The organism is Neisseria sp. LACPHL-SPEC-2024-00856 (genome assembly GCF_047915665.1).
Classification (GTDB): Bacteria; Pseudomonadota; Gammaproteobacteria; order Burkholderiales; family Neisseriaceae; genus Neisseria; species Neisseria polysaccharea.
Genome location: NZ_JBLRPR010000007.1, coordinates 1 through 109,956, shown reverse-complemented (window position 1 = coordinate 109,956; position 109,956 = coordinate 1). Strand labels below are relative to the sequence as shown.

The following is a 109,956-nucleotide window of genomic DNA, read 5'->3' as shown; positions in this document are numbered from 1 at the left end:
CGATTTGCGCCTACCTTTCGGAGGGGTTAAAGATTCCGGTTACGGGCGCGAATTGTCCGAATTCGGGCTGTACGAGTTCGTCAACGTCAAAACCTACTGGCAGAAATAAACAAACCCCGTGCCGCTTCAGACGGCATGGGGTTTTCGATTGAGCCGGACGCTGTCGGCGGTGATGTGGTAGCCGCCTTCGCCGGCAAAGAGGCCGCTCTGGCTGCCGACGTTAAAAGACAGCCTGAATATTTTTCAGACTGTCTTTTTGAAGAGATGGAAGTTATTTGTTTCTCAATATCTCAATAAGGGCGGCTTTGGACTGGTAGAAGTCCAAATCAAATAATGAAATGCCTAAATGTTTGCAATATTCTTCGATCATCTCCACAGTCAGCCTGTTTTTTTTGAGTCTTTCGGTATATTTTTCTGTCTGTTCAAACGGCAGCGGCGTGCCATATTCCATAAACTCGACACGACTGGTTTCTTTATGCAGCATAACATTTCTGGTTTCGCAGTCATGACGGGAAACCTGTTTGCTGCCCTCATACAGGGTAAATGAGACCGCACCGAATTCGTCTTTGCCAAAATATGGACGTAAATACATAGTCAATAATCTGATTTTCCACAGCAAGGCTTCATACGGCACACTTGAAAAGTCTGTGCCGTTCCGGTTATTACCTATTAGCAATGACCAATCAGACTGCGTTTCCAACAATAAATATTTGGATGATCCGGTAATCTCAAGCGGATTCAAGAAATCCAATTTCTGACTGAGGGTATACTCCTCATCCAAATACGATAGTTTCGGTTTTAGATTTTGATAAAAATCACTTAAATCCATACATCTTTTTAGATAAAGATCCAGTGCTTTTTCAAATGGCGCGCCAATAAAATAAAACTGTTTCAGGCTCGGATGGCCGTCTCTTGCAAGAAAAAAATCTTTGTTTACATTCATAATTTAATCCACAGTCCTTAAAATTACAATAGCATCCGGATCATTACTCAATGCTCTCGATGCATGTCCGGGAGGCTGCTCAACGGCAGTATTTGTTTACGGCGTTATTGTATTTACGGATCAAATCATCCTTATTTTTCGCATTTGAGTTTCCCACCGCCTTCAGGTTCATTTTTGAAATCCGGCAGTTTTCTTCTTTATTTTGCCGTTCGGTTTCGGCAATTTTTTTCTTTTCTTCCTCAAGTTGCCTGTTTTTCTCGGCAGTGTCGGGATTGTTTTCCTGCGCCGCGCCGTCCGTGGGCTTCCCTGCGGCGACTTGGGCAGGCTTGACCGCCGGTTTGGTTTGGCGCGTCCGCAGGTTGAGGATTTGGCTCTGGTCGGGATGAAGCTGTTTCGGCACATCCGAATAGCTGTTGCCGCCGCCGTCCTTCCAAGTAAAGACGGCGGCTTCGGCGGGCGGGACGGGCAGGAAAGAGGCGAGGGTAAATGTGATGACGGATAAAGCAAAGTTCATTAGGGTTTCCTTAAGGGTTGGCTGTCGGGGCAGCATCAGGATTGGCTCGGGCGGTGTCTTTTCCGGGGTTCGGGTCAAAGCAAAGAAGACACTCCGCCTTAATATGGTGCTTTATATATTGGGGTAAAACAGATTACCAAAAATATCATTGGAATATGTTTATGCTACCGTATATTTCGGCAAAGAAAAAGAAAATTACAGCCCGGTGCGTATAAAATCCGATGAGACGCGTGATTCTGCCTTTGGTGTTGAATCGGTTGAATCTGCGGTATTTTGATATTTTTAATTGATGAAATGCCGTCTGAACGCTTTGAAAAGGGTTCAGACGGCATTTTGTTTAAACCGGTTTATTTGCGTTGCAATATAGCGGCAAAGAAGCCGTCGGTTTGGTGTTCTCCGGAGTTGAGACGTAGGTATTTTCCGGTATCCAAATCGACCTTCAGGCTTTGCAGAAGCTTGGCGCAGTTGACGAGTTCAAATTCGGGATGTTCGGACAGGAAACGTTTGATTTGCAGTTCGTTTTCTTCAGGCAACACGCTGCAAGTGGCGTACACCAAGCGTCCTTGCGGTTTTACCAGTTTGGATGCGGCATCGAGGATGCTGTGTTGCTGTTCCAAAAGTTTGGCGACGGTCTCGGCGGATTGGCGGTATTTGAGGTCGGGATTGCGGCGCAGTGTGCCTAAGCCGGAGCAGGGTGCGTCCACCAACACACGGTCGGCTTTGCCTGACAGTCGGGCAATACGGGTATCGTGTTCGCTGCTGATGCGTTCGGGGTGGATATTGGTCAGTCCGGCGCGGGTCATGCGCGGTTTGAGGTTGGCAAGGCGTTTTTCGGCGATGTCGAAGGCGTAGATTCTGCCTTTGTTGGCCATTTGCGCACCGACAGCCAAGGTTTTACCGCCGGCTCCCGCACAGAAATCGACAATGATTTCGCCGCGTTTTGCGCCCACCAATAAGGCAAGCAGCTGGCTGCCTTCGTCTTGGACTTCCAACGTGCCGTCTAAAAACAGTTCGTGTTTGTTAAGCGCGATTTTGTTTTTCAGGCGGATGCCCCAAGGCGAATAAGGCGTTGCCTCTGCATCGGCACTTTCGGCTTGCAACAATGGCAATACTTTATCTCGTTTGCCTTTCAAGGTATTGACGCGGATGTCGAGCGGGGCAGGTTGGTTGATGCTGCGGCCGAAGGCGAGGATTTCTTCTTCGCTCCAATGCTGTTGCAGCTGTTCCACCAGCCATTGCGGCAATTCTGCGGCGGTATTCAGGCCGTCTGAAAATTCGGTTTTACGGGCTTTAAAATTGCCGAGGAACGCTGTTTCTTCTTCATCAAGCAGGTCTTTGATTTGGCTGATGTTGGTACTTCTGCCGAGAACCAGTGCGGCGAGTGCGGCTTTGCGCGGCTGCGCGTGCGGACGGCGCAGGGCGGTACTGATTTTTTGATAGTGGCGCAGCGCGGCAAAGGCGGTTTCGGCGATTTCGTGGCGGTCTTGGCGGCCGAGCTTTTTGTGTTCGCGGAAATAGGCGGAGAGGACGGCATCGGAAGGCTGTTTGAAAGTCAGCATTTCAGCCAAAACTTTGGCGGTATGGTCGAGTTGTGCGGCGTTCATCATTAATGGGTTCTCTTAAAGTTGGGAAATGGTTTCAGACGGCCTTCATAATGCGTTCGATTTCGTGCCAAAAGCCGTCCGGCCGACATTCCAAAACGGCAATCAAGCCTTGGTTGATATGGCGGATTTCGGTTGCGTCCAATGTTTCGGTTTCGGCGACACGCGCAGGAGCGAGGTAGGCCATACGGTTGAGCAAATGGTAGCGGGCTTCTTGGCGTTCAAACCCGTATTCTGCCCAATCTTGAATATAGACGCCGCGCCAGCCGTATGGATTAAGCGGCGGCTCAAAAGTATGGAAACCTTGTGGAAAAAATCCAATGCCGCGCAAGATGGAAGCAGGAAGCGGATTCTCCGGCAGGCCTTGTGTGGCTAAGGTCGCTTTGCCTTGCGGCGTATGCAGCAGCTTGGATTGCTGCACCAGTTTGGCGGCTTTGTCCGTCAGCGTATCTTTAGGGTTGAGGCCGCGTAGGTTCTGCGCTTGGTCTCCGCCATAGTATTTACACGCCAGCTCGATATGGTAGGGCTTTTGATTAAGCGAAACGACAAAATCCGCGGCGCCTAAAGTTTGGCCGTCTGAAAAAACAGGTAGATTGTATGCGTGCAGTTTGGCGTGCGGCGCGTTGGTAAACCAAAAAGCCAGCAGCTCTTCGGCATAAATGCCGAGACGGTGGCCGAATGGAGCGCGTTGGGCGAGGTGATCCATCAACGGCGTGGGATCGGCATCCAATGCCAAAAGGTAACGGAAACCGTGTTCCCCCAGTAGTTCGCGCACGCTCAATTCGCAACCGCTTTGCCACAAAGGCGGCGCAGTCAGCAGCGAGGCGAGGTCGCGGACGGGGGGGCTGGTGAGTTTCCACCATAATGCGTCTAGGGCGTAATTCATGCTTATCCGAATATCAGTCATGCCGTCTGAAAAGCTTGAAACGTGTTTCAGACGGCCTTTAATCAGTCTTTTTTGTTCACACGATGGCTGACGGTATTGAAAAAACCGCGCAGGATGTCGATGTCTTCGGTTTGCGTGTTGGCGCGGCCGAACAGGCTCTGCATGCGGCGCATCAGGCGCTCGCCGTTGCGGCGGTTGAAAAAGCCGATGTCGTTCATCACGCTTTCCATGTGGGCGACCATGCCTTTGATTTGCTCATGGGTCGCGGCGTGGTCTTCCTGTTGAAGGTGGGTCATGGGCGAATCGGTTTGGCTGAAGATTTCGTAACACACAACTTGCACGGCTTGGGCGAGGTTGAGCGAGAAATAGTCGGGGTTGCCGTTGATGGTCATCAGTCGGTTGCAGGCTTGGACTTCTTCGATGCTCAAACCGAAAGTTTCATTGCCGAAGACCAGCGCCACTTTCTCGCCGCGGTTGGCGGCCTGCAGTAATTCGGGTACCAACTCGCGCGGGGTTTGCAGCGGTGCAGTAATTTCGCGGCGGCGGCTGGTCAGGGCGCAGGCGATGGTGGTGTTTGCAAGGGCTTCGTCCAAAGAAGCGGCAATAGTGGCATTTTCCAAAACGTCTGCCGCGCCGGAAGCGAGGATGAAACTTTCTTCCGGTAATTTAAACGATTGCGGATGCTCCGGGTCGAACACGGGCGGATTTTCCGTCATCGGCGTTGCCATCAGATTGGGGGCGACGATGGTCAGTTTGTGCAGACCCATTGTTTTCATCGCGCGCGCGGCGGAACCGATATTGGCGGGATGGCTGGTGCGGGTGAGGATAATGCGGATGTTGTCCAGATAAGCGGGCAGGGCGGGTTTGAGAGCAGTCATGTTCGGTTTTCGGTCGGAATGGAATAGGGTATAATGCGCCGTCTTTTTCGTTCGGACGGTAAAATGCCGTCTGAAATGTTCTTTAACAACGTCGGAAATTTAACGTTTCGCCTGAAGCAGACACGCGTCAGGCGGTATTTTACCCGATTTGGCAGTGTTTACCCCAACCAAATAAACTCCGATTTTGCCGCTCCGAAGGACTGCGCGTCCGAACCGGCGGTATGCCACCCTTAAGGAAATCTGATGAATCCGTTTTTGAATACAGCCTTTAAAGCCGCCCGCCGTGCCGGTCAGATGATGATACGCGCCGCAGGCAACCTCGATGCCGTCAAAATCGACAGCAAAGCCTTCAACGATTTTGTTTCCGATGTTGACCGCAATTCCGAAATCATCCTGGTTGAGGCTTTGAAAGAAGCCTATCCGCACCACAAAATCACTTGCGAAGAAAGCGGCTCCCACGGCAAAGCCGCAGCCGAGTACGAATGGATTATCGATCCGCTCGACGGCACGACCAATTTCCTTCACGGACATCCCCAATACGCCATCTCTATGGCACTCCTGCACAAAGGCGTGTTGCAGGAAGCTTTGGTGTACGCCCCCGAACGCAACGACGTTTATATGGCTTCGCGCGGTAAAGGCGCGTTGCTCAACGACCGCCGCATCCGCGTTTCCAACCGCATCGAATTGAACCGCTGCCTGATCGGTACGGGTTTCCCCGTCGTCGATCAAAGCATGATGGACAAATATCTGGCGATTCTGAAAGACTTTTTGGCAAAAACCGCCGGCGGACGCAGGGAAGGCGCGGCTTCTTTGGATTTGTGCGCCGTAGCAACAGGACGTTTTGACGGCTTTTTCGAGTTCAACCTCAAACCTTGGGATATTGCCGCCGGTGCATTGATTGTCCAAGAAGCAGGCGGCATCGTAACCGATATGACGGGTGAAGACGGCTGGCTGGAAAGCGGCGATATTGTCGCCGCCAATCCTAAAGTGCTGGCGCAAATGTTAAAAATCATTTCCGCACACGTTTAATCCGAGTCTTTCCCGAAGGAGGGGAAGAATAGAATGCCGTCTGAAATACCCGACCGTATTTCAGACGGCATTTTGCTTTGAAGCGGAACAATCTTTTGGTCGGATATTGTCGGTTCGTTAACTTTTCCTTATATTGCCGCCTAAAGCGCGGGGTGACGGCACACCCAGCCGGTGTGGTATAAAGTACACACTTGAAAATAGAAATAAACCGATATTTGGTAGGCGGATAGATTAAGCGTATGGATTCGTTTTGTAATGGGTTTGATTATCAAATATAATGCGCGCACAAAATATCCTTTGGGTTTTATCTTTTCCAATTCAAATTTGAATAATCAATAAAGAGAGCGTTTTCATGAACAAAAAACTTGCCTTAATGCCGCTGTTGATTTTGAGCGCGTTTTCATCTGCCGCCGACAATATTCCGCAGCATGGCGAACTCGGACAGGTTCATGTCCGTGCCGATGCCAAACGCGTCAAAGCCGCCCGTTCTTACTCTATTGCCAGCGACGGCGATTTGCGCGACCGCGTGAACTTGGGTTTGTTGGGTAAGGCCAACGCGTTTACCGCACCGATTACCGTCGTCAACTACGACGAACAAGCCCTAAACAACACCGAGGCGCGTACTTTGGTGGATGCCGTAGCGAAAAAAGACGCTTCCGTTTGGCAGTTTGGCGGCGAAAGCAACACGTTGACCGGTCTGTATTTCCGCGGTTATCAGCTTGACTCGCGCCAATTCAGCGTCAACGGTTTGGCAGGGATGTACGGCACGCAAGGCACAGCCAGCGTGCAAGTCGGTTCTGCGCAACTGATTAAAGGCGCGTCCACCGCCGTAAACGGCATGGACCCTGAAGGCGCGGTATCCGGTTCCGTCAATATCGAGACCAAAAAAGCCGCCGATGAAGGCAACCGCAAAATCGGTTTGGGATGGTTTAGCAACAACCGCGCCCAAGGTACGTTCGACTTGGGGCAACGCTTCGGCGAAAATAAAGAATTCGGCGTGCGCGCCAACGGCAAATTGCGCCATGGCGACACCCCGCGCCACGGTTACAGCGAAGACAATAAAGAATTTGCCTTAAATGCCGACTATCGCGGTGAAACACTGCGCGTGGCGTTCGATTCCATCTACGCGAAACGCAAAACCAACGGCGGCCGTGCGCGTATTCAGGATATTCAAAACGCCGGCGGCCGCTTGTTTGACGCGCCCGATGGTAAAACCAACCTGCTGCCTTCTTGGAACTGGCAAAACACCGTTGGCGAAACCAATATGCTGACGTTTGAATGGGATGCGTTTGACAATGCCCAAATTACCGGCGGCATCGGCTACAACAAAGCACGTTATTACGGCACGCTGATTTCCCCGACCGTTTGCGGTACAAGCGGCGCAAGCAGCCAAACCGAAACCTGCACGGCTGCCAACCAATACCACACCGGCACGGCGCGCCTGACCGACCAATATTTCCGCACATTGAGTATGAACCTGACCGCACGCGGCGAATTTGAAACCGGTCCGGTAACACATAACTGGAGTACGGCTTTCGACCGCGTTATCCGCCAGCGGAAAACCATAAACGGCAGCGGGAACGGCACTAGCAAGATAGAAGTGAAGGCAAACGAAAATATTGCGAATCAATTGGCATCGTTCAAAGCCGACTATCCCAATTCTTGGGCGAAAACCGCCAACTTGGATGCCAATATCAAAGTTAACAGTCTGGCTTTGTCCGACACCTTGGGCTTCGTGGATAACAAATACCGCCTGACTTTGGGCGGACGTTTCCAAGCGGTTGAATATACCGACAAGAAAAAATTACAGAGCGGCGATGCCAAACGTTTCAGTCCGATGCTGATGGCGGCGTGGGTGCCGCAGCCCGATTTGGTGGTTTACGGCAACTATATGGAAGACTTAGAGCCTGCCGACATCAAAACCGACGATTCCAGCGAAACGACAATGGCGAAACCGCGTGTCAGCCGCCAGTTTGAAGTGGGTGTGCGCAAAAACTGGGGCGATTTTGTAATGACGCTGAACGCATTTCAAATCAAACGCCCGGGTTATTGGAGGGGTAATACTGTTAAGAGCGGCAGCGGCACAGGCGGCGCGGCAGGCAGTACGGGCGGCAGCACAACCGGCAGTGCGGGCAGCAATTCCGATTTTGCCCGCTATAAAGCCCAAGGCGGTACGGCAGGCGACGAGCAAGGAATGGAACGCAATCGCGGTATCGAGTTCAACGCATACGCCAACCTGTTAAACAAAACCCTGCGTCCGACTTTGGGTCTGATGTATCTGCAATCGACCGTGAAGAATTATCCGAACGCAGCTGACAATCTTGTTAACGGCGTACAAGTTGCCAACCCGCGCGTGATTGCCAAAGCGGGCGTGGAATGGGATGCACCATTTGCCAAAGGCTTGACCTTGAACGGCAACGTTTCGTATTTCGGCAAGTCTTACCAAGACACGAAAAAACAATATGCCTTCCCATCCTACACCTTGGTTGACGTAGGCGCGCGCTACAAAACCAAGCTGGGCAAAAATACTTTGACCGTCAGCAGCTCGGTGGAAAACCTGTTCAACAAAAACTACTGGCAGGTACAGCGCGGACAATTCGACCGCAGCTTCGCCGTCGTCGGTATGCCGCGCACTTACTGGCTGAAGGCGGAATTGGATTTCTGATTTCCTCACATCCGGAAAATGCCGTCCGAACAGGTTTCAGACGGCATTTCTTTTAAAGAAATATGGCGGGATATGCTTAAATAATGCTATTCTAGTACTTTTGAAACCTGCTTGTTTGAAGTGATGAAAAAACCTTTGATTTCAGTTGCGGCAGCATTGCTCGGCGTTGCTTTGGGGACACCTTATTATTTGGGTGTCAAAGCCGAAGAAAGCCTGACGCAGCAGCAAAAAATATTGCAGGAAACGGGCTTCCTGACCGTCGAATCGCACCAATATGACCGCGGCTGGTTTACTTCTACGGAAACGACGGTCATCCGTCTGAAACCGGAGTTGCTGAATAATGCGCAGAAATACCTGCCGGACAACCTGAAAACAGTGTTGGAACAGCCGGTTACGCTGGTAAACCATATCACGCACGGCCCTTTTGCCGGCGGATTCGGCACGCAGGCGCACATTGAAACCGAGTTCAAATACGCGCCTGAAACGGAAAAAGTTCTGGAACGCTTTTTTGGGAAACAAGCTCCGGTTTCCCTTGCCAATACCGTTTATTTCAACGGCAGCGGTAAAATGGAAGTCAGTGTTCCTGCCTTCGATTATGAAGAACTGTCGGGCATCAGGCTGCACTGGGAAGGCCTGACGGGGGAAACGGTTTATCAAAAAGGTTTCAAAAGCTACCGCAACAGCTATGATGCGCCCTTGTTCAAAATCAAGCTGGCAGATAAAGGCGATGCCGCGTTTGAAAAAGTGCATTTCGATTCGGAAACTTCAGACGGCATCAATCCGCTTGCTTTAGGCAGCAGCAATCTGACCTTGGAAAAATTCTCCCTAGAATGGAAAGAGGGTGTCGATTACAACGTCAAGTTAAACGAACTGGTCAATCTCGTTACCGATTTGCAGATTGGCGCGTTTATCAATCCCAACGGCAGTATCGCACCTTCCAAAATCGAAGTTGGCAAACTGGCTTTTTCAACCAAGACCGGGGAATCGGGCTCATTTATCAACAGTGAAGGGCAGTTCCGTTTTGACACGCTGGTTTACGGCGATGAAAAATATGGCCCGCTGGATATCCATATCGCTGCCGAACATCTCGATGCTTCTGCCTTAACCGTATTGAAACGCAAGTTTGCACAAATTTCTGCCAAAAAAATGACTGAGGAACAAATCCGCAATGATTTGATTGCGGCAGTCAAAGGCGAGGCTTCCGGATTATTTACCCATAATCCGGTACTCGACATCAAAACTTTCCGTTTCACGCTGCCGTCGGGAAAAATCGATGTGGGCGGAAAAATCATGTTTAAAGACATGAAGAAGGAAGATTTGAACCAATTGGGTTTGATGCTGAAGAAAACTGAGGCGGACATCAGAATGAGTATTCCTCAAAAAATGTTGGAAGATTTGGCGGTCAGTCAGGCAGGCAATATTTTCAGCGTCAATGCCGAAGATGAGGCGGAAGGCAGGGCAAGTCTTGACGACATCAACGAGACCTTGCGCCTGATGGTGGACAGTACGGTTCAGAGTATGGCAAGGGAAAAATATCTGACTTTGAACGGCGACCAGATTGATACTGCCATTTCTCTGAAAAACAATCAGTTGAAATTGAACGGTAAAACGTTGCAAAACGAACCGGAGCCGGATTTTGATGAAGGCGGTATGGTTTCAGAGCCGCAGCAGTAATGGGTCAAATGCCGTCTGAAATGTTCAGGCGGCATTTTGTTGTATTGGAAACTGCCGTTTTCAACCATTCCTTTAGATAAGCCGTGTCGGATTCGTTTTTATAGTGGATTAAATTTAAACCAGTACGGCGTTGCCTCGCCTTAGCTCAAAGAGAACGATTCTCTAAGGTGCTGAAGCACCAAGTGAATCGGTTCCGTACTATTTGTACTGTCTGCGGCTTCGTCGCCTTGTCCTGATTTAAATTTAATCCACTATAGGCCGGAAGAAATATTTTAATCCGCTGTAAAATAGAAAATGCCGTCTGAACATTTCAGACGGCATTTGCTCAAATAAACCTTATCGGCTGTTTATTCAGTCGGATTTATTTTTTCTTTTGCGGAGGCAGGTCGGTACAAGTACCCAATGCCACTTCCGCCGCCATACCGATGGATTCGCCCAAGGTCGGGTGCGGGTGGATGGTTTTGCCGATGTCTGCCGCGTCGCAGCCCATTTCGATGGCAAGGCAGACTTCGCCAATCATGTCGCCACCGTTCGGACCGACAATGCCGCCGCCGATGATGCGGCCGGTTTCGGCATCGAAAATCAGCTTGGTAAAGCCGTTGTCGCAACCGTTGGCAATCGCACGACCGGAAGCCGCCCACGGGAAGTTGGCTTTGGTGATTTTGCGGCCGGAGGCTTTGGCGGACAACTCGGTTTCGCCCACCCACGCCACTTCGGGGGAAGTGTAGGCAACGCCCGGAATCACGCGCGCGTCGAAGTAGGCTTTGTGGCCGGCGCAGTTTTCGGCGGCAACGTGGCCTTCGTGAACGGCTTTGTGCGCCAACATCGGCTGACCGACGATGTCGCCGATGGCGTAGATGTGCGGCACATTGGTACGCATTTGTTTGTCCACTTCGATGAAGCCGCGATCGGTTACGGCAACGCCTGCTTTTTCCGCGCTGATGAGTTTGCCGTTGGGCGCGCGGCCGGCGGCAACCAATACGGCATCGTAGCGTTGCGGCTCTTTCGGTGCGTTCGCGCCTTCAAAGGTAACGTAAACGCCGTCTTCTTTCGGATCGACTGCAACGGTTTTGGTGTTGACCATAATGTTGTCAAAACGGTATTCGTTTTGTTTTTGCCATACTTTCACCAAGTCGCGGTCTGCGCCTTGCATCAGGCCGTCCATCATTTCAACCACATCCAAACGCGAACCCAGCGTGCTGTAAACCGTACCCATCTCGAGACCGATAATACCGCCGCCGATAATCAGCAGTTTGCCCGGTACTTCTTTCAGAGCCAATGCGCCGCTGGAATCGATGATGCGCGGATCTTCAGGGATAAACGGCAGTTTGGTTACGCGGCTGCCTGCTGCAATGATACAGTTTTTGAAGGCAACGATTTTTTTCTCACCGGTAGGCGTTGCTTGTTCGTACACGTCGCCGGCAGTCAGCGATACCTCCAAGTGGTGCGGATCTAAGAATTGGCCGTCGCCTTGGATAACATCCACTTTACGGCCTTTCGCCATACCTGCCAAACCGCCGGTGAGGCGGGAAACCACGCCGTTTTTGTAGGCGCGCAGCATATCGATGTCGAGTTCAGGCTCGGGGTATTTGATACCGTTGGCAGCCAAGTGGCGCACTTCGTCGATAACGGCGGCATTGTGCAACAGGGCTTTGGAAGGGATACAGCCGACGTTCAGGCAAACGCCGCCCAAGGTTTTATAACGTTCGACGATGGCGACTTTCAAGCCTTCGTCGGCAGCGGCGAATGCGGCAGAATAACCGCCGGGACCGCCGCCCAATACAACTACGTCGTATTCGGCATCGGCAGAGCCGCCGAATTGCGCGGCTTGCGGTGCAGGAGCGGCGGCTTTGGGTGCTTCTTGTGCAGGGGCGACAGCCGCTTCGGCTTTAGGGGCGGCAGCCGCGCCTTCGGCTTCAACGACGACAATCAAGCCGCCTTCGGAGATTTTGTCACCGACTTTGACTTTCACTTCTTTGACCACGCCAGCAACTTCGGCTGGTACGTCCATAGTCGCTTTATCGGTTTCCAAAGTAATCAGGGTATCGTCAACGGCGATGGTGTCGCCCACGTTTACTTCAACCGCGATAATATCTACATTTTCGTGTCCGCCAATGTCGGGCACTTTTAATTCAACTAAGCTCATGTCTCATCTTTCTGAATGATGTTCAAACTTCCTTTTCAGACGGCACAGACCGCTATGCCGTCTGAAGCCGATCGGGTTACAGGGTAATGCGGCGGAAGTCTTTCAACAGCTTCGCCAAGAATACGGTGAAGCGCATACCGGCCGCACCGTCGATGACGCGGTGGTCGAAGGACAGGCTCAACGGGCACATCAGGCGCGGGGCAAACTCTTTGCCGTTCCAAACCGGTTTGATTTGGGATTTGCACACGCCCAAGATGGCGACTTCGGGAGCGTTCACAATCGGCGTGAAACCTGTACCGCCGATGCCGCCCAAGCTGGAAATGGTAAAGCACGCACCTTGCATTTCTTGAGGTTTGAGCTTGCCTTCGCGGGCTTTTTTAGACAATTCGGTCAGTTCTTGGCTGATTTGTTTCAAGCCTTTTTGATCTACGTCTTTGATGACCGGAACAACCAAGCCGTTCGGTGTATCGGCTGCGAAACCGATGTTGAAGTAGTTTTTCAGCACCAGATTGTCGCCGTCCAAAGAAGCGTTGAATTCAGGGAAGGCTTTCAGCGCGGAAACAGAGGCTTTGATGATGAACGCTAATGGGGACAGTTTCACACCTTCGCGTTCCCATTCTTTGTTCAGTTGTTTGCGGAATTCTTCCAGCTCGGTCATGTCCGCTTCTTCGTGTACGGTAACGTGGGGAATCACAACCCAGTTGCGGGACAGGTTTTGACCGGAAATTTTCTTAATGCGGGACAATTCTTTAACTTCGACATTGCCGAATTTGGAGAAGTCCACTTTAGGCCACGGCAGTAAGTCCAGACCGCCGCCTAAAGACGCGCCGACTGCGGCAGGTTTTGCCGCGCCGCCCTGCATTACGGATTTCACAAAGGCTTTAATGTCGTCGCCCATGATACGGCCTTTCAAGCCGGTGCCTTTGACTTGGCCCAAATCCACGCCCAATTCGCGCGCCAGTTTGCGTGCGGAAGGACCGGCGTGTGCTTTGGCGAAAGCGGCCTCGTCGATTTTGGCAGCGGCAGGTGCAGAAGGTGCAGGCGCGGCGACAGCAGTCGGAGCCGGGGCGGCAGCCGGTGCGGGTGCGGCGGCTTGAGCAGGGGCTGCTGCGGCAGAGCCGGCGGTTTCTACTTCGATAATGGCAGAGCCTTCGGACACTTTGTCGCCGACTTTTAAGAATACGGCTTTAACGACACCGGCAGCGGTACAAGGTACGTCCATTGTCGCTTTGTCGGTTTCCAAAGTAATCAGCGTGTCGTCTTCGGCAACGGTGTCGCCCACTTTGATTTCAACGGCGATTACATCCACATCGGTATGGCCGCCGATATCGGGGACGGCTACTTGAATGGTTGCACCGCCTGCGGCAACGGGTGTGGCGGCAGGTGCAGGTTGTGTTTCAGCGGCAGCAGCTGGGGCGGCTTCGGCAGCGGCGGTACCGGTTTCAACGGTCAGAATTACGCCACCTTCGGAGATTTTGTCGCCAACTTTGACTTTAACTTCTTTCACGACACCGGCCGCATCGGCAGGTACATCCATCGTGGCTTTGTCGGTTTCCAAAGTAATCAGGGTGTCGTCAACGGCGATGGTGTCGCCCGCTTTAACTTCTACGGCGATGATGTCGACGTTTTCGTGACCGCCGATATCGGGGACTTTGATTTCTACGATACTCATTTGAGTTCCTTTAATCTTTTTCAGTTGGATGCCGTCTGAAAACTGCTTCACGCGGCATCGGTACGGTTTGTCTGTTCAAACCATTCGGGCATTCGGTTTTCAGACGGCCTGATGTCTGAATGGGGCAAACAGGCCGTCTGAAACATCAATCAGCGTTTCCAGCTAGGGGCTGAATCGGCTTTGATGCCGTATTTCTCAATGGCTTGTTGAACGGTTTCTTTGCTGACTTTGCCTTGTTCCGCCAATGCGGCCAATGCTGCCACGGCAACGTTGTAGCGATCCACTTCAAAGAAGCGGCGCAGGTTGGCGCGGCTGTCGGAACGGCCGAAACCGTCAGTGCCCAAGACATGGTAGTCGTTCGGGATGTACGCGCGGATACGGTCGGCATAGCTGCGGATATAGTCGGTAGCGGCAATCACTGGGCCGTCATGACCTTGCAGTTGAGAAGTAACAAACGGTACTTTTGCAGTTTCTAAAGGATTCAGGCGGTTGAAACGTTCTGCTTCGACAGCGTCGCGATGCAACAGGTTGAAAGATGGGCAAGACCAAATGTCTGCTTCCACACCGAAGTCGGCTTTCAGCAGATCGGCACCGGCAATCACTTCTTGCAGAATCGTACCGGAACCCATCAGTTGGACTTTCTTGTCGCCTTTGCCGCCGGCTTTCAGCAGGTACATACCTTTGAGGATGTCTTGTTCCGCACCTTCCGGCATATCCGGATGGGTGTAGTTCTCGTTCATCAGGGTGATGTAGTAGAACACGTCTTCATTATTGGCATACATACGGCGCAGACCGTCTTGTACGATGACGGCGACTTCGTATTGGAAGGTCGGATCATAAGAAACGCAGTTCGGAATCAAATCTGCTTGAATATGGCTGTGGCCGTCTTCGTGTTGCAGACCTTCGCCGTTCAGAGTCGTACGGCCGGCAGTGCCGCCCAACAGGAAGCCGCGCGCGTGCATATCGCCAGCCGCCCAAGCCAAGTCGCCGATACGTTGGAAACCGAACATAGAATAGTAAATGTAGAACGGAATCATCGCGAAGTCGCTGTTGGCGTAGCTGGTCGCAGCCGCAATCCAGTCGGCCATCGCGCCCGGTTCGTTAATACCTTCTTGCAAGATTTGACCGTCAACGGATTCTTTGTAGAACATCAGTTGGTCTTTATCTTGAGGGGTATATTGCTGACCTTTCGGATTCCAAATGCCGTATTGGCGGAACATACCTTCCATGCCGAAAGTACGGCTTTCGTCGGGAACGATAGGTACGACGCGTTTGCCGATTTTTTTGTCTTTCAGCAAAGTGGACAGGATGCGGACGAATGCCATCGTGGTCGAGAACTCGCGTTCACCGCTGGATTTGAGTTGTGCGTCGAATGCCGACAGCTCGGGCACTTCCAATACTTCCTGCGTCGGTTTGCGTTGCGGCAGGTAGCCGCCCAAAGCATCGCGGCGTGCGTGCAGGTATTTGTATTCTTCCGTATCGGGTGCGAAAGATAGGTAAGGCAAATCGCCGCTTTCGATTTGCTCGTCGGTAACGGGAATGTCGAAACGGTCGCGGAATTGTTTCAGGGACGCTTTGTCCATTTTTTTGGCTTGGTGGGCAACGTTCTGACCTTCGCCGGATGCGCCCATACCGTAACCTTTAATGGTTTTCGCCAAGATGACGGTAGGTTTGCCGTCGGCATGGTTCGCTGCGCGGTCGTAGGCGTTGTACACTTTTTGAGGATCGTGGCCGCCGCGGTTCAATGCCCAAATTTCGTCATCGGTCATATCGGCAACCAATGCTTTCAGTTCGGGCGTATTGAAGAAGTGTTCGCGCACATACGCTCCGTCTTTGGATTTGTAAGTTTGGTAGTCGCCGTCCAAGCATTCTTCCATGCGTTGGCGCAGGATACCGTCTTTGTCTTTTGCCAAGAGGCGATCCCAGCGGCGTCCCCAAATGACTTTGACGACATTCCAGCCGGCGCCGGCAAAGTTGCCTTCCAATTCTTGGATGATTTTGCCGTTGCCGCGCACCGGACCGTCCAAGCGTTGCAGGTTGCAGTTGATGACGAAAATCAGGTTGTCCAAGCCTTCGCGTGCAGCCAGCGCGATTGCACCTTGGGATTCGGGTTCGTCCATTTCGCCGTCGCCGCAGAAACACCATACTTTACGGCCTTTGGTTTTTGCCAAGCCGCGTGATTCCAAGTATTTCAGGAAACGCGCCTGATAAATCGCCATGATGGGCCCCAAGCCCATGGATACGGTCGGGAACTGCCAGAAGTCGGGCAAGAGGTGGGGGTGTGGATAGGAAGGCAGACCGTGTCCGTCCACTTCTTGGCGGAAGTTGTTCAGTTGATCTTCGGTCAGACGGCCTTCGACGAATGCGCGTGCATAGATGTCCGGGGCAACGTGACCTTGGAAGAAGACCAAATCGCCTTCTTCACCTTCACCTTTGGCTTTCCAGAAGTGGTTGAAACCGACTTCGTACATGGTGGCGGCAGATTGGAAAGATGCGATGTGCCCACCCAGTTCCAAATCTTTCTTGCCGGCGCGCAATACGATGGCGGCGGCGTTCCAGCGCACGAATGCGCGGATGCGGTGTTCGATGTTTTGGTCGCCCGGAATGCCTTTTTCGTTTTCAACCGAAACGGTATTCAAATACGGGGTGGTCGTGCCATGTGGCATACGTACGCCTTTGTCGCGGCAGTATTTGACCAGGTTTTCCAAGAGGTATTGCGCGCGTTCGCCGCCTTCATATTCGAGGACGGAGCTTAACGCGTCCAGCCACTCTTGGGTTTCGATAGGGTCAACATCGTGTAATTGGGTGGACATAGTATCTATCCTTTATGTTGAGTGTTTAATCGGCAGGGAGGGTGTAGCCAACCCCTTTATTTTCGTTTGTGAAAAATAATAAGCAAAAACGAAAATTTCTAAATCAAACCGAAACAAAACAATTTAAGTCCAATGTTTTCAAAAAATTATAAAAGTCTTGGAAACAAGGGAAAACTTGAAAAAAATGTTCGGTCTGCTCCACACGAAATCCTATCAGCAATCGGGTCTGCTGGCAAATAACCATGCTTTTAAAAGCAGGTTTTATACTGAAGTTGGCGTTTGGTAAGGACAGGTCTTTTTGATTGCGAAAACATTCTGTTTGATTTTGGTTATATTTTTTCGGAATTGTGGGATGTCGAATCGTTATGTCTCTGCCGGCAATTTCCCTATTGTAGAAAATCTATACACAAGCTTTGTGGATAACCGTGTTGATAAGCCACGGCTTGTGTTAAAAAAGTCTTACGCAACAAATGTACGCTTATTTTGATTAAAAAATAGGCACATTTAAATCTATAAAAATCATGTGATTATGTTCAATATGATGTTTCTGGTCATGTTTTTGCCGTCTGTTATGGGATTTGTCCCGCGCTTGGGGCAGGGGGTGAATTTTGGAGGTTGGTGCAAAACCTGCTTTTTTCGCGTTACAATCTGCACCCGATTTACTTTTGAATCTGCCTGTTTGGAAAAATACTTTTATGAAAGCCAGCCAATTCTTTATCTCTACTTTAAAAGAAGCCCCTGTTGAAGCCGCACTTGCCAGCCACAAGCTGATGATTCGTGCCGGCTTGATCAAAGCCAACGCATCCGGTCTTTATACTTGGATGCCAATGGGTCTGCGTGTATTGCGCAAAGTTGAAAATATCGTGCGTGAAGAAATGGCTCGCGCGGGTAGCGTGGAGCTGCTGATGCCGGTGGTACAACCTGCCGAACTGTGGCAGGAATCCGGTCGCTGGGAATTTTATGGTAAAGAACTGCTGCGCCTGAAAGACCGTCATGACCGCGATTTCTGTATGGGTCCGACTTGCGAAGAAGTCATTGCCGACATCGTGCGCAAAGAAGTCAACAGCTACAAACAACTGCCGAAAAACTTTTACCACATCCAAACCAAATTCCGTGATGAAGTGCGTCCGCGCTTCGGTGTGATGCGTGCGCGCGAGTTTGTCATGAAAGATGCTTATTCCTTCCATGCCGACTACGCCTCGCTTCAGACGACCTATGATGCCATGTATGACGCTTACTGCCGTATCTTCACCCGTCTGGGCTTGGAATTCCGCCCCGTTGCCGCAGATACCGGCAGCATCGGCGGCACCGGTTCGCACGAGTTTCAAGTGTTGGCGGAAAGCGGCGAAGATGTGATTGCATACAGCGACACTTCCGATTATGCCGCCAATGTCGAGCTGGCACCGACCTTGCCGCTCAAAGGCGAACGCGCCGCTGCTCAGGCCGAGTTGACCAAAGTACATACACCAAACGTCAAAACCATTGAGTCTTTGGTTGAATTCCTGAATATTCCGGTTGAACAAACTCTCAAATCCATCGTGGTTGAAGGCGAAAATGAAGGCGAACTTGTCCTGCTGCTGTTGCGTGGCGACCATGAGTTTAACGACATCAAGGCAGAAAAACTGGCGGGCGTGAAATCGCCACTGACCATGGCAAGTCCTGCCGCGATTATCGAACAGTTCGGCGCAAACGGCGGCTCTCTCGGTCCCGTCGGCTTCACAGGCAAAGTCTATGCCGATTTCGCCACTGAAAAAGGCGCGGACTGGGTTATCGGCGCAAACGAAGACGACTACCACTATACCGGCTTCAACTTCGGCCGCGACGCCGCCGAACCTGAGTTTGTTGATTTGCGCAACGTCGTCGAAGGCGACGAAAGCCCCGACGGACAAGGCCGTCTGAAACTCGGGCGTGGCATCGAAGTCGGACACGTCTTCCAGTTGCGCGACAAATACACCCAAGCCATGAACGTGAGCTTCCTCGACAACAACGGCAAATCGCAAATCATGGAAATGGGCTGCTACGGTATCGGCATCACCCGCGTCGTTGCCGCCGCCATCGAGCAGAACAACGACGAAAAAGGCATCATCTGGACCAAAGCAATGGCGCCGTTTGAAGTCGTTATCGTACCGATGAACTACAAAAAATCAGACGTCGTACGTGAAGCCGCCGATAAAATCTATGCCGAACTGCTGGCGGCAGGCGCGGATGTGCTGCTGGACGACCGCGACGAACGCGCAGGCGTATTGCTGAACGACTCCGAGCTGTTGGGTATTCCGCACCGCATCGTCATCGGCGACCGCGCTTTGAAAGAAGGCAATGTCGAATACGCCGAACGCCGCAACAACGAAGCGCAGGCAGTTGCAATCGGAGAAATTGTTGCGCGTGTAACAGCTTCATTAAATGGGTAAGCTTGGTCAAATGCCGTCTGAAAATAATTTCAGACGGTATTTTTATTTGGGGAGAAAGTGAAGTGGCTTCAGTATTTTTAGAAGGAGAAGCAGTCGAGGTCGGCAATATTTTCTGTATCGGCAGGAACTATGCCGCACATATTGAAGAGTTAAAAAACGAAATACCTTCCGAACCTGTGGTGTTTATGAAGCCGTCAGGCAGCATTTTGAATAGCGGCGGTACAATCTTACTGCCCGAGTTCAGTAGGGATGTGCAGTTTGAGTGCGAACTCGTGCTGCTGGTCGGTAAGGATGCGGACGGTATGGGGGAGGGTGCGGATATTTTGGAATGTGTCGCAGGATATGGTGTAGGGCTGGATCTTACGGCAAGGGATATCCAATGCCGTCTGAAGGCGCAGGGGCTGCCCTGGCTGAAGGCGAAAGGGTTTAGGCATTCCGCGTGCGTGTCGGATTTTGCGGCGGCAGACAGAATCGGCAATCCCGAGAAGGTGTTGTTTTCATTAAAACAAAACGGCGTATTGAAACAGCGCGGGGATACCGGTTTGATGATTTACCCGATTCGGGAAATTTTATACAAACTGGCGGCGGATTACGGTTTGGGGAAAGGGGATTTGGTGTTTACCGGAACGCCCTCCGGCGTGGGCGCAATCGGTGCGGGGGACAATTTGGCATTGGAGCTGGACGGCTTGGTGCGCGCCTCTTTCACGGTAGGGGGTTAACCGCGCCGCTTAACCCTCACGCCCGTTGAAACATTCCGCCGCGCCGCCCTCGAAAAAACCGTGCAGGATGGCTTGCGCCGCCACTTGGTCGAGCACCGATTTGCGTTTTTTGCCGAAGACCTGTGCTTCCGAAAGCAGGCTTTCGGCATAGACGGACGACAGCCGTTCGTCCACCCAATAGACGGGGAGATTGAACCTGCCGTTCAGCCTGCGTCCGAACTTGCGCGACAGGTGCGTCATTTCATGTTCCGTGCCGTCGGTATGCACGGGCAGTCCGACGACAAAATAACGCGGCTGCCATTCTTGAACCAGCTTGGCGATTGCCGCGAATTTTTCATCGTTGCTGCCGCCGGTAACGGTGGCCAGCGGATGGGACAGCCCCAATTCCGCATCGCCCTGCGCCACGCCGATGCGCGCTTCGCCGAAGTCGAATGCCAGTGCCGTTCCTTTTGGAATTTTATGCATGGCCGGCTCCCGAAAACAGGGCGAGCGGGTCGATGCCGAGTTTGGCGAATGCGGCGGCGTAACGGTGTTCGTAGGGGATGTCGAACAGGATATGTTCGTCGGCGGGAACGGTCAGCCACGCATTGTCGGCAAGTTCGCGTTCGAGCTGGCCTTTTCCCCAGCTTGAATAGCCGATACTGATTAATATTTTGTCAACCGCGCCTTCGCGTGAAATATTTTCAATCACGTCTCGGGAAGAAGTCAGCGCGATATTGTCCGAAACGCCGATACTGCTTTGCCAGTTGCCGATCGGGGTATGCACGACATAACCTCGCTCGACTTGTACCGGCCCGCCCATCATCACGCTGTCGTGCTGCATTCGGAAAGGGATGTTTTTGCCGGTGGCGGAAAAAATCATGTCCATCGTAATCGGAGAGGGTTTGTTGATGGCGATGCCGAGTGCGCCGTCTTCATCGTGTTTGCAGATATAGACGACCGATTGTGCAAAAAACGCGTCTTCCATATCGGGCATGGCGACGAGAAAGTGGTTGGACAGGTTCATATCAGCGTTTGTCGGGATTTTCTATCGGGTTGGAAATAATGCAGGCGCCAGCAAGCATTTTGCCGGAAGTGCCCGCTTGAGGCATATTGGTTTGCAGGTTGCTGCCGAAACAGGAAACCGCGCTTAAGGAATTTTTCGGCGAGCCTTGGACGATTTTATCGCTGTAAACCAAATAAGCGAAAGTTTTACGTTTCGGATTATAATAACGGATAATCTGCCGACTCTTGAACGCGAAGCTCGTACCGTGCTTGAAAACTTCTTTCGGTTTGCGCACGGCGGTTTCATCAAAAGAAATCGAAGATGCCGTCTGAACGCACGAAACCGATGCGTCGGACGCGTCTTCTCCCGCCTGTCATAGCTCCACTCATGCAGAAGCACGTTGCCGTCCCAGGCATAGCGATGGCATGTGTCATGCGTCTCTTTAAGGATACGCCTGCCCAAGGCATCGTACTCAAACCTTATGGTGGCACCTTCGGGTGTGTGTACGCTCCTGAGCATGCCGTTGCCGTACCACTCGTAGGCGGTATCTCCCTCCTGCCAGCCATAATGAGCCTGCAATTACTTGTCATTGAGGGAACTAAGACATTGCGAGTACTCTTGATTTTGCCGAAAAGGTCATTATTCCGGTGGCAAAGCCCCAAAACAACTATTGTGACCATCAATTGCTTCTTTTAATACTGGCAATTTTTCATATCCAATTCTTTTAATTCCTGATTTTTTTATTTGTTTTAAAATTTCGTCATTCACAATAATACCTGTTAAAGCGCTTGGAAAGAAAGTGAGATTTGGGATAGATTTATCCACAATATACCAACTATTTAATGGCAAAGGAAAATATAAAACGACTCCGCACTTTTCACATATACTACAAGTTGATTCTTTCCCTCCCCTTATATAAATTCTAAATTTTGGAACAACTGAAATGTATTCTTTGGATACAGTTTTGTTTACATCATAAACCTTTCCTACAAAATATACATTCTCAATATTTTGAATGCCCAGTAATGAAACAATATCTTTATGTAACATTCCAATAAATGTACCTCTTGCGTAGGTAATTGGAGCAAAACTTTTTTTATTTTTTCATTTAGAAAGACATCAATTGCTGTATGTTTAATGATATTTCCACAATCGCACATTATATTCTCTTGTTTCAATTGATCTATCCAACTGTCATCTCCTTCGGGAACATTTTGTGTGGGGTCGCTAATTTGATAAAATATTTTTTCCATTATGGGTGTACTTTAAAATTTCCTTTATAGATATTTTGCCAAAATTTACTTGTTCCAAATTGACCGTTTCCTTCAAACCGCCTTTTTTTGCATACGAAATATAACAGGCAACCCCTTGAACGTCGGGATCGTCGAATCCTTCCACTTCGATACGGTCGTTTTTGCCCAACATGTTGAAAACGGTACTTGCCCGTCCGATTTTATCGGTTTCGCCGCTGCCGCAGGCAGTCAGCAGGACGGCGGCAGACAGCAGTAGCAGTCTGTTCATCAGAATTTCCTTATCGGTTGAATCCCCGTTTTCCATGAAGGCGGCAGGGCTTGCTTTGTTTGGAGGGTCGCACGCCCCCAAATCGGGCAACATACGGTATGCGGCTTAATGTGCTACCCTGTGTGTCGGAACACAATATCTGTTGCAGCATTGAAAATATGCCGCACAATATAAGGCTGTTTGAGCCGATTGCAAGTATCCGCGCAAAGAAGGTGCAAGATTGGGCAAACGGCATTTTCAGACGGCATAACTGACAGTATAATCTAAACGTCCGGCTGCTTTTGTGCAGCCTTCAGTATTATCCAACTTTTTCCGAAGGTCGAACCATGCGCTATAAACCCCTTCTGCTTGCCCTGATGCTCGTTTTTTCCACGCCCGCCGTTGCCGCCCACGACGCGGCACACAACCGTTCCGCCGAAGTGAAAAAACAGGCGAAGAACAAAAAAGAACAGCCAGAAGCGGCGGAAGGCAAAAAAGAAAAAGGCAAAAATGCCGCAGTGAAAGATAAAAAAACAGGCGGCAAAGAGGCGGCAAAAGAGTCCAAAAAAACCGCCAAAAACCGCAAAGAAGCAGAGAAGGAGGCAACATCCAAGCAGTCTGCGCGCAAAGGACGCGGAGAGGATAAGGAATCGAAGGCGGAACACAAAAAGGCATATGGCAAGCCTGTGTCCGAATCCAAAGAAAAAAACGCAAAAACACAGCCTGAAAACAAACAAGGCAAAAAAGAGGCAAAAGGACAGGACAATCCGCGTAAGGGCGGCAAGTCGGACAAAGACACTGTTTCTGCAAATAAAAAAGACCGTACCGACAAGGACGGAAAAGCAGTGAAACAGGACAAAAAACACACGGAAGAGAAAAATGCCAAAACCGATTCCGACGAATTGAAAGCCGCCGTTGCCGCTGCCACCAATGATGTCGAAAACAAAAAAGCCCTGCTCAAACAAAGCGAAGGAATGCTGCTTCATGTCAGCAATTCCCTCAAACAGCTTCAGGAAGAGCGTATCCGCCAAGAGCGTATCCGTCAGGCGCGCGGTAACCTTGCTTCCGTCAACCGCAAACAGCGCGAGGCTTGGGACAAGTTTCAAAACCTCAATGCTGATTTGAACCGTTTGAAAACGGAAGTCGCCGGTACGAAAGCGCAGATTTCCCGTTTCGTATCGGGAAACTATAAAAACAGCCAGCCGAATGCGGTTGCCCTGTTCCTGAAAAATGCCGAACCGGGCCAGAAAAACCGCTTTTTGCGCTATACGCGCTATGTGAACGCCTCCAATCAGGAAGTCGTCAAAGATTTGGAAAAGCAGCAGAAGGCTTTGGCAATTCAAGAGCAGAAAATCAACAACGAGTTGGCGTATTTGAAAAAGATTCAGGCAAACGTGCAATCCCTGCTGAAAAAACAGGGTGTAACCGATGCGGCGGAACAGACGGAAAGCCGCAGACAGAATGCCAAAATCGCCAAAGATGCCCGAAAACTGCTGGAACAGAAAGAAAACGAGCAGCAGCTGAACAAGCTCTTGAGCAATTTGGAGAAGAAAAAGGCCGAACACCGCATTCAGGATGCGGAAGCAAAAAGAAAACTGGCGGAAGCCAGACTGGCGGCTGCTGAAAAGGCCAGAAAAGAAAAAGAAGCGGTACAGCAGAAAGCTGAAGCACGACGTGCGGCAATGTCCAACCTGACTGCCGAAGACAGGAACATCCAAGCGCCTTCGGTTATGGGTATCGGCAGTGCCGACGGTTTCAGCCGCATGCAGGGACGTTTGAAAAAACCGGTTGACGGTGTGCCGACCGGGCTTTTCGGGCAGAACCGGAGCGGCGGCGATGTTTGGAAAGGCGTGTTTTATTCCACTGCACCGGCAACGGTTGAAAGCATTGCGGCAGGAACAGTAAGCTATGCGGACGAGTTGGACGGCTACGGCAAAGTGGTCGTAGTCGATCACGGCGAGAACTACATCAGCATTTATGCCGGTTTGAGCGAAATTTCTGTCGGCAAGGGTTATGCGGTCGCGGCGGGAAGCAAAATCGGTACGAGCGGGTCGCTGCCGGACGGGGAAGAGGGGCTTTACCTGCAAATACGTTATCAAGGTCAGGTATTGAACCCTTCGAGTTGGATACGTTGATCGGATTGCCGAAACGGTAGACTTTATGCGAATCGTGCCGATATGGTGCGCTGTTCCGTGAAGTCTGCCGTTTGCCGTACCTGTGTTTTCCGGTTTTTGGAAATCAAGAGAGAAAGTTAAAGAAGAATGTCGAAACCTGTTTTTAAGAAAATCGCACTTTATACCTTGGGTGCAATCAGCGGCGTGGCCGTCAGTCTGGCGGTGCAGGGTTTTGCTGCCGAGAAGGACAGGCGGGATAACGAAGTCCTGCCGGTGCAATCCATCCGTACGATGGCGGAGATTTATGGTCAGATTAAGGCAAACTATTATCAGGACAAACCCGATGCCGATTTGTTTGAAGGTGCGATGAAGGGTATGGTGGCCGGTTTGGATCCGCATTCCGAATATATGGATAAAAAAGGTTATGCGGAAATGAAGGAATCGACCAGCGGCGAATTTGGCGGCTTGGGGATGGAAATCGGGCAGGAAGACGGTTTTGTCAAAGTGGTTTCGCCGATTGAGGACACGCCTGCGGAACGGGCGGGGGTGAAAAGCGGCGATTTCATTGTGAAAATCGATAATGTTTCGACACGCGGCATGACGGTCAGCGAAGCGGTGAAGAAAATGCGGGGCAAGCCGGGTACGAAGATTACTTTGACGCTGTCGCGTAAAAATGCCGACAAGCCGATAGTCGTCAACCTTACGCGCGCCATCATTAAAGTGAAAAGCGTCCGCCATCACCTGATTGAACCCGATTACGGCTATATCCGCGTGTCGCAGTTCCAAGAGAAGACGGTCGAAAGCGTCAATACCGCCGCAAAAGAGCTGGTAAAGGAAAATAAAGGAAAACCGCTCAAGGGGCTGGTGTTGGATTTGCGCGACGACCCCGGCGGGCTTTTGACCGGCGCGGTCGGCGTGTCGGCGGCGTTTCTGCCGTTTGAAGCGGTCGTCGTCAGCACCAAGGGGCGCGACGGCAAAGACGGCATGGTACTGAAAGCCGTTCCCGAGGATTATGTGTACGGTATGAGCGGCGATCCTTTGGCGGGCATTCCTGCCGAGTTGAAAACCATACCGATGACGGTGTTGATCAATTCGGGTTCGGCTTCCGCTTCGGAAATTGTCGCAGGTGCATTGCAGGACCACAAACGTGCGGTCATCGTTGGTACGCAGAGCTTCGGCAAAGGTTCGGTTCAGACTTTGATTCCCTTGTCCAACGGCAGCGCGGTCAAGCTGACAACGGCACTGTATTATACGCCGAACGACCGTTCTATTCAGGCGCAGGGGATTGTTCCCGATGTCGAAGTAAAAGATAAGGAACGTACTTTTGAAAGCCGCGAGGCGGATTTGGTCGGACATATCGGCAATCCCTTGGGCGGCGAGGATGTCAATAGTGAAACCCTTGCCGTGCCGGTTGAAGAAAATGCGGATAAACCTGTTGCAAAAGAAAAAGGCAAAAAGAAAAAGGATGAGGATTTGTCTTCAAGGCGGATTCCCAACCCTGCCAAAGACGAGCAGTTGCGTAAGGCTTTGGATTTGGTCAAGTCGCCCGAACAGTGGCAGAAGTCTTTGGGGCTGGCGACGAAAAAGCCGGTTTCAAATAAGGATAAGAAAGACAAAAAAGATAAGAAGTAGGTTTTGACGATGCCGTCTGAAATGGTTTCAGACGGCATATTATGTTTGAAAGGACAGGTTATGAGCGATTTTTTACCAGAATTTGAACCGTTTGCAGAGAAAATTGCAGACACGGCAAAACTCGTCGTGCGTTTTTCTTTGAAGAAAGAGACAGTAGAACTGTGGGACAGCAAGGTCGGCGGCAGACCTTATCTGCCGGAGGGTATGGAATATCCCCAAAACGCCCAAGGACAACCGCTTTCCCTGTTGGCGCAAATCAACTTTGTCCAAATGCCGCATCTGCCGGACTATCCGACCGAAGGCATCGTCCAGTTCTTTGTCGACGGTTACGACGATTTGTCGGGCATGGATTTCGACGACTTGCGCGCCCAAAAGGGATTTCGTGTTTTGTACCATCGCGAAGTGCGGCAGGAGGGTTTGCGTCAGGATGTTCCGGCATATTCCGATTTCGGGGATTTCGGAGTCGGTCTGCCGTTTGGTGCAGAGGAAGAATTCTGCATGGTTTTTTCCGAACCGGAGACGCAATATCTGTCTTTCGACGATTACCGTTTCGATCAGACTTTTCCGGAAATGCGTAAGCTGATTCTCGAAAGGGTTACGGATACGGGTAACAACGATTGGCGGCTTTACGAGAACTATCGGGAAGCCTCCAATCAGGCGGGACACTGTATTGGCGGTTATCCCTGCTTTGCCCAATACGATCCGCGCGACGGCAGTTTGGAAGGCTATGAACTGCTGTTCCAATTGGAAAGCCAATATGATGAGAACGAAGGAATAGACATTATGTGGGGCGATATGGGCATCGGCAATTTCTTTATCGCGCCCGAAGATTTGGAAAAATGCGATTTTTCCAAAACGGCATTCACTTGGGATTGCGGTTGAGTTCAGACGGCATACGGTCGGGAATGTCTTTTATTCCATGCCGTCTGAAAGACGTTTCCGACCCATCCCTACTACACGCTTTGTCCGCAAACGCATCACAGGCAAGATTATGGAAGTTATCCAATACCCAAATTCCCCCTTCAAACTCCACCAACCCTTCCCGCCCGCAGGCGACCAGCCCACCGCCATTGCAGGCCTGCTCGAAGGGCTTTCAGACGGCCTTGCCTATCAAACCCTGCTCGGCGTAACCGGTTCGGGTAAAACCTACACCATGGCGAACGTCATCGCCCAAAGCGGCCGACCCGCCATCATCATGGCGCACAACAAAACCCTTGCCGCCCAGCTTTATGCCGAAATGCGCGAATTTTTCCCCGAAAACGCGGTGGAATATTTCGTCTCCTACTACGACTATTACCAGCCCGAAGCCTATGTGCCCAGCCGCGATTTGTTCATCGAAAAAGACAGCGCGATCAACGAACACATCGAGCAAATGCGCCTTTCCGCCACCAAAAACCTGATGACGCGCGACGACGTGATTATCGTCGCCACCGTGTCCGCCATTTACGGTATCGGCGACCCGACCGAGTATCAACAAATGGTGTTATCCGTCAAAGAAGGCGACACCATCGAGCAGCGCGACATTATCGCCACGCTCGTTTCCATGCAGTACGAACGCGGCGATTTGGATTTCAAACGCGGCAGCTTCCGCGTGCGAGGCGACGTGATTGACGTGTACCCCGCCGAAAACTCCGAAAACGCCTTGCGTATCAGCCTGTTTGACGACGAAATCGACCGCCTCGATATGTTCGACCCGCTTTCAGGCAGCCTGCACCAACGCGTCGGCCGCTATACCGTCTTCCCGTCCAGCCACTACGTTACCCCGCGCGACACCGTCTTGCGCGCCTGCGAATCCATCAAAGAAGAACTGCGCGAACGCATCGAATTTTTCGCCCGCGAACAACGCCCCGTCGAACAACAACGCATCGAACAGCGCACCCGCTTCGACCTCGAAATGCTCTACGAAATGGGCTTTTGCAAAGGCATCGAAAACTACTCCCGCCACTTCTCAGGCAAAAAAGAAGGCGAACCGCCGCCCACGCTGATGGACTATCTGCCTGACAACGCCATCATGTTCATCGACGAAAGCCACGTTACCGTCACCCAAATCGGCGGCATGTACGAAGGCGACGCATCGCGCAAGCAAAACCTCGTCGACTACGGCTTCCGCCTGCCTTCCGCCCGCGACAACCGCCCGCTCAAATTCCACGAATTTGAAAAAGTCATGCCGCAAACTGTCTTCGTTTCCGCCACTCCAGCCAAATACGAAGAAGAACACGCCGGACAAGTGGTCGAACAAGTCGTCCGTCCCACAGGGCTGGTTGATCCCCAAATCATCATCCGCCCCGTCGCTACACAAGTCGATGACTTAATGAGCGAAATCAACGACCGCATCCAAAAAGGCGAACGCGTACTCGTTACCACCCTCACCAAACGCATGGCGGAGCAACTCACCGACTATTACAGCGAACTCGGCATCAAAGTGCGCTACCTGCACAGCGACATCGACACCGTCGAGCGCGTTGAAATCATTAGAGATTTACGGCTAGGCCTGTTTGACGTACTCGTCGGCATCAACCTCTTGCGCGAAGGCCTCGACATTCCCGAAGTCTCCCTCGTCGCCATCCTCGACGCTGACAAAGAAGGCTTCCTACGCTCACACCGTAGCCTGATTCAAACCATAGGCCGCGCCGCGCGCAACGTGAACGGCGTCGCCATCCTGTACGCCGACAAAATCACCGACTCCATGAAAGCCGCCATCGACGAAACCGAACGCCGCCGCGAAAAACAGATCAAGTTCAACGAAGAACACGGCATCGTGCCACAGCAGATTAAAAAACAGGTCAAAGACATCATCGACGGCGTGTACCACGAAGAAGACAGCGGAAAAGGCCGTAGACAAGGCAAAAACAAGGTCAAAGTCGGCGAAATTCACAACGAAGAAGACGCAATTAAAGAAATCGCCAAACTGGAAAAAGCCATGCAGCAGGCGGCTAGGGATTTACAGTTTGAAGAAGCGGCGGTGTTGAGGGATAGGATTCGGGGGATTAAGGAAGGATTATTGTTTGGGGCGGAGTGAAAAAGATAACGGAAGAAATTCAAAATGTCTTAGCGAGTTACTTAAAATTGATCAATTACAATAAAGTTTGAAAGGTGTAAATAATGTTATTAGATAATAATAAAATTATTGATCCAACTTATAAAATTCTTAATTTTATACAAAGTAAAAACAGAGAATTATTCGATAATGATGGCTATGTAATATTGTTTGGAAATTTAAAAACTAATTTTTTAAAATTATTTAATTCCGTTGTCTATGTTTATGATATACAAAAAGATAGTGATTTTATGAAAAGATACAATCAAAAATCTTTTGTTAGCTCAATGTTAATTGAGTATTCATATGTTAAATTGAGTACAGTTTGGGATATTTCATATCAAATCGGTGCTAAGTTAACCAAATTAACAAACTCAAAAGGGAATAGATACGAACAGCTAGAAAAAGAGTTTTTAGATTATGCAGAAGAAAATAGTGATTTAAATTTAGATTGGTATAAGGAGGTTAATAAAATAAGAAATAAATTAGTTCATGGTGGAGTTAAAATAATTCCTTTTTATTTAGATGATAATGAGGAAATAAAAAATAGATTATGTTTTCAAGTATATGATTTTAATCTGGAAGATTTAATACCTATAAGTAATTTTTATACTAATAAATCGAATAACTATATAAATTTTGTAGATAATTACTTTGCTTTTTATACAAGTACTTTATACTCATATTTAGTTGATTTTTTCAATTTTATTTTATTAAAAATATGTAATGAAAGCTGCTTTAATTTAAATAGTTTTGATAAACATGAAAATTTAGATACTTTGGAACGAATTGGAATAGATGATAAGCACTGGTCAATAGCCAATATGAAGGCATTTAAATGTATTGCTTCTGATATGCTAAAATTATATAAAAATGAAGGAAATTATATTGGTATTGATAGAATAGTTATCAATCAATTAGAATTAGAGAAATTTTTCCCTATGCTTGGAAACAGCAAGTAAGCGTAGTCGGATACTTGTATCCGACAAAATCTTTAACGCCCCCATCATTGCAATTCATTCAGCAATGCCTAAAATGTCGGATTCAAGAATCCGACCTACGGAAATCTAAAAATTTTACGCGGGCTACGGCTTGCTTGTTGTATTTATTCATATTTATTTGAATTGAATTCTTTTATTTTATTGTGAGATGAAAATAGTATTTTCGATGAGAAACCCATGACTAAAATAGTATAGTCTTTATCATTCTTTACGAAGTAACAATTACCATATCCTGCAATATTTTTATCCCAAAAATCACAATATGATTCAGTAGTAAAATCAGTTTTAGTTGATATAAAATCAAAATTATTTGGGTAAGACCCATATTGCTGGTAATATTTAGGGGCTGTACTAGATTAGCCCTAAATTCCACACCAATCCCGCAGGATTTTAAGCTGCCGGGACGGTGTGCCGAAGTTAAATCGAAATTCGCATTCTTTCAAGAACAGTGGGAAAGATTTGCAATCGATTCCGTTGTATTTTCGCAAGACGCGTTTTGACTGATTCCAAAAATTCTCAATGCCGTTAATGTGGTTCTGACGGTCGGCAAACTCCTTGGAATGGTTGATGCGGTAATGGATAAAACCACTCACGTCCAACTTGTCGTAGCTGCTCAGACTATCGGTATAAACAATACTGTCCGGCATGATTTTCTTTTTGATGACAGGGAGTAACGTTTCAGACTTGGCATTATCTACGATAACGGTATAGACCCGTCCGTTGCGTTTCAGAATGCCGAAAACAACCACTTTTCCTGCCGCACCGCAACCACGTCTGCCTTTACGCCGTCCGCCGAAATAGCTTTCGTCCAGCTCGACAGAGCCCTCAAAAACCTCATCGGCAGCCAAGGCCAAATGATAGTTGATAACCGTGCGGATTTTACGGTAGAACAGTGCTGCCGAATTGGGATGGATACCCAAAATATCGGCGGCAGAACGGGCGGTAACTTCCAGCACAAAAAAACGGAGCAGTTCTTTCTGTACTTTTTTCTTTAATTTGCAGTGTGTTATCTTCATATTTCGAGGGTAACATATCTGCTAATCTAGTACAGCCCCAATATTTATCTATATTTTCTACTAAGAAATCAATCCTTTTTTCTAACATTTTGAGATTAATTTGTAATAATAAAATGTATAAAACTATACTAGTTATTATTATTTTTAAATAAGTCATTTTATTTTCCAGTAAATAGAGGTTTAGTTGTTTTGTTAACTATGCCTGAATGTACACCTAAGTCTTTGTTTGATAACGATGAATAATTAGCAAGCCGTAGCCTACATCACACCAACCGCGTGCGTAGCTATCACATACTACCTGCGGGCGGCACAAACTTTAAAACCGATGTGCATAAAACCTACTAAGGATGCGTGCGGTACACACGCGTTTTGCCGTTCAAACCATTGTTTTAAAAATTGTATCGAAACATCACTCGCTGCTTTATCTTGAAAAAATGCCGTCTGTAAGCAAAAATGCTTCAGACGGCATTTTTTATCCGGCGGTCTATTATCCGATCCGTTTGAATACCAAGTCCCAAACGCCGTGTCCGAGGCGTTTGCCGCGCGCTTCGAATTTGGTTTCGGGGCGGTAGTCCGGGGTGGGGGCGTAGTCTGCCGCCGTATTTTGCAGGCTGTCGAAGCTGCTGAGGACTTCAAGCATCTGCTGTGCATATTCTTCCCAGTCTGTCGCCAGGTGGATATAGCCGCCGGTTTTGAGTTTGGGCAGCAGTTTGGCGATGAAGGGGGCTTGTATCAGACGGCGTTTGTGGTGGCGTTTTTTGTGCCACGGGTCGGGGAAGAATATGTGGATGCCGTCGAGCGAGCCGTCTTGCAGCATATTTTCGACGACTTCTACGGCGTCGTGCCGCATCACGCGGATATTTTCCAAATGGTTTTCGTTGATGAGTTTGAGCAGGTTGCCTACGCCGGGACCGTGTACGTCGATGGCAAGAAAGTCGGTTTCGGGCAGCCTGCGGGCGATTTCTGCGGTTGCCGTCCCCATACCGAAGCCTATTTCAAGGATTTTGGGTCGGCTGCTTCCGAAACGGGCATCAAGATCGGTCGGTGTTGCTTGGTAGTCGATGCCGAAGCTGTCCCATAAGGTATCGATGGCGCGTTGCTGCGCGGCGGTCATGTGGCTTTGGCGGAGGACGAAACTGCGGATGCTGCGGGGATGTTCGGCTTGCCAGTTGTTTTGTGTTTGGTTTTCGGCGGTGTCTGTCATAATGCTTTCGTGCGGTTGTGCAATCAGGATGCCGTCTGAATGTGAAATGTCTGTTCGGACGGCGGGAAGGGAAAGGGGCGATTATACCTGTTTCGTTTTTGCGGGGTAAATGTACCGGTGTTCAGACGGCATTTTGCCACTGTTGCAACAGTTCTTGCAGAAAGCTTTTTTGCCCGTATCCGTTGTTTATGGCTTCTTGCAGGTAGCGGCAGGCTTTTTCTTTGTCCGGCTCGACGCCGTGTCCGTTGTAATGGATGCAGGCGAGGTTATAAAGTGCCATGCTGTCTTTTTGCGCGGCGGCTTTTTCAAACCATTTGCGTGCTTCATTGTAGTCGGCGGCCATACCCTGTCCGAAGTAATACATGCCGCCCAGATTGGTTTGGGCTTTGCTGTGTCCGAGTTCTGCGGCTTCTGTGTAGAGTTTGAGTACGGCCACGTATTCGGGCGCGCATTGTAATCCGTAATGCAGGGCTTGGGCTTTTTGATAAAGCCGTTCTGCCCTTTGCCGCCTGATGGCGGAATCTTTGATGCCGCCGTATTGGTCGGGATGGTTTAACGCGCTGTCGGATATGAGTTTCTGATACGCGGCAAGGCTGCCGGCTTCGGCTGCCTGCCGGTAATAATGCCGGGCTTTTTCTTTATCGGAAGCCATGCCCAGGCCGTAGCGGCAGATGTCGCCCAGTATCCGCAAACCTTCGGGATGGCGTTCGGCGGCGGCTGCTTCGGCATGATGTAGGGCAAGTTCGTGGTTTCTTTCCAGATACTTGCCTTGCAGGTAGATGTCGGCCAGTGCGGCATGGGCATCGGGGTCATTTTCCTGTGCCGCCTGTTGGAACCGGTAAACGGCTTCATCGGGAGCCGTAGGTAGGATGAGTTCGGCAAGCGGGGTGCAGGCGGGAATGTATCCTTGTTGCGCGGCGGCACGCAAATGATTGACGGCCTGTGCCGTGTCGGTTTGCGTCCCTTGTCCGAAACGATATTGCAGCCCGAGCTGCCAATGTGCCTCCGGCAAGCCTTGTGCCGCCGCTTTTCGGTAGAGCAGGTGCGCCGTTTCAAAATCCGGCGGTGTGCCGTACCGGCAGTATTGGGCAAGCAGGTATTGCCCGTGGGGGTTGTTGTTTTTTGCGCTTGTTTTTGCCCATTCCAAGGCTTCTTCAAAATGCCGGGACGCATACAGCAGGTACATCAGGCGGACTTGCGCTTCGGGCAGACCTGCTTCTGCCAGAGGCTTGTAAAGCGGTATCAGGGTTTCCGGGGGTGCACCTTCCAATTCTTGGATATATGCCAAATTATAACGCGCATAGGGATGCCCCTGTTCGGCGGCGATGCGGAGCATTTCCATACCTTGTTCGCGGTCTTGGTGCGGGCTGTTTGTATCAAGCAGGTGTTTTGCCAACTCGAATGCGGCGGCCGTATGGCCTGCCGAGGCCGCTTCTGTCAGCAGTCGGCGGACTTCGCTAAAGTCAAATTGTTCTTGAGACAGGCGTTCCAAGACCTGCCGATAGAGTAAGTCGGGATTGTTCATATCAGATCGTTTTCCGTTTTGTCGAATCATTGTTATTTGTTATGAAGTTAGGTTTATATCGGCACGCCGACCTACTGTATCATATTTTTTACAGACGGTTTTTGCTTGGGTGGCACACTAATGCAGATGCTCGTAAATGGTTTCCGCCAATGCCTTGCTGATGCCTTCGACTTGTTCCAAATCTTCTTTGCTGGCGGCAACGACGCCACGCAGGCCGCCGAAGCGGGTAAGCAGGGCTTGGCGGCGTTTGCTGCCTACGCCGGGAATGTCGCTGAGGGATGAGGTAACGCGTGCTTTGTCGCGTTTTTTGCGGTGGCCTGTGATGGCAAAGCGGTGTGATTCGTCGCGCACGGTTTGCAGAAGGTGCAGGGCGGGGCTGTGCGGGGGCAGGCGGAAGGTTTCGCCGGTGAACGGGAGAATGAGTTCTTCCATACCGGCTTTGCGTTCGGGGCCTTTGGCGATGCCGACCAAGGGGATGTGCAGACCGAGTTCTTCCCATACCGATACGGCGATGCCGATTTGCCCTTTGCCGCCGTCAATCAATACGACATCGGGCCATTTTACGGTCTCGCCGTTGGCTTCAGCTTCCTGCATTTTGCCATAACGGCGCGTCAACACTTCGCGCATGGCGGCGTAGTCGTCGCCGGGCTTGGCGGTCGTGATGTTGTAGCGGCGGTATTGCGAGGGTTGGATGTTTTGTTCGTCGTACACGACGCAGGAGGCGATGGTGGCTTCGCCTTGGGTGTGGCTGATGTCGAAGCATTCGAGGCGGTTGAGGTCGTCTGAATTCATGTTCAGGATTTTTGCCAACTCGTCGATGCGGTTTTGCTGGCTGCTTTGTTGCAGGCGGCGTTGGGCAATCGCCATTTGTGCGTTTTGTTCCGCCATTTTCAGCCAGACTTTGCGTTCGCCTATGGTTTTGGTCACGAACTGCATTTGCTTGCCGTGTTCGCCCTCTAAGGCTTCTTTCAATGCGTCGTGCATGGGGAAGTTGCTGATGATGATGTCGGGTTTGCTTTTGCCCAGATAGTGTTGGGCGACGAAGGCTTCGGCGTAGTCTTGCCCGTTTGGTTCGGGGTCGTTTTTGGTGTCGGGGAAAAAGCTTTTATCGCCGACATGCCGTCCGCCGCGTATGCTGACCCAGTGTATGCAGACGAGGCCGTCTGAAACCGCTAGCGCGAGCAAATCGATATCGTTGGGGTTGTTCGGGTTTTTGCTGTCGATGAACTGGTTGCTCTGCATAATGCCGAGTGCTTGGATTTGGTCGCGGTAGCGGGCGGCTTCTTCAAATTGCAGATTCGCGGCGGCGGTCTGCATTTTGTGTTGCAGGGTGCGGGTCAGTTCGTCGGTTTTGCCGTTGAGGAAGGTGGCGGCTTGATGTACGCTGTCGCGGTAGTCTTCTTCGCTGATGTGTCCGACGCAGGGCGCGGTACAGCGTTTGATTTGATACAGCAGGCAAGGGCGGTCACGATGCTCGAATACGCTGTCTTCGCAGGTACGCAGCATAAAGACTTTTTGCAACACTTGAATGCTGTCGCGCACGGCGTTGCTGTTGGGATAAGGGCCGAAGTATTGGTTTGGCTTTTTCAGCGTGCCGCGGTAATACGCCATCTGCGGATATTGATGGCCGCTGAGCATCAAATAAGGATAGCTTTTGTCATCGCGGAAAAGGATATTGTATTTCGGCGACAGGGCTTTGATGAAGTTGTTTTCGAGAATCAGGGCTTCGGCTTCGGAACGCGTGATGGTGGTTTCGATGTGGCGAACCTGTTTCACCATCAATGCGATGCGCGGCGAATGGTCGTTTTTTTGGAAATAGCCGGACACGCGCCGCTTGAGGTTGACCGCTTTGCCGACGTATAAGACTTTGCCGCCTTCGTCAAAAAAACGGTATACGCCCGGCAGCTTGGGCAGGTTTTTGAGGAAGAGCGGGATATCGAATTGTTCCGGAGAACGGTTTTCTGTATTCATATCAATCATTTGCAAAACGGCTTCAGACGGCATATCGGCAGCGGCAGCCTTATCCGTTCGGAAAGGCTGCAGGCTGTTATATACGGTCAATCGATTTTTACCCGTTTCAGGCGCAAGGCATTGCCCAATACCGAAACCGAGCTTGCCGCCATTGCCGCGCCTGCGATAACAGGGTTTAAAAAACCGAGCGCGGCAAGCGGAATGCCCAAGATATTGTAGAAGAAGGCGAAAAACAGGTTTTGCTTGATGTTTTTCAAAGTGGCTTGCGACACCAGCAGGGCATCGGCGAGCTGATTGAACGAATGCTGCATCAGCGTGGCGGACGCGGTGTGTTCGGCAACGTCCGCACCGCCTTTCATGGCGAAGCTGACGTTGGCGGCGGCGAGCGCGGGTGCGTCGTTGATGCCGTCGCCGACCATCGCTACGGTTTTGCCGGCGGCTTTGAGTTTCTGCACTTCGGCAGCTTTATCGCGCGGACTCATATTGCCGAAGGCGTGTGCGATGCCCAGTTGTTTGGCGACGTATTCGACCGTGCCTTGGTTGTCGCCGCTCATAATATAGACATCGATATTGTGTTTTTTCAGACGGCCTATGGCTTCGGCGGTATCGGCTTTCAGCGCGTCAGCGAGTGCGAATGCGCCGATCGGTTTGTTATCGACCGAGACTGCAACAATGCTTGCAATGTCCCAAACGCCGTCTGAAAACTTCGGCAAGGTCAGTTCGGCAAATTCGGCTTTGCCTGCTTTCACCAAACCCACGCTTTCCACTTCGGCGGTAATGCCTGAGCCGACAACGGTTTGAGCGTTTTGTGCGGTAGGAATATCCAAACTGCGCGCTTGAGCGGCGGAAACGATGGCTCGGGCAAGCGGGTGAGCGGCGTTTTGTTCAACGGCGGCGGCGATGCGGTACAAAGCGTCTTCGTCAAAGCCGCTGTCGGGTACGCAATAGACGGCGGCAACCTGCGGCCTGCCTTCGGTCAGCGTGCCGGTTTTGTCCAACACGACGGCATCGACGTGGGCGGCTTCTTCCATTGCCGCCGCATCTTTAAACCAAATACCGTGTTTAACCGCTTTGCCCATACCGACCATAATCGCGGCAGGGGTTGCCAGACCCAGCGCGCACGGGCAGGCAATCACCAAAACGGCAACGGCGTGCATCAATGCGAGCGTCCAATCGCCCTTAATCAGCCAAGTAGCGATAAAAGTCAAAAGCGCGATGCCCACGACAGTCGGCACAAACACCGCCGCCGCTTTATCGGCCACGCGCGCAATCGGTGCTTTGCTGCCTTGCGCTTCGGAGAGCGCGTTCATCATGTCGCCGAGCAGGGTTTGGCTGCCGAGCTGCGCGGCGCGGTACACCACGCTGCCTTCGGTCATCAGCGCGCCCGCCAACACTTTGCCGCCCGCCTTTTTCTCTTCGGGATTGGATTCGCCGGTAAGATGGCTCTCGTCCGCCCAGCCGCTGCCGCTTTCGATAATGCCGTCGGCGGCAATGCGTTCGCCGTGGTTGGCGCGGATAAGGTCGCCGATTTGCACTTGGTCGATGGGCACTTGTTTCCATTCGCCATCGCGTTGCACGTTGACTTGGGTTGGTGTGAGTTTGAGCAGCAAACTCAAGCTGTTCAGGCTGGATTTTTTGGTGCGGTGTTCCAAAAATTTACCCAGCGACACAAAACCGATCACCATCACGCCCACTTCAAAATACACATGCGCCATACCGTGCGCCGCGTTCGGGCTGAAAAACAGCATATAAACGGAATACAGGTAAATCGACACCGTGCCGATGGTAACCAGCACGTCCATATTCGCCAGCCCGCCTTTAATGCTCGCCCACGCGCTTTTGTAAAACGGTACTGCCAGCCAAAGTTGCACTATGCTTGCCAGCGCGAATTGCCATATCGGCGGAATCATCCAATCGTGCCGCCCGATCATCATGCCTGCCATGCCGATAAGGAACGGGATGTTTATGGCGAACAGCAGCCACAACCTCCAGCCGATATGGTGTTCTGCTTCGGGTTGCGGCAATGTATCTTCCGTTTTTTCCTTCGCGCCGTAACCGGTTTTCTCAATGATTTTGGCAATGTCGGCTACCGACGTTTTGCTGTCGTCAAACGTAACCTGCGCTTCCTCGCTGGCGAAGTTCACTCCCGCCGATTCGACAAAATCTTTTTTGTTCAACACTTTTTCAATACGCGAAGCGCAGGCCTGACAGGTCATGCCTTCGATTTGGAAACGGATTTTTTGTTGCATAAGTTTGATTCCTTCTTTGATGTTCAGACGGCGGTCAAGGCTGCGGGATGCCGTCTGAACGCCGGTATGGTCAAAATTTCTCAAATGCGCCGATAATTCGAGTAGAATCCGAAAACTTGACACAGCAAAGGAAAAACGATGTCCCAACACCGCAAACTGATTATTTTGGGTTCCGGCCCCGCCGGATACACCGCCGCCGTCTATGCCGCGCGCGCCAATTTAAACCCCGTCATTATTACAGGTATCGCGCAAGGCGGGCAACTGATGACCACCACCGAGGTGGACAACTGGCCTGCCGATGCCGACGGCGTGCAAGGGCCGGAGCTGATGGCGCGGTTTCTCGCCCACGCCGAACGTTTCGGAACGGAAATCATTTTTGACCAAATCAACGCCGTTGATCTGCAAAAACGCCCGTTCGCACTCAAAGGCGATATGGGCGAGTACACTTGCGATGCCCTGATTGTCGCCACCGGCGCGTCCGCCAAATATCTCGGTTTGCCGAGTGAGGAAGCGTTTGCGGGGAAAGGTGTTTCCGCCTGCGCCACCTGCGACGGTTTCTTCTACAAAAACCAAGATGTTGCCGTAGTCGGCGGCGGCAATACGGCGGTTGAGGAAGCACTCTACCTTGCCAATATCGCCAAAACCGTTACGCTGATTCACCGCCGCAGCGAGTTCCGCGCCGAAAAAATCATGATCGACAAACTGATGAAACGCGTGGAAGAGGGCAAAATCATCCTCAAGCTGGAGAGCAATCTGCAAGAAGTACTGGGCGACGATCGGGGCGTAAACGGCGCATTATTAAAAAACAACGACGGTTCTGAGCAACAAATTACCGTCAGCGGCATCTTTATCGCCATCGGGCACAAGCCGAATACCGATATTTTCAAAGGGCAGTTGGAAATGGACGAAGCCGGCTACCTGAAAACCAAAGGCGGTACGGCGGACAATGTCGGTGCAACCAATATCGAAGGCGTATGGGCGGCGGGCGACGTAAAAGACCATACCTACCGTCAGGCAATTACCAGCGCGGCTTCCGGCTGTCAGGCGGCTTTGGACGCGGAACGTTGGCTGGGCAGCCAAAACATTTGAATGCCGTCTGAAACCGAAATTTTCGGCGGAATGCAAGTTTTTCGTACCAAATCCTTGATTCCGTCGGTAAACCCCAATATAATGCCTGCTCTTTGAACCTTGCCTTCTGCTTTCGCATGGCAGAAGGCTGTTTTTACCATCCATAAGGAGATAACATGCGTCATTACGAGATCGTGTTTATCGTTCATCCTGATCAAAGCGAGCAAGTGCCCGCTATGGTTGAACGTTACAAAACCATGATTACCGAGGCAAACGGTAAGATTCACCGTCTGGAAGATTGGGGTCGCCGCCAACTGGCTTACCCGATTAACAAAATCCATAAAGCACATTATGTTTTGATGAACATCGAAACCACTCCCGAAGTGGTTGAAGAGTTGGAAACCGCGTTCCGTTTCAATGATGCGGTATTGCGTCATCTGACCATCAAAACCAAACACGCCGTTACCGAAGCATCCCCTATGTTGGGTGGTGAAAAGGCTAAGAACCTGCTGAGCGGTGCGTCTGAAGAAGCGGCTGCCCAATAATTGGGATTCAATAATCTTGTTTCGCTTGCCGCGTTAATTGAAAAGGTTTTCCCTATTCGATATACGCCTGCCGGAATCTCTGTCTTAGATATTATTTTAAAGCATGAATCATGGCAGAAAGAAAATGGACAGCAATGTCTTGTCCAATTGGAAATTCCGGCACGGATTTTAGGCAGGCAGGCGGAAGAGTGGCAGTATCGGCAAGGTGTATATGTTCACGTCGAAGGTTTTTTAGCTCAAAAAAGCAGACGTTCCCTAATGCCGATGCTCAGAATACAAAATATTAAAGAATATAAAGGTTAAACGACAATGGCTCGTCAATCATTCAAACGTAGAAAATTCTGCCGTTTTACGGCTGAAAAAATCCAAGAAGTCGATTACAAACAAGTTGATTTGCTGAAAGACTTTATCTCTGAAAACGGTAAAATCATTCCTGCCCGCATTACAGGAACAAAGGCATTCTACCAACGCCAATTGGCTGTTGCCGTAAAACGCGCGCGTTTCTTGGCACTCCTGCCTTACACCGACCAACACAAATAATTTTGGAGATTAAATCATGCAAATTATTCTGTTAGAAAAAATCGGCGGTTTGGGTAATTTGGGCGACATCGTTACCGTAAAAAACGGTTATGCCCGCAACTTCTTGATTCCTGCTGGTAAGGCAAAACGTGCTACTGAAGCAAACATGAAAGAGTTTGAAGCACGCCGCGCAGAACTGGAAGCCAAACAGGCTGAAATTTTGGCAGATGCCCAAGCCCGTCAGGAAAAATTGGATGGTCAAACCATTACCGTTGCCCAAAAAGCTGGTGTGGACGGTCGCCTGTTCGGTTCCGTCACCAATGCCGACATTGCTGCTGCAATCGTTGCTGCCGGCATCGAAGCCGTGAAAGCAAATGTACGTCTGCCGAACGGTCCTCTGAAAGCCGTTGGCGAGTACGAAGTGGAAGTGGCTTTGCACACTGATGCCGTTGCTAAAATTACCGTTGCCGTCATTGCCGCAGCCGAGTAATTGAAATTATCAGAATGCCGTCTGAAACCATGCCGATTATCGGAATATGGTTTCAGACGGCATTTGTTTTGTTTCCCGTATATTCTGCAAAGGTCTTGGTCAGGTTGTCTGTCCTCTTGTCGGAACAGGAGGCTGGGTAGCTTTGTCCTGATTAATTGCTTGTGCAAACGGTAAAAAGGTTTTTCCGTGTATTTTAAAGCAGGTTGTACAGCATTTTTCCGGCAATTAGAAGCAGCATAATGCCGAAGGATTTTTTGAGTTTGGCAGAAGAAAGTTTGTGGGCGGTTTTGACACCGAGCGGGGCAAAGGCAATGGTTGCCGCGCTGAGGACGGCAACGGCAGGCAGGTAAAGGAAGCCCAGCGACCCTTCGGGCAATCCTGCAATATTCAGGCCGTTGACCAGATACGATATTGCGCCGGAGAGTGCAATCGGCCAGGCAAGGCCGGATGATGTGCCGATGGCTTTATGGGCGGGGAAGCCGCAGTGGATTAAGAAGGGGACGGAAAGTGAACCGCCGCCTATGCCGACCCAGCTCGACATTGTGCCGAACAGTGTGGAAACCGCAGTCAGTCCGGGCAGCTTGGGCAGCGGGCGGGATGCCGTCTGAGGGCCGGTATGCAGTGTTTTGAAGGCGACGGCGGTTAAAAACAGGATGAAGAAAATTTGAAGCCCGAACGCGGGGATATATTTTGCGGAGAGTGCGCCAGCGAATACGCCGAATATCATACCCGGCATCATTGCAAATACGGTTTTCCAGTCAACCGCCTGTTTTTTGTGCTGTCCCAACATGCTGGAGAAGGCGGTAAAGACCATAACGGCAAAGGATGTTCCGACAGCGAGGTGTTGGGCATAGGGATGCTGAGTCAATCCTTGGTAACCGAGTACCCATAAAACGACAGGAACAATCAGTGCGCCGCCCCCGACACCGAACAGACCGGCAATAAAACCTGACGCACTGCCTACGGCAAGCAGGATTAAGATAATGTCCCAATGCCACATTTAATCCGCCTTTCTGTATTTTTTCCAGAATCGGCGTACCGCCATAATGTAGCCGGACAGGCTGTATCCGAGAAAGAACAGGAAGAGGACGAGCGACGGTTCCCAAGTGACCAAAAGCAGCAGTAAAACGGCAAGCAGCATTCCGACAAAGGGGACTTGTCTGCGGATATTGATTTCTTTAAAACTCCAAAAAGGGATTTGGACAATCATCGACAGACCGGCAAACAGTGTGATGCCCAATGCCCACCAGTGGACGGCGGGGAATTTTTCGACGCTGTGGTTGACCCAAATCAGCCCGACAATCAGCGCGGCGGCAGTTGGACTGGGCACGCCGATAAACCAGCGTTTGTCCACCTTGCCGATGAGCGTGTTGAACAGGGCGAGGCGCAGGGCGGCGCAGGCGCAGTAGATGAAGGCGGCGGAATAACCGATTTTGCCGAACTGCCAAAGCTGCCATTTGTAGGCAATAAGCGCGGGGGCAACGCCGAAGCTGACCATGTCGGCAAGGCTGTCGAGCTGCTCCCCGAACGCGCTTTGGCTGTTGGTCAGCCGCGCCACGCGCCCGTCCATACCGTCCAAAAGCATGGAAATGAATACGGCAATAGCGGCGGTTTCATAACGTCCGTGCATGGATTGGGTGATTGCGTAAAACGCGGAAAACAGCGCGGCGATGGTAAAGGAATTGGGCAGCAGGTAGATACTGTTTTGACGCAGGGATCGTTGTGGGGTGTTGGGCGGGGTTTCCATAGGCAAAGTGTCTCACAGGCGTGGAGAATTGATGTTCGGATTATAACGCAAACGCTTATCGAACAATACGCCCTTTAGGATGAAGCCCTCGGAGGCGGTTTGTTTTTCTGATGGAGGATGCTTTGCGGGGCGGTTTGACTCTGCCTGCCGCCGGGTGTGTTGTTTCAGATTTTTGCCGGATGGATATTGTTGCCGGGCATTTCTGGGCTTGCCGGAAGGTATCGGGGGAAGGGCATCGGAATATGCGGCGCGCCGTTCAAACCGGGGCGGCGTTTCCCTATTTTCGGGGAGTTTACAGGTTTCAACAAAGTGAAAGATATTTTTTGCATTTCCGACCGTATGCTGATTTTGAAGCCGGATAAATTATAGGACAAAGTTTTTCGCCCGCCGCAAAGGTTGGCCGCAATGCCGTCTGAAAACAATGGCTTGCCGCTAAGGCGGCGGTATGAGGATTTGCGCTGCCGAAATCGGTTTGCCATACCAGGCGGTGCAATCTGCGGGGAGGGATAAGCCGATAAGGCGGGACTTATCCTGTTTTTTGTTTATAATGCGACAGAATTTGGACGAACCGTCAGGAGTTTATGATGATAAAAAGGATGGTGGCAGTATCTGTACTTTGCCTGATGACTGCGGCGGCACAGGCTGCCGATACTTACGGCTATCTCACCGTTTGGCAGAATCCGCAGAATGCGGACGATGTTTTGCAGATTAAGGCAACAAAAGAAGATTCGACGCAAAACGAGGCGCTTGCCGAATTGGAGGCTTTTTGCAAAGGGCAGGATACGCTTGCGGGCATAGGCGGCGATCAGGCGACGGGATGCCGGTCGGTCGTGTCGCTGAACAATACCTGTGTCGCGCTGGCATACCCGAAAGCTTTGGGTGCGATGCGCGTTGAAAACGCCGTCGTGATTACTTCTCCGCGTTTTACGAGCGTCCATCAGGTCGCACTCAACCAATGTATCAAAAAATACGGCGCACAGGGACAATGCGGCTTGGAAACAGTGTATTGCACATCTTCTTCTTATTACGGCGGAACTGTGCGCTCTTTGATTCAAAATCTCAAATAAGACGGAAAATGCCGTCTGAAAGATGTTCAGACGGCATTTGCGTGTTTACGGCAGGCTGTTCGCGTACCGGCGGCAGGCTGTCCGACACAATGCGGATACCGCGCGCAAACCGCCGGCACGAAGCCGGTTAACGGGTAAATTTTCCAGCGGTATCGGATCGGTATTTGCGTATCAACGCTCCGGTTCGCAGGCATCGGGCAGCAGGCTGTTCAACACAATGGCAAGTACGGCGCACAAACCGACCCCGGCAAAGCTGAAGCTGCCCAATTTGAGCGTCATGCCGCCGATGCCCGTGGTCAGTACCGAGCTGACGATGACCAGGTTTTTCGGCAGCATCAAATCGACTTTGGCATCAATCAGGGTTTTGATGCCTAAAGAAGCAATCGTGCCGAACAACAGCAGCATAATGCCGCCCATCACAGGCATCGGGATGGAAGCCAAAAACGCATTGAATTTGCCGAAAAACGCCATACAGACGGCAAAAACCGCCGCCCAAGTCATAATGACGGGGTTGCTGTTTTTGGTAATCATCACCGCGCCGGTCACTTCGCCGTAGGTCGTAACCGGCGGGCCGCCGATCAAGCCGGCAACGCATACACCCAAGCCGTCGCCCGCAAGGGTTTTGTCCAAGCCCGGGTCTTTCGTATAGTCTTTCCCCGTTACATTGCCGATTGCCATGATGCCGCCGATGTGCTCGATGGCGGGGGCGACGGCAACGGGCAGCATAAACAGTGCCGCCTGCCAGTTGACCTGAGGCGTTTCAAAATGGGGAACGGCGAACCAGGGCGCGTGTGCAATGCTTGCCGTGTCCACCAGTCCCATCAGCAGTGCCAAAACATAACCCGAAGCGACACCGATTAAGATGGGAATCAGCTTCATCATCCTGCTGCCGAAAACCGATACGATGGCGGTAACGGCAAAGGTAAAGCCGGAAAGAATCAGCGAATCGGTATAGTCGATGACCTGTTTGCCGTCCGCCTGACCCATTGCCATGCTGCTTGCCGCCACGGCAACAGACAGACCGATGACCATGATGACGGGGCCGATGACGACCGGCGGCAGCAGTTTGTGTACCGCCGCCAGTCCGCGCCAACGAATCAGTGCGGCAAACACAAAATACATAAAGCCGGCGGCAAACAGTCCGAACATGGTGGAAGGCAGCCCCCATTCGCCGACGGAGTAGATGATCGGTGCGATAAAGGCAAACGAAGAACCGAGAAAAATCGGCACTTTGCGTTTGGTTGTGATTTGGAACAGCAGCGTTCCCAAGCCTGCGCCCAAAAGCGCAAGAGCCGGATTCAGACCGGTCAGCAGGGGAACCAGCACCATTGCGCCGAATGCCACAAATAAAATCTGTGCACCGGAAACGGCAAGTTTCAGTTGGTTCATACCATCTTCTTTCAGTCGGTTCAAACGGCACGGATTATACTGGTTTGCCGAGGGTCTGCGTAAAAATACATACGTCGGGCAACAGATATGCCGTCTGAAAGGCAACGTTTGTCTGTTGCAGGATGAAAGCAGGAGAAATGGAGTATAATCCGACACTTTCCATATTCAATCCGCAAGCCGTCCGGCTTCCTTATTTCAGACGGCATTTTCCGGTAATACGGCATGACAGAAAAATCCCATAAAAAAACAGCAAAAGGCAGGGCGGGAAGCCCGTCCCCAACGTCCGCACGCAACAAGAAAGCCGACAACGGCGCACGGGGCAATAAAGTTTCCGAGCGGCTCAAGGCGGTCAAAGAGTTGCAGAAAACCGAAGCCAAAAAGGCGCGTCCCGAACATGTCGTCAACCTTATCGGCGACGCGCTGTGGCTGATGGGTTTGGCGGCAACCCTGTATTTGGCGATTTCCCTGATCAGTTTCGATATGGGCGATCCGTCTTGGTCGCACAGTTCGCCGGTTGTGGAAGATGCCGCCAATTGGGGCGGACTGTTCGGCGCGTATGTTGCCGATGTCGGCTATTATCTTTTCGGCTGGTCGTTCTGGTGGTGGATAGCGGCTGCCTGTGTCATGCTGTATAAAAATTTCCGTCTGCACGCAAAACGGACGGAAAACGAGGCATACAACCACAAAATCGCTGCCGCCGCGCTGTTTGTCCTGACGGTCTTCAGCCCAGTCTTGGAGTATTTTGTGCTGGGCGGAAAATATGCCGACTCCCTGCCTGTCGGAGCAGGCGGTATGGTCGGTATACGCGTCGGCGCAGTGTTTGCATGGCTGTTGGGGAAATCGGGCAGCCTGCTGATTATCCTGGTTGTTCTGCTGTTGTCGTTGTCCCTGCTGGTGCAGATTTCATGGCTGGAATTTTTGAACGGTGCGGGCAGGGCGGTTCAAAACCGTCTGAGTGCCGTATCCGGCAAGGTCATGGCTTTGGGAAAACGCCGGCTGAATACCAAAACAGACGGTGTCGATACCCAAAACACACGGCGCATGGTGAAAGAAGCCAAGAATATTACGGCCAAACCCGTTGCCTTGCCCGAAGGCAGCAGCAGCAACCGCAAATCCGTCGCGGTTTCCGTCGCGCCGCCGCCCAAAATTCAGGTTTCTCTGTTTGAAGATGACGAACCTCGGCAGGCGGGCGAATACCACAAGCCCGGCATAAACCTGCTGCGCCTGCCCGACGGCGAACCCGTCAGCATCAATCCTGCCGAATTGGAGCGCACTGCCGAACTGATTGAATCCAAGCTGGCAGAATTCGGCATCGGCGTGCAAGTCGTTTCTGCCACTTCCGGCCCTGTAATTACGCGTTATGAAATTGAACCCGCGCAAGGCATAAAAGGCAGCCAAATCGTTGCTTTATCTAAAGATTTGGCGCGTTCCATGTCGCTGCAAGCTGTGCGCATCGTGGAAACCATTGCGGGCAAAAACACGATGGGCATCGAGTTGCCCAACGATAAACGCCAAGACGTGATGTTGAGCGAAATCTTGTCTTCGCCCGTGTTTGCCGAGGCCAAATCCAAGCTGACCGTCGCGCTGGGCAAAGACATTGCCGGTATCCCCGTTGTCGGCGACTTGGCGAAAATGCCGCACCTTTTGGTCGCCGGTATGACCGGTTCGGGCAAGTCCGTTGGCGTGAACGGCATGATTATGTCTATGCTTTTCAAAGCTACGCCCGAAGAAGTCCGCTTTATCATGATAGACCCGAAAATGCTTGAGTTGAGCATTTACGACGGCATTCCGCACCTGCTCTGTCCCGTCGTTACCGATATGCGCGAAGCAGGGCAGGCGTTGAACTGGTGCGTCGCCGAAATGGAAAAACGCTACCGCCTGCTTTCCCACGCCGGTGTACGCAATCTGGAAGGCTTCAACCAAAAAGTCGAAGCCGCAAAAGCGGCAGGCAAGCCGCTGCTCAATCCGTTCAGTCTGAACCCCGACAGCCCCGAGCCTTTGGAAAAACTGCCGATGATTGTGGTCGTTATCGACGAACTTGCCGACCTGATGATGACCGAACGCAAAGCTGTCGAGCAGCAAATCGCCCGTCTCGCCCAAAAAGCGCGCGCCGCCGGTATCCATATGATTGTCGCCACCCAACGTCCCAGTGTCGATGTCGTTACCGGCCTGATTAAAGCCAACATCCCGACGCGTATGGCGTTTACCGTGCAAAGCAAAATCGACAGCCGTACCATCCTCGACCAAATGGGCGCGGATGAACTGCTCAAATATGGCGATTCGCTGTTCCTTCAGCCCGGCAGTGCCGAACCGACCCGCCTGCAAGGCGCGTTTGTTTCCGATGATGAAGTCCACCACGTCGTCGCTTTCGTCAAGGAGCAGGCACCGGCAAATTATGTAGAAGGGCTGCTTACAGGCGAAGCGGCACAGGAAACGGCAAATATCGTCAGCCCCAATGCAGACAGCGACGAATTGTTCGATCAGGCAGTCGCCTATGTTTTGGAAAGCAAAAAAACCTCCATTTCGTCTTTGCAGCGGCAGTTGCGTATCGGCTATAACCGCGCGGCAAACCTGATGGAGGCACTGGAAAATGCGGGTGTCGTTTCGCCGGCCGACCTCAACGGCAGCCGTAAAATTTTGGCGCACAAGGACCATTTATAGCCCGTATTGCAAAATGCCGTCTGAACGGCGGAATTGGCGTTTCAGACGGCATATTATGTTTCAGGCGAAACATTGTGATATACTTGCCAGCTAAAATTTCCCCTTTGCGGCAATGCGGTTCAAATATCGTACCGTTGCGCTGTTTGCTTCCCCATGTAGGGAAGAAAGTTTATCATTTTATCAACACAACAAATTTAAGGGCTTATGATGAGCGTAACTGTTGAAACTTTAGAAAATCTGGAACGCAAAGTAGTGTTGTCCCTGCCTTGGTCCGAAATCAACGCAGAAACCGATAAAAAACTGAAACAAACCCAACGCCGTGCAAAAATCGACGGTTTCCGTCCGGGTAAAGCACCTTTAAAAATGATTGCCCAAATGTACGGTGCGAGCGCACAAAACGACGTGATCAACGAGCTGGTGCAACGCCGCTTCTACGATGTTGCCGTTGCCCAAGAGTTGAAAGTGGCAGGCTTCCCCCGTTTTGAAGGCGTTGAAGAACAAGACGATCAAGAGTCTTTCAAAGTTGCCGCCATTTTTGAAGTGTTTCCCGAAGTCGTTATCGGCGATTTGTCTGCACAAGAAGTCGAAAAAGTAACCGCTTCCGTCGGCGATGCCGAAGTGGATCAAACCGTAGAAATCCTGCGAAAACAACGCACCCGCTTCAACCATGTCGAACGCGAAGCCCGAAACGGCGACCGCGTCATCATCGACTTTGAAGGCAAAATCGACGGCGAACCTTTTGCCGGCGGCGCATCCAAAAACTACGCCTTCGTATTGGGCGCAGGTCAAATGCTGCCTGAATTTGAAGCCGGCGTAGTCGGCATGAAGGCGGGCGAAAGCAAAGACGTTACCGTCAATTTCCCTGAAGACTACCACGGTAAAGACGTTGCCGGTAAATCCGCTGTCTTCACCATCACATTGAACAACGTGTCTGAAGCTACTTTGCCTGAAGTTGATTCCGATTTTGCTAAAGCATTGGGTATTGCCGACGGCGACGTGGCCAAAATGCGCGAAGAAGTGAAGAAAAATGTCAGCCGCGAAGTGGAACGCCGCGTAAACGAACAAACCAAAGAATCTGTAATGAACGCACTGCTCAAAGCCGTAGAGCTGAAAGTGCCTGTTGCTTTGGTCAATGAAGAAGCCGCCCGTTTGGCAAACGAAATGAAACAAAACTTCGTCAACCAAGGTATGCCCGATGCCGCGAACTTGGATTTGCCTTTGGATATGTTCAAAGAACAAGCCGAACGCCGCGTGTCTTTGGGTCTGATTTTAGCCAAACTGGTTGACGAAAACAAACTGGAACCGACTGAAGAGCAAATCAAAGCCGTTGTCGCCAACTTCGCAGAAAGCTACGAAGATCCTCAAGAAGTAATCGACTGGTACTACGCAGAGCCTTCTCGCCTGCAAGGTCCGACTTCTTTGGCGGTAGAAAGCAACGTCGTTGATTTCGTTTTGGGTAAAGCAAAAGTCAGCGAAAAAGCATTGTCTTTTGACGAAGTGATGGGCGCGCAAGCCTGATTGTTCTGAAAATGCCGTCTGAAGGCAGTTTTTGAAAGCACCGAAGCCGCTTTTAAAGCCCGCTTTGGTGCTTTTCCATCATGAAAGGAGACGAAATGTCTTTTGATAACTATCTTGTCCCTACCGTTATCGAGCAGAGCGGTCGCGGTGAGCGTGCATTCGATATCTATTCCCGGCTTTTGAAAGAGCGCATCGTATTCTTGGTCGGACCGGTAACCGACGAGTCTGCCAATCTGGTGGTTGCCCAACTGTTGTTTTTGGAAAGTGAGAATCCGGATAAGGATATTTTCTTCTATATTAACTCGCCGGGCGGTTCGGTAACGGCCGGTATGTCGATTTACGACACCATGAATTTTATCAAGCCCGATGTATCGACTTTGTGCTTGGGGCAGGCGGCAAGTATGGGCGCGTTCTTATTGTCGGCAGGCGAGAAAGGCAAACGTTTTGCCCTACCCAACAGCCGGATTATGATTCACCAGCCTTTAATCAGCGGCGGTCTGGGCGGTCAGGCATCCGACATTGAAATTCACGCACGCGAACTTTTAAAAATCAAAGAAAAACTCAACCGCCTGATGGCGAAACATTGCGACCGCGATTTGGCAGATTTGGAACGCGACACCGACCGTGATAATTTCATGTCTGCCGAAGAAGCCAAAGAATATGGTTTGATTGACCAGATTTTGGAAAACCGCGCTTCTTTGCGGCTTTAATAAAAGAAACCTGAGAGAAACCGATGCCGTCTGAAACGTTCAGACGGCATTTGTTTCAAGCTGCGTTTGATATGGTATCGATACCGCCATCCACGGGACGGAAGAAGGATTTGGAGTTTTTTAAAGGATCCCCGTTCCCGCCTGTGATGGACGGATGCCGTCTGAAAGCCAAATGGGGCAGCAGTTTTTGCAAGGGCGCAACACCCGCATCCGCCTGAATCTGCCGGTACGGTTATTGAGAAAAGACAAGGGCAGGAAGCGGTATCCCGCCTTCCTTATTTATACCTGCAATTCATCTCCGTATTTGCCGATTGTATTTTCATATTGCGCCTCCATTCCTTATCGGTTTAAAAAAATGCCTTTTCCAATGGGATGGGTTTTATATCAATGAAAATAAACGGTTTTTATTTAAAAATAGCCAAGGTAGGCTGGCGGTTGGGTTTTATAGGGAGTGTATCGGGATAACCTTCCCTTGATGGCGTTTGAGTCCGTTCTCCCCATAATTGGTTTTGACATACTCTTCAACAATAGTCAGAAATTCCATTGCAATGTTGTCGCCTTTCAGTGTGACTTTGCGCTCCCCATCTATATAAACAGGTGCGACGGGTGTTTCCCCCGTACCGGGCAGGCTGATGCCGATGTCAGCCAGTTTGCTTTCACCCGGTCCGTTGACGACGCAGCCCATCACGGCGACATTCAAGGATTCCACGCCGGGATAAGCAGTACGCCATACGCTCATTTTTTGGCGCAGGTAATTTTGCACATCTTGAGCCAGCTCTTGAAAAACGGTACTGGTGGTGCGTCCGCATCCGGGACAGGCAGTAACCATCGGTGTAAACGAACGCAGACCCATAGTCTGTAAAATCTCTTGTCCGACAACAACCTCCTGAGTACGTGGGCTGCCCGGCTCCGGAGTGAGTGAAATGCGGATGGTGTCGCCGATTCCTTCTTGAAGCAAGACGGATAATGCCGCCGTTGACGCGACAATGCCTTTGCTGCCCATTCCCGCTTCAGTCAAACCCAAATGCAGCGGATAGGCGCAACGGCTGCCCAGTTCGCGGTAAACCTGAATCAGGTCTTGAACAGAGCTGACTTTGCACGACAGGATGATTTTGTCTTCGGGCAGCCCTAATAGAACGGCTTTTTCGGCAGATTCCAAGGCGGAGACAATTAGTGCTTCCTTCATCACTTCTTCGGGCGGTTTCGGCGCGGAAGAAGCGAGGTTGGCATCCATCATACGTTTGGCGAGGCTCTGATCCAAAGAACCCCAGTTTACGCCGATGCGGACGGCTTTATCGTTTTCGGCAGCAGTCCGAATCATAAAGGCAAATTTTTCATCGCCTTTTACGCCTTTGCCGACATTGCCGGGATTGATGCGGTATTTGGACAATGCTTTGCCGCATTCGGGAAATTCCGCCAACAGGCGTTCGCCGTTGAAGTGGAAATCGCCAATCAGTGGTGTGGCATAGCCCATATCGTCCAAGCGGCGGCGGATTTCGGCAACTTTGGACGCGGCTTCGGGGCTGTTGACGGTGATCCGCACCATTTCCGAGCCGGCATCGCTCAATTCCTTAATCTGCAATGCGGTGGCTTTTGCATCGGCAGTGTCGGTGTTGGTCATAGATTGGATAACGACGGGTGCTTCTGAACCGACGGTAATATGATCGATGCGGACTTGATACGTCTTGCGGCGTTGGAGTGTGTTCATATGGTTTGAATCTGTTTATTGACCGGTGAGGACGGTTTGCAATTCTTCCGAGTAGGGGAAATTTGCCTGCAGTTGCGCTTCGTATTCGAATGCCGCCTGCGCGTTTCCAAGGGCTTTGGCAATTTTCCAGCCAAGCAGCAAATCATCGGCCTGAAGGACTTCTACCCTGCTTTGGTATTTTTTAAAGTAGTAATCGGCATCGCCCAACTGCCCGGCCAGCATTTTGGTGCGCGCCAGTTCTTTAAATGCAGGGGGGAACTGCGGCTGCGAGGCGAGCGAGCGTTCCAAATAGGCTTCCGCCAATCCAAATTGCCCCTGTTTGGCACTGCATATGCCTTTATTCAGGTTGGCAATATAAGGGGTCGGGTAGGTGGGGTCGGCCAGGGCTTTGTCGAAATATGCCATAGATTCGGCAGGGCGGTTGAGCCTGCCGCACAGGAACCAGCCGTAGTTGTTGTTGATTTCGGCACTGTCGGGTTTGATGGAGAGGGCTTGCCGGAAACTTTCCTGCGCCTTGTCGTTAACTTTCAGGTATTGATAGATTTCGGCACGGACCAGCCAGGCAAGCTCGTTTTTAGGGTCCGATTTCAAGGCATCTTCAATACTTGCCGTTGCCTGACGGTAGTCCTGACCGCGCATATATTCCATTGCCAACTGGGTTTTGATATTGGAAACCTGATTGGCTTTTTCTGCCCGCGAGGGGCGGTAGGAAGTGCTACACGCGCCCAAGGCAAGAACAAGTAATAAAGACAGTCGTTTGGATGGCTTAAAAGGCATAATTACCCCTGTTGTCCGATTAAAATCTGCTGCCATTTTTGTTGACGGCGCGTTTTATCCCGAACCTGACCTGCCAGCTGTCCGCAGGCGGCATCGATGTCGTCGCCGCGCGTTTTTCGTACGGTAACGACAAATCCTGCCTGCTGCAAAATATCGCGGAACACACGGATGTTCTCATTGCTGGAGCGTTCGTATCCGGAGTTTGGAAAGGGATTGAACGGAATCAGATTGAACTTGCAGGGAACATCTTTGACCAGTTCGATCAGTTCGCACGCATGTTGCGCCTTATCGTTTATTCCGTCCAACATGACGTATTCGAAAGTGATGAAATCCCTGGGTGCTTTGACCAGATAGCGTTGGCATGCAGCCATCAATTCTTTCAAGGGATATTTTTTGTTTAACGGTACGATTTGGTTGCGGACTTCGTCATTGGAAGCGTGGAGGGAAACCGCCAAAGCCACCGGCATGACATCGCGCAACCTGTCCATTTGGGGAACCATACCCGAAGTGGAAACGGTTACACGGCGGCGGCTCAAACCGTAGCCGTGGTCGTCCAGCATAATGCTTAAGGCGGTAACGACATTGTCGAAGTTCGCCATCGGCTCGCCCATACCCATCATCACTACATTGGAAATTACGCGTTCGTTTTTCGGTGTAACACCCATCGCTTTGTTTGCCCACCACAACTGTCCGATGATTTCGGCAGCAGTCAGGTTGCGGTTGAAGCCCTGCCGGCCGGTCGAGCAAAATGTACATTCCAAAGCGCAGCCGACTTGCGAGGAAATGCAGAGCGTGCCGCGATCCGATTCGGGGATGAAGACGGTTTCCACCCCGTTCCCCGTCCCGACATCTAGCAGCCATTTTCGAGTGCCGTCTGAAGATTCTTGAGACATCATCAGCTTGGGAATTTCGATGCTTGCCTGTTCGTTCAGTTTATGGCGCAGGGATTTTGCCAAATCGGTCATTTCGTCAAAATTTTGCGCGCCGGATTGGTGCATCCAACGCATAACCTGTTTGGCACGGAAAGGTTTTTCGCCCATATCGGCAAAATGTCGGGTCAGCCCTTGAAGGTCGTAGTTGAGCAGATTGGTTTTCATGTGTTTGTGTTTTTCTTAAATTAAGGCTTCAAATAAAAAATTGCAGGGCAGGCAAGTTTGATTTGAAGCCTTTTGCGACAGAGTTTTCAGACGGCATGGATATATTTTATGCCGTCTGAAGAGGAGTTATGCGGTGTATTGTATCAACGGGGGCAGATTTCGGTTTGGCTGAAAAAGTAGGCAATTTCCAAAGCGGCATTTTCCGGAGTGTCCGAGCCGTGTACGGCATTGATGCTGACCGAAGTGGCAAAGTCCGCTCGTATCGTGCCTTCGGCGGCTTCGGCGGGATTGGTTGCCCCCATCAGTTCGCGGTTTTTCAGAACGGCGTTTTCGCCTTCCAGTACTTGAATCATAACCGGACCGCCGGTCATAAATTCAACCAATCCGGCGTAGAAGGAGCGGTCTTTATGAACCGCATAAAATTCTTGCGCCTCTTTGAGGGTAAGCTGCTTCATTTTGGCGGCAACGATTTTCAGACCGTTCTCCTCAAAGCGGCTGTATATTTTGCCGATAACGTTTTTGCCGACGGCATCGGGTTTGATGATGGAGATGGTACGTTCAATCGCCATGCTATATCCTTATTTTTACTTAAGAAGAGTCAAATCGGTATTCTACCAAAAAAATAACTTATCCGCCTGAAGCCTTGGGAGATAGGGTCAGGTGCGGCTGTTCCAAATAAACTTCGGACTGCATTTCGACCATCCGGCTGGCGGTGCGGGTAAATTCTTCGGCAAAATCGCCTTCCGTGTAGATATGGTTGACATCTACCGCGCCGGTGGCACACAGTTTGACACGGAAATCGTAGAGTACGTCAATCAGCCAAGTCAGCCGCCGCGCCTCCGCCTTTTCTTGCGGTGAGAGTTGTTCCAAACCTGAAATAAAAACCATTTCATAATGTTCGGCCAAATACAGATAGTCGGACTGTGAGCGGGGGCCGAAGCACAGTGCGCGGAAATCAAACCATATGGCACGGCCGGACTCGGCTTTGTGGGGAATTTCCCGGCCGTGGATGGTGCTGATGCCGGGGTTCAAATCGGTAATGCCCGTCATTTTTTTGAACAGTTTTGCCAGTTTTGCCTCATTTTCTTCATTGGCAGGCGTAAAGAAAATCTCGGCGGGGCGGAGGGTACGCAGCCGGTAGTCTTCCCCGCCGTCAACGTTTAAGACGGTCAGGCTGGACTCGATGAGCGCGATTGTGGGAAGAAAACTGCTCCGGTTTTGACCTTGCGGGTAGAGTTCGGAAGGCGCGTAGTTTGAAGTCGCCACCAAAACAACGCCCTCGTTAAGCAGGTTTTCCAGCAGACGGCCTAAAATCATTGCATCCGCAATATCGCTGACATGAAATTCGTCAAAACATAATACGCGGGTTTCTTTGGCAATCTCGGCGGCAACGGATTTCAATGGGTTGCTTTCGCTTTTCAGGGCTTTCAGCCGCCGGTGGATTTCTGCCATAAATGCATGAAAGTGGACGCGGCGTTTGCGGCGGTAAGGGAGGCAGCCGAAAAAAGCGTCCATCAGAAAACTTTTGCCGCGTCCGACCCCGCCATAGAAATAAAGCCCTTTGGGGACTTGCGGGGAACGCAAACTCCTGCCTAAAAAACGGTTTCTTTTGCGTTTGAACATCATCAATTCGGTCCAAAGCCGATCGAGGTGTTCGATGGCGGCAGCCTGCGCGTCGTCGCGGATGAAGTTGGGCAGTTGTGAGGCAGCCTGATACCAAGTCAGCGGGCTGTGATTTTCAAACGGCGGGGCTTTAAAAAGTTGGTCTCTATTACTCATATTTAACCTTGTTATACTTCTTGCGGCGGAGAAAGAAAATGCTTACCGTCGGTATTATAAATGATTTCCTTCAAACTTGGCGTTTTCCGTGGAAAAGAATAATGACGCGCACAAGGGAGTATAAGCAAAGGCGGCGTTTCAATATGGTGCAGATATGAGCCCAAATGCCTTTTATTTCAGGCTGCGTTTTAATATTGAAGAAGGATAAATGAAACAGATGGTGAATCGCGAAGCTGTTACGCCACCGTCAGCTTGGAGGGGGAGAAAACAAAACAGGAACAGGCTGCTTATACAAATTCGGCAACGAATAATACGAAGCCCGAAAGTGAAGTAGGAAATACGGGCGATTTTAATGTTTGACCAATCAGGGTTTAAGCTCAAAAATCATACTAATTAAATCAAGGGCAGGGTTTGGTAATCCGTAGAGCCAGCTCCTTCCGGTTCAGACGGCATACGTTTATGTTGGTATTTTGCCGGCACTTCTTACCGCCCTCGTGCCGGCTATCCCAAACTGCTTTGAAAACTGAACGCTCTTCGGTTTACTTCAAAAACGCGGCGTGATAAGCAATATGCTCGCCAATAAAACTGGCGATGAAGTAATAGCTGTGATCGTATCCTTTATGGAAACGCACATCGACCGGCTGGTTTGCCGCACGGCAGGTTTCGATGAAATCTTCAGTACATAATTGTGTCGGCAAAAATTCATCTTCCAAGCCTTGATCAATGCGCATACCTTGCACTTTATAGCCTTGTTGAATGAGTGAGTTCGCATCATATTGCTGCCATTTTTCGCGATCTTTTCCTAAATAAGCAGTAAAGGCTTTTTCTCCCCACGGTACGAGGCTTGGCGATAAAATAGGCGAAAAGGCAGAAACACTTTGATAATGTTCCCGATTCCGTAGTGCCAATACCAATGCGCCGTGTCCGCCCATCGAATGCCCCATAATGGAACGTTTACCGTTGGTAGGAAAGTGTTTCTCAATCAGACGGGGCAACTCGTTCAAAATGTAATCATACATTTGATAATTCGCCGCCCAAGGCTGCTCGGTCGCATTCAAATAAAAGCCTGCACCCTGTCCTAAATCGTAAGCGGCATCGTTCGGCACTTGTTCTCCGCGAGGACCGGTATCGGGGGCGACCACAATCACTTGATGTTCTGCCGCATAACGCTGGAAGCCCGATTTGGTAATGAAATTTTGTTCCGTACACGTCAAGCCGGAAAGCCAATAAATTACACCAAGCGGTCGATTTTCCAGATTATCAGGCAAATAGACGGCAAATTTCATTTCGCATTGCAGCGTTTGGGCATTGTGTGCCCAAACTTGTTGCGAACCGCCAAAAATTTGATGTTGTTCAATCAGTTTCATCGCATACCTTAGTAGTGAATAACGGCGCGGATCGATTTACCTTCGTGCATTAACTCAAAGGCTTCATTGATTTGATCGAGTGTCATTGTGTGGGTTACAAATGGTTCCAACTGGATGTCGCCTTTCATTGAATCTTCCACCATTTTCGGAAGCTCAGAGCGACCTTTCACGCCGCCAAATGCCGTGCCTTTCCAAACACGGCCGGTTACCAACTGGAACGGACGAGTTGAAATTTCTTGTCCTGCACCGGCTACACCAATAATAATGGATTGACCCCAACCACGGTGTGCACTTTCTAATGCCTGACGCATTACGTTTACGTTGCCGATACATTCAAAGGTATGGTCAATGCCCCATTTATTAATGTCTAACAACACATCTTTGATCGGTTTATCGCAATCGTTCGGGTTCAAACAATCCGTTGCACCAAACTGTTTTGCCAACTCGAATTTTGAAGGATTAGTATCAATGGCGATAATGCGGCCGGCTTTGGCTTGACGCGCACCTTGCACCACCGCCAAACCAATCGCGCCTAAGCCAAACACGGCAACAGAGTCGCCTTCTTGCACTTTTGCCGTATTATGTACCGCACCAATACCTGTGGTAACGCCGCAGCCGAGCAAACATACTTGTTCATGGTTGGCTTCAGGGTTGATTTTCGCCAGTGAAACTTCGGCAACAACTGAGTATTCACTAAAAGTCGAACAGCCCATATAGTGATAGATCGGCTGACCTTGATAAGAAAAACGCGTCGTGCCGTCCGGCATTAAGCCTTTACCTTGTGTATCACGCACTGAGACGCATAAGTTGGTTTTACCTGAACGACAAAACTCACATTTACCACATTCAGCGGTATAAAGAGGAATGACGTGATCACCTGGTTTTACGCTTGACACACCTTCGCCCACAGCAACAACCACACCCGCACCTTCGTGTCCAAGCACCACAGGGAACACACCTTCAGGATCGCTTCCTGATAACGTAAATGCATCAGTATGGCACACGCCCGTGTGGGTATTGCGGATTAACACCTCGCCTTTGCGCGGCATTTCTACGTCGATTTCCACAATTTGTAAGGGTTGATTTGGAGCGAATGCCACCGCCGCACGAGATTTGATGGTTGAATTGGTTTGTTTCATTTCCATTGTCTTTCCTCTTAATTCATTGACAAAACAGCCTTGCCTGAGCAACATAGCAACAGTTTACACTTTAGAGTTCACTCTAAGGCAAGTGTTTTTTACTGTTTTTGTTTAGAAGGAGGGAAAATGACTTATACCACTGCCAAAGCCGCCGAAAAAATAGGCATCTCCGCCCACCCCCTACGTTTTTACGACAAAGAAGGCTTGTTGCCTAATATCGGACGTGATGAATATGGTAACCGCTGTTTTACCGATAACGATTTGCAATGGTTGGGCTTATTGCAATGCTTGAAAAATACGGGAATGAGCTTAAAAGACATCAAACGCTTTGCGGAATGTACCGTCATTGGCGACAATACCATTGAAGAACGCCTTTCCTTGTTTGAAAATCAAATAGAAAATGTGAAGTGTCAAATTGCCGAATTAAAACGCTATTTAGATTTGCTTGAATACAAATTAGCGTTTTACCAAAAAGCGAAAGCATTAGGTTCGGTAAAAGCCGTAAATTTGCCGCAAATTCCTGAAACGGCTTAGTTTTAGTGCAATAAGCAGGATTTTTTTCCTGTTCGTAATAGAAATCAACAATTTGTTGTTTAAAAAGCGGATTGTAAGCAATGATAAAAAAATCCACGCTCTAATCCGTTGCTTGCTTGGCTTAAGGCATTGAAGCAGCGGATGAAGTTAAACCACAGAAAAAAACGCCGCTTGGAAGCGGCGTTTTGATGCTAAGGTTTAATTGGCATTTTCTTTTAAAGCCAAATCGACCCGCTCGCGCAACTCTTTACCGGGCTTGAAGTGGGGTACATGTTTTTCAGGTACTTCCACACGCTCGCCGGTTTTGGGATTGCGACCGATGCGGGCAGGACGATGGTTCAAATCGAAGCTGCCGAAACCGCGAATTTCGATGCGTTGACCTCGGGCAAGCGATCGGGTCATGGTGTCAACCAAGACTTTTACGCTGTACTCTACGTCTTTTGCCAGAAGATGCGTGCCGTTTTTGGCGGCAAATACTTCTGCCAAGCGAACCATTAACTCAGACTTTGTCATGTCTGCAACCTTATTCTTGCTCGCCGGAGAGTTTGGCTTTCAGCAGGTCGCCCAAGCTGGTGGTACCGGCATTCGCATTGGCAGCGGCATTGACGGAGTTCAGTGCTTCGCGGCTTTCTTTGGCATCTTTGGCTTTAACGGAAAGTTTGATGCTGCGGTTTTTGCGGTCAACGGTAACGATGACGGCTTCAACTTCGTCGCCTTCTTTCAGTTTGGTGGTCAAGTCTTCAACGCGGTCGGCTGCAAATTCGGAAGCAGGCAGGTAGCCTTCTACTTCGTCAGACAGGGCAACAACGGCACCTTTGGCGTCAACAGATTTCACGGAACCTTTAACCAAAGAACCTTTGTCGTTCACGCTGATGAAGTTGCCGAAAGGATCGCCTTCCAGTTGTTTGATACCCAAGGAGATGCGTTCTTTTTCCACGTCGATTGCCAATACGACGGCTTCGACTTCTTCGCCTTTTTTGTATTTGCGTACGGCTTCTTCGCCGGATTCGGTCCAGGACAGGTCGGACAGGTGAACCAGACCGTCGATGCCGCCGGGCAGGCCGACGAATACGCCGAAATCGGTAATGGATTTAACCGCACCGGAGATTTTGTCGCCTTTGTTGTGGTTGGCGGCAAATTCTTCCCAAGGATTGGCTTGGCATTGTTTCATACCCAAAGAGATACGGCGGCGGCCTTCGTCGATTTCCAAAATCATGACTTCGACTTCGTCGCCCAGTTGTACGACTTTGCTCGGGTGTACGTTTTTGTTGGTCCAGTCCATTTCGGAGACGTGTACCAAACCTTCGATGCCTTGTTCGATTTCGACGAATGCGCCGTAGTCGGTCAGGTTGGATACTTTGCCGAACAGGCGGGTGCCTTGCGGATAACGGCGGGTCAGACCGCTCCAAGGATCTTCGCCCAGTTGTTTCATACCCAAGGAAACGCGTTGTTTTTCTTGGTCGAATTTCAATACTTTGGCTTCAACTTCCTGACCGACTTCCAAGACTTCGCTCGGGTGTTTCACGCGACGCCATGCCAAATCGGTGATGTGCAGCAGACCGTCGATACCGCCCAGGTCAACGAATGCGCCGTAGTCGGTGATGTTTTTGACGATGCCTTTGATGACGGAGCCCTCTTGCAGGTTTTCCAGCAGGGCTTTGCGTTCTTCACCCAAAGTGGCTTCCAGAACGGCGCGGCGGGAAACCACGACGTTGTTGCGTTTTTTGTCCAGTTTGATCACTTTGAATTCGATTTCTTTGCCTTCAAAGTGGGAAGTGTCTTTAACGGGACGTACGTCAACCAAAGAACCCGGCAGGAATGCGCGGATGCTGTTGATCATAACAGTCAGGCCGCCTTTGACTTTGCCATTGATAACGCCGGACAGGATATCGCCGTTTTCCATCGCTTCTTCCAGGGCAATCCAATCGGCTGCGCGTTTGGCTTTTTCGCGGGACAGTTTGGTTTCGCCGAAGCCGTTTTCAACGGATTCGATGGTAACGGTAACGAAGTCGCCGACTTTGACTTCAATTTCGCCTTGAGCGTTTTTGAATTCAGCTACATCGATCAGGGATTCTGATTTCAGACCTGCGTTTACGGTAACGAAGTTTTGGTCGATTGCCACTACTTCAGCGGTAATCACCTCACCCGGGTTCATTTCTTGCAGGGTAAAGCTTTCTTCCAACAGCTGAGCAAAATTTTCCATAGACATATATAACTCTTTTCGGTACACCGCCAAGGGGTGCGGGGTGGGTTGGTGGATGTCTGCCGTCCTTGGCAGGGCAGACGGGTAAATAAGGTTTCAGACGGCATATGGGGGATTTTTATGCCGTCTGAAACGTAATGTGGGTAATTATACCTGAAAATTTAAACTTTACGATACCAATCAAGCACTTTTTTTACAGTTCCTTCTATAGTCAGGCGGCTCGTATCCAAAAGCAGGGCATCGGGCTGTTGTTTCAGGGGGGCGAGCGTGCGGTTTCGGTCTGCCTCGTCTCTGGCTTCGATGTCGGACAGGATGCGCTCGAATGCCAAACCTTCGCAGGGAATGCCGATTTGTTTGGCGCGGCGTTCGGCTCTGATTTTGGATTCTGCCGTAAGGAAGATTTTGAGTTCGGCTTGGGGGAAAATGACTGATCCGATGTCCCGTCCGTCGGCGACCAGTCCTTTTTCGGTCAGAAAATCACGTTGGCGTTGCAGCAGTGCGGCACGGACTTTAGGCAATTGCGCAACGGCGGATGCCCCCATGCCTATGGCTTCTGTCCGTATGCCGTCTGAAACGTCTTCTCCGCCGAGCAGGATGCTGCTTCCTGCAAATACGGCCGGTAGTTTTTCGGCAAGTTCGGAAACACGGTGCTCGTCATGCCATTGAACACCTTGTTTTTGTGCATACAGTGCGGTCAGACGGTAAAGTGCTCCGGAATCGAGATAGTCATATCCCAATGCGGCTGCGACTCGGGAGGCTACCGTTCCCTTGCCTGATGCTCCCGGACCGTCGATAGCGATTACTTTTTGTCTGTTCATAAAAGGTATTCCTGATAATTCAGCATGTGGGATTTCTAATTTTACATGCCGTCCTAAGGGTGTTTCTCGTTGAGGGCTGATTCTACCTGTTTCAAATGATTATTGTCTAAGGGTGCGAATTACCGGTTACTCAGGAAATTCTGATGGAGATTCAGAACCTGATAAATTTGTTCGGATTTTAGCATTTCGGATATTGGAGTGGAAATAAAAGCAATGCCGTCTGAAGTCAGTATGGCTTTCAGACGGCATTAATCGGTGTGAATCAGAAAAGGTTGCTGACAAAAATCAGCAGGATTACGAGGGGCACGAGGTATTTTACATAGGCGAACCAAATATTGACCGTCGTATGATTGCCTTTATAAAGTAATTCTTCCTTCGCTTCGTCTTTCATCACAAAACCGACAAACAGCGCGGAGCCGAGCGCGGTCAGCATAAACAAGATGTTGCCGCTGATATAGTCGAAGGCATCGAAAATATTTTTGCCGAACACGGAAACGTCTTTCCATGGGCCATAGCTCAAAATAGACGGGATGTTGCCGAAAACGAAGATGGCGGCCAATACAATTGTAATCGCGGCGGTACGGCGGATTTTGGTTTTTTCCTGAATGGTCGTAATCAACACTTCATAAATCGTCAGCGAAGTTGTCAACGCGGCAATCAGGAGCAGCGAGAAGAAAATGACGGCGAACACGGGTCCTGCCCACATATGTGAGAACACAATCGGCAAACTTTGGAATACCAAAGTCGGGCCGGAATTGGGCGCGACGCCGAAGCTGAAGAGCGACGGGAAAATCATAAAGCCCGCAAGTACGGCGATGATGGTATTGGTAATTGCCGTGATAACTGCCGTCTGAACCAGATTTTCGTTTTTATCCAGATAGCTGGATAAGGTAATCATCACGCCGAAACCCAAGCTCAAGGCGAAAAATACTTGTCCCAAAACGAAGACGAAAAGCTCAGTGGTAATCTTGCTGAAATCAGGCTTCAGATAGAAAGTAATCCCTTCCATTGCGCCCGGCAGGGTAACGTTGCGTACGACCATGGCAATCAGGAACAAAAACAGCAGCGGCATCAGGTATTTCGCTGCTTTTTCAATACCGCCGATAACGCCTTTGACTAAAATCCATTGGTTCACAACGACAAACAAGAAAGTGTAGAACGCAATTTCCCAAGGGCTGTTTTCAATGTGTTCGGTAAAAAAGCTTTTTGTAATCACACCGTCAACGGGGCTGGAAATGTCCAGATTGCCGCCGATAATGTTGACGATATAGCTGATGACCCAGCCGCCGAGTACCATATAATAAGCCATGATGCCGAACGCGCCGAGCAGCCCCATCCAGCCGACCAGCTTCCAAATTTTGGCAACGGGTTTGCCGTTCATCGAACCACCGAACGCATCCAGCGCGTTCACACCTTTGCGCCGCCCGATGACGTTTTCTACTAAAATCATCGGTATGCCGATAACGAGCATGGCGATACAGAATAAAAATACATACGCGCCGCCGCCGTTTTCACCGACCAAATACGGGAAACGCCACGTCGCGCCGAAACCGACAGTCGCGCCGGCAACGGTAAGGATATAAGTCAAACGGCTGGACCAGGTTTGACGGTTGGTATTTGAAGGGGAAGACATATTGAAACCGTGTCCGATTGAGATAAAGCGGAAATTTTACACGTGTTTTTTAACAGGAACTGACTGATTGTTTTTTAAGTGTATAGTTATTTTCACTAATAGAGTTATATTTTATAGTGGATATTTCTGATTTGCATAAATCAACAAGGATTGAATCAGATTTTATAGCCTGAATATTGTTTATATAAATCAAATATTTCTCATCTACTTACATTGGAATATAACCGAATTAAGCCAATTTGCTAACTGATTAATTTTGTTATATATGATTATGGTTTATACTAATACGCTTACTTACCTTGTTTTATTTGTTCTTCGTAAATTTCTATTTTAGGTAATTGTGTCAGTTCAATAGGACATGTTGCTCTCCACCAAAACCATTCAACGTAATACCAAGGATTATCTGGAAAATACAATCGCATTTCATCTACATCTTTAGGCCAAATTTTTCTTAATTCATCTACCTGTGTTTTTGGCGATCCAGTTAGTATTTTTTTGGATTTTCCCGATAATCGCACAACTCAATAACACCATCTGCAAGAAGTTCCTCTAAGAATTTAAAAAAATTTATTTCTAATAATGGATCTTGTATATCTAAATTCAAATAATCTTTATATTCATTAAAAATATCACCTAAAAATTCACATTTTTTTGATAATTCATATTTTAATTTAATGTCCATATAAGATCCCTATCAAAATTTTAGTTTTAATAGATTAATCGTTTATTTTTCTACAACAGGACGGTGAAATGAAATTTCATATGTCATATGGGCGGAGATGTTGCACCGGTAATATATGTAGTAAATGAAGATAAAAAAACCATCTATACAAGGGGAAGTATAGATGGCCAAACACATTACGGGGAAAACGTCTTACTCATAAGCCTGCTTGAACAGGCGTTACTCAGACAAGAGGATTATATCGCAAACTAACTGTTTTTTTTTGAGTTAATTTTTGTAAAACTACTTATTTAATAAGCATATAGTTGAATATAGGGAAATTATGGAATTTTGTTTCAGAATTTTGGACATTCGATAAATTTCCATTCCCCGGTCTTGAGGTTTTCTGTTTCCAGATGTGCGAATTGTCTGCGATGAAGATGCTGCACGCGGTTGCCTGCGGCCGCTATCATCCGTTTGACCTGATGGTATTTGCCTTCCGTAATGGTCAGTAATAATGTGGTCGGGCTCTCTAAGTTGGCATCAGCGGCGCAAACGGTTTCATTTTCATCATGAAGCAGGACGCCGTTTTTTAGCGTTTCACAGAGCATTCCGTCAGCAGGATGCTTGAGTGTTACCTCGTATAATTTGGGAATCTTACGGCTCGGAGAGGTAAGGTTGTGATTCAGTTTGCCATCGTTGGTAATCAGTAATACGCCGGTTGTATCTGCATCCAGCCTGCCGACTGCCTGCATGTCAATATTGCGCATATTGTCGGGGAACAGGCTGAATATGCTGCGGTAGTGCTTCGGTTTGTGTGAAGTTTCGTAATCTTCAGGCTTGTTGAGCAGGATGTAGAAATAGGGTTCGGGAATAACGGTTACTGCTTCCCCGTCAATATCCAACGTTTCGACGGATGAGGAATCGATGTCTGCATCGGTGTCGTCCATGCAGGTTCCGTTGATGGAGACGCAGCCGCCCCTAATCAGCCATTGGCACTGCTTGCGGCTTCCTATGCCTTGATATTGCAGGTATTTGATGAGTTTCATGATGGTATGGGAAATGTGGGATGAAAAAGACAGGACTGCGAAAGTTCTGTCATATGCCGTATCCGAATCAGCTTCCAATCAGTTTGACCCTCTGTCCCGGATTGATGGTGTTCAGGTTGGGATTGAGCCGGCGGATGTCGTCGATATGGATATTGAAGCGCGCGGCGATACTTTTGAAGGTGTCGCCTTTGCGCGCGGTGTAGGATACTTTTTCAATACGGGTTTGGGCAGGGGCTGCCTGCGCCAGGCGGAGTACCTGTCCTTTTTGGATGGTGTTGCCTTTGATGTTGTTGGCGACAATCAGGTCGGCTACGCTGACGTTGTAGCGTTTGGCAATGTTGAACAGGGTGTCGCCTTCTACAACGCGGTGGATGCTGGCATGGAGCGGGGAGGTTTCGGCTTCGCCATCGGCAGCTTTGGCTACGCGCGTTTCCAAACGTACCCGGTGTTTGCCGTCGGCGGCAATGGTATGTTGCGGAGATGCGGAAATTTTATGTTCGACAACTGTGTCAGGCGTGCCGATGACGGCAGAGATGGTTTCTTCAGCCTGTCGGCGCAGGTTGTTTCGGGCAACAAGCTGCATGAGTTCGTCTGCCGCCTGCATGTCGTTTTGGGGGACGATCTGCGCGAGTGTTGCGGTTTGGGTTTCAGACGGCATGGCGGTCTGTTTTTCGGTTTGAGGTTGCGCTGCGGCTGTCGCAAGGGCAGGTTCGGCAATGCGGACAAGGGGATCGGGTTCCGTACGGACGGTTTCCTGCGGCAAAGGTGCGACGGTAATGTCCGCTGTCTGTGCGGCGGCGGGTCGGATTCGGGCAATGCCGACGTTCACCGTGCCTGCCGGCATATTGGAACGGTAGGTGTCGGGCGTATTGTCGATGTCGATGGAAACGACGGATTCCGATGCCGTCTGAAGGGTCTTGCCGTTCTTGGCGACAAGGATGCTGCGTCCTGCGTTGACAAGGTTGCCGTTCAGGTTGTTGAGGCGTTTGATGTCGGCAATGCTCATACCGGTTGCCGTCGAGATGTCGGACAGGCTGGTTTTGGCGGCAGGCGTATAGACTTCCCATGAAAACAGGCTGTCAGGTGCGGCGTTGAGGTAGTTGCTTTGGAAGGTTTGGACGGATGCGACAGGAAGCAGCAGTTTGCGTTTGCTTTTGGGGATGAACGCGGGGACGTTGAATGCGGGGTTTAGGGCGAGCAGCTCGCTTTGCGTGATGCCGGCAAGCCGGGCGATGGCTTCGTTGTCGAGCGGACGGTCCGGTTCGACTGCCTGAAAATAGGGTTTGTTGTCTATGTCGCTGATATTCATGCCGAAAGATTGGGGGGCGGCAATGATGTTGCGCACGGCGAGCAGCTTGGGGACATAGTTGCGCGTTTCGTTGGGCATACGCAGGTTTTCGTAGGTCGGTTCGAGCCCTTGGGCGCGGGCGCGGTTGATGGCGCGTCCGACGTTGCCTTCACCCCAGTTGTAGGCGGCAAAGGCAAGCGGCCAGTCGCCGAACAGTCCATAGAGGTATTGCAGATAGTTGAGTGCGGCATCGGTGGCGGCGTAAACGTCGTGCCTGCCGTCGTAAACCGGTGTTTTTTCCAGGCCGTAATGCCTGCCGGTAGCGGGCATAAACTGCCATAATCCTGATGCGCCGACGTGTGATTTGGCTTTGGTGACGAACGCGCTTTCGATGAAGGGAAGCAGGGCGGCTTCGGCGGGCATATTGCGTTTTTTGACTTCGTTGGCGATATGGTACATATAGGGTCTACTCCGGTTGATGACCCTGTTGAAATAGCTGCGGCTTGCGATGAATTTGCTTTCGTGGCGGCGTACCAGTTCGGGATTGACTTCGCCCATCCGGAAGCCTTGGCGCAGCTCGCTCCACAGGCTGCCGGATTGGAAATATTGTTTTGTCGGTGGCAGGTCGAGTATTGAAGAGTTTAAGCGCATAATCGCCAAACCGATTTGGTGTGAAGAGGTGTTTTGAGCGTATAGTGAGCCAGAACAGACGGAGAGACCCGAGGCAGTCAGGACGATGGTTTTGAGTTTGGACATGATTTATATCGGCGGAATAAACATATTCTATCGTCCGATGGTACTGTTTGACTGAAAAAGCGTCAAGTTTTACAGGAACTTTATGCGGATTCGGAAATGGACGGCCGATGTGTTTTTTGACAGAAATTCTGTTTGGAATAGAATATCGGCAGGCAATCTGTTTGAAACGGACGCAATATGGATGCATGGTTTGAAGATACGGCGATGGGGCGGTATGTTGCAAAATTGGAACAGGACTTCTTCGGGCGGTATCTGGATTCATACCGTTTTTCGGGAATGTGTGCGGTTCAGGTGGGCGGCAGGTGGCTGATGCCGTCTGAAGATGTTGTCTGTGTGCCGCGAGATATGTCGATGTCGGCGGAAAATATGGCTTTGGCGGATGTTTCTGCGGATATGCTGCTTTTCCCGCATACTCTGGAAGGCGGTGTTCCTTCGCAAATCCTGTCTGAGGCGCACCGGATATTGAAACCGTCCGGACGTTTGATGCTGACGGGTTTCAATCCGTATTCGCTCTGGGGATTCAGCCGTTGGTTTGACGGCGAACGCCTGCCGGAAAAACGGTTTTGTCTGCCGTTGTCCGAGTTGAAAAGGCGGCTTGCCGATGCCGGTTTCGATATTGAATTTGGGAAATTTATGGTGTATCTGCCGCCCGTTTCGTCGCTCGGGCAAATACGCTTTTGGCGGTTTATGGAAAAGGCGGGCGACCGTTGGTGGCCGCAGTGTGCCGCAGTGTACGGTCTGGTTTTGGTCAAAAGGGCGGCGGGCGTAATGCCCCTGCCCGCGTGGGACGGGTATTGGGGCGGCAAAGCCCTTGCGGCGGGTGCGGCAAGGGTTGCGGATTAGGGACAGCCGTCTCTCAGACGGCATCTGTCAGAAAAAATGTCGGGAGGGGTTATGCCGGAATTGCCGGAAGTGGAAACGACGTTGCGCGGCATCGCGCCGCATATTGAAGGGAAAACGGTGGAAACCGTGATATTGCGCCAGTCGAAGCTGCGCTGGCAGGTCAATCCCGATTTGGGGGAGATTTTGTCCGGCCGGCAGGTTTTGTCCTGCGGCAGGCGTGCCAAATATCTGATTGTCCGTTTTCAAACGGGGATTTTGCTGATTCACTTGGGGATGTCGGGCAGTTTGTGGATTTTTATGCCGTCGGACGGACGTATCGGCAAGCCGGACAGACACGATCACGTCGATATTGTGTTTTCAGACGGCACGGTCATGCGTTACCGCGATCCGAGAAAGTTCGGCGCGATACTTTGGTATGAGGGAATCGAAGAACATCATCCGCTGTTGGAAAAACTGGGGCCGGAGCCTTTGTCGGAGGCATTTTGTGCGGATTATCTGTATGCAAGGCTGAAGGCGCAGAAACGCGCGGTCAAACTTGCCCTGATGGACAATGCGGTCGTGGTCGGTGTGGGCAACATTTATGCCAACGAGAGCCTGTTTAGGGCGGGCATTTCGCCCCGCCGTCCTGCCAACCGCCTGAAAAAGAAAGAGTGCGCGCTTCTGGTTGAAACCGTCAAAGCGGTGTTGCAGCACGCCATTGAAACGGGCGGCAGTACGCTGAGGGACTTTGTGGACAGCGACGGCAAAAGCGGCTACTTCCAACAGGAATATACGGTGTACGGGCGGCACAATCAACCGTGCCCTCGGTGCGGCGGTTTGGTTGTGAAAGAAACTTTGGGGCAGCGCGGCACGTTTTATTGCCCGAACTGTCAGAAATAGGGCTGAAAACGGTTTCAGACGGCATTTTATCGGTATGCCGTCCGAACGTTTCAACAACAAACACCGATTATCGGGAAAGAATTGCTCATGTCTTCAAATAAAGCTTCATTTTTTACACGTCTGCGCCGCTTGTGCCGTTTGGCGGTCTGGCTGTTCAAAACCGGCAAAAACCTGCGCGGTATTGACGGCGGCTGCCCCGAGTCGCGTAATCGGGCGGTAATCGAGTTGGGTAGGGGGGCTTTGGCGGCTTTGGATATCGGATTGGAGGTGGGCAGACCCACACCCGAACATCCGAACGGTGTCTTGGTTGCCGCCAACCACGTGTCTTGGCTGGATATTTTCGCTATGAGCGCGGTTTATCCGAGCAGCTTTATCGCCAAGCAGGAAATCAAAAGCTGGCCGGTATTGGGCAAGATGGGGCAGAACGCGGGAACGGTGTTCATCAACCGCAATTCGCGGCGCGACATCGAACCGATTAACCGCGCCGTCTGCGAAACCTTGCAACGCGGTCAAAACGTCAGTTTTTTCCCCGAAGCGCGGACTTCCTCCGGACTGGGGCTTTTGCCCTTCAAAGCCGCGCTGTTCCAATCCGCCATCGATGCGGGGGCAAAGGTTTTGGCGGTCGCGCTGCGTTATTATGACGAAACGGGAAAAAGGACGGCTCGTCCCTCATATGCCGATGTCGGTTTGCCGACCTGCCTGTGGCGCATTGTGTCCATGAAAAAACTGACCATCAAAGTCGATTTCGTTTGCGTGGCGGATACGGCGGAAAGCGAAGACCGTTATGCTTTAAAAGATAAAATCGAAGAAAGCATCCGTGCCGTTGTCGCCGGCGATGCGGACGTTGCCATCTGAAACCGGTTGTCGGAATGTGGCAGTATGATTCGCTTTTGCGGATGTATAGTGGATTAAATTTAAACCAGTACAGCGTTGCCTCGCCTTGCCGTACTATATTAAGGCTGCGGCAACGGGAGCACCTCAAACGAAATGGCGTAAGGATAGTTTGTTGTATCTATGGAAAATGCCGTCTGAACCTGTGTTCAGACGGCATATTTTATATGGGATTAACGGTGGAACCTGCTGCCGTCGAAATCATCGAAAGCCTCATAAGCCGCCCGGCATTGGGTTTTCTGTTCCTTATAAGGCAGGGAGCGGAATGCTTTGCGCGCCTTTTTGTTTTCGCGCAATTCCTGCACGTTGCCTTGCAATCGGTACCACGCGGCACGGCGTTCCAAATATTTCCTGCATTCGGGGTGCAGCATCTGCTTGTTTGCCTTGCGGATATGTTTAGTATGTCGGTGGGCGGGTTCTGACGTACCGGCAGCGGCAGTTGTCGATACCAGTCCCAATATTGCAGACAACAGTATGGCAAGCATCTTTTTGACAGACATGACGATCCTTTCAGTTTGTAATTCTTTCCAGTATAGGATGGAAGGATGGAACGGGCAAATTGTCGGCAGTTTCAGACTCATTCAGCCGACAAAACTTGCCGTTTGATATGCAGATTCAAATAACACATTAATCTCAATAATAAATTCCAATCGGTAAGAAAATGGAATTTGTCGGCGGCGGCGTGGCAAAAATCATACTTTGCAAAATTTAACAATTTGCAGGGGCAGAAAACCGGAAGCTTTCCTTTTTCGTCGGAAAATCCTTATTTCATCGCCTTGTAGCCGGAGCCGGTCAAAAGGCAAAAAATTTACCCGTTTTTTATCGGTAAAGAATTATCAGATAAAACAAATATTATAGGAAAAATACGACAGGCGGGTTTTATCGCGCATTGCCTGAAACTGAAAAATGCAACCGTTGTCAAGACTGGAGAAAATGCCAAAAATCCACTATATTGTCTGTCTTAATTTATTTGAAAAGACCGTGTCTTGAATATCAAGAGTGGAAGAGGAAGCGATGAATACACCGACTGATTTGAAAGTAACCAAACGAGACGGAAGATTAGAAGCCATTGATTTGGATAAGATTCACCGTGTCGTTACTTGGGCGGCGGAAGGATTGGAAAATGTTTCCGTGTCGCAGGTCGAGTTGAAATCGCACATCCAGTTCTACAACGGCATCCGCACCGACGACATCCACGAAACCATCATCAAAGCCGCTGCCGATTTAATTTCGGAAGATACCCCGGACTACCAATACCTTGCCGCGCGTTTGGCGATTTTCCATCTGCGTAAAATAGCCTACGGCGAATACGAGCCGCCGCACCTTTACGACCACGTTAAAAAACTTACCGATGCCGGAAAATACGACAGGCATATCCTTGAGGATTACAGCCGCGAAGAATTTGACGAGCTGAACGCCTATATCGACCACGAACGCGATATGTCCTTTTCCTATGCCGCTGTCAAACAGCTCGAAGGCAAATATCTGGTACAGAACCGCGTTACCCGCCAGATTTACGAAACGCCGCAGTTTTTATATGTTTTGGTGGCGATGTGCCTTTTCAGCAAATACCCGAAAGAGGCGCGCTTGGGTTACGTCAAACGGTTTTACGATGCCGTTTCCACATTCAAAGTATCGCTGCCGACCCCGATTATGAGCGGCGTGCGTACGCCTACGCGCCAGTTCTCAAGCTGCGTATTGATCGAATGCGACGATAGTTTGGATTCCATCAATGCCACTACCAGCGCGATTGTGAAATACGTTTCCCAACGCGCGGGTATCGGCATCAATGCCGGACGTATCCGCGGTTTGGACAGCGAAATCCGGGGCGGCGAAGCGCGGCATACCGGCTGCATTCCCTTCTTTAAAATGTTTCAGGCGGCGGTCAAATCCTGTTCGCAAGGCGGCGTGCGCGGCGGCGCGGCAACCTTGTTCTACCCCTTGTGGCATATCGAAGCCGAAAGCCTGCTGGTGTTGAAAAACAACCGCGGTGTGGAAGACAACCGTATCCGTCAGCTTGATTACGGCGTGCAAATCAATCGTCTGCTGTACACCCGCCTGATTAAGGGCGGCAACATTACGCTGTTTTCGCCCAACGAGGTTCCGGGGTTGTACGAAGCGTTTTTTGCCGACCAAGACGAATTTGAGCGGCTCTATACGAAATACGAGCAAGACCCGAACATACGCAAGCGTATCATTCCGGCTGCCGACCTGTTTTCCACGCTGATGCAGGAGCGTGCCGGGACCGGGCGCATCTACATTCAAAACGTCGATCACTGCAATACGCACAGCCCGTTCGATCCGCGCGTCGCCCCCGTGCACCAGTCCAACCTGTGTATGGAAATCGCGCTGCCGACCAAACCGCTGGACAACATCAACGACCCTGACGGCGAAATCGCCCTGTGTACCCTGTCCGCCTTCAACTTGGGCGCATTAAACAGCCTGGACGAATTGGAAGGGCTTGCCGATTTGACTGTGCGCGCACTCGATGCACTTTTAGATTATCAGGGATATCCGGTAGAAGCCGCGCGTACCTCTACTATGGGCCGCCGTTCGCTCGGCATCGGCGTCATCAACTACGCCTACTATCTGGCAAAAAACGGCGTACGCTACAGCGACGACTCCGCACTCGGCCTGACCCACCGTACCTTTGAAGCCATGCAGTATTACCTGCTCAAAGCGTCGGTAAACCTTGCCAAAGAATACGGAGCGTGTCCGCTCTTCAACCAAACCGTTTATTCGCAGGGTAAATTGCCCATCGACACCTACAAAAAAGACTTGGATGCCGTGTGCAACGAGCCTTTGCACTACGACTGGGAAAGCCTGCGCGCCGACATCGTCAAATACGGCCTGCGCAACTCTACTCTGACCGCACTCATGCCGTCTGAAACCAGTTCGCAAATCGCCAACGCCACCAACGGTATCGAGCCGCCACGCGGCTTGGTAACGGTCAAAGCGTCGAAAGACGGAATCCTGAAGCAAGTCGTGCCGGAGTTTGAAACCCTGAAAGACGCCTACGAAACTCTGTGGCAGCTTCCGAGTAACGAAGGCTACCTGAAACTCGTCGGCGTGATGCAAAAATTCGTCGATCAGGCGATTTCCGCCAACACCGCCTACGACCCGGGCAAATTTGAAGGCAGCAAAGTTTCCATGAAACAAATGCTCAAAGACTTATTGACCGCTTACAAATACGGCGTCAAAACCCTGTACTACCACAACACCCGCGACGGCGCGGACGATACGCAAGCTGATATTCAGGATGACGGCTGCGCGGGCGGGGCTTGTAAGATTTAAAACAGGTTAATTTTTGAAATATATCCAAGGCTTCTAGATAGTAGAAGGCTTCAAGGATTTTCTTAAATTAGTGCCTACTACTATATGAGGCTAAGTTGTTATTTTCCAGAAAAGGAGAAGTATAGATGTCATTCGGTCATTCTTAGCTGAATATAAATTTTATATATTTATTAGTGTTCTTTTAGTCTTCGCTATTTTAGGATGGTGCTTTATTGATAAACTTCAAAAAGTTTCATATGGTGAATTAAAAATTAATAGAAAAGTCGACTAATTTTAAAAAGAGAGACGTTATGTCCTGCGAACACCTAGTCATGTCATACAGCACCTTTCCCAAAACCAAAAACGACGCGCTGAAAGAGCCGATGTTTTTTGGTCAGCCGGTAAATGTCGCCCGTTATGACCAGCAGAAATACGAAGTATTTGAAAAACTGATCGAAAAACAATTATCTTTTTTCTGGCGGCCGGAGGAAATCGACGTGTCGCGCGACCGTATCGACTATGCAAATCTGCCCGAACACGAAAAACATATTTTTATCAGCAATCTGAAATACCAAACCCTGCTCGATTCGATCCAAGGCCGCAGCCCAAATGTTGCGTTCTTGCCTTTGGTGTCTATTCCCGAGCTGGAAACGTGGATTGAAACGTGGAGCTTCAGTGAAACCATCCACTCGCGCAGCTACACTCATATCATCCGCAATATCGTGAATGATCCGTCAGTCGTGTTCGATGATATTGTGCAAAACAAATACATCATCGCCCGTGCTGAAGACATTGCCTGCTATTACGATGATTTGATTGAATACACTCAGTATTACAATCTGTTGGGTGAAGGCACGCACAATATCGGCGGCAAGCTCGTGACCGTATCTTTGCGTGAGTTGAAGAAAAAGCTCTATCTCTGCCTGATGTGCGTCAATGTATTGGAAGCCATCCGCTTTTACGTTTCATTCGCCTGCTCGTTCGCCTTTGCCGAGCGCGAATTGATGGAAGGCAACGCCAAAATCATCAAGCTGATTGCCCGCGATGAAGCCCTGCACCTGACCAGCACCCAGCATATGCTCAACCTGATGCGCGCCGGTGCCGATGATCCTGAAATGGCTGAAATTGCGAATGAATTGCAGGACGAATGTTTCAAACTCTTCAAAAAAGCGGCGGAGCAGGAAAAAGAATGGGCTGCCTATCTGTTTAAAGACGGTTCGATGATCGGTTTGAACAAGGAAATTCTGGCTCAATACGTTGAATACATTACCAATCTGCGTATGCAGGCAGTTGGCCTTCCTGCTGGGTTTGAAGGTGCGACCCAAAATCCGATTCCTTGGATCAACGCATGGCTGTCTTCTGACAATGTACAGGTTGCGCCGCAGGAAGTGGAAATTTCTTCTTACCTTATCGGACAGATTGACTCTGAAGTGAATACGGATGATTTGGGCGACTTTGAGCTGTAAATTTTTTACTGTATGTGTTTTTTATGGAGGAATGCCGTCTGAAACTTGTTTTTTCAGACGGCATTTTTTCAATAAGGAATGAAACGGGTTAGGCTTGTTATCGGTTTTGGGTTTTTATGATTGGTTAGAAATGGCGCTCATTAGTACGAGAGATAGGGTTTTTGAGTTGTTGGAGGGGGAAACTTTGTTGGAAGGTCTGGAACGGACGGGGCATATGGTGGAATATCAGTGCCGAAGCGGATATTGCGGATCGTGCCGGGTAAAGATTTTGGAGGGAAGTGTTACTTATCGGGAGTCGCCGTTGGCTTTTTTGGGTAGGGATGAAATACTGCCTTGTTGCTGTTGCGTTGAAGAAAATATCAGTTTGGATTGCGGATTGGAGGGAGAGGTCGGGCAGAAACCTGAGGGTTTCTTGAAATAAAAGCCGTCTGAAACGGATTCAGACGGCTTTTGTACAGCATTACTGGTTATGCCTGATGAGTCGGTAAAAAGTTTCACCGTCTTGGATGTAACCTAATTCTACTCTGGCAATTTCTGAAATGGCTTCTTGGCCGTTTTCTAAATCATAGACTTCGGCGGCCAGAGAATTATTGCGTAAAGCGAGTGTCTGGTTTTTTTCTTCCTGAACGGCAATTTGATCTTTCAGGTTGTTGTTGCGTCTGATACTGCCTTTGCCGAACCAGAGGCTGTACTGGCAGCAGACAAGTGAGACGGATAAAACGACAGTTACCCACTTCATACGTTAACCTTTTTTATTTGCCCAGTTGGTAGAATGCGGCTTTCCCAGGGTAGTAGGCGGCTTCCGCCAATTCTTCCTCGATACGCAGCAGTTGGTTGTATTTTGCCATGCGGTCGGAACGGGACAGGGAGCCGGTTTTGATCTGCATGCAGTTGGTGGCTACTGCCAAGTCGGCAATGGTGCTGTCTTCGGTTTCGCCGGAGCGGTGGCTCATTACGCTGGCGTAGCGGTTGCGTTTGGCCAAGTCGACGGCTTTCAGGGTCTCGCTCAAAGTACCGATTTGGTTGACTTTGACCAGTAATGCGTTTGCTACGCCTTTTTCGATGCCTTCGGCCAAGATTTTTGGATTGGTTACGAACAAGTCGTCGCCGACCAATTGAACTCTGCTGCCCAATTTTTCAGTCAGCAGTTTCCAGCCTTCCCAGTCGTTTTCGTCCATACCGTCTTCGATGGAAACGATTGGGAATTCGTTAACCAGGCCTTCCAAGTATTCGGCAAATTCTGCGCTGGTGTAAGAGCGGCCTTCGGCTTCCAAGTGATATTTGCCGTCTTTATAGAATTCGCTGGATGCGCAGTCCAGGGCAAACAATACGTCTTCGCCTGCTTTATAGCCTGCGGCTTCAGTTGCTTCGACGATCAGTTGCAGGGCTTCTTTATGGCTGTTCAGGTTAGGTGCGAAACCGCCTTCGTCGCCAACGGTAGTTGGGAAGCCTTTGCCGTCACATAGTTTTTTCAGTGCGTGGAAGATTTCGGCACCGCAACGCAGAGCTTCGCGGAAAGATTTTGCGCCGACAGGCATAATCATGAATTCTTGGATATTCAGGCTGTTATTGGCATGTTCGCCGCCGTTGATAACGTTCATCATCGGAACAGGCAGGGCCATTGGGCCTGCGCCGCCCAAGTAGCGGTACAGGGGCAGGCCTGCATCTTCAGCAGCTGCGCGTGCTACGGCCATAGAAACGGCCAAAGTCGCGTTGGCACCCAAGTTGCCTTTGTTTTCAGTACCGTCCAATTCGATCATGATTTGGTCGATATAAGATTGTTCGCTGGCATCGATACCGATGAGGGTTTGCGCGATTTGGTTGTTGACGTGGTCAACGGCTTTCAATACGCCTTTGCCCAAGTAACGGGATTTGTCGCCGTCGCGAAGTTCTAAAGCTTCTTTCTGACCGGTTGATGCGCCGCTTGGTACGGCTGCGCGTCCCATGACGCCGGATTCCAACAGTACGTCGCATTCTACGGTTGGGTTGCCGCGTGAGTCCAAAATCTCGCGGGCAAAAATATCAACGATTGCGCTCATAAATATTCTCCAAATTAAAGTGACGTGAGGTAAAACGGTAGGCTTCAGACGGCATTTTTGCCGTAGAGCCGCCAACTTAAGTAAATCGAAAGTAGGGCGGCCGCCATAAAAACAATACTGGAAATGCCGTGCCACATTCCGAAAGATCCGCCCAAAGCCGACAACAGCCAATTCTCATGCCCGTATTTCAGCGCCTCGATAACGGGTGTAATCAAGAATCGGTTGGCGGCAAGGGCGGACAATAAAAAAATCAGCAGGGCGGTTTGCAGCCGGGTCAGGACGGCAAAGGCGGCAGCCAACACCGCGCCCCAAACGGCAAGCCCGCTCCAAGAAAGGATGTCGAACAAAACGCTGGCAATTTCGCCCGCCTGCATTTTGGGCAGCATTTTGAACAGTACCGGCGCGGCGATATAACCCGTCATAATCTGCATACCGAGTCACAAGGTTGCGGCATACAGGCTGATTTTTCGGAAAGTCTGCATCATAAGGCGAAACCGTGTTACTCGATTGTTAAAATCGGTTGTGATTTGATTAAATCGTCCAATGCTTTGATGCGGATTAAAAAATCTTCTAAAAGATGCAGCGGCAGCGCGCTGGGGCCGTCGCATTTCGCCAGTTTCGGATTGAGGTGGGATTCAAGAAACAGGCCTGCAATCCGGGCAGCCATGCCGGAAAGTGCTAAATCCAGTGCTTGTGTCCGTCTTCCTCCGGAAGCGGCAGAGCCCGATTCCCTTGTTTGCAGGGAGTGGGTAACGTCAAAGATGACCGGCAGATTATCGCAGGTTTGTTTCATCACGCCGAAACCGAGCATATCGACAACGAGGTTGTCGTAGCCGAAGCTGCTGCCGCGTTCGCATAAAATCAGTTTCCCGTTGCCGGCTTCGCGGAATTTTTCCACAATGTTTTTCATTTGCGAGGGGCTGAGGAACTGGGGTTTTTTGATGTTGACGACCTTGCCGGTTTTCGCCATTGTGGTTACTAAGTCGGTTTGCCGCGCAAGGAAGGCGGGAAGCTGGATGACATCGCACACTTCGGCAACGGGTCGGCACTGATAGGGTTCGTGTACGTCGGTAATGACGGGGATGCCGAATTCCGCTTTGACTTTTTCAAAAATCTTTAAGCCTTCTTCCAAGCCTACGCCGCGATAAGAATGGATGGAGGAACGGTTTGCCTTGTCGAAAGAGGCTTTAAAGATATAGGGAATGCCCAGTTTGCGGGTTACTTCGACGTAATGCGCGCAGGTTTGGAGGGTGGAATCCAAATCTTCCAAAACGTTGATGCCGCCGAATAGGACGAAGGGCGAGTTGTTGCCGAGGGTAATGCCGTTGATTTTAATATCCATAATCGATGTCCGTTTTCAGGGTTACAGCACGGTGTGCGGCGGCTCGTAGGAGATGATGTCGCGGATTTTGTTGTTTCCGTCTACCAAGACGACTTTGGGTTCATGCGCGGCGATTTCCGGTTCGGAGAGTTGGATATAAGACATGATGATGACGATGTCGCCTTTCTGCACCAGCCTGGCCGCCGCACCGTTCAGGCAAATCACGCCGCTGCCGCGTTTGCCTGAAATGGTATAGGTTTCAAAACGTTCGCCGTTGTTGTTGTTGACGATGGCGACTTTTTCGTTGGGATAGATGCCTGCCGCGTCCAACAGGTCTTGATCGACGGTAATGCTGCCGACGTAGTTCAAATCGGCTTCGGTTACGGTGGCGCGGTGGATTTTTCCGCCAAGCATAGTACGGAACATGTATTTCCTTTTGGTTTGTGTGCGGTCTGACGGGCGCGATGCCGTCTGAAAATCTGAATGCCGTATTATAGTGGAGTTTCCTTCAAATTCATAATGGCAAGGCTTCGGGCAGGGAAGCTGTTTTCAGACGGCATTTCATTTTTGCCGATTGGCAATCCGGCTCAACTCTCCCAATCGATTGAGAAAATGCTGCCGTCCAAATGCAGTTTGACGGCAAGGATTTCGTCGCTTTCCATATTGGCGGGCATATAATCCATAACGGCAAAAGCCGGACTTTCTGCCCATAAGCTGATATAGGTCAACTGCATGGTGCGGACAAACTTTGCCGCATCGCGGCTTGTTTGGGCATCTTCGGTGTGAAAGTCGATATAGCGGCTGTCCCGTTTCAAATATTCCGTCAGTGCGGCGCGTGCAGCATCATCGGCTTTTTCCAATTCGGACAGGAAGGCGGCAAATGCATCCAATGTTTTGGTTGGCAGGCTGTTTTCATTTTCTGCCCACAGGGATACCTCGACAAGATTGCCTTTGACGGTCAGCTCGTCTTCCCAGAGGACATCTTCTTCTCCGTCAAAACCTTCGGTGGACAGTTGTTGGAAATAGGGGTGAAAAATCGACATGATTGTTCCTTTGGTGAGGATTGGGGGATTGTATGCCGTCTGAACGGTGTTCTTCAGACGGCATCGTTACATCAATTTCCTTTGGGCAGGCGTTTGCTTTGCAGGGTTTTTAGCACGGTTTTGACGGTGTTGATCCGTACTTCGATGTTTTCCATTTCTGCTGCAAACCTCAATTTGTCTGCCCCTGCCAGCCGGTATTTTTTGTCGTTCTGAATCAGCAGGATGATTTCGGTTGGATCAACATTGTTGTTTTTGCCAAAGGTTACCGTTACCGCTTCGCTGGTCGCATCGATGGCGTCTATACCCAATTCTTTTGCCGCAAGCCGTAAGTGGTGGCTTTCGATGAGGGTTTTGACGGGTTGTTCGGGCAGGCCGAAGCGGTCGACGAGTTCTTCGTGTATGGCATTGATTTGCTGCACGGTTTCGCAGACGGCGAGGCGTTTGTAGAGGACGAGGCGCTCGTGGATGTCGGGGCAGTAGTCTTCAGGCAATAATGCCGGGCTGTGCAGTTTGATTTCGGTAGTAATGCCCAATGGCGCGTCGAGGTCGGGCTGGCGGCCTTTTTTGAGGTCGCGCACGGCTTGTTTGAGCATTTCGGTGTAAAGCGTGAAGCCGACCTGTATCATTTCGCCGGATTGCCCTTCGCCAAGGATTTCGCCTGCGCCGCGGATTTCCAAATCCTGCATGGCGAGGGTGAAACCTGCGCCGAGTTCGTCTGCCGCCGCGATGGCGTCGAGGCGTTTTTCTGCGTCTTTGGTGATGTATTCGGGCGTGAGCAGGTAGGCGTAGGCTTGGTGGTGGCTGCGGCCGACGCGACCGCGAAGCTGGTGCAGTTGCGCCAGCCCGAATTTGTCGGCGCGGTTAATGATGATGGTGTTGGCGTTGGGGATGTCGATGCCGGTTTCGATGATAGTGGAACAGAGCAACACGTTGAATCGTTGCTGCAAAAAGTCGCGCATGACTTGTTCCAGCTCGCGCTCGCGCAGTTGTCCGTGCGCCACGCCGACGCGAGCTTCGGGCAACAGGGTTTCCAGCCGCTCGCGCATATTCTCAATCGTATCTACTTCATTGTGCAGGAAAAACACTTGCCCGCCGCGTTTGAGTTCGCGCAACACGGCTTCGCGTACGCTGCCTTCGCTGAACGGTTTAACAAAGGTTTTGACGGCGAGGCGGCGGCTGGGCGCAGTGGTAATCAGCGAGAAGTCGCGCAGACCTTCGAGCGCCATACTGAGGGTGCGTGGAATCGGCGTAGCGGTCATGGTGAGGATGTCAACATTGGCGCGTAGGCGTTTGAGTTGCTCTTTCTGACGCACGCCGAAACGGTGTTCTTCATCAATAATCACTAAACCTAAGTTTTTGAATTTGATGTCGTCCTGAACCAATTTGTGCGTGCCGATAACGATATCGACCGTGCCGTCCGCCATACCTTCCAGCGCGGCTTTGGTGGTTTTGCTGTTGTTGAAACGCGAAAGGCCGGCGACTTTCACGGGAAAATCGGCGAAGCGGTCGGCGAAATTTTGCGCATGTTGCTCGACCAGAAGCGTAGTCGGGGCGAGTACGGCAACCTGTTTGCCGCCCATTACCGCCACAAACGCGGCGCGCAGGGCGACTTCGGTTTTGCCGAAACCGACATCGCCGCACACGAGGCGGTCCATCGGCTTCGCCTGCGTCAAATCCTTAATCACAGCGGCGATGGCGGCGGCTTGGTCTTCGGTTTCTTCATAGCCGAAGCCGTCGGCAAACGCTTGATAGTCCAACTCGTTGATTTCAAACTTGTGTCCCGATTGGGCGGCACGCTGGGCGTAGAGGTTGAGCAATTCGGCGGCGGTATCGCGCGCTTTTTCGGCAGCCTTGCGTTTTGCTTTGTTCCACGCGCCGCTGCCAAGCTTGTGCAGTGCGACGTTTTCATGTGCCTGACCGGAATAGCGGCTGATTAAATGCAGTTGCGAAACAGGCACATAAAGCTGCGCTTCACCCGCGTATTCGAGCAACATCATTTCGTTGGTTTCGCCGCCCAAGTCCATCGTTACCAAGCCCATATACCGTCCGATGCCGTGTTCTTCGTGCACGACGGGATCGCCGATATTGATTTCGGCAAGGTCGCGCAACAGGCCGTCTGAAACGGCGGCGTGTTTCTTGCGATGATGTTTGCGTGAGCGGGCAACATATTGATAAAGATCGGATTCGGTGATGACCGCGATGTTTTGATCTTCTAATTTAAACCCGTAAGCCAACGGCGCCACTGTAATCATCAGCGGCTCATGTGCCGACAAGAAGCCTTGCCAATCAGACACGCTTTTGGCTTTTAAACTGTTTTGCTGCAAGAAGCCGAGCATGGTTTCGCGCCGTCCCAAACTTTCGGCGCACAGCAAAATCCGTCCTTCAAACGCCGTCTGAAAATCCTTCAATGCCTGCAAAGGCTCGTCGGATTGTCGGTTGACGGCAAGGTCGGGGAGGGCGTGTTCCTTGCCGGAAACATCGGGCAGCACTTGTCCGTAGTTTTTCAGACGGCCTGCAAACACATCGGCAGAGAGATACAAATGCTGTGGAAGCAAAGGCGGATAGGTTTCGTCGCCCTGCGCCATCGCGTAACGCGATTTGACATCGCTCCAAAAACGGTTTGCCTCGGCGTGAACGTCGCCCAAAGAGACAAACAGCACATCTTCGCCAATATAGTCAAACAACGTTTCCAACTCGTTTTCAAAAAACAGCGGCAGGTAATATTCCACGCCTGCGCCGAAATGGCCGTTGCTGACGGCTTTGTACACGGCGGCATCGTTCGGATTGCCATCAACTTCCTCGCGGAAGCGGCTGCGGAAGATTTTTTGCGCCTCGTTGTCGGTGGGGAACTCGTGCGCCGGCAGCAGGCGGATTTCGGAAACGGGCGAGATGGTGCGCTGCGTGTCGGTGTCAAAGGTTTTGATGCTGTCGATTTCATCGTCGAACAAATCGATGCGGTAGGGCATTTCGCTGCCCATCGGGAACAAATCGACAATACCGCCGCGCACGGCAAACTCGCCCGCCGCGACAACGTGGGAAACATGGTTGTAGCCCGCATCCACCAAATCGCTTTTCAGACGGCCTATATCCAAAGTCTGCCCCGTTTTCAGCCAAAACGTGCGCCCCGCCAAAAACGGTACGGGCGGCAGCTTCTGCATCGCCGTGGCAACCGGCACGAACAACACGTCCGCCGCGCCGCTTTTAATCTGCCACAACGCCGACAAACGCTCCGACACCAAATCCTGATGCGGCGAAAAACGCTCGTAAGGCAGCGTTTCCCAGTCCGGCAGGAACACCGCCGTATCGTGCGGACGGAAAAACCGCCACGCCGTCTGAAGGCGCAACGCCTGTTCCGCATCTTGGGTCAAGACAACCTTGAGCTGCTTATGCGGCAGATAACACGCCAAAGCCAAGGGCAGCGAGCCTTGAGACAGATTGAGCCAACGGGATTTTTCACGGGGTTTGGGGATGGGGTAGGTCATGGCGTAGGGATAATGGCTTGCGGCAGCCGGAAAAAATTTCGAGCCGCTTCGGGGTTAGTCAGGCTGTATAGATGGAATTTTAACAGATTAAGAACAGGATACTTGCCTAGTTTTTTAAACGGCTTTTGTATGTCGGAGAAAACTTGATTTTATGGGAAAAAAAGATGTGTAAAACGCTACCTTTGCTACCGGATAGTAAGTTTCAGCTTTTCAAATGGCAAGGCAAAGTGAGGTTAAGAAACGAAAATATAAAATATGTCGGCATTATTGGTATCAAGGGGGAAGATAATCTTTATCTCAACTCCTTATATATTACGCCTCATCGGAAGGAGTGCTTTTGGTTGAAGCCTTGCCACTTATGGTAATAGAATCTAATCGGATGTGAAAGTGCCCCCCATTCAGGACGGCACACATGGCGACGCTTTTATGTGCTGTCCTGTTTGTTGAAACATGTTTTATCAAATAAGATTTATTTATTTCTGTAGAAATTAAAAATCAGGGTGTAGCGGCAACCGGCATAAATTTTGCTAACGGCGTGATGAGATTCCCTTGATATTTCAAATGCGAACATACTTCGATGCTCCGGTAAAATTATATTAGCTATATCCTGTGGATTTTCGCTGTTAAAAATCATTAAGTATCCGCCATTATCAGCAGGCCAGCCGTAGTTTAGTTGAATAAGCAGGCGATGCGATTCAGTTTCAAAATCAGCTTCTTCAATGTAATCATTGTGAATTTTAATGATTTGATTGCCTAATAAGCGATGGGCAACTATCTCGACAGTATCCTTTAATTGACATGAAAATAAATTCTCCATTAAATTCTTTAATCTTTGCTTTGTTTCATCGCTAATCAAGAATTGTAGGTTTTTTGGTACATTCTGTATATCAAGTAAAAATTCGTACTGGCTGTAGAAATCTGTAATAGTTAAATGCCAAGGGGCAATTTTCAACCATTCTAAAATATCTTTTGCTTGTTGCTCATCTAAAAAATTTTTAGAAAAAGCATGAGGAAAAGGTATGTTATTGCATTGAATATTATTTGTATTTATCTTCATAGATATTTTTCTAATGTGTTTGATATGGTTTCAATGATATGTATGTGGTCTTGGCAGAATACGGATGGATTATCAAATCCGTTTTTATCACTCCAACGATATAGGGGCATCCCACCGCCACAGATTGATAAATAGCGACAATTTTTACATTTTTTTGATGTTGGATTTTGAAGTTCCAAGTAATCCTTAAATTCATTAGATTGGATTAGTTCTATTAAATTATTCTTGGAGACATTCCACGAAAACTCGAATCTGTCTGCCCGATTTTTTGTACTCTTTAGGGTATCGTTCTTGGTAATATCTCCATTTGTATCAATAATCAAAATGCCTGAAGTTTCAGTTCCCGTCCCTTCTTTCGAACTAAATCCTCCAATCAGCAGTTTGACGTAGTTATCAAAAAATGCTATAGGGATAGGGTTGGGGTCATAAAAATATAAATTCCATAAAGATTCCAGCCATTTTCCATATTCTAATGATTCAAAACTTGATTTTCCAAAAGGGTATCGGTCATGATTGCCGTCTCTCATTAAGAAATTAACACTTGGAATATTTAATTTTTTAAAAAAATTATAAATCTCTTTAGGGTTACTTAAAGGGTTAATAACAGCCAAGCAACCAGTAAAAACTTGATTTGAAAATGGATGGTTTTTTATCAGACGAAGACTATCCATAATGCGGTAAAATGAACCACGTCCTAAATGATCCAGCCTCATTTCATCATTGATGTTTTGCGGACCGTCCAAGCTGATAGAAATGGTTACGTTATATGTATAACAAAGTGTAATCAATTCTTCTGTAAGAAGAAGCCCGTTAGTTTGAATTGAAACAGTAGTGTATTCAGGTAATCGATGCCGCAATTTTTTCAATAAATATTCAAGCCGATGTTTTGGCAATAAAAAGGGTTCGCCTCCATGAAGAACAATTGCAAAACTTTTTCCTTGAAAAGAGTATAAGTCAAACAAAGATTTCTCAATATCGTCAATGCTCTTTTCACTAAGCAGTTTTGGATTATCTTTCCAACCGTCATCGCCTAAATGGTACACATAACAGTAGGTGCAATTCAGATTGCACCTACTGGCGACTTTCAATAAAACAGTATCAATCATAATCTGATATTACTGACCACGATTATGACGGTTGTGCGTGCGGTCATATTTGAACATCATCGCTGTTTTCTGCTCATTCTCAACTTCTTTAATCAATCGAGAAAGTAATGGGTGGTTAATAGGCATTTTTTGGTCAACTGAGTGATTTTTATTCAGCATTTAAGACTCCATAGTATTGGTTAGAAAGATTCAATAAAGCATTAAGAATCCCATTATATATATATAATGTAAATAATTAATTTTTATTAAAAATCAATATGTTATCTTTTAATATTTCATAATTAAATTTGGAAATGGCTGTAGCTGCTACGTTGTGAGTTATTAAAGCTGTCCGATAATCATTGTTGCTTAGGTAAGTTTATGGTATAAAACTTAGAAAATTAACTCTAAACCGTGGCAGGCGGTTTGACCGGCCGCCGATTAATGGGAACCGACAGAGGAAGCCGATGATACACACCGAACCGAGCGCGCAGCCGTCAACTATGGACACGGCTGCTTTTTTAAAGCACATCGAATCCGCATTCCGCCGCATTTTTTCAGACGGCATCGACCTGATGCGATACCTGCCCGAAGACAAATGGCTGGCCTTGAAGCAGGTGGGTTTGCTGTTGCCCTTCCTCGACAAGAAACACGGCGGCCGCAAGGGCGGCCAGTTTGAAATTCAGGAAGTATTGCGGATTGCGGGGCATTACGGCGTGCCCGTTACGCTGCGTACCGGCATCGAAGGCGCGCTGGTGTTGCAGCCACTGCAAGAGTTCGGCGATGAAGCGCAAATCGCGCAAGGCTTGGATATGGTTTTCAAAGGCGAGGGCGGTGGTTTGGGCGTTACCGAACCCGAAACCTCCGGCGCGGCGATTGCCCGAGAAATGCAGTCTTACTACGAATATACCGACGGACAAACCATTTACGTCAACGCCGCGAAATACTGGCAGGGCAACTCGCAAAGCGACTTCCTCCTCGTTGCCGCCAAAGAGCGCAAAAACGGCAAACTCGCCAAAGTCATCGACCTGCTGCTCGTCCCCAAAACATACATCCGCTGCGAAACCCTCGCATCCGAAGGCCTGCGCGCCGTCCGTTACGCCGTCAACCGCATCGATGCCGAAATGCCTGCAACCGCCGTGATGAAACTCTCGCAGGGCGATGCTGCCGGTTTGCGCGCGTTCCAAAACATCTTTATCCGCAGCCGCCTGCAACTGGTCGGTATGACGCACGGCATTATGGAATACATCCTTGAAAACCTGGACCGATACGTCCGCAACGACATCAGATTCGTCGATTACGAACGCCGCGAAATCCAACGCCGCCATCAGGTTTCCGAAATCCTTTACCGCTACGTCTGCCGTTTCGTTTCGCCCGTCTCGCCTGTCGCCCATCAATTAATGGAGGCAAACATCGTCAAAACCCTCGCCACGGAATACACTTACGCCGCCGCGCAAATGTTGCAAAAACTCTTGGGCGCGAAGGGTTTTGAACGCGGACACACCGCCGGCAATATCGCTATCGACATCCGTCCCTTCACGATTTTTGAAGGCCCGAACGATATGCTTTATGCCGAAATTTACGACCAGTTCGTCCGCGCCACCGCCGAAGAAAAAGAAGCGGGCATTAAGTTGGACAAAAACCAAACCCTGCTCGACCGCCTGCAAACCGATGCACGCTTTGCCGCCGTCGCCCGCGAGTACACCTTGCCCGAAGACATCCGCAGCTTCCTGCAGGAACACACCCTGACCGATGCCTGCGCCCTGCAGAAAGTCTTCATCGGCAAAATCATCGCCAGACTCTTTGTTTTCGTACAGGCGGAACACGAAGACACCGCAGCCTTCCTGCTGAACGACATCCGCAAAGATATATTGGACTGCCGATATTGCGGATAGCGGGCAAATACGGCGGCAGGCAGACGGCATTGCCGGCGCCGGATGCCGGATTTCGCGCCGCGCCTTTTTTGTTTTGCCGGCTTTCCCACTTACCCTATTTGTTTGGAACGTATTGATGAAAAAGAGAAAAATACTGACCTTGGTAATTTGTTCGGCGGCTTTGTCTGCCTGTACGGCAATGGAGGCGCAGCCGCCCCGGGCGGATGAAGTTCGGGTCTCACGCGCAGAGGACATGAAAAAAGAAAACCGCCCCGCGTTTGACGCGGCAGCCGTACCGGTATCTGACAGCGGGTTTGCCGCCAATGCAAATGTCCGCCGTTTTGTGGAGGATGAAGTCGGGAAAGGGGATTTTTCCCGGGCGGAATGGCAGGATTTTTTTGACAAAGCGGCTTACAAGGCGGACATCGTCAAGATTATGCACCGCCCTTCCACATCGCGTCCGTGGTATGTGTTCCGCACGGGAAATTCGGGCGGGGCGAAATTTCGCGGCGCGCGCCGGTTTTATGCGGAAAACCGCGCGCTTATCGATGATGTGGCGCAAAAATACGGCGTGCCTGCCGAGCTTATCGTGGCGGTTATCGGGATTGAAACGAATTACGGCAAAAATACGGGCAGCTTCCGGGTGGCGGACGCATTGGCGACTTTAGGCTTTGATTATCCCCGCCGCGCCGGGTTCTTCCAAAAAGAATTGGTCGAGCTTTTAAAGCTGGCAAAAGAGGAAGGCGGCGATGTTTTCGCCTTTAAAGGCAGCTATGCGGGCGCAATGGGTATGCCGCAATTTATGCCTTCGAGCTACCGGAAATGGGCGGTGGATTATGACGGGGACGGACATCGGGACATATGGGGCAACGTCGGCGATGTCGCGGCATCGGTTGCCAATTATATGAAGCAGCACGGTTGGCGCACGGGCGGTAAAATGCTGGTGCCGGCGACGTTGGCACCGGGTGCGGATGTTGAGGCAATTATTGGCGAAAAAACCGTCCTGACGCGGACGGTGGCGGATTTGAAGGCTTACGGCATCATCCCCGGCGAAGAGCTTGCGGATGATGAAAAGGCGGTTTTGTTCAAACTGGAAACCGCCCCCGGCGTGTTTGAATATTATTTGGGTTTGAACAATTTTTATACGGTTTGGCAGTACAACCACAGCCGGATGTATGTAACGGCGGTCAGGGACATCGCCAATTCGCTCGGCGGTCCGGGATTGTAATGTTTTTTAAAATGCCGTCTGAACCACGTTTCGGTTCAGACGGCATTTTTGCATCCTTTTATGGGGATTTCCCACAGCCGGGCGGTATTCGGGGGCAAAGCCCGCTTCAGACGGCATTGCCGGTCAGGGCTTGCCCGAAGGAGGCGGGCGGTGTTCTTTGGCGGGCGGGAGGAAAAGTATGGAGGGGTTGGTTTTAATCTGATTCCAAAAACTTTTAATCAGATTGCGGATGCTGCCGATTTTCGTGCCGCGCGAGCGCAGGGCGACGAAGAGGGCGAGGCTGAAGCTGACGCAGAGGTTGACCAGGCCGATGGCGAGGACGCTGAAAATGCCGAGTACGAACGTGCCCAAGCCGACGTTGCCGCTGACGGCAGCATAGCCGAGGTTGGCGGAGGAGAAGGCGACGTGGCGGATGTCCAGCGGCAGCCCGAGGAGGTGTCCGAAATAGCCGGTCATACCCAAGAGCATCCCGAAGATGAAGTTGCCTGCCAGTGAGCCGTAGTGTTTGTGGATATAGGCGGCAAGGACGCGGCGGGGCCCCGGGCGCATGATTTTACGCAGCAAGGGGTTGAAGGGCAGGCGTTGGCGCAGGTTGAGGTAGTCGGCGCGGTTGTCGAAGAAGCCTGCGATGATGCCGGAGCAGAACAGCCACAGACCTGCAATGGCGGCATACCACAGCGTCGGGTAAGCGATGATGTCTATGGATTTGAACTGGTAGGCGGCGGTGTGGGCATCCAGTATGGGCAGCCGGTACAGATGGGCATAGCCGAACGATATGGCGCACGCCAAAAGGATGGCGATGGAAACGTTGCCGAAAACGGCGACACTTTGGGAACGGCATACGTCGATGAGGAGCTTGGCGAGTTTGTTGTCCACCGCTTTGCCGCCTTCGTTGAGATCGACCTGTTCGGCAAAGCTGGCGGCAGTCATCGCGGGCTGTTTGGTGGCGACGGTGCAGTGCAGCATATGGATGATCATAAAGCCGATGCCGTAGTTGAACCCAGCCGACAAGGAAGTCAGGAAGGGGCTGAGGCCGAGTGTGCCGATGCGGATTTTGAGCAGCGCCATCAGGGCGATGATGATGCCGCCGCCTGCCGCCGAGTAGAACATTTTGAAATATTCTTTGCGGTTGCGGGTGATGTAGTGTTCGCCGTGGTGGCTTTTGTTTTCGGTAATGCTGCGGGCGAGCATACGGATGCTGCTGCGGCGCAGGTGGCGGGTGCTGTATTGTTCGACTGCCGCGTAGATGAGGGAGTTCATCAGGGCGATGGTCAGGCGGTTGCTGTTGCCGGCACCGGTTTGGATGTCGGTGAGCAGCTTCAGACGGCCTACGGTCTGCCGGAGCCGTTCGAGCAGGTGGGCGACTTTGACCGACGAACCGGAGCCGGCGCCCGTCCCTTTGCGGCGCAAATAGTCAATCTGGCTGAAACATTGGTCGAACATCACTTCGAGGTGGGCGGTGTCGTAAGGCGCGGTGCCGTTGCGGTAGTGTTCGACCAGTTTGGCGGTTTCGCGCTGGAGGGCGACGAAGGAAGAATCGGCTTCCAGCAGGCGCGGGGAGATGCGGATGAGGTCGGGTTCGATGGCTTCGGATGCCGTCCAGACAGACAGCATTTCGATGGCGCGCAAACGGGCATCGGCAAGGCGGATGCCCGCCGTCTGCAATTTGGACGGTTCGGCGTGGCTCCGGATGAGTTCGTATAAAACCAGCCATTGGCGGATATTGAGCGTTTGCAGCCATTTGTCGTCGTTTTCGGAATGGAAAAGATAAAGGAAGACTTCGCCCAAGTTGGCAAAATCTTTATATGACGGGCTGAAGCGTTCGTAGATGCGTATGCCCATTTCCCGGGCAAAGCTGTGGCGTGAGAAGATGCCGAGTTTGATGAGTGCCGGATAAATGTGTATTTGCGCGAGCCAGATGTAAAAACACTGGCTGAAGCGGGACAGCAATTCCCTGTCTTGTTTGAATGTGTCGATAATCAGGTCGAAACGTTCCCCCGCACATTTTTTGCCGCCACGGCGCAAAAATTTAATCAGTGCGTTGAGGACGTTGACAAAATCGGTATGTCCCAAGCTTTCCGAAAGCAGGGGGCGCAGGTTTTGAGGGGTAATTTTCTTCATATCAGCCATTGTACCGCATCGGCAATCCGGCGTTAAACGCCCCGATGGCGGGGAGGGCGCGACTGCGGTGGGCGGCGCATTTTCCGCCGGTTTGAAATCAAACTATATTAATGATATAATAAATATCGATAAATCAATCTGATAGAATAATCCGTATTGATTTTTAATTTTTTCGATTATAACAATTTCGGCCGGTTTGTGCATTTCGTCATCCGGAAGCCGGTATTTTGCCGGCAGGTTTTGACCGCTTTGCCCGATGACCGGGTTTGTCTGTTTTTAACAAAGGAGTGAGAAGGTTTGTCCCTGTCTGAATTTATAGAACGCCGAACGTCATTTAATCCGATGGTTATTTTGACGACTTTGTTTTTTGTGTGTGTTTTGGTGGTATTGGTTTTAACCGTGCCGGATCAGGTGCAGATGTGGCTCGATCGGGCAAAAGAAGTCATTTTTACCGAGTTCAGCTGGTTTTATGTTTTAACGTTTTCCATTTTTCTGGGTTTCCTGCTGATACTCTCGGTCAGCAGTTTGGGAAACATCAGGCTCGGACGGGATGAAGATGTGCCGGAATTCGGCTTCCTGTCGTGGCTGGCGATGCTGTTTGCGGCCGGGATGGGCGTGGGCCTGATGTTTTTCGGCGTGGCAGAGCCGTTGATGCATTATTTTTCGGACATTACGGCCGGCACGCCGGAGCACAGGCAGCAGCAGGCATTGCTGCACACGGTGTTCCATTGGGGCGTTCACGCTTGGTCGGTGTACGGTACGATTGCATTGGCTTTGGCTTATTTCGGTTTCCGCTACAAGCTGCCGCTTGCCCTGCGTTCTTGTTTTTACCCCCTGTTGAAAGAAAAAATTTCCGGAAGGTTCGGCGATGCCATTGATATTATGGCGTTGCTTGCTACTTTTTTCGGCATCATCACCACATTGGGGTTCGGGGCTTCGCAACTGGGCGCCGGATTGCAGGAAATAGGCTGGATTGCCGAAAACAGCTTCAGCGTGCAGGTTTTGATTATCGCCGCCGTCATGTCCCTCGCCGTCGTTTCGGCAATATCCGGCGTGGGGAAGGGCGTGAAGGTGTTGAGCGAGTTGAACCTGGGTCTTGCGTTTTTGCTGCTGTTTTTTGTTTTGGCGGCGGGTCCCACTGTTTACCTATTGTCGGCATTCGGCGACAACATAGGGAACTACCTCGAAAATCTGGTGCGCCTCAGTTTTAAAACTTATGCGTACGAAGGGGAGCACAAGCCGTGGTTTGAATCTTGGACGGTGCTTTATTGGGCGTGGTGGTGTTCTTGGGCGCCGTTTGTGGGTTTGTTTATCGCGCGCATTTCAAAGGGGCGCACCATCCGCGAGTTTGTCTTCGGGGTTTTGCTCATCCCCGGTCTGTTCGGCGTTTTGTGGTTTACCGTCTTCGGCAATACGGCGATTTGGCTGAATGACGGGGTTGCGGGGGGAGTGCTCGAAAAAATGACCTCCTCTCCGGAAACGCTGCTTTTTAAATTCTTTAATTACCTCCCTCTGCCCGAACTGACGAGCATCGTCAGCCTGCTGGTCATTTCCCTGTTTTTTGTAACTTCTGCCGACTCCGGGATTTATGTCCTGAACAATATTACCTCTCGGGACAAGGGCTTGAGCGCGCCACGGTGGCAGGCGGTTATGTGGGGCGTGCTGATGTCTGCCGTTGCCGTTTTGCTGATGCGCTCGGGCGGGCTAGGCAACCTGCAGTCTATGACCCTGATTGTTTCCCTGCCGTTTGCCCTGCTGATGCTGATAATGTGTTTCAGCCTGTGGAAAGGCTTGAGTGCGGATAAGAAATATTTTGAGACCCGGGTTAACCCTACCAGTGTATTTTGGACGGGCGGCAAGTGGAAAGAACGGCTGGTGCAGATAATGAGCCAGACGCAGGAGCAGGATATTTTAAAATTCCTCAAACATACCGCATCGCCCGCTATGCACGAGTTGCAACGGGAGCTTTCGGAAGAATACGGCTTGAGCGTCCGGGTCGATAAGATGTTTCATCAGGACGAGCCCGCAATCGAGTTCGTCATCCGGAAAGAGAGGATGCGCGATTTTATGTACGGGATTAAGTCTGTCGGGCAGGATGTATCCGACCAGTTGATTAACGACGGCAATCTGCCGCATATCCGGCACCAGACAACTTACAAACCTTACGCTTATTTTTTCGACGGGCGCGTCGGGTACGATGTGCAGTATATGAACAAGGACGAGTTGATTGCCGATATTTTGAAAAACTACGAACGTTATTTGATGTTGTTGGATGATGTCGGTCAGGAACTGATGGCGCACGAGCAGGTGGAATTGGCAGAGTAAATATCCTCGCTCCGGCGTTTGCCAAAAAATGCGGTGAAGCAGATTCACCGCATTTTTTTTGCCGGACGGAGCTTCAGACGGCACGGCATTTATTTGTTTTTTTCAAACTGCTCCTTCAGCACCCGTTTCAATACCTTGCCCGTAGCGTTGCGCGGCAGCCCGTCTTTAAAGTGGATCTGTTTGGGGATTTTGAAATTTGCCAGCACGGTACGCAGGTGGCGGCGGATTTCGTCCTCGCCCAAATCCATACCTTCCTTCAATTGGACGAAGGCGACGATTTCCTCGTCGGCATAACGGTCTTTCACGCCGATGACGGCGGCGGCTTCGACGGCATCGAGTTTGTAGATTTCTTCTTCGATCTCGCGCGGATAGACATTTTGACCTTTGGAAATAATCAAATCTTTTTTGCGGTCGACGATAAAGATAAAGCCGTCTTCGTCTATGGTAACGAAATCGCCCGTTTTCAACCAGCCGTTGACGATGGTTTCATCGGTGGCGGCAGGCATATTGAGGTAGCCCTGCATCACCGAACCGCCCCTGACGATCAGTTCGCCCACTTCGCCGCGCGGCACTTCGACCAATTCTTCATCGACGGCTTTGGCTTCCAAACCGGGCAGGGGGATGCCGACGCTGCGGGCTTTTTGCCGTTCGGGCGTATTGACGGCGACGACGGGCGAGGCTTCGCTCAGTCCGTAGCCTTCCAGCAATTTGGCGCGGGGGAACTTGGCTTTAAAATCGAGGATGGTTTGTTCCGCCAAAGGCGCGCCGCCGCTGATAAACAGACGGATTCGGTTGAACCATCTGAAATACCAAGGGATTTTCGCCTTGCTCATCGCGGTGTAAATCGCGGGTACGCCCAAAAACACGGTCGCGCGTTTGAGTAGGGCCTGTTTCAAAACGTTGGAAAACGGGAAAACGGATTTGACCAAAATAATCGAACACGCCATATAAATCGGCAGCAGCACCATAGCCGTCAGCGTGAAGCTGTGGAACATCGGCAGGAAAACGATAAATCGGTCGCGTTTGGAAATTTTAAAGATGCGTTCGATGCCGTTCAGGTTGGCAAACAGGTTGGCGTAACTGATTAGCGCGCCTTTGGGATGCCCCGTCGTGCCGGAGGTGTAGATGATGTGTGCCAAATCATTTATCCGGGGTTGGCGGCCCAAGTCGGGTTTTTCGGGGAAGCGGCGCACGTCTTCAAAAAAGGCATCGCCTTCCGCCGTTTCGCCGGCCGGACGGCTTTGGCCCGTCCAAATGATTTTTTCGACGGGCGTTTGCGCCTTCAAGTCCGCCAATTCTTTTGACAGACCGACCGAGGCGAACAGGAAGCGCGCCTTGCAGTCGTTCAGGATATACGCGTATTCGCTGTTTTTCAAAAATGTGTTCATCGGTACGGCGACCGCGCCGATGGCGGACACGGCGAAATAGGCGGTAATAAATTCTGTGGAATTGGAAACCGCCAGCGCGACCGTGTCGCCGAACTTCACGCCGATATTTTGCAGATACGCCGCGACGGCTTCAGCTTCCTGCTTGAGCGCGCGGTAGGCGGTTTTTTCCTTGCCGTCGAACACTGCCGTGCCGTTGCCGTTTTTGCGGCAGGCGGCGGTCAGCATTTCGTAGAAATTGGCATAAGTCCGGTTCATGAAACTTCCTTTATGGTTGCGGACGGCGAACGCCCTCATTTGAAAACAATATGCCGTCTGAAAACGGAAGGCGGCAGTTTATCATCTTTGCCTTCAGACGGCATATCAAACGCCGCCTTTGCGCCGTATGCCGGTTGCGGACGAATCCGCCTTGCCGGGCAAACCGTGCGTGGGGCGGCGATGCCGTCTGAAAGCCTTTTTGTTTACCGTTTCGGGGCGGCGCGGACGAGTTCTTCGAGGCTGTCGGCGAGCATTTCCGCCGACCGTTGGTAGCCTTTGGCGGAGAAGTGTACGCCGTCTTTGGCGGCCCATCCGTGATTGAGCCAGTTTTTCATACTGCAAACGCCGCCCATCGCGTTTTGCCAAGACCAGAACATCGTCTGCCCCTGACGGGCGACGCGCCGCTGCATCTGTTGGACTTCGGTCAGGCGGGCGGGGCGTGTGCCGCATACGCCGAGCGTGTTTTTCAGGGATTCGGGCGCGCCGATGATGAGGATGCCGGCGGCAGGCAGGCTGTCGCGGATTTGGCGGACGGTATCCAGCCATTTTTGTTCGGTGTCGGCAATGTCGATATTGTTGTTGAAGGCTTCGTTGGTGCCGTAGGAAAGGATAACCAAATCGGCGCCGGTTTGGGCGAGGTCGTTCATACGGTCGGCACGCCATTTCGACCACTGGGTCAATTGTGCGCCGTTGATGCCCATTGCGGAAACGGTAATGCCGCCGGTGGGATTTTCGATGTTGATGAAGCCGATGTCCCACGGCATTTCGGTCTGTATGGTCAGGGGCAGTGCCGCGCCCGTATCCAGTACCTGCCAGCCGCCGCCGTTGGCGGAGACGGTGTTGCCGTTGACGGTCAGGGTTTGTTCGGCAAGCAGGGGTTTGGCAAACAGGGAAACGCGCTGCTTGCCGGTCTTACCGTCCGATGCGGCCAGGGTCATGCTGCCGCCGCTGCCGGTGTGGGCGAGGATGCCGCCGAGTGGGAAGTCTCCGGTGTTGTTCCTGCTGGTGAGGCTTTGCCAGTTGCCGTTGTGCCGGACTGCCGCCATACGCTGCCCTTTGACGTTGGCGGGGTAAACCCAGCCTATGCCGCCGTCGCCCCAGGTTTTTTGCAGGCGTTTACGCAGGCTGTCGGTAAAGAAGTCGCCGGCGGTATGCGAGTCGCCGATTTGCAGGATGCGGAAGGTCTCGCCGCTGCCTTGTGCGACGGATTGGAGTTTTTTCATCCAAGGCGAGGCGGCGGCGTTGCCGTAGTCGGTCAAGAGCCCGTTTGTATCGGTGTAGGGGGCGGACGGGGAAACGGTAACGGTGTCGAGACTGACGGAGGCAACGGGCAGGGCGTTTGCCTGGGTTGCGGCGAACAGGGCGGAAAATGTGATGAAGTGTCTGAGGTTCATGGTTGTCGGCCTGGTGTAAAAGTGAGTTTTTCCATTATTTTTTCCGCCAGCAGTTTTTGTCCTTCGGCGGTAAAGTGTATGCCGTCTTTACTGCGGTAGCGGACGGGTTTGCCGTTGACGTTGACGGAGTCGGTGTAGCGGTCTTCCCCGCCGCTCAGGGTGTGCGCGGTGGGAATCAGGATGATTTTGCCTTCCAGGTGTTCCGAAAGCAGTTTGTCGAGGTAGCGCATCTGCCCGTCGAGCTTGGCTTTTTTCATGTAGGGGATGCCGAGCCAGACGACTTGGACGTGGTGCGCGCGGGCGGCTTCAAGGATGCGGTCGACGCGTCTCAGGTATTCTTGCGCCCATTCGTCGGAAGCGAATTTGAGGTATCGTTTGCCGACGGGGAAATCCCACGGGTCGTTCGGGCCGAGGAAGACGGCCAGCACGCTGATTTCGGGATGTTTTTTCAGGGTTTCTTCAATCGTTTTCGGCCAGTCGAAGAATGAGGGGTAGGACAGCCCCGTGCTTTGTTTGCTGAGGTTGACGGATTCGATGCCGTATTGCTGTTTCAGGCTTTTTTGCACGAAGGGTGCGACGCCCTGCATCAGCGAGTCGCCGGCGAAAAAGACTTTGTCGCCGCTGCGGACGGCTGCGGCGGCGGTGTCCTGTTTCCATTCTGTTTTGCCGGTTTGAGGTGCGGCTTCGGATGCGGCGGCTTCAGACGGCATATCTGCCGAACCGCCGTCTTGGGCCGTCGGCGACGTTTCGCCGGACAGGAAGGCTTTGATGCCGTCTGAAAGGGCGTAGGCGTTTTCTTGCAACGCCGCACCGCTCCGCCACCATCCGTAGGCGGCGAGCGGTTCGAGCGGGCTGTTGCGGTGGTAGGTCTGCTGCCAGTAGGCGTTGATGGGGTTTTGGCTGAACCACACGGCAATCAGGGCAGACATCAGTATGGAGGCGAAAAGGGAAAGAAAGTTTTTCATGTCCAAACCCTTAAAAATTGGCATAAATAAAGCCGGGTATCCCCGAGGGGGCGAATACGATAATCAGCAGCAGGACGGCGGAAACGGGGATAAACCACAGCCACATCGGGATTTTTTCCAAACCTGCGACCATCCCGTCGAAAGCGCGTTGCAGGTAAGGGTAGAGCAGCATCACGGCTGCAGACGAGGCAAGCAGCAGCATGTCTGCCTGTTGTGGCGCATTCCAGCCGTTGGCATTGGCAAAGAGGGCACTGAAAACCGCGCCTGCATCGTCGGGGTTTGCGGTATTGAAGACGACGAAGGTCAGGCAGACAAAATGGAAGGTGATGAGCCATGAGAGCGGCGCAAGGTATTTCAGACGGCATAGCGCGTTGCGTCCGAAATAGCGGTCGCCCGTGTTGAGCAGCACCAGTGCCGTGCCGTGCAGCGCGCCCCAAATGAGGAAGTTCCAGCCGTAGCCGTGCCAGATGCCTGAGAGCACCATTGCCGCCATCAGGTTGAGCTGTGTCCGCAAAAAGCCTTTTTTGCTGCCGCCCAAGGGGATGTAGATGTAGTCGCGTATCCAGGTGGAAAGGCTGATGTGCCATTTGTCCCAAAATGCGCGGATGTTTAAAGCACGAAGCGGTGCGGAGAAGTTTTTGGGCAGTCGGAAGCCCAGCAGCATTGCCATGCCGATAACCAAATCGGAATATCCGGAAAAGTCTAAAAAGAGTTGGAAGGTATAGCCGTACACGCCGCCCAATACGCCCCAGCCGTCGAATTGGGCGGGATTTTCAAATACGGGCGACACCCAGTTTTCCGCCAGCATCCCCGCCAGCCACCATTTTTTGGCAATACCCAGCAAAATCAGGGAAACGGCGAGTGCGGGGCGGACGGGCGAACGCGGTCGGTGGGTACGGATTTGCGCCAGTGCGCCCGCCTGTTCGCCGTCCGCGCTTTTGAATGCGGCGGCGCGGATAATCGGGCCGGAGGTAACGGTGGGGAAAAAACTCAGGTGCAGCAGCAGCTCGTGCCAGCTGAAACGCGCGGCGTGCGGGGCGCGGAAGCAGTAAACCAGATAGGCGATTGACTGGAAGGTGTAATACGAAAGCCCCAGCGGCATCAGGATGTCGATTGCGCCGCCTTGTCCGGCATATTGTGCAATCAGCGGTCGGAAAAAGTCGAAATATTTGAAAAATCCCAAGACGGTCAGTGAGGCGGCAATGCCGCACCCCAGCCAGAAACGGCGCGTATTTTCGCGTTCGGAACGGAGCAGTTCGCCCAAAAGGTACACACAGGAGGAATAAAGGACGACGATTGCCGCAAATACGGGGCTGATATGGTAGAGCCAGCCCATACCGATAGCCAAAAGCAGCAGGTTTTGGACGGACGGGTATTTCGCCATACACCAGTAAAGCGGCAGGAAGGCGAGAAAGAACAGTGCGAACTCGACAGACAGCAGCGGCATAAACCATCCTTGGAATAAGAAAATAGGCGTTAAAACACGGCAAAGCCCGTTATTTTAAGCAGGGGCGGATATTTCTTCAATCAAAATGCCGTCTGAAGGGCAGGAGGGGCTTCAGACGGCATCGCGCGGTCAGGTTCGGATATGGCGGTTCAAATTCAGGCAGATCCACAAACCTGCCGCTGCCGTCAGCATACCGGCGATGCCGATACGGGAAATGCCGGCATATTGCGTTACCCAATGCCCCAGCAGCGCGCCGCCGCCGATACCGACGTTGTAAAGTCCCGAATAAATCGAGTTGGCAAGGTCTGCGGCATCGGAGGCGAAATCCAAAACTTTGGAAACCATCCCCAAGCTGACGACCACAATCGCCGTCCCCCATACGAACACCAGCGCGTAAATGGCGGCAGGCAAATGCGCCAAAGGTAGCAAAAGCCCCGAAGACAGGGCGATAAGCGATACCGCGCCCGCCAAAAATGCGCGCGGATGTTTGGCAAACCATTTGCCGAACAGGTAAGACGCGGCAAAGCCCGCCAGACCGTACAGGCTCAGAACCACCGTAACCTGCCGGGCGGAGAAACCGCCGATTTGGATGACGAAGGGCTCGATGTAGCTGTATGCGGTAAAGTGTGCCGTGATGACCAGTACCGTCATCGCATACAGCAACATCAGTTTTTTCCGTTTTAAAAGCAGGGGCAGGCTGCTTAAAGAACCGGCATTCACGCTCGGCAGGCGCGGCAGGCTTTTGGCAAGCACAGCCATCACCGCCGCCGCACACAAACCAATCAGCAGAAAACTCGCCTGCCAGCCCAAATATTGTCCGACCATACGCCCGAGCGGAATCCCCGCCACCATCGCCATTACCGTCCCCGTACTGAGCAGCCCCAATGCCTGATTTCCCTTTCCGACAGGGGCGATGCGTACCGCCAGCGAAGCCGTAATGGACCAGAACACCGCGTGCGTCAGCGCAATCCCCACGCGGCTTGCGAGCAGGATTTCAAAACGCCATGCGGCAAATGACAGGATGTGGCTGACGGTAAACAGTGCAAACAAAATCAACAACAGACCGCGCCGTTCCATATGGCGCGTCAGCAGCATCAGCGGCAGCGAAGTCAGCGCGACAACCCACGCATAAACCGTAATCATTACACCCGTTTCGGTCGCCGCCATGCCGAAGCTTCGTCCGATGTCGCTCAAAAGTGCGATGGGGATGTATTCGGTCGTGTTGAAAATAAATGCGCCGATTGCCAAGGCAATGATGCTCAACCAGGGTTTTTGCGAAGCGTTCATTGTTGTTGTCCTGATGGGAATTGCCGCCATTATGCGCAAGCGTCCGTATTTTTTCAAACCGCCGCACCGTTTCCGCGTTTGCCCAAGTTCACGCTCCGACTTACAATAACGCCCGTCAGAATGCAGTACCAACGAAAGGAAAAATGATGGAAACCCTTATCCTCGACATCGGCGGTATGAGCTGCGGCGGCTGCGTCAAAAGCGTTACCCGGATACTGGAAAGCGTCAAAGGCGTGGCAAGCGTCGAAGTCAGCCTTGAAAACAAAAGTGCGACCGTCGGATACGATCCTGCTCAAACCGCAGCGGAAGCACTAATTGAAGCCGTTGAAGACGGCGGCTATGATGCCACGTTGAAATAAAGCGGCAAAAATGCCGTCTGAAGCCTTTGCGCCTCCCCGATGCCGTCTGAAGCACGCTCCGTGCCTTCAGACGGCATTTTTTTATATAAGGTTTACGGTTTCTGAGGAATCATCAGTACGGGGATGACGACTGCCCATACCGGAATGTCTTCCCGATATTGTTCGAGATATTTTTTGCCGACATCTTTCAAATAGGAGACACCGACAGCGGCAACGGCGGCACGGGCATGTTTGGGGATTTTTTCTTTAAAATTCTTGGCGGTTTTGGCAACCGGTATATTGTTGGCGCAGAAAAGGTAATTGCCGCCGCCGTCTTCAATGATGTCCAGGCTGTCGCCGGTTTTCAACATTTTGGCAGCTTCGATGCGTTCGCCGATTTCCCCGTATGAAGGATTTTCGTTTTCTCGGGCGATGAAGCCGATATCCAACGCTCCTCCATAGTTGGAAAGCATCCTATATTCGACATTCAATTCAGGCAGTTCGGCAAAGGTGCGGCCTATGTACTCTACGTCTTCGGGCAGCGCGTTTATCCAGGGATGGCGGGGTGAGTGGCAGATCAGCGTCAGCGTCTTTTTGGCACGGGTCATGGCGACATAATAGAGGCGGCGGTTTTCGTCGCTGCGCTCTTCCCAGCCGTCGTCCAGGATAAAGACGTGGTCGAACTCCAAACCTTTGGATGAATGCGCCGTTCCCAAGAATATGCCGTCTGAACGGCTGATTTTTTCGTTGCCGACATATTCGTACAGCCAGTTTTTCAGAAATGCCGCAGGATGTTGCGGTGCAGCAGTGTTTTCAGACGGCTGAGTAATGGGGAATTCGTTGAGGAAGTCGGTTTTAAGCTGTGCGAACCAGTTTTCCCATTTCTTGCCGCTGCGCCCGATTTCCTTCTCTATCAACCGACAGAAATCCGCCGAAGAAAGCATACCGTCCCCCGCCGTTTCGATGCCGTGCACCAGACGGACGAATTCGCGTGTTTTGCATAAAGGCAGGTTTTGTTCGTTTGTCAGGAAGTAGGGGATGCTGTTTTGTTCGCACCATGCCTGCATGGGGTTGAGTGTGTCGTTGTTGCGGGCAAGGACGGCGATGCTGTTCCAAGGGATGTCCGCCAAATTCCGCAAACGCTGTATTTCCTCAATGACGGCTTGGGATTGGATGTTGAAGCGTCTTCTCCGGTTGAACTCGGGGTGCGGGCGGATGACGCGGACGCGGCCTTGGCGTTCGGGGTCGGTTTTCGCCCAGCTGCCGCCGTCGGGGTCTTGCTGCCTTTCGGGATTGACGGCGATAGGGTGCAGGTTTTTCAGGCGGTCGGGCATTCCGCTTATCACGCGGTTGGCGGCGGCGATGATGTTTTGCGTGCTGCGGTAGTTGAAAGTCAGGAAATCGGGCGAATCCACGCCGTATTCTTCCTGAAAACGGCGGATGTATTCGTTGCTGCTGCCGTTGTAGGCAAAGATATTTTGGTCGTCGTCGCCGACTGCAAGAATGGTCAGCTTGTCTTCATCGTCGCGTTTCCTGCCTGCCAGCGCGGAAACCAGCCTGTAATGCCGTTCGCTGATGTCTTGGTACTCGTCTACGAGGATATAGCGGAATCCCGACATGATGCGTTCGCGCGCTTCGTCCCCGTCGCCGCCGCCGATGCCGTCTGAAAGCATGGCGGTGGCTTCTTCGCACCATTTTTCAAACTGTTCTTCGGTTTTCCGTTTCTCCTGTTCTCTGCTTTTGCCGTCGAAACCTTTGCTGTCGAAACGTACGCCTAAAAGCCGCATTGCCATACCGTCGTAAGTCAGGACGGTAACGGTCCGGGCAAGGTTGCCGACCAGTCCGTGCAGGCGGCGTTTGACTTCCAGTGCGGCAAGCCGGGTAAAGGTCAGGACGATGATGGAGGATGCCGGAACATGTTGGACGCGCAGAAGATAGGCGACACGGCGGACGATGATGCGCGTTTTGCCGGAACCGGGGCCGGCAAGCACCAGGCGGTTCCTGCCGCTCTGATCGGTAACGACGGCTTTTTGCACGCTGTTCAGACCGTCCGTGACGGCATGGAGGGTACCCGGAGAGACGGGTTCTTCCAATTCTTTCAGCCTTCCTGAGAACCATTTGTCCTTAAATGATTTTTCATCCGTTTTAAAATAGTCGGCGACCAGGTTTAAGGCTTCGGTGATGTTTTTGAGCGCGCGTTCCGCATATTCGCGCATGACGTGGATTTGGAAACGTTTTTCCCCGTAAAACGTTTCCAAGGGGCGGTAGTCCGATTTGAGGTATTGCCGTTTGGATTCCAGCGCGTTCCGGTTGGGGACGATGGTCATCGCGTGGCGCAGGATGGTAATGCCGTGGTTCAGTTTGATGATGCCCAGTTTGTGCATGAACAGCAGCGCCTGTTTGAGCAGGGTTTCGCGGCGGTTTGCCGGAATCTGTACCGACAATTGCATATCGTCGGCAAGCCGCTGCACCATTTCGCCGATTCCGGTTTCCACGACGACATCTTTCCGCCGGACACCCTCTGTCTTGCCGACGAGGAAGGACAGGACGCAGGCGCAGATGTTGCGGCGCAAAAGGGCGGCTTCCTGAATATTTTCCCAGCTGTCATTGTTTTTGAAGCGGATTTTCAGGCAGCCGTTGCCTAAGTCGCGGATTTCAAAGCTGCCGTTTTTATTGGATTCGAGTGCGGATTTGTCGTCCGCAAAAGACAGGATGAGCTGCTTGATTTCGGCGGGCGTGCTTTCCAGTCCCGAATCGTGCATTTCGTAGCAGACGGCATTGACGGCGAGGTTTTGCCATATTCCCTGGTCGGCATCGGGAATTTCCGTTTTCAATATCTGCCAGAGTTTTTCTTCCCATCGGCTTATTTTTTCCAAAAGCCCGGACGACGGTTTGACGTTGTCGGTACGCAGGATGACGGTCATACGCGTATCGTTGGTCAATATGCCCATTTCTTCGAGGCTGTGCAGGTGTCCGCGCAATTCTTCCAAACTGCATGCGGTCGCCTGTATCAGGTCGTCGGTACTGAGCGGCTTGTCATCCGGTGCGTTGAATACGATTTCGGCAATGGTCAGGTAGATTTCTTTGAGCCGTCGGGCGAACCGGCCTTTTTGAATCAGCTCCGAAGCCTGTTCCAGAGTCAGTTTGCCCGAGCGGGAGGGGAAGATTCTGGTGCGGTTTTCTTTGCGGTCGAGCAGTTCGGCACGTTCCAGCCAGGAAATGGCGGTTTTGATTTTGGTGTCCGACTGGCGGTCGTCCCTGTCGAAGCTCATATATTCTTCGCTGTCTTTCAGAATCTCGCCGCCGGTGGCGACGACTTCGCCGCAACCGTCCTTGCCGTGTGCCGCCGCGTTGAGCATGCCGATTTTGCGCCATACCGTTTTGAGGTCGCGCAATTCTATTTGCGACATTTTGCTGATGCCGAATTGGGTATCCACATCGCTTTTTTCATAAAGCAGGATGCATTTTGCCTCTTCGCGGTCCCGTCCGGCGCGCCCGGCTTCTTGAAGGTAGTTTTCCAGCGAACCGGTAATTTCGGCATGAATGACCAGCCGTACATCAGGTTTGTCCACGCCCATGCCGAAGGCGTTGGTGGCGACGATGACGCGCAAGCCGCCCTCGATAAAGCGGTTCTGTATGTCTGCTTTGGCATTGGTTTCCAGGCCTGCGTGGAAGTATTCGCACGCCCAGCCTTGTTTTTGGAGGTATTCGTTATAGCCTTCCGCACTTTTGCGCCTGCCGACGAAAACGACTGCGCCGCCACTTTGATGGTCGAGTTCCCGGTGGAGCAGCTCGTCGATTTTTTGTTTTTTGATGCCGTCTGAAGCTTCGAAAACTTCGTAAGACAGGTTGTCGCGCGCGTTGTCGCCGATAAATTGCCTGAATTCTATGCCGGCCTGCTCGCGGAAATTATCGGTAATGTCGGCAAGTACGTCGGGTTTGGCGGTGGCGGTAAAGCAGCTTACCGGTGCGGTGCTGCCGTTTTTCCTGCCGTGTTCGGCGATGAATTTGACCGCATACAGGTAATCGGGTCGGAAATCGTGCCCCCATTTGGACAGGCAGTGCGCCTCATCGAATACCCAGCCGTTGATTTGACGTTGGGAAATGGCGGAAATGAAACTGTCGTTGCGGAACTGTTCGGGAGCGACCAGCAGGATGCCGATGTCGCCCAATGCGGTTTTGTCCAATATTTCGGCACGTTCGACCACTTCGACCAGGCCGTTGAGCATGGCGGCGCAGGTAATGTTTTTTCTGAGCATTCCGTCCAGCTGGTCTTTCATCAGTGACTGTAGGGGCGAAATGACGACGGTCAGCCCGCCGTTACGGTAATAGCGGTTGAGTGCGGGAACTTGATAACACAGGGATTTTCCGCCGCCGGTGGGCAGGACCGCCAGCGTGTGCAGACCTTTCATCCCCGACTGCACAATGGCGCGCTGACCGCCTTTGAAACCTTTGAAATGGCGGAATTCGGACAGTTTGAAATAACGCTGCAACTGGGCTTCGGGATTGAGCATGTCGGCGCAGTAGTTGCAGTTGCTGTCGCCGCAGTCGTGATCGCGCAGTTCGGCAATCAGCCGCGCCGTTTCAGGAAAACGGCTCCGCACCCACGGGGCAAGCACGGAGTTGCCGCCGGAGACGTTTAGCCATGACAGGGCATAGGCAAGCGAAGGATAGATGTCGCGATTGCGGATGTCGGTTTTCATCAACTCCAGAAAACGCGTGCGGCAGACTTTCAAACGCCCTTTTCCTTCGTTGTCCTGCATCATCATCCAAATAATGCGTATCAATCGGTTGGTATCCGGGTGTTCGGTACGTTCGGCGAAGGAGATGCCGTCTGAAAAACGATACGGCAGACGCATATCGGACAATGCCGCCCACAGGGTAAATTCATCGGGTCTTTCGGTTTTGATTTTGCCGAATGCGGCACACTGGTCTTGAAAAAGCTGCCAACAGGCGCGGCAGTCCGCCAACGGGGAGTTGAGTTCGGAAGAGATGATTTTGTAGTTTTTAATCAGACGGTGGTACGGGTTTTGCGGAAAGGCGAGCGGCGACAGCTTCAGCGTATCGATAACGGGCAATGAAAGCCATGCCCGGCCGGGCGCGGCTTTTTTCAAATACGGCAGGTCGTGTTCGAGGAAGTTGTGCCCCATCAGCCATTCCGCACCTTCCGCAAGGGGCTGCATTTCCGCCAATGCCTTCCTGAAACCTTCTTCATGGCGGAAGCTTCGTTCAAACCCGAGGTCAAGGTCGGGCCGGTATGCACCGATTTTGAAGACGGTATCGGTTTTGGGGTTAATTTCCAAGTCGATGATTAAAACGGCAGGTACGGCAAAATCCATGGCGGTCGGGATGCTGGCATAAAACGGTCAATATACCATAGTGTTGCGCCTTTATCCCTGATTTTGGCAAGACGGCGGAGGGATGCGTCCGGACGTATGCGCATACCTTCAGACGGCATACTTGTTCGGAAGCCCGATAATTTTCGTGCGGTTGAAGTAGGCAGGCGAATTGGTTAAACTTGCGGGCATATTGTCTTTAGAGTGAACAGAATATGTCGAACAAAAAGAAAAAAGCCGCTTCCGCGCGCCCTATTATGGCAAAGAAAGCGCGGCAGGCGGTTGTCGGCAGTCCTGCCTCCCATATGGCGGAACCTTCGGAAATATCGGACATCAAAAATTCATATGATGATTTGATGTATGAATCCAAAGCATTTTCCCAAACCGCTATCAACGCTTTGGAGGCGCGCGCCCGCCTGATGGGTTTGCAGCCCGCGCCCGCCGCCAATGCCAAGGTCTTGGAGCTGGGCTGTTCGATGGGCGGCAACATCATCACGCAGGCTCTTTATTACCCGGATGCGGAATTTGTCGGTATCGACTTGTCCGGCAGGCAGGTTGCGCAGGGCAACGCCATCATTGAAAAAATGGGCTTGAAAAATGTGCGTCTGGAAGAAAAAGATATTTTGACCGTCGATGAATCATTCGGGAAGTTCGACTATATCATCGTCCACGGCATTTGGTCGTGGGTGCCTGACGCAGTTAAAGACAAAATCTTTTCGATTTGCCGGAACAACCTGACCGAACACGGCATTGCCTATATTTCATACAATGTTTACCCCGGCTGGAAACGGCAGGAGCAGTTGCGCGAAATTATGTACTTTGCCGGCAGGGATGTGCTTGAAGAACCCTTGGAAGCGCGAACGCGGAAAGGCTTGGACGCGCTCAAGGCGCTGGCGGAAATTTTGGAAAACGACAAGGGCTTGGGCGGCGGCGGCAAACTTCCGGCGATTCAAAAAATATTGAATCACAATACTTATTATGTCGCACACGAATATATGGAAATATTCAACGACCCGATTTACGTCAACGGCTTCATCGAATGGGCTAATCGCCACAGGCTCGCATATATCGGGGATACTGATTTGCACGCGTCTTTTGTTTCTTGGATGGCGGAGCATACGCGGGAGCGGATTCTGGCATTGGCAGGGGGCGATTATATTGCCAAAGAATTTTACAGCGATATTTTATCCGACCGCCAATTCCGCCGTTCGCTTTTATGTCGTGAGGAAGTCGGGGATACTATCAGGCGTGATGAGTCGGTTACTGTCGAAGTGATAGAAAGTTTGAATTTCCGCCCGGCAAGAGGGGAAACAATCAACTTTGATGAAAACGATACCCTGCTTTCGGGCATACGCGATGTGATGAAAACCGGAGAGGCGTTTAAAACGGAAGATGTTGCGGAAAATCTCGCCCGCCGATTTCCCGGTCTGGAATTTGACCGCATGAAAATCAATTTCCAGCTTTTATTGCAAACCATTCTCGGGCGTTTTTCTGTTTCATCAGACAATGCGGGCAAACCATTTTTTGAAGACCATAAAACCTATGTGCCGGCGCGTTTTACAGATTATGTCGCCGCCTTTGTGGAACACGGCGCGGAAGCGTTTGTCCAGCCTGCCAACCGTTACAACGAAAGCACCCCCTCATTCGGATACGGGCATTTGTACATTATGCGGCAATTATCGCGGCCGACGAGCAAACAGGCGGTGATAGATGCGGTTGCTGAAAACTTGAACATCGTCAGCACCACGCCCGACGGTTTGACATTCCATCCGCCTGCCGAAGTGTATGTGGAAGAAATATTGGCAGACTTGGCAGACAGGCATTTTCTCGTTTCGGCGGGTTGACGGGCAAGGCCCGGCGGCAATCCGTCCGATATATTTTCAGACAGGAAAGACACACACTGCGAAAAATGGTACACGACACATATGAACCAGACATTTACCTTGCCCGATACGCGCCCGTATCCCCAAAATCCGATTAAAAACCACCTGCTGCTCAATGCCTACCAGTTGGCGCATAATTCTTCCCAGGCTTCGCGCAAACTCTCGTCCGGCCAACTTCAAACCGAAATCAGAGGGATGCTTGAGCAAAACCACTATATCAACCTTTCCCTCGCGCTGACGATGTCGCCCGATGCCGGAACTTATGCCGCGCTGCTTTCCAGTGTGAACGCGGTACTCGATTGCGAGAAAGAAGGCGAAGTGCAGTGGTTCGCCCTGCCGGTTGTGCTGGTGTCCGGCTGCAAGAAAGAACGGGCAATCGAGATGAAGCTGCCGACGGAGGCATTGTTTGCCTGCCTGCAAAACTATCCGCACCTGCGCACGTTGACGCAAGAGACACAATGGCTGCCTTATCTTGTGCATTCGTCCGATTTGAGTGCGGTCGCGCCGGATGAGTGGTGGCGTGCCAAACAAAATACCGAAGCGGCGGCGCAACACTTACGCCGTTTCGTCCCACGCCCTTTGCTGTTGCCCGAAGGGCAGTCCGTCCACGTCGTTTACGCGCTGGGTTTCGGCAGCGGCAAGGTTCAGACGGCATTGGGTCAGAACCTTCTTCAGGCAGGTCTGCCCTTGATGCAGGTATGGCAGGAAAATCTTGCATCGGAAGGCGTTACGCTGTTTGCCAATCCGCTTTCCCCGGATTCTCCGGTACGCGCGCTTTCAGACGGCAGCCACACGCGCCAACGTATGGCGATGGATGTTTTTGCGGCAAACGCGATACGCGCCGTCCGTATGCAGAGCCCCCGCGTCGGCGTGGTCGCTGCGGCAAAGGCGGGTGGACAGATTCTATTCGGATTTAATGCGACCGACGGCGCGTTTGAAGTCGTGCCGCAGGTGTTTTCGTGGCAGCTTTCCTTTACCGACAACATTGCCGTTGTTCAGCAAAATTTTTTGGATTTAATGGCAGAATGCCGCGTGGAACACGTTTACCTGTTGCACAATCCCTTGGGCGAACAGGAAAACATCCCGAGCTATGCGGAAGCGTTGAAACGGGAAGGGCACAATCCGTTTTTCAGTACACAATACGATTGACCTGCCGATGCCGTCTGAAAGGATTTCCGCTTCAGACGGCATCGCATTGGAACAGGGCGCGGATATGAAAAAACCGAAAATCCTTTTTGTCTGCCTCGGCAACATCTGCCGTTCGCCGATGGCGGAATACATTTTGTGCCGCCGTGCCGCCGAAGCAGGGATTCCCCTCGAAGCGGACAGCGCGGGGACATCGGGCTGGCACGACGGCGAAGATATGCACCGCGAGACGGCGAAGATATTGAAAAAACACGGTATCGATGCTTCAGGCTTTACCAGCCGCAAAATCCGCCAAAGCGATGCGGCGGTGTTTGACTGCATCATCGCGATGGACGGCAAGAATTTGTCCGAATTGGAAAAAACCTTCGGCAGGCAGCCGGAAAAAATATTCAAGCTGACCGACCTGATACCCGAAAGCGGTTACGACCATGTCCCCGATCCGTGGTACACGGGCGATTTTGAAGAAACATACAGGCTTGCGGATGCGGGCTGTCGGGCATTGTTGGAAAAGATTTCCAAATAAAATAATTGAATACAAACACAAATATATAGTGGATTAACAAAAACCAGTACGGCGTTGGCTCGCCTTAGCTCAAAGAGAACGATTCTCTAAGGTGCTGAAGCACCAAGTGAATCGGTTCCGTACTATTTGTACTGTCTGCGGCTTCGTCGCCTTGTCCTGATTTTTGTTAATCCACTATAAAACCGCCTCCTGCCGTATCGGTCGTTCAGACGGCATAAACAGGGAATTTATGAAAACAAATTTCAAACAGAAAATTATCGAACAGGCACGCAGAGAGGGCTTGCAGGTAACCGCTTTGCGCGAGCAGGTATTAGATATTGTCTTGCAGCAAAGCGGCGTGATTAAAGCCTACAATGTTTTGTCGCAGATGCAGCAGCAGAGCGAGGGCGCGGTTGCACCGCCTACCGCCTACCGCGCCCTTGATTTTTGGGCGGAGCAGGGCGTTTTGCACAAAGTGGCGGCGGTCAACGGCTATATTTTGTGCAGCCACGCGCAGCACGAGTGTAACAACCATTGCCATGACCACGAAGAAGCCGAAGCGCACCACAGCGCGTTTATTTTGGTTTGTACCGAATGCGGTACGGCAGACGAGCAGACCTTGAGCCAAGAATGGGCGGCATTGCGTGCAGGCGTGGCCGAAAGCGGCTTTGCGCTGAAAGAAGAACATGTTGTTTTAACCGGAATCTGTAAAAAATGCCAGAAATGAAAAAAACCAAAGTCCACCTGATTTCAGGTTTTCTGGGAACAGGCAAAACCACCGCGCTCAAAAGCCTGATGGAGCAGAAAGAACCGAACGAGAAATGGGTCATCATCGTCAACGAGTTTGGCGAAATCGGCATTGACGGCGCGGTATTGAGCGACAACGGCATCCCTGTGGCAGAAATCGCCGGCGGCTGTTTGTGTTGCACCGCAGGCCCGCAAATGGGCGTAACCGTACAGAAAATGCTGCGCGATGCCAAGCCCGACCGCCTGATGATTGAAGCAAGCGGACTGGCGCACGCCGCCAGCGTCATTGATGAACTGAAAACCAAACCGCTGGACAGCCTTTTGGAAATCGGCGCAGTCTTTACCGTCGTCGATCCGCGCCAGTTCATCAATCCCGATTACGCGCAACAGGCGTTGTATAAAGACCAAATCGGCATCTGCGACGTATTGGTCGCCAGCAAAACCGATTTATGCACCCCCGAACAGCTTGCCGAATTTCACGACAAAGCGGCAAAACTGTTTCCACCCAAAGCCAAAGTGGTCGAAGTCCAAAACGCACAACTCGATATCCAATGGCTCGATATTCCCGTCATCGAAAAATCACGCTACCGCCTCAAAGCCCTGCCGGACAACACCATGGGCTTCCAGTCGCAAGGTTTCACTTTCCCCGCAGGCCGCGATTTTGACGGCGAAAAGCTGACCAACTTCTTCAACGACCTGCCCAAAATGACCGAAGGACTCGTCCGCGCCAAAGGCGTGTTTCAAGTATTGGGAACGTGGGTGTGGCTCAACTGGGTAGACGGGCAATGGGGCGCGAACCAAGTGTCTTGGCGGCGCGATTCGCGTTTTGAATTGATTGCCAAATCGTTTGATGCGGATTTAATCGAACAAAAACTCAAAGACGCATTGGAATAGCGTTCACGCGCCTTCAGACGGCATAGGAAATGAAAATGCCGTCTGAAGGCTTTAGGAGGACGGGATGAAACCCAAATTCAAAACCGTTTTAACCGCGCTGCTTTTGGCGGCTTCCCTGCCGTCTATGGCGGCAACCCGCGTCCTGATGGAAACCGATATGGGCAATATCCGTTTGGTTTTGGACGAATCCAAAGCCCCCAAAACCGTTGCCAATTTCGTGCGCTATGCCCGAAAAGGCTTTTACGACAATACGATTTTTCACCGCGTTATCGACGGCTTCGTTATCCAAGGCGGCGGATTGACCGAGGACCTGGTACAAAAGGCAACCGATAAGGCCGTTGCCAACGAATCCGGCAACGGCTTGAAAAACACCGCCGGTACCATCGCCATGGCGCGGACGGCAGACCCCGATTCCGCCACCGGCCAATTCTTTATCAATCTGGCGGACAACGCTTCGCTCGACTACAAAAACGGACAATACGGCTATACCGTTTTCGGCAGGGTCGAAAGCGGAATGGACACCGTTTCCAAAATCGCCCGCGTCAAAACCGCCACGCGCGGCTTTTATCAAAACGTACCCGTACAGCCCGTCAAAATCCGCCGCGTTGTTGTCGGACAGTAACACGCAGACAGACGTTCAGACGGCGCCGCACGTTTCCCAAAAAACGCCGTCTGAAGTGAAAAAATATTTTAAAACAGACAGTTGATGTTGACAAATTCAAACCGAGGATTTTAAAATGCT

At 51.1% G+C, this 109,956-nt stretch carries 90 protein-coding genes and 4 pseudogenes; 40 read left to right on the top strand and 54 right to left on the bottom strand.

Annotated features, from left to right (window positions below; translation table 11 throughout):
• On the top strand, positions 1-109 hold a 109-nt coding region (locus ACNAU7_RS07700), incomplete at its 5' end, for an aldehyde dehydrogenase family protein (protein WP_411711365.1).
• Between the two features lie 162 nt (positions 110-271).
• Here ACNAU7_RS07700 and ACNAU7_RS07695 read toward each other — a convergent pair.
• From ACNAU7_RS07695 to ACNAU7_RS07675, 5 genes are all read right to left on the bottom strand, one after another.
• A complete protein-coding gene (locus tag ACNAU7_RS07695; protein WP_416301842.1) occupies positions 272-943 on the bottom strand; it encodes a hypothetical protein in 672 nt (223 codons plus the stop codon).
• A 79-nt stretch (positions 944-1,022) separates the two neighbouring features.
• On the bottom strand, positions 1,023-1,457 hold the full coding sequence (locus tag ACNAU7_RS07690; RefSeq protein WP_025457720.1) for a DUF4124 domain-containing protein: 435 nt from the start codon (positions 1,455-1,457) through the stop codon (positions 1,023-1,025).
• Positions 1,458-1,804: 347 nt separating this feature from the next.
• Positions 1,805-3,061, bottom strand: a complete 1,257-nt coding sequence (locus ACNAU7_RS07685; protein ID WP_416301853.1) for an RsmB/NOP family class I SAM-dependent RNA methyltransferase — start codon at positions 3,059-3,061, stop codon at positions 1,805-1,807.
• 34 nt (positions 3,062-3,095) lie between these two features.
• Complete coding sequence (locus tag ACNAU7_RS07680) at positions 3,096-3,965, bottom strand: DUF1853 family protein (RefSeq protein WP_416301841.1); 870 nt, start codon at positions 3,963-3,965, stop codon at positions 3,096-3,098.
• A gap of 41 nt (positions 3,966-4,006) precedes the next feature.
• Positions 4,007-4,822, bottom strand: a complete 816-nt coding sequence (locus tag ACNAU7_RS07675) for an RNA methyltransferase (protein ID WP_416301840.1) — start codon at positions 4,820-4,822, stop codon at positions 4,007-4,009.
• Between the two features lie 243 nt (positions 4,823-5,065).
• Here ACNAU7_RS07675 and ACNAU7_RS07670 point away from each other — a divergent pair, with 243 nt between their 5' ends.
• From ACNAU7_RS07670 to ACNAU7_RS07660, 3 genes are all read left to right on the top strand, one after another.
• Complete coding sequence (locus tag ACNAU7_RS07670; protein WP_308074773.1) at positions 5,066-5,851, top strand: inositol monophosphatase family protein; 786 nt, start codon at positions 5,066-5,068, stop codon at positions 5,849-5,851.
• 352 nt (positions 5,852-6,203) lie between these two features.
• Complete coding sequence (locus ACNAU7_RS07665) at positions 6,204-8,516, top strand: TonB-dependent receptor (RefSeq protein ID WP_416301839.1); 2,313 nt, start codon at positions 6,204-6,206, stop codon at positions 8,514-8,516.
• A 123-nt stretch (positions 8,517-8,639) separates the two neighbouring features.
• Positions 8,640-10,190 (top strand): YdgA family protein, encoded by a 1,551-nt coding sequence (locus tag ACNAU7_RS07660; protein ID WP_416301838.1) that lies wholly within the window; start codon positions 8,640-8,642, stop codon positions 10,188-10,190.
• Positions 10,191-10,551: 361 nt separating this feature from the next.
• On the opposite strand, the gene lpdA is transcribed toward ACNAU7_RS07660, so the two are convergent.
• From lpdA to aceE, 3 genes are all read right to left on the bottom strand, one after another.
• The gene (gene lpdA / locus ACNAU7_RS07655; RefSeq protein ID WP_416301837.1) at positions 10,552-12,336 is read right to left on the bottom strand and encodes a dihydrolipoyl dehydrogenase; all 1,785 of its coding nucleotides are present in this window, start codon (positions 12,334-12,336) and stop codon (positions 10,552-10,554) included.
• A 76-nt stretch (positions 12,337-12,412) separates the two neighbouring features.
• Positions 12,413-14,008 (bottom strand): dihydrolipoyllysine-residue acetyltransferase, encoded by a 1,596-nt coding sequence (aceF, locus tag ACNAU7_RS07650; protein ID WP_416301836.1) that lies wholly within the window; start codon positions 14,006-14,008, stop codon positions 12,413-12,415.
• Between the two features lie 149 nt (positions 14,009-14,157).
• Complete coding sequence (aceE, locus tag ACNAU7_RS07645) at positions 14,158-16,821, bottom strand: pyruvate dehydrogenase (acetyl-transferring), homodimeric type (protein WP_416301835.1); 2,664 nt, start codon at positions 16,819-16,821, stop codon at positions 14,158-14,160.
• A 695-nt stretch (positions 16,822-17,516) separates the two neighbouring features.
• Here aceE and ACNAU7_RS07640 point away from each other — a divergent pair.
• Positions 17,517-19,229: a proline--tRNA ligase gene (locus ACNAU7_RS07640; RefSeq protein WP_308076044.1), complete on the top strand. Its 1,713-nt coding sequence runs from the start codon at positions 17,517-17,519 to the stop codon at positions 19,227-19,229.
• Positions 19,230-19,291: 62 nt separating this feature from the next.
• Positions 19,292-19,948: a fumarylacetoacetate hydrolase family protein gene (locus ACNAU7_RS07635; protein WP_308076043.1), complete on the top strand. Its 657-nt coding sequence runs from the start codon at positions 19,292-19,294 to the stop codon at positions 19,946-19,948.
• Between the two features lie 9 nt (positions 19,949-19,957).
• Here ACNAU7_RS07635 and ruvX read toward each other — a convergent pair whose 3' ends face one another.
• The 5 genes and pseudogenes from ruvX to ACNAU7_RS07610 form a co-directional block, all read right to left on the bottom strand.
• Positions 19,958-20,413 (bottom strand): Holliday junction resolvase RuvX, encoded by a 456-nt coding sequence (ruvX, locus tag ACNAU7_RS07630; RefSeq protein ID WP_304668164.1) that lies wholly within the window; start codon positions 20,411-20,413, stop codon positions 19,958-19,960.
• Entirely contained in the window at positions 20,406-20,954 is a 549-nt protein-coding gene (locus tag ACNAU7_RS07625) for a YqgE/AlgH family protein (RefSeq protein ID WP_118792170.1), read from the bottom strand. Before ACNAU7_RS07625 ends, ruvX begins: the two co-directional genes overlap by 8 nt.
• A 1-nt stretch (position 20,955) precedes the next feature.
• Positions 20,956-21,297, bottom strand: a pseudogene (locus tag ACNAU7_RS07620) (CreA family protein); the annotation flags it as partial.
• A 275-nt stretch (positions 21,298-21,572) separates the two neighbouring features.
• Entirely contained in the window at positions 21,573-21,983 is a 411-nt protein-coding gene (locus tag ACNAU7_RS07615; RefSeq protein WP_199898198.1) for a hypothetical protein, read from the bottom strand.
• A gap of 252 nt (positions 21,984-22,235) precedes the next feature.
• Positions 22,236-22,454: pseudogene (locus ACNAU7_RS07610) on the bottom strand (CreA family protein); the annotation flags it as partial.
• A 326-nt stretch (positions 22,455-22,780) separates the two neighbouring features.
• Between ACNAU7_RS07610 and ACNAU7_RS07605 the strand changes: the two are divergent.
• The 5 genes from ACNAU7_RS07605 (at position 22,781) to ACNAU7_RS07585 (ending at position 30,178) form a co-directional block, all read left to right on the top strand.
• Positions 22,781-24,568, top strand: coding sequence for a peptidoglycan DD-metalloendopeptidase family protein (locus ACNAU7_RS07605; RefSeq protein ID WP_416301834.1), 1,788 nt, complete (start codon positions 22,781-22,783; stop codon positions 24,566-24,568).
• A gap of 126 nt (positions 24,569-24,694) precedes the next feature.
• Positions 24,695-26,179: a S41 family peptidase gene (locus tag ACNAU7_RS07600; RefSeq protein ID WP_416301833.1), complete on the top strand. Its 1,485-nt coding sequence runs from the start codon at positions 24,695-24,697 to the stop codon at positions 26,177-26,179.
• A gap of 60 nt (positions 26,180-26,239) precedes the next feature.
• A complete protein-coding gene (locus ACNAU7_RS07595; protein WP_416301852.1) occupies positions 26,240-27,061 on the top strand; it encodes a YwqG family protein in 822 nt (273 codons plus the stop codon).
• 37 nt (positions 27,062-27,098) lie between these two features.
• Positions 27,099-29,198, top strand: coding sequence for an excinuclease ABC subunit UvrB (gene uvrB / locus ACNAU7_RS07590; protein ID WP_416301832.1), 2,100 nt, complete (start codon positions 27,099-27,101; stop codon positions 29,196-29,198).
• Between the two features lie 83 nt (positions 29,199-29,281).
• Positions 29,282-30,178 carry a hypothetical protein gene (locus tag ACNAU7_RS07585; RefSeq protein WP_416301831.1) on the top strand — a complete coding sequence of 299 codons (897 nt, stop codon included), beginning with the start codon at positions 29,282-29,284 and terminating at the stop codon, positions 30,176-30,178.
• A 143-nt stretch (positions 30,179-30,321) separates the two neighbouring features.
• On the opposite strand, the pseudogene ACNAU7_RS07580 reads toward ACNAU7_RS07585, so the two are convergent.
• The 6 genes and pseudogenes from ACNAU7_RS07580 to ACNAU7_RS07555 form a co-directional block, all read right to left on the bottom strand.
• Positions 30,322-30,558 (bottom strand): annotated as a pseudogene (locus ACNAU7_RS07580) (hypothetical protein); the annotation flags it as partial.
• Positions 30,559-30,579: 21 nt separating this feature from the next.
• Positions 30,580-31,233, bottom strand: a complete 654-nt coding sequence (locus ACNAU7_RS07575; RefSeq protein ID WP_416301830.1) for an IS1595 family transposase — start codon at positions 31,231-31,233, stop codon at positions 30,580-30,582.
• A gap of 487 nt (positions 31,234-31,720) precedes the next feature.
• A complete protein-coding gene (gene trmB, locus ACNAU7_RS07570; RefSeq protein WP_416301829.1) occupies positions 31,721-32,437 on the bottom strand; it encodes a tRNA (guanosine(46)-N7)-methyltransferase TrmB in 717 nt (238 codons plus the stop codon).
• A gap of 121 nt (positions 32,438-32,558) precedes the next feature.
• Positions 32,559-33,962 carry a tetratricopeptide repeat protein gene (locus ACNAU7_RS07565; RefSeq protein WP_416301828.1) on the bottom strand — a complete coding sequence of 468 codons (1,404 nt, stop codon included), beginning with the start codon at positions 33,960-33,962 and terminating at the stop codon, positions 32,559-32,561.
• Positions 33,963-34,079: 117 nt separating this feature from the next.
• Positions 34,080-35,966 carry an excinuclease ABC subunit UvrC gene (uvrC, locus tag ACNAU7_RS07560; protein WP_416301827.1) on the bottom strand — a complete coding sequence of 629 codons (1,887 nt, stop codon included), beginning with the start codon at positions 35,964-35,966 and terminating at the stop codon, positions 34,080-34,082.
• A gap of 53 nt (positions 35,967-36,019) precedes the next feature.
• Positions 36,020-38,182: a heavy metal translocating P-type ATPase gene (locus ACNAU7_RS07555; RefSeq protein WP_416301826.1), complete on the bottom strand. Its 2,163-nt coding sequence runs from the start codon at positions 38,180-38,182 to the stop codon at positions 36,020-36,022.
• Between the two features lie 138 nt (positions 38,183-38,320).
• Between ACNAU7_RS07555 and trxB the strand changes: the two genes are divergently transcribed.
• From trxB to rplI, 5 genes are all read left to right on the top strand, one after another.
• The gene (trxB, locus tag ACNAU7_RS07550) at positions 38,321-39,271 is read left to right on the top strand and encodes a thioredoxin-disulfide reductase (protein WP_301818451.1); all 951 of its coding nucleotides are present in this window, start codon (positions 38,321-38,323) and stop codon (positions 39,269-39,271) included.
• Between the two features lie 155 nt (positions 39,272-39,426).
• Complete coding sequence (gene rpsF, locus ACNAU7_RS07545; RefSeq protein WP_002232587.1) at positions 39,427-39,795, top strand: 30S ribosomal protein S6; 369 nt, start codon at positions 39,427-39,429, stop codon at positions 39,793-39,795.
• The gene (priB, locus tag ACNAU7_RS07540) at positions 39,796-40,098 is read left to right on the top strand and encodes a primosomal replication protein N (protein ID WP_118792160.1); all 303 of its coding nucleotides are present in this window, start codon (positions 39,796-39,798) and stop codon (positions 40,096-40,098) included.
• Between the two features lie 6 nt (positions 40,099-40,104).
• Positions 40,105-40,335 carry a 30S ribosomal protein S18 gene (rpsR, locus tag ACNAU7_RS07535; RefSeq protein WP_002213306.1) on the top strand — a complete coding sequence of 77 codons (231 nt, stop codon included), beginning with the start codon at positions 40,105-40,107 and terminating at the stop codon, positions 40,333-40,335.
• Positions 40,336-40,351: 16 nt separating this feature from the next.
• Positions 40,352-40,804 (top strand): 50S ribosomal protein L9, encoded by a 453-nt coding sequence (gene rplI / locus ACNAU7_RS07530; protein WP_118997166.1) that lies wholly within the window; start codon positions 40,352-40,354, stop codon positions 40,802-40,804.
• 193 nt (positions 40,805-40,997) lie between these two features.
• On the opposite strand, the gene ACNAU7_RS07525 is transcribed toward rplI, so the two are convergent.
• Together ACNAU7_RS07525 and pssA are read right to left on the bottom strand one after the other, a co-directional pair.
• Positions 40,998-41,804 (bottom strand): sulfite exporter TauE/SafE family protein, encoded by an 807-nt coding sequence (locus tag ACNAU7_RS07525; protein WP_416301825.1) that lies wholly within the window; start codon positions 41,802-41,804, stop codon positions 40,998-41,000.
• On the bottom strand, positions 41,805-42,551 hold the full coding sequence (gene pssA / locus ACNAU7_RS07520) for a CDP-diacylglycerol--serine O-phosphatidyltransferase (RefSeq protein ID WP_416301824.1): 747 nt from the start codon (positions 42,549-42,551) through the stop codon (positions 41,805-41,807).
• Positions 42,552-43,135: 584 nt separating this feature from the next.
• Between pssA and ACNAU7_RS07515 the strand changes: the two genes are divergently transcribed.
• Together ACNAU7_RS07515 and ACNAU7_RS07510 are read left to right on the top strand one after the other, a co-directional pair.
• Positions 43,136-43,618 carry a DUF4189 domain-containing protein gene (locus ACNAU7_RS07515; protein ID WP_416301851.1) on the top strand — a complete coding sequence of 161 codons (483 nt, stop codon included), beginning with the start codon at positions 43,136-43,138 and terminating at the stop codon, positions 43,616-43,618.
• Between the two features lie 8 nt (positions 43,619-43,626).
• On the top strand, positions 43,627-43,749 hold the full coding sequence (locus tag ACNAU7_RS07510; protein WP_003710092.1) for a hypothetical protein: 123 nt from the start codon (positions 43,627-43,629) through the stop codon (positions 43,747-43,749).
• Positions 43,750-43,789: 40 nt separating this feature from the next.
• Here ACNAU7_RS07510 and ACNAU7_RS07505 read toward each other — a convergent pair whose 3' ends face one another.
• On the bottom strand, positions 43,790-45,007 hold the full coding sequence (locus ACNAU7_RS07505) for a uracil-xanthine permease family protein (RefSeq protein WP_416301823.1): 1,218 nt from the start codon (positions 45,005-45,007) through the stop codon (positions 43,790-43,792).
• Positions 45,008-45,229: 222 nt separating this feature from the next.
• On the opposite strand from ACNAU7_RS07505, the gene ACNAU7_RS07500 reads away from it, so the two are divergent.
• From ACNAU7_RS07500 to ACNAU7_RS07485, 4 genes are all read left to right on the top strand, one after another.
• Positions 45,230-47,668, top strand: coding sequence for a DNA translocase FtsK (locus ACNAU7_RS07500; RefSeq protein WP_416301822.1), 2,439 nt, complete (start codon positions 45,230-45,232; stop codon positions 47,666-47,668).
• 207 nt (positions 47,669-47,875) lie between these two features.
• Complete coding sequence (gene tig / locus ACNAU7_RS07495; protein WP_416301850.1) at positions 47,876-49,186, top strand: trigger factor; 1,311 nt, start codon at positions 47,876-47,878, stop codon at positions 49,184-49,186.
• 95 nt (positions 49,187-49,281) lie between these two features.
• The gene (clpP, locus tag ACNAU7_RS07490; protein WP_002225167.1) at positions 49,282-49,896 is read left to right on the top strand and encodes an ATP-dependent Clp endopeptidase proteolytic subunit ClpP; all 615 of its coding nucleotides are present in this window, start codon (positions 49,282-49,284) and stop codon (positions 49,894-49,896) included.
• Between the two features lie 23 nt (positions 49,897-49,919).
• Positions 49,920-50,114, top strand: coding sequence for a hypothetical protein (locus tag ACNAU7_RS07485; protein ID WP_416301821.1), 195 nt, complete (start codon positions 49,920-49,922; stop codon positions 50,112-50,114).
• Positions 50,115-50,338: 224 nt separating this feature from the next.
• Here ACNAU7_RS07485 and ispG read toward each other — a convergent pair whose 3' ends face one another.
• The 7 genes from ispG to ACNAU7_RS07450 form a co-directional block, all read right to left on the bottom strand.
• The gene (gene ispG / locus ACNAU7_RS07480; RefSeq protein WP_416301820.1) at positions 50,339-51,604 is read right to left on the bottom strand and encodes a flavodoxin-dependent (E)-4-hydroxy-3-methylbut-2-enyl-diphosphate synthase; all 1,266 of its coding nucleotides are present in this window, start codon (positions 51,602-51,604) and stop codon (positions 50,339-50,341) included.
• A gap of 15 nt (positions 51,605-51,619) precedes the next feature.
• Positions 51,620-52,381, bottom strand: a complete 762-nt coding sequence (gene pilW / locus ACNAU7_RS07475) for a type IV pilus biogenesis/stability protein PilW (protein ID WP_107862757.1) — start codon at positions 52,379-52,381, stop codon at positions 51,620-51,622.
• Positions 52,382-52,383: 2 nt separating this feature from the next.
• Entirely contained in the window at positions 52,384-53,478 is a 1,095-nt protein-coding gene (rlmN, locus tag ACNAU7_RS07470; RefSeq protein WP_416301819.1) for a 23S rRNA (adenine(2503)-C(2))-methyltransferase RlmN, read from the bottom strand.
• A gap of 143 nt (positions 53,479-53,621) precedes the next feature.
• Positions 53,622-54,047: a nucleoside-diphosphate kinase gene (gene ndk / locus ACNAU7_RS07465; RefSeq protein WP_416301818.1), complete on the bottom strand. Its 426-nt coding sequence runs from the start codon at positions 54,045-54,047 to the stop codon at positions 53,622-53,624.
• Positions 54,048-54,105: 58 nt separating this feature from the next.
• A complete protein-coding gene (zapE, locus tag ACNAU7_RS07460; RefSeq protein WP_416301817.1) occupies positions 54,106-55,257 on the bottom strand; it encodes a cell division protein ZapE in 1,152 nt (383 codons plus the stop codon).
• Positions 55,258-55,796: 539 nt separating this feature from the next.
• Positions 55,797-56,624 (bottom strand): S-formylglutathione hydrolase, encoded by an 828-nt coding sequence (fghA, locus tag ACNAU7_RS07455; RefSeq protein WP_416301816.1) that lies wholly within the window; start codon positions 56,622-56,624, stop codon positions 55,797-55,799.
• 8 nt (positions 56,625-56,632) lie between these two features.
• A complete protein-coding gene (locus ACNAU7_RS07450; RefSeq protein ID WP_416301849.1) occupies positions 56,633-57,742 on the bottom strand; it encodes an S-(hydroxymethyl)glutathione dehydrogenase/class III alcohol dehydrogenase in 1,110 nt (369 codons plus the stop codon).
• 147 nt (positions 57,743-57,889) lie between these two features.
• On the opposite strand from ACNAU7_RS07450, the gene ACNAU7_RS07445 reads away from it, so the two are divergent.
• Positions 57,890-58,297: a MerR family transcriptional regulator gene (locus tag ACNAU7_RS07445; RefSeq protein ID WP_416301848.1), complete on the top strand. Its 408-nt coding sequence runs from the start codon at positions 57,890-57,892 to the stop codon at positions 58,295-58,297.
• Positions 58,298-58,495: 198 nt separating this feature from the next.
• Here the strand turns inward: ACNAU7_RS07445 and ACNAU7_RS07440 are convergent, their stop codons facing one another.
• The 7 genes and pseudogenes from ACNAU7_RS07440 to ACNAU7_RS07410 all read right to left on the bottom strand — a co-directional run bounded on the left by ACNAU7_RS07440 (position 58,496) and on the right by ACNAU7_RS07410 (position 66,705).
• A complete protein-coding gene (locus tag ACNAU7_RS07440) occupies positions 58,496-58,810 on the bottom strand; it encodes an integration host factor subunit beta (protein ID WP_002213349.1) in 315 nt (104 codons plus the stop codon).
• 10 nt (positions 58,811-58,820) lie between these two features.
• Entirely contained in the window at positions 58,821-60,506 is a 1,686-nt protein-coding gene (gene rpsA / locus ACNAU7_RS07435) for a 30S ribosomal protein S1 (RefSeq protein ID WP_416301815.1), read from the bottom strand.
• A 155-nt stretch (positions 60,507-60,661) separates the two neighbouring features.
• On the bottom strand, positions 60,662-61,318 hold the full coding sequence (gene cmk, locus ACNAU7_RS07430) for a (d)CMP kinase (protein ID WP_416301814.1): 657 nt from the start codon (positions 61,316-61,318) through the stop codon (positions 60,662-60,664).
• A gap of 262 nt (positions 61,319-61,580) precedes the next feature.
• Positions 61,581-62,951: a sodium-dependent transporter gene (locus tag ACNAU7_RS07425; RefSeq protein ID WP_416301813.1), complete on the bottom strand. Its 1,371-nt coding sequence runs from the start codon at positions 62,949-62,951 to the stop codon at positions 61,581-61,583.
• A gap of 290 nt (positions 62,952-63,241) precedes the next feature.
• Positions 63,242-63,633 (bottom strand): annotated as a pseudogene (locus tag ACNAU7_RS07420) (DUF596 domain-containing protein).
• Positions 63,634-63,968: 335 nt separating this feature from the next.
• Positions 63,969-64,661 carry a 16S rRNA pseudouridine(516) synthase gene (locus ACNAU7_RS07415; RefSeq protein WP_416301812.1) on the bottom strand — a complete coding sequence of 231 codons (693 nt, stop codon included), beginning with the start codon at positions 64,659-64,661 and terminating at the stop codon, positions 63,969-63,971.
• Between the two features lie 67 nt (positions 64,662-64,728).
• The gene (locus ACNAU7_RS07410; RefSeq protein WP_416301811.1) at positions 64,729-66,705 is read right to left on the bottom strand and encodes a LysM peptidoglycan-binding domain-containing protein; all 1,977 of its coding nucleotides are present in this window, start codon (positions 66,703-66,705) and stop codon (positions 64,729-64,731) included.
• A gap of 177 nt (positions 66,706-66,882) precedes the next feature.
• Between ACNAU7_RS07410 and ACNAU7_RS07405 the strand changes: the two genes are divergently transcribed.
• The 3 genes from ACNAU7_RS07405 to ACNAU7_RS07395 all read left to right on the top strand — a co-directional run bounded on the left by ACNAU7_RS07405 (position 66,883) and on the right by ACNAU7_RS07395 (position 69,282).
• On the top strand, positions 66,883-67,548 hold the full coding sequence (locus ACNAU7_RS07405; RefSeq protein WP_416301810.1) for a class I SAM-dependent methyltransferase: 666 nt from the start codon (positions 66,883-66,885) through the stop codon (positions 67,546-67,548).
• Between the two features lie 51 nt (positions 67,549-67,599).
• Complete coding sequence (gene mutM, locus ACNAU7_RS07400) at positions 67,600-68,427, top strand: DNA-formamidopyrimidine glycosylase (protein WP_416301809.1); 828 nt, start codon at positions 67,600-67,602, stop codon at positions 68,425-68,427.
• A gap of 87 nt (positions 68,428-68,514) precedes the next feature.
• Entirely contained in the window at positions 68,515-69,282 is a 768-nt protein-coding gene (locus ACNAU7_RS07395; RefSeq protein ID WP_416301808.1) for a 1-acyl-sn-glycerol-3-phosphate acyltransferase, read from the top strand.
• A 209-nt stretch (positions 69,283-69,491) separates the two neighbouring features.
• Here the strand turns inward: ACNAU7_RS07395 and ACNAU7_RS07390 are convergent, their stop codons facing one another.
• Complete coding sequence (locus ACNAU7_RS07390; protein WP_416301847.1) at positions 69,492-69,803, bottom strand: stress response protein; 312 nt, start codon at positions 69,801-69,803, stop codon at positions 69,492-69,494.
• Between the two features lie 529 nt (positions 69,804-70,332).
• Here ACNAU7_RS07390 and nrdA point away from each other — a divergent pair.
• The 3 genes from nrdA to yfaE all read left to right on the top strand — a co-directional run bounded on the left by nrdA (position 70,333) and on the right by yfaE (position 74,478).
• The gene (gene nrdA / locus ACNAU7_RS07385; protein ID WP_416301807.1) at positions 70,333-72,612 is read left to right on the top strand and encodes a class 1a ribonucleoside-diphosphate reductase subunit alpha; all 2,280 of its coding nucleotides are present in this window, start codon (positions 70,333-70,335) and stop codon (positions 72,610-72,612) included.
• A gap of 311 nt (positions 72,613-72,923) precedes the next feature.
• Complete coding sequence (gene nrdB, locus ACNAU7_RS07380; protein ID WP_416301846.1) at positions 72,924-74,057, top strand: class Ia ribonucleoside-diphosphate reductase subunit beta; 1,134 nt, start codon at positions 72,924-72,926, stop codon at positions 74,055-74,057.
• Positions 74,058-74,187: 130 nt separating this feature from the next.
• Positions 74,188-74,478 (top strand): class I ribonucleotide reductase maintenance protein YfaE, encoded by a 291-nt coding sequence (gene yfaE / locus ACNAU7_RS07375; RefSeq protein WP_416301845.1) that lies wholly within the window; start codon positions 74,188-74,190, stop codon positions 74,476-74,478.
• A gap of 39 nt (positions 74,479-74,517) precedes the next feature.
• Here yfaE and ftsB read toward each other — a convergent pair whose 3' ends face one another.
• The 10 genes from ftsB to yhhA all read right to left on the bottom strand — a co-directional run bounded on the left by ftsB (position 74,518) and on the right by yhhA (position 84,264).
• A complete protein-coding gene (gene ftsB, locus ACNAU7_RS07370) occupies positions 74,518-74,796 on the bottom strand; it encodes a cell division protein FtsB (RefSeq protein WP_416301806.1) in 279 nt (92 codons plus the stop codon).
• 13 nt (positions 74,797-74,809) lie between these two features.
• Complete coding sequence (gene eno, locus ACNAU7_RS07365; RefSeq protein WP_416301805.1) at positions 74,810-76,096, bottom strand: phosphopyruvate hydratase; 1,287 nt, start codon at positions 76,094-76,096, stop codon at positions 74,810-74,812.
• Between the two features lie 44 nt (positions 76,097-76,140).
• Positions 76,141-76,527, bottom strand: a complete 387-nt coding sequence (locus tag ACNAU7_RS07360) for a DUF4149 domain-containing protein (RefSeq protein WP_416301804.1) — start codon at positions 76,525-76,527, stop codon at positions 76,141-76,143.
• Positions 76,528-76,595: 68 nt separating this feature from the next.
• Positions 76,596-77,438: a 3-deoxy-8-phosphooctulonate synthase gene (kdsA, locus tag ACNAU7_RS07355; RefSeq protein WP_416301803.1), complete on the bottom strand. Its 843-nt coding sequence runs from the start codon at positions 77,436-77,438 to the stop codon at positions 76,596-76,598.
• Between the two features lie 21 nt (positions 77,439-77,459).
• A complete protein-coding gene (gene panD, locus ACNAU7_RS07350; RefSeq protein ID WP_013448984.1) occupies positions 77,460-77,843 on the bottom strand; it encodes an aspartate 1-decarboxylase in 384 nt (127 codons plus the stop codon).
• Between the two features lie 161 nt (positions 77,844-78,004).
• Entirely contained in the window at positions 78,005-78,460 is a 456-nt protein-coding gene (locus ACNAU7_RS07345; RefSeq protein ID WP_416301802.1) for a DUF2004 domain-containing protein, read from the bottom strand.
• A gap of 71 nt (positions 78,461-78,531) precedes the next feature.
• Positions 78,532-81,942, bottom strand: a complete 3,411-nt coding sequence (gene mfd, locus ACNAU7_RS07340; protein ID WP_416301801.1) for a transcription-repair coupling factor — start codon at positions 81,940-81,942, stop codon at positions 78,532-78,534.
• Positions 81,943-82,411: 469 nt separating this feature from the next.
• Complete coding sequence (yhhC, locus tag ACNAU7_RS07335) at positions 82,412-82,999, bottom strand: cyclophane-containing peptide 2OG-Fe(II) oxygenase YhhC (protein ID WP_416301800.1); 588 nt, start codon at positions 82,997-82,999, stop codon at positions 82,412-82,414.
• Positions 82,996-84,105 carry a cyclophane-forming radical SAM/SPASM peptide maturase YhhB gene (gene yhhB, locus ACNAU7_RS07330; protein ID WP_416301799.1) on the bottom strand — a complete coding sequence of 370 codons (1,110 nt, stop codon included), beginning with the start codon at positions 84,103-84,105 and terminating at the stop codon, positions 82,996-82,998. The genes yhhC and yhhB overlap by 4 nt, the downstream gene beginning before the upstream one ends.
• 9 nt (positions 84,106-84,114) lie before the next feature.
• Complete coding sequence (yhhA, locus tag ACNAU7_RS07325; protein WP_003713099.1) at positions 84,115-84,264, bottom strand: YhhA family cyclophane-containing RiPP; 150 nt, start codon at positions 84,262-84,264, stop codon at positions 84,115-84,117.
• 287 nt (positions 84,265-84,551) lie between these two features.
• On the opposite strand from yhhA, the gene ACNAU7_RS07320 reads away from it, so the two are divergent.
• On the top strand, positions 84,552-85,979 hold the full coding sequence (locus ACNAU7_RS07320; protein ID WP_416301798.1) for an acyl-CoA dehydrogenase family protein: 1,428 nt from the start codon (positions 84,552-84,554) through the stop codon (positions 85,977-85,979).
• A gap of 115 nt (positions 85,980-86,094) precedes the next feature.
• Positions 86,095-87,186 (top strand): lytic murein transglycosylase B, encoded by a 1,092-nt coding sequence (gene mltB / locus ACNAU7_RS07315; protein WP_416301797.1) that lies wholly within the window; start codon positions 86,095-86,097, stop codon positions 87,184-87,186.
• A gap of 123 nt (positions 87,187-87,309) precedes the next feature.
• Here mltB and ACNAU7_RS07310 read toward each other — a convergent pair whose 3' ends face one another.
• Positions 87,310-89,316 carry a site-specific recombinase gene (locus ACNAU7_RS07310; protein WP_416301796.1) on the bottom strand — a complete coding sequence of 669 codons (2,007 nt, stop codon included), beginning with the start codon at positions 89,314-89,316 and terminating at the stop codon, positions 87,310-87,312.
• 288 nt (positions 89,317-89,604) lie between these two features.
• On the opposite strand from ACNAU7_RS07310, the gene ACNAU7_RS07305 reads away from it, so the two are divergent.
• A complete protein-coding gene (locus ACNAU7_RS07305) occupies positions 89,605-91,632 on the top strand; it encodes a BCCT family transporter (protein WP_416301795.1) in 2,028 nt (675 codons plus the stop codon).
• A gap of 89 nt (positions 91,633-91,721) precedes the next feature.
• Here the strand turns inward: ACNAU7_RS07305 and ACNAU7_RS07300 are convergent, their stop codons facing one another.
• A complete protein-coding gene (locus ACNAU7_RS07300; protein WP_416301794.1) occupies positions 91,722-93,275 on the bottom strand; it encodes a fatty acid--CoA ligase in 1,554 nt (517 codons plus the stop codon).
• 50 nt (positions 93,276-93,325) lie between these two features.
• Here ACNAU7_RS07300 and ACNAU7_RS07295 point away from each other — a divergent pair, with 50 nt between their 5' ends.
• On the top strand, positions 93,326-93,466 hold the full coding sequence (locus ACNAU7_RS07295; RefSeq protein ID WP_416301793.1) for a hypothetical protein: 141 nt from the start codon (positions 93,326-93,328) through the stop codon (positions 93,464-93,466).
• Positions 93,467-93,478: 12 nt separating this feature from the next.
• On the opposite strand, the gene ACNAU7_RS07290 is transcribed toward ACNAU7_RS07295, so the two are convergent.
• The 4 genes from ACNAU7_RS07290 to ACNAU7_RS07275 form a co-directional block, all read right to left on the bottom strand.
• Positions 93,479-94,669: an SGNH/GDSL hydrolase family protein gene (locus ACNAU7_RS07290; protein ID WP_416301792.1), complete on the bottom strand. Its 1,191-nt coding sequence runs from the start codon at positions 94,667-94,669 to the stop codon at positions 93,479-93,481.
• Entirely contained in the window at positions 94,666-95,634 is a 969-nt protein-coding gene (gene patB, locus ACNAU7_RS07285) for a peptidoglycan O-acetyltransferase PatB (RefSeq protein WP_416301791.1), read from the bottom strand. The genes ACNAU7_RS07290 and patB overlap by 4 nt, the downstream gene beginning before the upstream one ends.
• 10 nt (positions 95,635-95,644) lie before the next feature.
• Complete coding sequence (locus ACNAU7_RS07280; RefSeq protein ID WP_416301790.1) at positions 95,645-97,081, bottom strand: MBOAT family O-acyltransferase; 1,437 nt, start codon at positions 97,079-97,081, stop codon at positions 95,645-95,647.
• A gap of 129 nt (positions 97,082-97,210) precedes the next feature.
• Positions 97,211-98,368, bottom strand: coding sequence for a sugar transporter (locus tag ACNAU7_RS07275; RefSeq protein WP_416301789.1), 1,158 nt, complete (start codon positions 98,366-98,368; stop codon positions 97,211-97,213).
• 146 nt (positions 98,369-98,514) lie between these two features.
• On the opposite strand from ACNAU7_RS07275, the gene ACNAU7_RS07270 reads away from it, so the two are divergent.
• Entirely contained in the window at positions 98,515-98,727 is a 213-nt protein-coding gene (locus ACNAU7_RS07270; RefSeq protein ID WP_416301844.1) for a heavy-metal-associated domain-containing protein, read from the top strand.
• 92 nt (positions 98,728-98,819) lie between these two features.
• Here ACNAU7_RS07270 and ACNAU7_RS07265 read toward each other — a convergent pair whose 3' ends face one another.
• A complete protein-coding gene (locus tag ACNAU7_RS07265) occupies positions 98,820-104,045 on the bottom strand; it encodes a RecQ family ATP-dependent DNA helicase (protein ID WP_416301788.1) in 5,226 nt (1,741 codons plus the stop codon).
• 302 nt (positions 104,046-104,347) lie between these two features.
• On the opposite strand from ACNAU7_RS07265, the gene ACNAU7_RS07260 reads away from it, so the two are divergent.
• The 6 genes from ACNAU7_RS07260 to ACNAU7_RS07235 all read left to right on the top strand — a co-directional run bounded on the left by ACNAU7_RS07260 (position 104,348) and on the right by ACNAU7_RS07235 (position 109,836).
• On the top strand, positions 104,348-105,886 hold the full coding sequence (locus tag ACNAU7_RS07260) for a methyltransferase regulatory domain-containing protein (protein ID WP_416301843.1): 1,539 nt from the start codon (positions 104,348-104,350) through the stop codon (positions 105,884-105,886).
• A gap of 81 nt (positions 105,887-105,967) precedes the next feature.
• Positions 105,968-107,074, top strand: a complete 1,107-nt coding sequence (locus ACNAU7_RS07255) for a conjugal transfer protein (protein WP_416301787.1) — start codon at positions 105,968-105,970, stop codon at positions 107,072-107,074.
• Between the two features lie 7 nt (positions 107,075-107,081).
• Positions 107,082-107,594 carry a low molecular weight protein-tyrosine-phosphatase gene (locus ACNAU7_RS07250; protein WP_416301786.1) on the top strand — a complete coding sequence of 171 codons (513 nt, stop codon included), beginning with the start codon at positions 107,082-107,084 and terminating at the stop codon, positions 107,592-107,594.
• A 229-nt stretch (positions 107,595-107,823) separates the two neighbouring features.
• On the top strand, positions 107,824-108,300 hold the full coding sequence (locus ACNAU7_RS07245) for a Fur family transcriptional regulator (protein WP_416301785.1): 477 nt from the start codon (positions 107,824-107,826) through the stop codon (positions 108,298-108,300).
• Positions 108,288-109,214 (top strand): CobW family GTP-binding protein, encoded by a 927-nt coding sequence (locus ACNAU7_RS07240; protein WP_416301784.1) that lies wholly within the window; start codon positions 108,288-108,290, stop codon positions 109,212-109,214. Before ACNAU7_RS07245 ends, ACNAU7_RS07240 begins: the two co-directional genes overlap by 13 nt.
• Before the next feature lie 64 nt (positions 109,215-109,278).
• A complete protein-coding gene (locus ACNAU7_RS07235; protein WP_416301783.1) occupies positions 109,279-109,836 on the top strand; it encodes a peptidylprolyl isomerase in 558 nt (185 codons plus the stop codon).
• The last annotated feature ends 120 nt before the right edge of the window (positions 109,837-109,956 follow it).

Bases quoted from the DNA above. Each gene is read 5' to 3' on its own strand.
- ACNAU7_RS07695 (WP_416301842.1), bottom strand. From the start codon at position 943: ATGAATGTAAACAAAGATTTTTTTCTTGCAAGAGACGGCCATCCGAGC.
- ACNAU7_RS07690 (WP_025457720.1), bottom strand. From the start codon at position 1,457: ATGAACTTTGCTTTATCCGTCATCACATTTACCCTCGCCTCTTTCCTG.
- ACNAU7_RS07685 (WP_416301853.1), bottom strand. From the start codon at position 3,061: ATGAACGCCGCACAACTCGACCATACCGCCAAAGTTTTGGCTGAAATG.
- ACNAU7_RS07680 (WP_416301841.1), bottom strand. From the start codon at position 3,965: ATGACTGATATTCGGATAAGCATGAATTACGCCCTAGACGCATTATGG.
- ACNAU7_RS07675 (WP_416301840.1), bottom strand. From the start codon at position 4,822: ATGACTGCTCTCAAACCCGCCCTGCCCGCTTATCTGGACAACATCCGC.
- ACNAU7_RS07670 (WP_308074773.1), top strand. From the start codon at position 5,066: ATGAATCCGTTTTTGAATACAGCCTTTAAAGCCGCCCGCCGTGCCGGT.
- ACNAU7_RS07665 (WP_416301839.1), top strand. From the start codon at position 6,204: ATGAACAAAAAACTTGCCTTAATGCCGCTGTTGATTTTGAGCGCGTTT.
- ACNAU7_RS07660 (WP_416301838.1), top strand. From the start codon at position 8,640: ATGAAAAAACCTTTGATTTCAGTTGCGGCAGCATTGCTCGGCGTTGCT.
- lpdA (WP_416301837.1), bottom strand. From the start codon at position 12,336: ATGAGCTTAGTTGAATTAAAAGTGCCCGACATTGGCGGACACGAAAAT.
- aceF (WP_416301836.1), bottom strand. From the start codon at position 14,008: ATGAGTATCGTAGAAATCAAAGTCCCCGATATCGGCGGTCACGAAAAC.
- aceE (WP_416301835.1), bottom strand. From the start codon at position 16,821: ATGTCCACCCAATTACACGATGTTGACCCTATCGAAACCCAAGAGTGG.
- ACNAU7_RS07640 (WP_308076044.1), top strand. From the start codon at position 17,517: ATGAAAGCCAGCCAATTCTTTATCTCTACTTTAAAAGAAGCCCCTGTT.
- ruvX (WP_304668164.1), bottom strand. From the start codon at position 20,413: ATGCATAAAATTCCAAAAGGAACGGCACTGGCATTCGACTTCGGCGAA.
- ACNAU7_RS07625 (WP_118792170.1), bottom strand. From the start codon at position 20,954: ATGAACCTGTCCAACCACTTTCTCGTCGCCATGCCCGATATGGAAGAC.
- ACNAU7_RS07615 (WP_199898198.1), bottom strand. From the start codon at position 21,983: ATGTTACATAAAGATATTGTTTCATTACTGGGCATTCAAAATATTGAG.
- ACNAU7_RS07605 (WP_416301834.1), top strand. From the start codon at position 22,781: ATGCGCTATAAACCCCTTCTGCTTGCCCTGATGCTCGTTTTTTCCACG.
- ACNAU7_RS07600 (WP_416301833.1), top strand. From the start codon at position 24,695: ATGTCGAAACCTGTTTTTAAGAAAATCGCACTTTATACCTTGGGTGCA.
- ACNAU7_RS07595 (WP_416301852.1), top strand. From the start codon at position 26,240: ATGAGCGATTTTTTACCAGAATTTGAACCGTTTGCAGAGAAAATTGCA.
- uvrB (WP_416301832.1), top strand. From the start codon at position 27,099: ATGCCGTCTGAAAGACGTTTCCGACCCATCCCTACTACACGCTTTGTC.
- ACNAU7_RS07585 (WP_416301831.1), top strand. From the start codon at position 29,282: ATGTTATTAGATAATAATAAAATTATTGATCCAACTTATAAAATTCTT.
- ACNAU7_RS07575 (WP_416301830.1), bottom strand. From the start codon at position 31,233: ATGAAGATAACACACTGCAAATTAAAGAAAAAAGTACAGAAAGAACTG.
- trmB (WP_416301829.1), bottom strand. From the start codon at position 32,437: ATGACAGACACCGCCGAAAACCAAACACAAAACAACTGGCAAGCCGAA.
- ACNAU7_RS07565 (WP_416301828.1), bottom strand. From the start codon at position 33,962: ATGAACAATCCCGACTTACTCTATCGGCAGGTCTTGGAACGCCTGTCT.
- uvrC (WP_416301827.1), bottom strand. From the start codon at position 35,966: ATGCCGTCTGAAGCCGTTTTGCAAATGATTGATATGAATACAGAAAAC.
- ACNAU7_RS07555 (WP_416301826.1), bottom strand. From the start codon at position 38,182: ATGCAACAAAAAATCCGTTTCCAAATCGAAGGCATGACCTGTCAGGCC.
- trxB (WP_301818451.1), top strand. From the start codon at position 38,321: ATGTCCCAACACCGCAAACTGATTATTTTGGGTTCCGGCCCCGCCGGA.
- rpsF (WP_002232587.1), top strand. From the start codon at position 39,427: ATGCGTCATTACGAGATCGTGTTTATCGTTCATCCTGATCAAAGCGAG.
- rpsR (WP_002213306.1), top strand. From the start codon at position 40,105: ATGGCTCGTCAATCATTCAAACGTAGAAAATTCTGCCGTTTTACGGCT.
- rplI (WP_118997166.1), top strand. From the start codon at position 40,352: ATGCAAATTATTCTGTTAGAAAAAATCGGCGGTTTGGGTAATTTGGGC.
- ACNAU7_RS07525 (WP_416301825.1), bottom strand. From the start codon at position 41,804: ATGTGGCATTGGGACATTATCTTAATCCTGCTTGCCGTAGGCAGTGCG.
- pssA (WP_416301824.1), bottom strand. From the start codon at position 42,551: ATGGAAACCCCGCCCAACACCCCACAACGATCCCTGCGTCAAAACAGT.
- ACNAU7_RS07515 (WP_416301851.1), top strand. From the start codon at position 43,136: ATGATAAAAAGGATGGTGGCAGTATCTGTACTTTGCCTGATGACTGCG.
- ACNAU7_RS07510 (WP_003710092.1), top strand. From the start codon at position 43,627: ATGCCGTCTGAAAGATGTTCAGACGGCATTTGCGTGTTTACGGCAGGC.
- ACNAU7_RS07505 (WP_416301823.1), bottom strand. From the start codon at position 45,007: ATGAACCAACTGAAACTTGCCGTTTCCGGTGCACAGATTTTATTTGTG.
- ACNAU7_RS07500 (WP_416301822.1), top strand. From the start codon at position 45,230: ATGACAGAAAAATCCCATAAAAAAACAGCAAAAGGCAGGGCGGGAAGC.
- tig (WP_416301850.1), top strand. From the start codon at position 47,876: ATGAGCGTAACTGTTGAAACTTTAGAAAATCTGGAACGCAAAGTAGTG.
- clpP (WP_002225167.1), top strand. From the start codon at position 49,282: ATGTCTTTTGATAACTATCTTGTCCCTACCGTTATCGAGCAGAGCGGT.
- ACNAU7_RS07485 (WP_416301821.1), top strand. From the start codon at position 49,920: ATGCCGTCTGAAACGTTCAGACGGCATTTGTTTCAAGCTGCGTTTGAT.
- ispG (WP_416301820.1), bottom strand. From the start codon at position 51,604: ATGAACACACTCCAACGCCGCAAGACGTATCAAGTCCGCATCGATCAT.
- pilW (WP_107862757.1), bottom strand. From the start codon at position 52,381: ATGCCTTTTAAGCCATCCAAACGACTGTCTTTATTACTTGTTCTTGCC.
- rlmN (WP_416301819.1), bottom strand. From the start codon at position 53,478: ATGAAAACCAATCTGCTCAACTACGACCTTCAAGGGCTGACCCGACAT.
- ndk (WP_416301818.1), bottom strand. From the start codon at position 54,047: ATGGCGATTGAACGTACCATCTCCATCATCAAACCCGATGCCGTCGGC.
- zapE (WP_416301817.1), bottom strand. From the start codon at position 55,257: ATGAGTAATAGAGACCAACTTTTTAAAGCCCCGCCGTTTGAAAATCAC.
- fghA (WP_416301816.1), bottom strand. From the start codon at position 56,624: ATGAAACTGATTGAACAACATCAAATTTTTGGCGGTTCGCAACAAGTT.
- ACNAU7_RS07445 (WP_416301848.1), top strand. From the start codon at position 57,890: ATGACTTATACCACTGCCAAAGCCGCCGAAAAAATAGGCATCTCCGCC.
- ACNAU7_RS07440 (WP_002213349.1), bottom strand. From the start codon at position 58,810: ATGACAAAGTCTGAGTTAATGGTTCGCTTGGCAGAAGTATTTGCCGCC.
- rpsA (WP_416301815.1), bottom strand. From the start codon at position 60,506: ATGTCTATGGAAAATTTTGCTCAGCTGTTGGAAGAAAGCTTTACCCTG.
- cmk (WP_416301814.1), bottom strand. From the start codon at position 61,318: ATGAACAGACAAAAAGTAATCGCTATCGACGGTCCGGGAGCATCAGGC.
- ACNAU7_RS07425 (WP_416301813.1), bottom strand. From the start codon at position 62,951: ATGTCTTCCCCTTCAAATACCAACCGTCAAACCTGGTCCAGCCGTTTG.
- ACNAU7_RS07415 (WP_416301812.1), bottom strand. From the start codon at position 64,661: ATGAAACTCATCAAATACCTGCAATATCAAGGCATAGGAAGCCGCAAG.
- ACNAU7_RS07410 (WP_416301811.1), bottom strand. From the start codon at position 66,705: ATGTCCAAACTCAAAACCATCGTCCTGACTGCCTCGGGTCTCTCCGTC.
- ACNAU7_RS07405 (WP_416301810.1), top strand. From the start codon at position 66,883: ATGGATGCATGGTTTGAAGATACGGCGATGGGGCGGTATGTTGCAAAA.
- mutM (WP_416301809.1), top strand. From the start codon at position 67,600: ATGCCGGAATTGCCGGAAGTGGAAACGACGTTGCGCGGCATCGCGCCG.
- ACNAU7_RS07395 (WP_416301808.1), top strand. From the start codon at position 68,515: ATGTCTTCAAATAAAGCTTCATTTTTTACACGTCTGCGCCGCTTGTGC.
- ACNAU7_RS07390 (WP_416301847.1), bottom strand. From the start codon at position 69,803: ATGCTTGCCATACTGTTGTCTGCAATATTGGGACTGGTATCGACAACT.
- nrdA (WP_416301807.1), top strand. From the start codon at position 70,333: ATGAATACACCGACTGATTTGAAAGTAACCAAACGAGACGGAAGATTA.
- nrdB (WP_416301846.1), top strand. From the start codon at position 72,924: ATGTCATACAGCACCTTTCCCAAAACCAAAAACGACGCGCTGAAAGAG.
- yfaE (WP_416301845.1), top strand. From the start codon at position 74,188: ATGGCGCTCATTAGTACGAGAGATAGGGTTTTTGAGTTGTTGGAGGGG.
- ftsB (WP_416301806.1), bottom strand. From the start codon at position 74,796: ATGAAGTGGGTAACTGTCGTTTTATCCGTCTCACTTGTCTGCTGCCAG.
- eno (WP_416301805.1), bottom strand. From the start codon at position 76,096: ATGAGCGCAATCGTTGATATTTTTGCCCGCGAGATTTTGGACTCACGC.
- ACNAU7_RS07360 (WP_416301804.1), bottom strand. From the start codon at position 76,527: ATGCAGATTATGACGGGTTATATCGCCGCGCCGGTACTGTTCAAAATG.
- kdsA (WP_416301803.1), bottom strand. From the start codon at position 77,438: ATGGATATTAAAATCAACGGCATTACCCTCGGCAACAACTCGCCCTTC.
- panD (WP_013448984.1), bottom strand. From the start codon at position 77,843: ATGTTCCGTACTATGCTTGGCGGAAAAATCCACCGCGCCACCGTAACC.
- ACNAU7_RS07345 (WP_416301802.1), bottom strand. From the start codon at position 78,460: ATGTCGATTTTTCACCCCTATTTCCAACAACTGTCCACCGAAGGTTTT.
- mfd (WP_416301801.1), bottom strand. From the start codon at position 81,942: ATGACCTACCCCATCCCCAAACCCCGTGAAAAATCCCGTTGGCTCAAT.
- yhhC (WP_416301800.1), bottom strand. From the start codon at position 82,999: ATGAAGATAAATACAAATAATATTCAATGCAATAACATACCTTTTCCT.
- yhhB (WP_416301799.1), bottom strand. From the start codon at position 84,105: ATGATTGATACTGTTTTATTGAAAGTCGCCAGTAGGTGCAATCTGAAT.
- yhhA (WP_003713099.1), bottom strand. From the start codon at position 84,264: ATGCTGAATAAAAATCACTCAGTTGACCAAAAAATGCCTATTAACCAC.
- ACNAU7_RS07320 (WP_416301798.1), top strand. From the start codon at position 84,552: ATGATACACACCGAACCGAGCGCGCAGCCGTCAACTATGGACACGGCT.
- mltB (WP_416301797.1), top strand. From the start codon at position 86,095: ATGAAAAAGAGAAAAATACTGACCTTGGTAATTTGTTCGGCGGCTTTG.
- ACNAU7_RS07310 (WP_416301796.1), bottom strand. From the start codon at position 89,316: ATGGCTGATATGAAGAAAATTACCCCTCAAAACCTGCGCCCCCTGCTT.
- ACNAU7_RS07300 (WP_416301794.1), bottom strand. From the start codon at position 93,275: ATGAACCGGACTTATGCCAATTTCTACGAAATGCTGACCGCCGCCTGC.
- ACNAU7_RS07295 (WP_416301793.1), top strand. From the start codon at position 93,326: ATGCCGTCTGAAAACGGAAGGCGGCAGTTTATCATCTTTGCCTTCAGA.
- ACNAU7_RS07290 (WP_416301792.1), bottom strand. From the start codon at position 94,669: ATGAACCTCAGACACTTCATCACATTTTCCGCCCTGTTCGCCGCAACC.
- patB (WP_416301791.1), bottom strand. From the start codon at position 95,634: ATGAAAAACTTTCTTTCCCTTTTCGCCTCCATACTGATGTCTGCCCTG.
- ACNAU7_RS07280 (WP_416301790.1), bottom strand. From the start codon at position 97,081: ATGCCGCTGCTGTCTGTCGAGTTCGCACTGTTCTTTCTCGCCTTCCTG.
- ACNAU7_RS07275 (WP_416301789.1), bottom strand. From the start codon at position 98,368: ATGAACGCTTCGCAAAAACCCTGGTTGAGCATCATTGCCTTGGCAATC.
- ACNAU7_RS07270 (WP_416301844.1), top strand. From the start codon at position 98,515: ATGGAAACCCTTATCCTCGACATCGGCGGTATGAGCTGCGGCGGCTGC.
- ACNAU7_RS07265 (WP_416301788.1), bottom strand. From the start codon at position 104,045: ATGGATTTTGCCGTACCTGCCGTTTTAATCATCGACTTGGAAATTAAC.
- ACNAU7_RS07260 (WP_416301843.1), top strand. From the start codon at position 104,348: ATGGCGGAACCTTCGGAAATATCGGACATCAAAAATTCATATGATGAT.
- ACNAU7_RS07255 (WP_416301787.1), top strand. From the start codon at position 105,968: ATGAACCAGACATTTACCTTGCCCGATACGCGCCCGTATCCCCAAAAT.
- ACNAU7_RS07250 (WP_416301786.1), top strand. From the start codon at position 107,082: ATGCCGTCTGAAAGGATTTCCGCTTCAGACGGCATCGCATTGGAACAG.
- ACNAU7_RS07245 (WP_416301785.1), top strand. From the start codon at position 107,824: ATGAAAACAAATTTCAAACAGAAAATTATCGAACAGGCACGCAGAGAG.
- ACNAU7_RS07240 (WP_416301784.1), top strand. From the start codon at position 108,288: ATGCCAGAAATGAAAAAAACCAAAGTCCACCTGATTTCAGGTTTTCTG.
- ACNAU7_RS07235 (WP_416301783.1), top strand. From the start codon at position 109,279: ATGAAACCCAAATTCAAAACCGTTTTAACCGCGCTGCTTTTGGCGGCT.